The following is a 115343-nucleotide window of genomic DNA, read 5'->3' as shown; positions in this document are numbered from 1 at the left end:
ACTGGAATTTATTGGCTTTCGTTGAGTAATGGTATTTTCTGTGCGTTATGTTGGGTTTTTACTGACAGCTTGGGCTTTTTAATACTTTGATAGTGGAAGAATTAAATTTTTAGGGTCGATAAAGACCGCTTTTTTGAGTTCGCGGGGTAAAATAGCCCAATATTGGCTTACTGCCCTTTCGTCATGAATGAGACTGTGTGGCTAAACCTGTTAATTTGGGCGCAAAACCTTGGCGCAATTGCAGCAAAAATTTGCGCTTAGGATGGCGTTCAGGGTCGTTCTAAGAATTGCTCTAATTAGAGTGCAGCTAAGAATTGAACTCGGGCTTAGTTGAAACTATTTAAGATGCTAATGAACTCAAATAATGATGAACCCAGATAAGAATGTTGCTAAGTGCTCTCCAAAACGCCAGACAATGATAACCATCAGCCGCAAGGCTTTGTCCTGCAAGGCCCTCAAATGACCGACTCCAGAACATCTAGCAAAAACGGCGTGAATGTGGATCTATTTTTTATTCCACTGAGCGATATTTCATCGCCGCAAACATCACTCGCTCAGTCTTGGTTAAGTGATGATGAACTCGCCAAGGTCGCGCGTTATCGCGATCCCAAGGCGCAAATGAAGGGATTACAGGTCAGGGCAGCGTTGCGGGCCGTGTTATCTCGCTATGCGGATTTATCGCCACACGAGTGGTGTTTTGAATATGGCGTTAAGGGTAAGCCGAGTTTAACGGCAAAATTGCAACAGCAAACGGGGCTTGAGTTTAATTTAAGCCATAGCGGCGATTGGTTATTGATTGGTGTGACTCAGTTTCATGGTGTTGAGTCTGGTTTATTTGGGGTCGATATTGAAAGAGCGCGGCCGAAGACGGATATCTATCCAATCCTAAATCATTATTTTTCTGCCCAAGAAACCGCGGCTTTGTTGACCCTTGTCGATGAAGCGAGTCAGCGGCAGCGCTTTTTCGATTTATGGGCGTTAAAGGAATCCTATATTAAGGCGACTGGCCTAGGTTTAGCGCAGTCGCTCAAATCCTTTGCCTTTGAGCTTAAGCCGTTTGAGCAATTGGCGGCAGAATCGCTTGAGTTATCATGCCAAGATGCCGGATTGAGGCAAGCCTGCGGCGTAGCTTCAATGCTTAATGTTTATCCACATATTCCATTACAAGTCCCGCTACAAATTCCAATACACACACTGGATTTAGCAGACCCTATGCATTGGCAGGCACATTTTGGTCGTTTGACCGAGGAGTATCGCTTTGCCATTAGCCTAGCGCATGCCGGTAACGCCAGTCTTCCTTTAACGCTAACCGCACAGCTGAGCAGTATAGAGTACTTACTTGTTGCTGATTAACGGCGATAATGCGTGTTTTTTCACGCCAGTAAACTCAGATAAACCGCTGAAGTTCGCGATCGCATTTAGCCATGGTTCTTTCTCAGTCTTATCTTGCTATCAACCCGTTTTATTCATCTTCGGTTAAACATTGCTGGGTATAGTCACGCCGATAATATTTTGAATTTGAATGGATTAAATGAGGTTTAGCAATGAAACAGATTAAGTGCATGTTACCGGCTACTATGCTGGTGATGCTATCTGGTTGTGGTTATTTTGGTGGCGATGAAAAGCAACAATTAGAGCAGGCTTGGTTAGCCCAAGATCCACAATTGCAGCAAGTGGTTGAGCAAATTCGTGCTAATGGCTTAGATGTTGTGGCCCAAAGCGCAGCGGCGGGCACAGTTTCGGCCTGCGTGGCTGAAAAACTGAGCCAAGATCCGCTTGGCAAGTTAGTGAATGTTGAGGGCTCGCTGGTGGAGTCGGCCAAGGTGGCAGAATTGCTGGGTGACTTACAGAAAGTGATGGAACAAGATATCAGTTTTGATCAGGTCGCGAGCTTGCTGCAAAAAGGCGCCGATGCGGCGGCCTATGCTAAAAGCCTCATCGAGCAACAAGGTTTAGATCAAGCCTTACAAAGCCTTAAGCAAATGGCGACTGCGAGCGAGCAATTTGCCCAACAAGACTTAGGTGCGCATTTCCAGCAATTATTACTTGAGTGCAAAACTGCAGCGCCAACGCCAGGTTCTGCGAACTAATTCTGCTTTGTTAATCTGACAACATTATCCTCAATCACTTGGAACTAGGTTGATGATAGTTAATAGGTTCACTGGATAAGGAACCCCTATGTTTAAAAAAATGCTTGCCTCTGTCGGAATTGGCGGCGCGAGTGTCGATACTTTACTGGAAGATAATCGCTTGTTGCCGGGCCAAATGTTTAACGCGACAATCGTCGTTAAAGGCGGCAATGTGGCACAGAGAATTTCGGGACTCGACTTGGCGTTAATGACTAAAGTTAAAGTGAGTACAGATAATGGCGATTATTTTAAAAATCATAAACTTGCAAGTTGGCGTTTAAGCGATTCTTTTGAGATCCAAGCTGGTGAAGTGCGCAACATTCCTTTCAGTGGTAAGTTGCATCCTGAAACGCCATTTACTCAGTTACCTGTGCGGAATAATCAGTGTCAAGTTTGGCTGCAAACAGGTGTAGATATTGATTCAGCGATTGACCCTAGCGACACCGATGTTTTGGTTGTCATGCCTACACCAGTTCTTGAACATGTGCTTAATGCTATGTTTAGTATGGGTTATGTACTTTATAAGGCCGATGTTGAGCAGGGATTCTTGAATACCCGCGCCTTTCGCTCAACCTCTGGATGTTATCAAGAATTTGAGTTTAAGCCGCGTAATATAGGGTTAAATACGATACGTGAGATTGAAATCTCTGTGGTGTGCGAAGCCGAGCAAACCCATTTACTGCTTGAATTAGACAGGGCATTTCGCGGTGATGGCTATTTGTACTTTACGTTAGCCAATAACGCTAGCGCCAGCCAAGTGTTAGAAGTGTTCAAGGCGAATATACGCTAGTTAATCTTTTCCATAAAAACGCCCTGAATTATCAGGGCGTTGATGTCACTACTTCGCGTTCGGAAGTGGGACGATTTCAAAGTTTTCATCAAATTTTACTAAGGTCGACGCTATCTTACCGAATGCCGCTTTATCGCCTTCTAGTTTGGCCGTGCCGTTGGCAAGTAAGTCTTTGAGGGTCACTTTGCCGAGTAAAATCCCGGTAATGTCACGCTTATCAATATAAAGATTGGTATCGGCCTCTATTGGTTTATCAACCTTAATATTGCTTAAGTTACCGTTGCTTAACTCGACGTAGAGTGTTTCTTTAGTGTCAGGGTTAATCACATTAAGCCTTAACAGTCCAAGTTCAGCGGCCTTGATACTATCGACTTTGACGGCGAGGAAGTCGAACAGAGTCGAGATATCCATTTCACCTAAAATATCAGCCGAGGCCGATTTAGGGGCGCCGGGTTGGATCCCTGTGCGTAACTCTTGGGCGCCAGTAAGATAAATGTTGCGCCAGCCTGCCCCCTCCGCTTGGTAACCCAGTTGCTCATAGGTATCGGCCAGTAATTGTCTTGCCTTTTCGTTATCGGGTTCTGCCATGACCACTTTATTCAGTGCCGTTGCCACGAAACGGTATTCGCCTTGGGCATAGTCGGCTTTAGCATGTTTGAGTACGGCTTTAGCACCGCCCATATACTCGACAAATTTGGCCGCTTCCTCCTTTGTCGGCAGTGGGTTTAAGTTGGCTGGATTCATATCGAAATAGCCTAAATACATGTTGTACACGGCTTTGGCATTATGGCTGTAGGTGCCATGGTAACCATTGGTATACCAAGTATCACGCACCGCTTTAGGGATAGTGGCTTGAATCGCATCGCCAATATCTTGAATACCTACGCCATTATTGGCTAAACGCAGGGTTTGATTATGCACTAGACCATAGTTATCCCTTTGCATTCTGAGATAAGCATTGACATCCGCATTGCCAAAGACAGGTGCTGAATGGGCCTCAAAAAGAACCTGCGCATCATCGCCAAAGCGTGTCAGCAATGCATTGATGTCTTTAGACCATTTGATGGCGTCACGGACTTTTGCACCGCGCAAGGTGTAAATGTTGTGCATGCCATGGTAGGTGAGTTCACCCGTCCATAAGGCCTTCATTGAGGGAATATAGGTGGCCATTTCCGAGGCGGCTTCTGTGCCTGAGGCATCCATAAACACCATGTCTATGCCATCAATGGTGAGTGTTTCCCACTTATCTTTGCCGTTTAAGGTGACATCGGGTTTAACGTAGGTCACTTCGCCTTTGGATAACCCCTTGGCGAGTGCTGCATCGACAATACCTTGATCGTTTCGCTCTAACGTTGCACCGTATTGATAGGCGGCGCGGCGGCTCATGGCATTACCGGCGAGGACGTTTTCGTCGACAATTTCTTTGGTGATGTTATTTGAACCATAGACTTTGACCTTAGGGTACATATCTTTGATTGCACGGGAACCGCCAAAATGGTCCGCATGACTGTGGGAATAAATCATAGCGACCACAGGTAAGTCATTACCCTCTGGCAAGTTTTTTAGGGCAAATTCCAATGATAACTTTGCCGCTTCTTTGGTGAGTAGCACGTCATAAAGGATCCACCCCGTTTTACCGCGGATAAGCGTTAAGTTCGACAAGTCAGTACCGCGAACTTGGTAAATCCCCTCTGTGACCTTGTATAAGCCGTTAGACACCATATTCAACTGGGCTTGGCGATAGAGTGAGGGGTTGACTGTGTCTGGGGTTTTGTCGCCGATAAAGCTAAATTCAGTGCGCAAAATGGCGGCTGTTGGTTCATCGAGTTCGGCGATGAGATTCTTAGAGAACTCTTCAAAGGCTTTTTTATCTGTGTAATTTAGAGTGGCTGCTGTGGCCTTGTTGACCTCAGTAGTTTGCTGGGTCGCAGGCTTTCCCTGATAGTGCAGGCTGATATGTTCATGCTCGTGTTCTGCCGCTGTCGCGCTGAGGGAGAACGTTGCGATAATACTCAATGTCATCAAAGATTTTTGCATAATTTTACCTACAGATAAGAGAGATAGTGTCGTTGATGGTTTGAGTATAGACAGCTTGTGTATTTAGATAACTCGAGTTAGCTTGGGTTGTAATATTCATATTGTGAATGAGTGCTTTCCCTTATGCCGACACAAAAGCCGTTAGATTTAAACTTATTGCGCGTGTTTATGGTGGTTTACCGTACTCGTTCATTCACCCAAGCGGCTGATGAACTGGATTTAACTCAATCTTCGGTCAGTAATGCGATCAGTCGATTCAGGGTATGGGTCGGGGAGTCACTGTTCAATCGGGTTGGGCGGGGAATTGAACCGACGGCGGTGGCGCGGGAAATGTACCGTAAGTTTGAGCAGCCAATGGCAGATATCGAAACTGTATTGCTGGGGTTTGAGCATTTTGATCCAAAGTGCAGTCAGCGGCGCTTCTATGTATATGCCAATGAGTCGGTTATCGAAGCGCTGCAAACCGGTGTGCAGGCGTTATTGCAGGATGCGGATATTGAAGTGATTTTCCGAGAATCACCGCCACAGGAGGCTGATTTATATCGTGATATCTTGCTTGAGCGAGTCGCTGTGGCGATAGACATTAAACCCGCGCAGCAAAGTTTGCTCTCGAGCAAATTACTCTTCACCGAAACCTTAGTGTGTATCGTCAGTCGGCAGCATCCTCGGATTCAAGGCGCCATTACCCATGGGCAGTATTTTGAGGAGAAACACGTCTTTTTGAATATGCGGCGTTTTAATCTTACTGCGGGGGATTTGTTTACCGAAGGCGTGTTGCCAAGGCGCAAGATGTATAGTGAGCAGTCATCTTTATTGAGTATGTTTGCTACCGTAGGCAAAAGTGAGGCGATAGGTATAGCGCCTTTGCGGTACGCCAGTCAGTACGCCGAGATGTTCGGCATCCAAATTTTACCTATGCCACTGAAAACAAGACCCATTGATTTGTATATGGTGTGGAGCAGTAAATACACCCAAAACCCGAGTCATCAATGGCTGCGAAACTTATTGCTCGATGCCAGTGCGAGCACTGTAAATGAAAAAGCTCTGAATCTTGTTAGCAACTAGGGCTAGTGATTCAGAGCTTAGTGTCGGTTTTAACCTTGGTTTTTGTCTCAGTGCTAAACGTTAGTTCGAAATTTGCTAGTCGAATGGGCGTTAATTACTGCCTTGCGAGTCTGTGGCTTTCACCAGGTTGCTCGAAGTCACTGCGATACGGGTTGATATCTAAACCACCGCGGCGCGTGTAGCGGGCGTAAACGGTTAATTTAGTGCAATGGCAGAAACGCTTTAAATCGACAAAAATCCGCTCGACACATTGCTCGTGGAACTCGTTATGTTGGCGGAAAGAAATCAAATAGCGCAGCAATTTCTCGCGATCGATTTTAGGTCCTTGATAACGGATCATTACGCTGCCCCAGTCGGGTTGCGAAGTGATCAAACAGTTGGATTTCAGCAGGTTTGAATTAAGCGTTTCCGCAACCGTTTGCTTATCGTCCGTGCTGTTTTCCAAGTAAGCAGGATTAAAACTATAATCGCTGACTTCAATATCGAGATCGTCAATACACGTGCCTGGTAACTCGATAATACGCTGAATGCCAAAGCTTTTTGGTTCGATGATTTTAACGCTAACATCACCTTGGGCACATTGACTTAAGTCTGCGACTAAGGTTTTTTGCAGTGAATCTATGCTATCGAACTTGGTCTGATTAAAGCTATTGAGATACAGTTTGAACGATTTCGACTCAATCAAGTTCAGGCTTTCATAGCTTAAATGAAATTCAGCTATGGCCACCATAGGCTTACCTTTAGCATTTAACCAAGACAGCTCATAACCCGTCCAGATATCGGCACCATGAAACGGTAACGTCCCAGTCAGTGCAATAGCATTACGGTTTAGTGAGCGTGGAACCCCTTGCAGCAGCGACGCATCATACTCGGCTTGATAGTCTGTGGCTTTACCTAAAGTCAGACCAACAAGCGCTTGCGCATCACTATAGGGATCGTGATTCTGTGTCATCAATACTGTTTCCATGTCAAAATAGGCGCACATTATACCTGAAATTGGATTGTGCTTAAGTGTCTTGTCTGCTCGCACTCGATAAATTTTTGCAAAACTATCATCAAGCTTACCTAACGAGTTTAGGTGAACTACCGCGTTATTACCCACAGGGTGAGCCGTCTGTGTGTATTCAAGGCGAATTTCATGCTGATCTCGACCAAGCGGTTTCTTGGCAGCCGGTGAAACGCGAAGTCGAAGGCAGTTTTGCCAATGTTGAGCATGCGCTTGAGTTGACTTTGTGGCCGGAAATTAATCATTTTTACGGTCAGTATTTTTCTGCGCCGTTATTGTTCGACTCAAAATGGGGCACGGGTGAGTTACTGCAAGTGTGGAATGAGGATGATTTTACCTGCCTGCAGCAAAATCTGATTGGTCATCTGATGATGAAGAAAAAGCTCAAGCAGCCACCGACGTGGTTCATTGGCCTATTAGATGAGGGCGATAAAATGCTCACCATCAATAACAGTGATGGCAGCGTGTGGATAGAGCTTCCAGGTGAGATCCCCACCCAGCAATTGTCGCTAAGTTTAGCGGAATTTATTGGGGCGTTATCACCACGGATAGCACCGCCCGTTAAACATGAAGAACTGCCTATGCCCGCATTAGAACATCCGGGGATTTTTGCCAGCTTTAAACGTATGTGGCAAAACCTCTTTGGTAAACGCTAGTTGGTGGGAGCTGGGCTCTTTATCTTGCTGCGAGCTCTTAGCCTTCAACCACGTTTAGTCAGAGTGTTAACGCTCAACAACACTTAGTTTGAGCGGAACATTCAACCTAAGCGTGGCTTATCTTAGGTTGAGGTCTACAGCGAGATAAGATGATGTTACTGATGATCCCAAGACAGATTCGATACTATGCGGCAAGGCTCGCAGCGAAAGTGGAACATATCCAATAAAGGTTCATCGAGTTTCCAATCATGACTGCCACAACGTGGGCAAGGTCGCGCCATTTCGGAGGCCAAATCTTGGCCGCCGACGCGGTATAAGTAGTAATAGGTCGGAATTTTAGTGAGATATTCGATACGGCCGCGCAAATCCCAACCTCTGCGAAATAAATCACTGTCTGGACTCGATAATTCCTCAAGTGCGGCAAATTCTGCTTTGGTGGCCGCCGCCATTTGTAACTCGTCACAGGCTTGCCATTCGCTCTGCCAACGGATAATGCGTTTGTGATCGCCATTAAAGGTTGCTGGAAGTCGATATAAGGGAATCGGCAGTAGATTATCGCCGCTGCGCAGGGGCGAGCACATGTGTACAAAGCTGGTATACAGCAGTTGCCAGCTCGGTGTGTCGGTATTGCTGACCTCAGAATTAATGTCCTGACCGATAAACTTTTCCCGCGGCGCGAGTAGCTTAGCGTCGGTTAACTCTGCTAATGCTTTTTTGACCCAAGGGCTGTGATATTTATGCGCTAAACTGCTTTTCTCTGGCATCAGTAAACGCACTCTAAACTCACCGTCATTAAAGGCGACCGCAAATTCTCGCCCTAAGATTTGGCCATTAGCTCGATAGGCTTCAAGGAGCTGATTAATGGCTTTTTCGGCGGCAGAGATAGTGGTGTCGGCGAAGCATTCAAAACGCAGTTCAGTGACAAACATTAAGCGGTTTTTCCTTGGGATTCTAATAAGTTGATGCGTTGTTTTAGTTCAAGCAGTTCGTTTTTCAATTGCATGATTTCTGCTTTTTGCTGCTCAGCATGACGTTCAAAATATGCCTGTTGTATCTGCAGGCGATCGGCAAGCAGCGCAAGCGTCAAGGTATCGTTAGTTGCAGCGGCTTCGATTGTCGGGCTGATGGCTTGTAACTCGGCTAAACGCTCGCGATCCGCCTTAGGCATAGATTTAAATTGCTGCAAGCCTTGGATCAATATCGGTAAAGGTAGGCTGCTACCTAAACGGGTTTTTATTAAGGCAAGGCTCGGTACTTTACCGCAGGCTTCGAGCGAACGTGCAGCCGCTAATACTTGGTCAAGTGGACTCATAATTAGCAAAATTCCTTAATTTGTTGAATGATTTAAACTAATCTTAAAAGACCACGTAAGTTTTTTCATTTAAAAACAGTGCGTTGTCATTTGGCATCTATTTTGCTTATTGTCCTGCCTAAATCGCTTTTTCAAGCAAAAAATAATAATCACACAGGATGTCACATGATTAACCATAAATTGAATAACAAACTTATCGCCATCACTTTTTTAGGGCTTGCAAGCTTAGGTCTTAGCGGCTGTGTGGTCAATGTCGGTGATGGCGAATCGGGTTGGGATAGCAGCGAATCATGGGAGAAAGTGCAAGATAAAAACCGCACTAACTTAACCAAACTGAGTTTAGGGATGCCCAAAGACCAAGTGATGATCTTAATGGGCACCGCTGATTTTAGTGAAGCCTACATTCAACAAAGTGCTCAACAAGGTGAATCGAATAAAGAAGTCTTAGTGTTGTTTTATCGTACCCAGCGCAATAATGGCGATGGAAAAACCACTAAGGATGAATGCACACCTATCGTGCTGAGCAACAATGCCTTAGTGGGTTGGGGTGAAACGGCTTACAGTAAAATTTAACCCGCGAGTTTTATAGCTTACGTAGCTGAGTATCTAGTTGATCAATGGGCTCAGTCCAGAGGGCATCAGCTTCTAGGCCTTCGATGATAAAGCTCTTTTGAGCTGGGGTCCAAAAGGGCGCTTGGCTTAGATGGATGTGATGGTCGATGTCATGGGTTGCAATAAATTGCGCTATGGCTTCATCGCTACTGTCTAAACCGAGTTGCTCGAATAAGTGGCTTAGGTCTACTGGAGTTGTATCCATCATTATTTCCTTTTCAGTATAGTGCCTTCGTTTAGAGTAAGCGCCTGATTGAAAAATGCAATCTATGATTAAAATTTGCACTTTTCCGTTTCCTTGGTAAATTAATTGTTACTCATAAAAAGTGTGAGCTAAGTCAAGGAATACTAATAATGGACAATGAAACCTTGGAAGACTGCCGTGCAGTCTATTTGACCGCGGAAGACTTACGCATTGCCGCCTCTATCCTCTACAACGCTTATCATGATGACCCTTTTTTTGTCGATTCACTTTTTACCTCAGATAAAGCCGCTTACGAGCAAAAACTGCGCGCCGCGATCCGCGAAGAACTCAATACGTTATGGCAACAAAAACAAGCACTCATAGGTTTGTTCGACCATGAAAGACTGGTTGGTTTAGCCTGTGTGGTAACGCAAGAAGTGCCTTTGGGAGAAGGGCGTTACTGGCATTGGCGCTTAAAGATGTTGTTAGGTACTGGCTGGCAATCGACCCAAGCGTTGATGAAAAAAGAGTCCAGTATTGTCGAACTCTTACCCAGTAAGCACTGCGGTATTTTGCAGTTTATCGCCCTTGCACCGAACGAGCAGCACAAAGGACTCGGACATAAGTTAGTGCAAGCGGTAGTGAGTTGGTGTGATGAGCAGCCGGATTTGGATGGCATTGGTGTGTTTGTCGCTCAAGAGAGCCATCTGCAGTTATTTACCCAGCATGACTTTGTCTCTTTAGGCGAGCTCAATATCGGCAGTGTCCATGGTCAGTTATTATTCTATTCGGTTCAACAAGATGACTCACTCTTATAAACGGTTCGCCGATTTCTATCCTTTCTATTTATCCCAACACCAGCACCCGATTTGCCGGCAATTACACTTTGTTGGCAGTAGCTTAGTCCTGCTGCTGATTGGCATTGCCTTGGTTTCACAAGCCTGGTGGCTATGTTGGTTTATTCCGGTCGTTGGCTACGGTTTTGCGTGGGTGGGACACTTAGTATTCGAGAAGAATCGACCTGCGACATTTCAGTATCCCTTTTACAGTTTGATGGCTGATTGGGTGATGTTTGCTCAGATGATCAGCGGCTTTTTTAAGCGTTAAAAAAGCCGTCCGAGTGAGATGCCCATGCCCGTGTGAGAGATCGCTTACAAACGCTGTAGGACATAATGTTTTCTTTTTGATTGTTTTTTGTTCTCTTGCGTTTAATTTTAAATAGAATCATTAACTTGTGTTTATTTGCCTTGTGTTTGACCGTAATTTCTTTTGTAGTCCGTTCTTTGAGCCGAACAAAAAAGTCATGGTTAACGTAGAATTCACTCATGGCCAAAGCAAATGGATAGCAAGGAAAGCGAAACAGGCCAAAGGGACGCAAGAAGCAACGAATTAAGATTTCAAGGTTGAAATCGCTGACGGTAGGAAAACTGTCATTCGCCTAGGATAGGCTAAGGAAAAGCAGGATTGCTTTTCAAGGATGATTAGAGACAGTGAGTCGTATCGTCAGGATGATGAATTTCAGGAAGAATACAGGACACGCTTAAGGATTAAGCATGAACTCGAGACAGGATGTGTCGAGACAAGGATAAAGTATAAGGGTGAACAGCTTGTACTACTCTATGGAAGACAAATTTTTGCAGGATGCAATAGGAAAAAGTCATAGGAAGTGACAGGCTCTGTAAAATGGATTTACAGGTCAAAGGACTGAGTGTTATCTCACGCAAGTTTGATACACAGGGACGAAAAGGGATTACAGGGACGACGCAGGACGCAAGCAGACGCATGGATGGTGCAGGGAGCACAAATCGAGCAGGACGGCTTACAAAGGATAAATGGGGCGCACTTTAGTTGCGCCCTTTTCTTTGGTTCATTTTCAGTATTAATCTCGCTTTGCCAAGCTATAACGCTATTCACATTGACTTTATCTTAACTCTGCTTAAAGACTTATCACCGTAAAGCATGTTTACCAGTCTTACTTCTCTTATTGCCCAATAATTTACTCTCTGTGTGCTGGTCATGCGCGAATGAACTTTGAGCGATAGCGGTTTATGCATAAGTCCTCAGGGGAGACATCTAGCGTTTTGCTTACTTTTGATTCGAATTGCCATCCTTCGTGTAAGAGATCTCCTACAAGTATGTAAGTAATTTGTAGGTTAAAAGGGGGGTTATGTCTTGAAGTTGGTTATTATTTATATTTATATCAGTTAGTTAGTATATTCCTTATCAGTTAAGCTCACCATTTTCGTTAACATTTTAAATAATCCGCAATGAGTACTTTCGTTGGTTGGCGTAGAATTCATCTTGTAGAAGGAATTACGGGCAACAGGATGTTGGCGATCAGGATGATCGAACAGTGACTAAGGAATGTGACTTAAGGAATGATAGGGATATAGGCCTTTCAGGATGAAAGAGAGCCAATACCAAGGAAGGGAGACTATCAAGGATTGATAGACTCATTGCATAGGATGGCAATGGCACATGGAGTGCAATTGAATGGATGCAATACCCGTTTCATGGATGATGATGGAACCGCTCAGGAAAGAGCAAGCTTGGGACTGGATGACCAAGAGATAGGGAAGTACATGAGTACAGGGACCTCAAGGATTGAGCAGGGATGAAGCAGGACGCAGATTGACGCATGGATGGTGCAGGGAGCACAAAAATAGCGGGATAGCTTAACAGAGAATAGGAGGGCGTGGCTTTAGGGCCGCGCCCTTTCTTTTTTTATTTTTATAGCGAGTTATTTTGTAGCACCAGAGAATGACTGATTATTCTCTATTCTGGCGAACAGCTTATTTGGGCATCATAGTCGATAAAACTTAATGACACTTGCCTGAGCTACAGCCGCTTTGCGTACCACAACCGCCAAATTTCCCCTGTGCTGTCGGCGCTTCTTGCCATTCGGGCTCTGGGAAGATAGGCCATTCTATTTTTTGAATTTTCTTACCTTGCATCCAAATATGGCCACTGTACTGGTTAATGCCGTCAGTGCTGAATTCAAATAAATATTTCGCTTTCCAACAAATCCCCGTGGTGCCGCCAATACTTGGGCGGGCGGTTTCCATTGCTATGGCTAACAGTTGCACTTTTTGTCGCCAACATTCTTTTTCGGCAAAAATACGGCTCAACTCTGCCATTTGGCGTAACTGCCAAAAAAATGCGGCAATCACGACGAGGCCAATAATTAACAGTAAATCTGACATCATTTGCTTGCTGCCTTAAACAAACCACCTATGGCTTGTGATAGTTGAACGCTTCGATTGGGGTTTCTTAATTCGCCTAGTAGTTGATTGCGCAAACTAGGGATAGCCACAATATCAGCAAAGACCTGATTAAAAAAGGCTTGGGGCTGCAGTGCTAGGGCTTCTAAGTAAAGACTGCGACTTGAATCTTGTTTTAATACCGACCAGTTACGCCCGGCAATGCTGATGAGGGCATTGGTATCTAAAGAGGCTTGGCCGTGAAGATGTTCGAACGCTTGTTGGCTGTGTTTGGCGCTAGAAGCCAAAGCCCGTAGGAAATAAGCTTGGTGTTCTGGGGCTGCATCTTGAAGTTTCGCGAGAATTTTATCGGCGAGCGTGTCGCTAATCAGTAAGTGCTCAAGACACTGACATAGGGCGATTTGCACTTCGATGGCGGCAGTATCAAAACTCGATACTAAGTGCTGCTCATGAGCAAATTCATTTGCGCGCGCACATACATCGGCTATGCCTTGCATCCCAATATGTTGCCATTGTGCTGGGGCTACTTGGCCTGACAGGTACTGCACGGCAAATTCGTATTGCGATGACGCGCGTTGGCCGAGTTGTTTACGAACAAGCGCGTTGAATACGGCGAGTTTTTCCTGGCTTGGCTTGAAGTTAAACGGATTATTCGCGAGTCGTTCTTGCTGCTCATCACTGAGTGGCTGAGTGGGATCTTGCCCTAATGCCGCTAATATCATTTCGATAAATTGTGAGCGCGGTGCAGGCGACAGTAATCCTTGCTCATCTAAGGCCAGTTTTAGAAACCAAATAAAGTGTTGCTGACTCGCATCCCAAAAGACGATAGCAAACTGCGCATGTCCTTGAATAGGGTAAGGATAAGGGGTAGCGAGAGATTCTATTTGGTGAAACGCGAGCATATCAATATGTTGCACCCTACGGCCAAGATCATACACTTGGAACTGGGTTTTGGCTGTGGTTAAAAACTGGCTTAAAGTTGTAATTTCAGTCATTTGGCTGCCATATCAATCAAAGAGGCTCAATAAATTGGCGCCATTATAGGGGGAAGTGCGTCTGGATGGTATGATTGCGGCACTTTAATCGACCTATTCGGCCTGTGGATTGTGGCAAGTTCCTTAATCACAATGGCTAACATGAGAATGGATCTGAAAGCTATGTTATACAGTCAAACCCAAGCTAAATTGGCTCAGATTGCCCAAGCGCTAAAAGCAGCCGAGTTGTGGTCTGAGCAGGCGCCTTCTACCGAGGCAATGGCAAGCACAGCGCCTTTTGCCTGTGATCTTATGCCCCTTGAGCAGTGGTTGCAGTTTATTTTACTGCCTAGAATGCAGACTTTAATCGAAACGGGTGCGCCATTGCCGACGCAAATTGCGATAGCCCCTATGGCTGAACATGTTTGGCAGGATATGCCCCCGCGCCAAGCTCTGATTGGCGTATTGAATGAATTGGATATGTTGTTAAATGAATCAAGATGATATCTGGCTTGAAACGCCTGAAAATGCACTGAATGCATCCCAAGAGGATGACTCAGAAGAGCAGGCGCCTGAGATTGAAATTCTTTATGAAGATGAACACTTAGTGGCAATTCATAAACCTGCAGGCTTATTGGTCCACCGCAGTTATTTAGCGCGTCGGGAGCGATTTTTTGCCATGCAGCTGACCCGCGACTTAGTCGGCTGTCATGTGTTCCCTGTTCATCGTCTCGACAGGCCGACATCTGGCGTGCTTTTGTTTGCCAAGAGCAGCGAAGTCGCCAATGCACTGTGTGAGCAATTTGCCTCCCATACGATTGAAAAACAATATTTGGCTTTAGTGCGCGGCAATATGCATGAGAGCGGTATTTTAGACTATGCGCTTAAGGTTGAGTTGGATGAATTAGGCGATAAGAATGCCGATCCCAACAAAGCCGCGCAGGAAGCTGTGACGGCTTATGAGCCATTACTCAATACTGAAATTCCGTATCCCTCGGGCCGATATCCCACTAGCCGATTTGCACTGGTACGCTTGAGCCCTAAAACGGGGCGTAAGCATCAGCTTAGAAGACATATGGCGCATTTACGTCACCCTATTGTCGGTGATACCACCCATGGTGACGGTAAGCAAAATGCGTTTTTCCGCGAGCATTTTGGCATTAATCGCCTGTGGCTTATCGCGAAAAAGCTCAGCTTCACCCATCCTGTCACTCAAGTTCGGCTCAGTATAGAAACTGAGCTCGAGCCTCAGTGGGAAACCGTGTTTGCCGAGCTAGGTTGGGACGAGGCGACCTTAAGTCAACAGGCTGAGTTGTTAATCGCCACGGATGAAATACCAGCTGGAAATGCGTAACTCATGAGCTTAACTCAGACAATCTCAACTGAGACAATCTGGACATAATTGGCCGTCAGCCAAGTGAGTGGCATCAAAAGTCATTCGCTTGGCTTGGTTATTGACACGAAAGCAGTCGAATCAAAACTATCGAACCCATAACAGTCGAATCAACACTGTTCAATTAAAACGGTTCAATTAAAACTGTCCAATCAAAATGAGTCTGGCGGTAATTAGTCGAGGCGTTGCGGGGTTTGTGCGGTTTGTGGACGTAATTCTTGCATCATGACGGCTAAGGTTGAGAATCCAGAGGTAGGCGCGAGTGGCGATGTGAGATTTTGCTGGGCGGAGTGGAAATAATTTTTACGTCGAATATGGGTTGTTTTGTGGTGTTGCTTGAGGTGTTTTTGGCGGGTGGACTGTCGCATCAGATATTTCCTCATGCTCAATGACTTGATTTATAAAAATTTTGCGCCTTAGCTTGCCCATCCGCTGAACAATAAAGTAAGGTCAGCCTAATAAGGTTTGCAACGCAATGTGGAGTGTATCATGAAAAAGGTGAATCTGGTGTTTGGCACTGTCTATGGAAGTGCACAATTTGCCGCCGAAACCCTAGAGAAAGAAATGCAAGTTTTAGGTTATGATGTAACATTGTGGCAACCGAATGACGTCGCCAGCTTTATTCCTCCGCAGGATGAATTGTTAGTTGTGGTCACTTCTACGACGGGCCAAGGGGATTTACCCGAAGATATTCAGCCTTGGTATCATAATCTTAAAAATCTTGCACCCTATTTACCAGCGCTTAACTACAGTGTAATCGCACTGGGTGATTCAAGTTATGAAACCTTTTGCGGCGCCGGTAAGTCTATAGATGCGCTTTTGAGTGAGCTTGGTGCTAAACCACTTGTAGAATTATTAGAAATCGATGCCTGTGAAACCATGGAACCTGAGGTTGAAGCGATAAAATGGCTAGAACGCTGGAATCAAGTCGTCAAAACCGAGCTCGTCGCTTAGGCAGTTTCGTTACTCAGCAGTGGTTTAAATTTGCCCAGCGCTTAAGCCAAGCGCTGCTTATTCCTATTGCCATTTTACCCGCCGCTGGGGTCATGCTCGGCTTAACCGTTAGCCCAATTCCTTTTATGCCCGAAGAGCTGACAGTGTTGATGTTGGCGGTGGGCAAACTCATTTTTGCCATCATGCCAATGTTATTTGCCGTGGCGGTCGCTATTGGCTTTTGCCGCGATCAAGGCATTGCCGCCTTTACGGCGGTGTTTGGTTATGGGGTGATGACGGCGACATTAGCCGCGCTAGCTGATTTGTATCGACTCCCAACCCAGCCTTTATTGGGGATGGATACCTTAGATACGGGGATTGCGGGCGGCATGATGCTCGGCGGTATTACTTGTCTTGCGGTGCGCTGGAGTCAATATATACGTTTGCCTGCGATTTTCTCCTTCTTTGAGGGACGCCGCAGTGCATCTTTGTTGATCATTCCCCTAGCTATGGGCTTAGGTTATGTGCTCGCCCATGTGTGGCCACCCTTAGCGCTATTGATTGAGCGAGTATCTGACTGGGCGGTTTATCAAAAACCAGCCATTGCCTTTGGCGTGTATGGCGCATTAGAGCGGTTACTTATTCCCCTTGGCTTGCACCATATTTGGAACGCACCTTTTTACTTAGAAGTGGGCCAATATCAGTTATTAGGGCATGAAGTCGTCCGTGGTGAGGTGGCGCGTTATTTAGCGGGCGATCCGCAGGCGGGAAACCTTGCTGGTGGTTATCTGATTAAAATGTGGGGATTACCTGCGGCGGCGCTGGCAATGTGGCGCTGCGCCGATCCTTCTGAGCGCAATCGTGTGGCGGGCATTATGCTCTCGGCGGGGGCGGCCAGTTGGTTAACTGGGGTGACTGAACCTATCGAATTTGCCTTTATGTTTGTAGCGCCAATCCTATTTATCATTCACGCCTTACTCACTGGGCTCGCTTACTTTGTCTGTATCATGCTCGATATTCACCACAGCATAGTGTTCTCCCAAGGGCTGGTGGACTTTACGTTGTTATTTCCATTGTCCCGTAATGCCAGCTGGTTTATTTTCCTCGGGCCTTTGACCGCCATAATATATTACCTGTTGTTTAGGTTGAGTATTTTAGCCTTTAATTTGAAAACGCCCGGCAGGCTTGAGCATAATGATAATAAAGGACCTAAAGAAAGTTTACGGGCGATTATTGCGGCGCTAGGTGGGCGTGACAATATCGTTGAACTCAATGCCTGTTTAACTCGGTTACGCTTGAGCGTACACAAGCCCGAGTTAGTCAATAAGGTGCGTTTGAGTCAGTTGGGCGCTAAGGGCGTGATCGTTATGGGCAAAGGTGTGCAGGTGGTTTACGGCACTAAGGCCGAAACCTTACGTAAAGTATTGCAGCGTTACTTGGATACTCGCCGCTAGGATTGTGTTTTTACAAAATTAACTGCTTAATTTTTACATTTTATTGATTCAAGCCTCTGAAATGTCATTTTTATTTTCGCATTATAGGTTTTTCATGCTGTTCAGCACGATTTGCTATGGCAAACTCGATGTAGGGACAATATAGGAGATCCAATTTTGCAACAAATGACTGAAACTCGCGGTAATACTTCGCCATCCATAGAACGTAAAATCTTACTGACGGATTGCGCCGATGCCCAAGGCCTCATCGCCAAAATCACCAGTGTTTGTTTTACCCATAAACTGAATATCATCAAAAACAGTGAGTTTGTGGATAATGCCCAAGGGCGTTTCTTTATGCGAACTGAGTTAGAGGGCATTTTTAACAGCGAACAGTTATTGCAGGATCTGCGCGACGTGCTGCCTGCTAAGAATCACATGACCTTGGTCAGCGCTGGCAAGAAACGCATTGTGGTGTTAGTGACGAAAGAAGCGCACTGTTTAGGCGATCTGTTGATGAAAGCCTATTACGGTGGTTTAAGTGTCGAGATTGCCGCTGTGGTGGGCAACCATGATGCGCTGCGCGAACTGGCCGAAAAATTTAACATTCCCTTTCATCTGGTGAGTCACGAAGGCTTAGACCGAATTCAACACGAGCAAGCACTGTTGGCTGCGGTATCTCAATACGAACCCGATTATTTAGTCTTGGCTAAGTACATGCGGGTATTAACGCCTGATTTTGTGGCGCAATATCCTAATCGCATCATCAACATTCACCATTCTTTCTTACCTGCTTTTATTGGCGCAGCACCTTATCGCCAGGCTTGGGAGCGCGGGGTGAAAATTATCGGTGCGACGGCGCATTTTGTGAATAATTGCCTCGATGAAGGGCCGATCATCAAGCAAGACGTGATTCCTGTCGACCACAGTTATAGCGCCTTAGAAATGGCACGTGCTGGGCGGGATGTTGAAAAGAGTGTGCTGAGCAAAGCGCTGCAGTTGGTGCTTAACGAGCAAGTGGTCGTGTACGGCAATAAAACGATCGTTTTCTAATACGCAGGCAGTCGCGCTAAGGTTATGGTAAGTGTTGCGATATCATGGCATTCAGCTCGGTCCATTTTAATCAGCTATCATTATGTTTATTGGAGATTTTATAGTGTTAACATTCGGGCGAACATAGCGCATAAGCGTGTCGCCCATGCTCTAGTCTAAGATCGGAGTGCAGGATGCCAACCAGTCAAAGCCTTATTGTTGGAATGAAAGATTTACCCGATAGTTTGAATTTATCTTGGGCACAGCTTGATGAGCAATTTCGCGTGCTACGGATGAGCCAAGCCTTTTACCGGCGTTGTAAACGTTCGGCGGCGCAAATCATTAATCAACCCATCAGCCAATTGTTTAGTGCCTTTAATGCCGAGTTGTGCGCCGATATTGTAAGGCGTCGTGGGCAAGAGCTCGGTTTTCAACTCCAAGATCATAGAGGTATACGTGTGCATCTTGCGCTGCATTCTTTGCCTGAGATGGGATGGTATTTGATTCTATCTGACATTAATTTTGAAGATCCGCAGATGAAAGAGTTGCATTCGGATTATCGTCGAGCGATTCAAGCGAGCGATGCTTGGCTGCAACACATTGAAGATGTGATTAAATCCTCCCAAGAAGAAGTGTTTAAAGTCGCAGTTGCTAAGGCGATGTCGCTCACTGGTAGTCGCTATGGCTTTATTCTGTTGCATAACGAAAAATCAAAAACACTCACGCTCGCGGCACGTTCCGACTATCCCAACGCAGAGGCGGGCCAAGCCGATTTCATCGAAGATAATACCCAAGTGTCAGAACTTGAAAGCCGCGTATGGCTCGAATGCGTACGAGATTATAAGCCGATCATCCAAAATCAAACCGACTCCCAAAGACGCTTAGGGGATTTGCCCTTAGATAAACTTTTACTTGCGGGGCGTTACTTGGCGGTGCCGATTTTGTTTCGCAGCCGCTTGGTCGGCATAGTGTGCGTGGTTGACCGTAACGAGCCCTATAGTCGTAATGATGCGAGATCATTACTGACTTTTGCCAGCATTTTATGGCACAGCATTGAACTGCCACGCACATTGCGCGCTGTTTCTCGCCAGTCCAAAATCATTAAATCCCAAAAAGAGCAGTTATCTCAGTCGTTAACCCAGCTTATTAGTGCTATTTCTGAGGCATTAGAACTAAAAGATGCCTATACCGCAGGGCATCAAAAATCGGTGGCGCAATTAAGTTATTTGATTGGTGAGAAATTAGGCTTAGATCCCCAGTGCCTAGAAGGGCTTAAAATTGGTGCCTTAGTCCATGATATCGGCAAGTTGGCCATTCCATCGCAGATCTTGACCAAACCTTCGAAGCTTTCAAAAGAAGAATACGCATTAATACAGACCCATCCACTCCATGGCGCTGAAATTATTGAGGATGTGGAGTTTCCATGGCCCATCAAAGAGATGATTTTACAGCATCATGAGCGGCTTGATGGCTCAGGCTATCCTGAGGCTTTAAAGGATAAAGCCATTCTCTATGAGGCAAAAATTATTGCGGTAGCCGATGTTGCCGATTCAATATTATCCCACAGGCCCTATCGTCCATCCTTAGGGCTGGAGAAAATGACCGAAGTGCTGCGTGCGGGCAAAGGGACTCTGTTTGATCCTGAGATAGTCGAGACCTGTTTAGCGATTTTGATTAATCGTGAACTGAGTATTAGCGATCATATTGGTGCCGCGCCCCTTGAACCTCTCGTCACGATTTCCCTCGACCATGAGTTAGCCGACGTTAAGCGTTTGCTTACTGCTGCTCGCGCTAAGGTGGCCGTGGTATTAGATGAGCAACATAAGATAATTGGCGTGATCACTCATCAATTGCTGGAGCATTGGTTTAGCCCATTACTTGGCACAGCGGCTGAGCGTGAGCAGGATAGGGCATCTTTACATAAAAAAGCCCATCAGATCATGCAGCATTCGGTGCCTACCATCAGTGAGGTGGCGACATCGGAAGATGCCTTATTGCAGTTGAATCTTTTGGATTCAGAATATCTTGTGGTGATAAACAAAGCACAGCAGCCATTGGGGATTATCGGCTGGCGGGCCATTGCCATGACAAGAAACGCTTTCCGCGAAGTTGAGAGATTGATTTAAGTGCTTTATGAATCACTTTATTTTTAATCCTGATAATAACAGCGCAACTGTAGGCTAAATTTTACCGACAATAAAAAAGATGCCCTCGGGCATCTTTTTACGTAACTCATGTTATCGAATGAATACTGTTAATCAACAATACGCAGTAATTCGTTGATACCCACTTTACCGCGGGTTTTAGCGTCCACTTTCTTAACGATAATGGCGGCATAGAGGCTGTACTTGCCACAGGCTGAGGGCAGGTTGCCAGAAACCACGACTGAACCCGCTGGCACACGACCGTAATGCACTTCGCCAGTTTCGCGATCATAAATTCGAGTGCTTTGGCCGATATACACGCCCATAGAAATCACTGAGCCTTCTTCAACTACAACGCCTTCAACAATCTCAGAACGCGCACCGATAAAGCAGTTATCTTCGATGATGGTTGGGCCCGCTTGCAGTGGCTCAAGTACGCCACCAATACCCACGCCGCCAGATAAATGCACGTTTTTACCGATTTGGGCACATGAGCCAACGGTCGCCCAAGTGTCAACCATAGTGCCTTCATCAACATAGGCACCTAAGTTCACGTAAGATGGCATCAAGACGGTATTTTTACCGATGAATGAGCCTTTACGCACTGTGGCAGATGGCACCACACGAATCGCTTCCGCTTTGAAGCGGGCTTCATCATACTCGGCAAATTTTAACGGCACTTTGTCGAAGTATTTGGTTTCGGCGCCATCAATCACCACGTTATCGAAAATACGGAAGGACAGTAATACCGCCTTTTTCAGCCATTGGTGTACATGCCATTGTCCGTCGATTTTCTCGGCGACACGGACTTCACCTTTATCGAGCATATTGATGACATGTTGCACATCGTCACGCACGCTGGCGTCAACTGTGCTTGGCGTGATGTCGGCGCGCGCTTCAAAAGCCGCCTCAATACGTTGGCGTAAAGCCTCCATTTACTTCTCCCACTGGTCTCGTTAATTAACTGATTCGATATTCTTCGCACTCAAGGCACTGATTAAAGCGTCCCTGAGGGTATTTTCTTGGGTTTCGTTAAGCTGTAGGCCGTCATTGGTCTGCAGCATAAAAAAGTCTTCGGCTCGCTCACCAATGGTGGTGATCTTGGCCGCGAGTAACGTCGTGTTGCAACGGTAAAAGATATCGCCGACTTTTGCCAGTAATCCTGGCGAATCTAAGGCGATAAGCTCCATCATACTTGTACCATGACGACTGCTTTCGAGGAAACTCACTTGTGTAGGAACATTAAAAGGTTTCATCTTGCGCGACAATTTTCTAAAGCGTGGCAGTTTTGGACTGTCGCTCGAGAGGGCTTTTTCGAGCGCCTTACGGATACTTTGGATGCGTGAAAGCTGGCTCACTGGCTCGCCATCTTGTTCTAAGATCACAAAGGTATCGAGGGCATAATTGTCTTTTGACGTCATGATGTTGGCATCATGGACGTTGATATTTTTATTGTCGAGTACTGCCATCACAGTTGCGAACAATTTAGGTCTGTCTTGGCAATAGACAAATAACTCAGTGCCACCACGAGTCGTGTGTTTGGACACTAAGACTAAGGGCTCATCCTGTTGTTTATGCTTTAAAATCGCTTCGGCGTGCCACGCGACTTGATTGGGCTGATGGCGTAAAAAGTAATCTGCCTTGAAACGTTGCCACAGGGTATCGAGATCTTTCTCTTTCAGTCCACGGCGCAGCAGTTCTTTTTTCGCCTTGGCTTGGTATTCACGTACTCTGGCACGAATGTCGACGGGTTTTTCTTTACCACGTGCGAGCACCCTTTGGGTCGAAAAGTACAAGTCGCGCAGCAGTGAGCCTTTCCAGTTGTTCCAGGTTTTTTCGTTGGTGGCGCAGATATCGGCCACGGTTAAGCAATACAGATAACTTAAATGCACGGCATCGCGGACTTTATTAGCAAAATCGGCCACCACATCGGGGTCGGAAATATCGCGGCGCTGGGCGGTGACAGACATCACCAGATGATTCTCGACCAGCCAAGCGACTAAACGGCCATCGTGATCGTTTAACCCGTGCAGCTTACAAAAGGCGAGGGCGTCGCTTGAGCCCAATTTACTGTGATCGCCGCCGCGACCTTTGGCAATATCGTGAAAGATTGCGCCTAATACCAGTAAGCCCTTTTTCGGCAGTTGGTTGATGAGAATCGAGCCTAAGGGAAATTCTTCTTTTTGTTCGGGCTGGGAGAATCGTTCGATATTGAGCAGCAATCTGTGAGTATGTTCATCGACTGTGTAGGCGTGGAATAGGTCAAACTGCATCTGGCCTTCAATATTTCGCCATGCGGGTAAATAGGCCGATAACACACCGTGTTTATGCATTAAAGAGAGGGCAACAATGCCGCGAGGGTGGCGCAGAATTTCCATAAAAGCTTGGCGACAAAGCGGATTCTCTTGCAAGGCTTGCGGTTGGGCGCGTCTTGCTCGGCGCAGTGAACGCAGTGTTGGCGCGTAAATACCTTTGATGTTGGAGTTTTTAGCGACCAACAAAAACAGCCGGACAATTTCTTCGCCGCTATCGAACAGATCATCGCTGAGCGCTTCAATAAAGGTGCCACGGCGCTGGTAGTGTTTATCTATCGATTGAATTTCTAAGGCTTTTGTGTGCCCCAATGTTGCCCGTTTAAATAGCTGCAGCAACATTTCGTTCAGCTCCATCACTCGGCGTACCGTGCGATAGTAGCGTTTCATCATCTGCTCAACAGCAAGCTGGGTGGCGTCTTCATACCCCATAAGTTCAGCAACTTGGCGCTGCACATCAAAGAGTAAGCGATTTTCATCGCGCCCCACCACCATGTGCAGGGCAAAGCGCAGCTTCCATAAAAAGTGCTGACATTCGAGCAATTCTTCTAATTCACCTTGCTCTAAAAAGTCGTATTGGACTAATTCTTCGAGGCGAGCGGCGCCGAAGTGCCGCATAGCTACCCAAGCAATGGTTTGAATATCCCTAAGGCCACCGGGGCAACTCTTGATATTGGGTTCTAAATCGAAGGCACTGGCTCTGGCATGGCGGGCATTTTGCTCATCCCGTTTTGCGATAAAAAAATCGCTTGAGGTCCAAAAGTCACTTTGACGAATGGCATCGTAAAGTTGATCGAATAAAAACTCAGGCCCTTCGAGCAGTCGGGCTTCTAATAAGTTAGTGGCTATGGTGATGTCTTCACGACCGAGGATAATCGTGTCGTTCAATGTACGAACACTGTGGCCGATTTCGAGATTGGCATCCCACAGAAAGGCAATAAACTGACTGAGTGCTGCTTCGGCGGCGGGTGACAAAATATCATTAAACAGGAACAGCAAGTCGACATCTGAGTGGGGATGCAGCTCCCCACGGCCATAGCCGCCTACGGCAATCAGGGCAATATCGTATTCCCTTAGTCCGTGCTGTTCCCAAGCTTGCTTGACAAGGGCATCGACAAATTGACAGCGCTGCGTGACGAGCTCTTCAATCGGGGTTTTAGCCTTGAAACGGGCTAAAAGAGTCTGATTCTGTTCGATTAATGATTGTTTAGCGAGCAGAGCTGTATTCATCGAGTCCCTTGTTTTTATTTTTGTTAGTTTGGCCTATCGCTCGTGATTGATGATACGCGGGAAATCTTCATCCTCACGCAGAGTCAGTACTTCAACCCCTTTTTCTGTTACCAGAAGAGTGTGTTCCCACTGGGCAGAGTTTTTTCCGTCTGAGGTGGTCACCGTCCACTTATCATCACGATCGAGTATGGTCGTGTGGCGACCGGCATTGATCATAGGTTCAATGGTGAAACACATGCCTGGGCGTAATACTGTGTTATCGCCGTTACGGTAGTGCATGACCTGAGGTTCTTCATGGAAACCCGAGCCAATACCGTGGCCACAATAATCTTGCACGATGGAATATTTCTCAAGGCCTGTTTTGCTCGCTTTGATGAATTTTTCGATAGTATTGCCAATTTCACCCAGTTTTAAACCTGGACGCACCTTGCGAATGGCTAAATACAGGCTTTCTTGCGCGATGCGGCACAGGCGTTTGTCCTTAGCGCTCACTTCACCAATTAAAAACATCATCGAAGTATCACCGTGATAGCCGTCTTTAATCACTGTTATGTCGATATTGAGAATATCGCCTTCTTTCAATGGTGGGTTATCGTTCGGAATACCGTGGCAAATCACATTGTTTACTGAAGTACAAATGGACTTAGGAAAACCATGGTAGTTAAGCGGCGCCGAAATCGCACCTTGCTCTTCGGTATATTTGGCGCAGAGATCATTGAGTTCATTGGTGGTCACGCCCGGCTTAACATACGGGGCGATCATTTCTAATACCTGTGCGGCGAGTTTGCCCGCAGCACGCATTTTTTCAATTTCTTCAGCTGTCTTGATGACTATACTCATTGCGTTTTCTCTTGTGTCTTTAATGTCTGTTGGCCACGCAACCTAATGCAAAAATTTGTGCTTTAGGGCTATTTATGGTATAAAGCGCGCCGTTATGTTTAAGTCTTGATGAATTGCCTAAGCCAGCATTTGCTCTGTTTAGATACTTGCAAGACTAAAGATGGCGGCCATTATACATGGCTATTTGTCTAAATACTAAATCACACACGTGTCGACACATTCTTCGGGGTGCCCTCAGCTGTTAACTGCGGGGTCGAAGACATGGGATACGTGGAGGTCTAACCCCCTAAATTTTAAGGTAATAGAAATGACTACAGTTTCAATGCGCGATATGCTTCAGGCCGGTGTCCACTTCGGTCACCAAACCCGTTACTGGAACCCAAAAATGAAGCCATTCATTTTCGGTGCTCGCAATGGTGTTCACATCATCAACCTTGAGCATACTGTGCCAATGTTCAATGAAGCGCTGGCTTTCATCAGCAACGTAGCTTCAAAGAAAGGTAAAGTATTATTCGTTGGTACTAAACGTGCTGCTGGCGAAGCGATTAAAGAAGCTGCTCTGTCTTGTGACCAGTACTATGTTGATCACCGCTGGTTAGGCGGTATGCTGACTAACTGGAAAACCGTTCGTCAGTCAATCAAACGTCTGAAAGAACTGGAAAGCCAATCAGTAGATGGTACTTTCGACAAGCTGACCAAGAAAGAAGCGCTGATGCGTACTCGTGAGCTTGAAAAGCTGGAAAAATCTTTAGGTGGTATTAAAAACATGGGCGGCCTGCCAGACGTATTATTCGTCATCGGTGCTGACCATGAGCATATCGCTATTAAAGAAGCTAACAACCTGGGTATCCCTGTTGTTGCAGTTGTTGATACTAACTCTGCGCCAGATGGTGTTAACTACATCGTTCCTGGTAACGACGACGCTATGCGTGCTATCCGCCTGTACACTACTTCTGTTGCTGCTGCTGCTAAAGCTGGCCGTGGTCAAGATTTGGCTGTTCAAGCTGAGCAAGACGGTTTCGTAGAAGCCGAATAATAATAAGGCGGGATGAGTTTCATCACCCTTATTAACCAAGATTTTTGATTGGTTAACAGGGGCCATTCGGCCCCTGTTTTATATCTGCAAATTAGTCGATTTTTTATAGAGGATTTAACAATGGCAATTACTGCTGCCCAAGTTAAAGAACTGCGCGACCGTACTGGCGCAGGCATGATGGATTGTAAAAACGCTCTGACAGAAGCTAACGGCGACATGGAGTTAGCTATTGACAACATGCGTAAGTCTGGCGCTGCTAAAGCGGCTAAAAAAGCGGGTAACATCGCTGCTGACGGTACTATTTTAATCAAGAATGGCGAAGGTTTCGCTGCTCTGTTAGAAGTTAACTGTCAAACTGACTTCGTTGCTAAAGATTCTAACTTCTTAGGCTTTGCAAACGCAGTGTTAGATGTTGCTGCAGCATCTAAAGTGACACTTGAAGATTTAAAAGCACAGTTCGAAGATGCACGTGTTGCTCTGGTAACTAAAATCGGTGAGAACATCAACATTCGTCGTGTTGAGTACATCGATGGTGCAAACCTGTCTTCATACCGTCACGGTGAGCGCATTGGTGTTGTTGTAGCCGGTGAAGCTGACGAAGAAACCTTAAAGCACATCGCAATGCACGTTGCTGCTTCTAAGCCTGAATTCGTTAATCCAGAAGATGTGCCTGCTGATCTTGTTGCAAGAGAGCAAGCACTGCAAATCGAAATCTCTATGAACGAAGGCAAATCTGCTGAGATCGCTGAGAAGATGGTTCTGGGTCGTATGAAGAAGTTCACCGGTGAGATTTCTCTGACTGGCCAAGCTTACATCATGGAACCAAAGAAAACTGTTGGCGAAGTTCTGAAAGAGAAAGGCGCTACAGTGACTAACTTCATTCGTTTAGAAGTTGGTGAAGGTATTGAGAAGAAAGAAGAAGATTTTGCAGCTGAAGTTGCTGCTCAAATCGCTGCTTCTAAAAAGGCTTAATCGCCAACGCTAAATACCCCCAAGACCGTGGCATTCGCTGCGGTCTTGTTATAACCAGGATAAAAATTATGAGCACCAATCCAAAACCCGCATTTAGACGCATTCTTCTTAAATTAAGTGGCGAAGCACTGATGGGCGACGAAGGCTTCGGCATCGACCCAAAAGTATTAGATCGCATGGCTCAGGAAGTGAAAGAGCTGGTTGAACTGGGTATTCAGGTGGGTGTGGTTATTGGTGGTGGCAATCTGTTTCGCGGTGAAGGCTTAGCAAAAGCTGGCATGAACCGTGTGGTGGGCGATCACATGGGTATGCTGGCAACGGTTATGAACGGCTTGGCAATGCGCGACGCCTTGCACCGTGCCTATGTTAATGCCCGTCTGATGTCAGCTATCCCGTTAAAGGGTGTGTGTGACGATTACAATTGGGCTGAAGCGATCAGCTTGCTAAAATCTGGCCGAGTGGTTATTTTTGCTGCCGGTACAGGTAATCCATTCTGCACGACCGATTCTGCGGCCTGTTTACGCGGCATTGAAATCGAAGCTGAAGTCGTGTTGAAAGGGACGAAAGTCGACGGTGTATACTCCGAAGACCCAATGAAAAACCCAGACGCCGTTAAGTATGATGAAGTCACTTATGCGGAAATTCTGGAAAAAGAATTAAAAGTAATGGACTTAGCAGCCTTTACTCTGGCGCGTGATCACGACATGCCTATTTTAGTCTTCAACATGAACAAGCCTGGCGCTCTTCGCCGCGTTATCATGGGTGAAGAGGAAGGCACGCTGATCAGAGCAAAAAAAGTTATTTAATGACCAAGAAGGACATTTAACGTGATTGAGAACATTAAGAAAGATGCGCAAGAACGCATGGGCAAATGTGTCGAAGCGACTAAAAACCAAATGGCGAAAGTACGTACCGGTCGTGCTCACCCAAGCCTGCTTGATTCAATTCAGGTTTCTTACTACGGTACTATGACACCACTGAACCAAGTGGCAAACGTGGGCGTTGAAGATTCACGCACTCTGTCTGTGACTGTATTCGATCGTAGTGCTATCCAAGCCGTTGAAAAGGCCATTATGAGCTCAGATTTAGGTCTGAACCCTATGTCTGCTGGCGCGACCTTGCGTATTCCATTACCCGCGCTGACGGAAGAGCGTCGTAAAGACTTCATCAAAGTGGTGCGTAACGAAGCCGAAAACGGTCGTATCGCTATCCGCAACGTACGTCGTGATGCCATTTCTGAAGTGAAAAAGCTTGAGAAAGCTAAAGAATGTACAGAAGATGACGTTCGTCGTAGCGAAGAAGAAGTACAAAAGTTCACCGATGCTCACATTAAAAAGGTTGATGAGATTTTAGCAGCCAAAGAAATTGAGTTGATGGAAGTCTAATCTCAAGTTCGATAAGCTAGAGTTGATGCGCCGTGTAGGGGTATACTACACGGCGTTTGTCTATTTTAAAGGGCTGTATTAGATGTCATCCACAGTGGAACTTGATCCGCACCCTAGGACGAGTGAGAGTGATTTATACACTCAAACGACCTTGCCGGGACAATTACCCGAACTCGTGAAACAGTCGTTACCTAAGCATGTTGCCATTATCATGGATGGCAATGGGCGCTGGGCACAAACCCAAGGTAAACCACGAGTGTTGGGACATAAGGCCGGTGTTAAGGCCGTTAGAAGAGCCGTAAGCACGGCAAGCCAATTGGGCATTGAATCGCTAACGTTATTTGCATTTTCTAGCGAGAATTGGCGAAGACCCGATAAAGAAGTCAGCTTGCTGATGGAATTGTTTTTTACCGTATTACAGCGTGAAATTAAATTGCTGCACAAGAATCAGGTTAAGCTGAAGATTATTGGCGATATCAGCCGTTTTTCTGCGCGATTACAGAAACAAATTGCTGCCGCGCAAGAGAAGACATCTGGCAATACCGGCTTAGTTTTGAATGTCGCCGCTAACTATGGTGGCCGTTGGGACATACTTCAAGCAGCCCAAAAATTAGCGGAAAAGGTTGAAACTGGCGAAATGACCAGCAGTCAGTTCACCGAAGAAGCCTTAAGTGCACATTTGTGCATGCAAAATCAGAGTGAAGTTGATTTAATGATCCGCACGGGCGGGGACTGTCGCATCAGCAATTTTGTGCTGTGGCAGGCGGCCTATGCAGAATTGGTGTTTACCGACACCCTTTGGCCTGATTTCGATGAACAGGCTTTTCATGAAGCGATTGCCATTTTTGCAAGTCGCCAGCGCCGCTTTGGTTTGACTGGAAGTCAGATTGATGAGATGCGTGCATTGTAAAACCTCATGAGGGATTTTTTTTGCTAAAACAACGAATAATAACAGCAATTTGGTTAGTTCCATTAGTTTTGGGGGCGATATTCTTGCTCCCTGCCAGCTACTTCGCTTGGGCTTTGGTCGGCGTCTTTCTCATTGCAGCAAAGGAATGGGGAAGAATTATCGATAATCAGTGTGATGTGACTCAGTGGAGCTTCACCTGTACGGTCGGTATCTTGTTGGTGGCACTGAATCTGATTGTGCCCATCGATGCGGTTTGGTTAAGCCATCAATTACACCCTATCTATTTAGCCATTCTCTATATTGGCGCACTTTGGTGGTTAGCCTCACTATTATTAGTGGTGACTTATCCTAAGAGCGCTAAGTTTTGGCAAAAAAATCCTATGTTTAAGTCCATGTTTGGACAGTTAACCTTAATCCCTTGCTTTGTAGCTCTTATCGCGCTCAAATCTATTGGTTCACAAGCTTCGCCTTATTTTGGCCCAGTATTGGTATTTTTGGTGATGTTGATTGTGTGGGCTGCCGATTCTGGCGCTTACTTTGTTGGTAAGGCGATAGGTAAAACCAAACTAATGCCCGCGGTGAGCCCAGCGAAAACGCTTGAAGGCCTACTCGGTGGTTTAGCGACCACTATGATAGTGGTTGCGATTGTGATGTATTATTCGCCTGAGCAAGAACTGGGCTTAGTTGTGGCAGTAACCTTATTTGTTGCCTTAGTGTCAGCAGTGGGGGATTTATCTGAAAGTATGTTTAAGCGTGCGGCCTGTATCAAAGATTCTGGCACCATTTTGCCAGGTCACGGCGGCGTGCTCGACCGCATCGACAGCCTGACCGCAGCCTTGCCGGTGTTTACCCTGATCTACATTGCATTCTGGATGTAACGCTATGCAAAATATGGTGATTTTGGGTGCTACCGGCTCTATAGGTGCCAGTACCTTAAGTGTGATCTCGGCTAATCCATTCGCTTATAGCGTGTATGGATTAGTGGCCAACGCGAGCGTTGATAAGATGCTTGCACTTTGTGTTGCTCACAGACCGAAAATGGCGCATATGGTTGATGAAGCGGCAGCAAAACAGTTGCGTGCCGTTTTACCCGCGACGCTCAATATTCAAGTCACCACAGGCATGAATGATTTACTCGGCTTAGTGACCGCCGCCGAAGTGGATACTGTGATGGCGGCGATTGTTGGGGCTGCAGGGCTAGTACCAACCCTTGAAGCCGTGAAGGCGGGTAAGCGGGTATTACTGGCCAACAAAGAAGCCTTAGTCATGTCAGGTGAGCTGTTTATTGAGGCGACTAAGCGCTCTGGTGCTGTGCTCTTGCCTGTGGATAGTGAGCATAATGCCATCTTCCAATGTCTCCCCCAAGAAGTGCAAGCCAACCTTGGCCGTTGTGACTTAGCGGCATCGGGTATTTCCCATATTCTGTTAACCGGTTCTGGCGGGCCTTTCTTGCGCTCGGATTTGGCGACACTGGCCGCCATGACGCCAGCTCAGGCCTGTAAACATCCTAATTGGTCCATGGGACCTAAAATCTCCGTTGACTCAGCCACTATGATGAATAAGGGCTTAGAGTTTATTGAGGCGCGTTGGTTGTTTAACACTCAGGCTGAGCAACTGAAGGTGGTTATCCACCCGCAAAGCGTGATCCACTCTATGGTACAGTACCGTGATGGCTCAGTTATTGCCCAAATGGGTAACCCAGATATGCGTACGCCTATTGCCCATTGCATGGCTTATCCGCAAAGAATTCATTCTGGCGTTGAACCTTTAGATTTTTTCAAAGTCGGACAGTTAAGCTTTTATGAACCTGATTTTGAACGTTTCCCCTGCTTGGCTTTGGCAATGGAAGCCTGTGCCCAAGGCCAAGAGGCGACAACTGTGTTAAATGCTGCCAATGAGATTGCCGTTGAAGCATTTTTACAGGGGCAAATTGGCTTTACGCAAATTGCAAAAGTGAACGAAGCTTGTTTAGTGACTGTGCCTAAGCGCCCTATGGGCAGCATAGAAGATATTTTAGCCTTAGATGCGCAAACCCGCGTCTATGCGCGTGAGACCTTAGCAAGCATCGCTTAGCAATGGCTGAGTGATTAAATCAATGACGTAAGGAGTGGGATGTTAGATTTTTTATGGAACTTAGGTTCTTTTATCGTTGCACTGGGCCTGTTAATCACAGCCCACGAATACGGCCATTTCTATGTCGCGCGCCGTTGTGGTGTCAAAGTCGAACGTTTCTCCATAGGTTTTGGTAAGGCGATTTGGCGCCGTGTCGGTAAAGATGGCACTGAATACGTGTTAGCCATGATCCCACTCGGTGGTTATGTCAAAATGCTCGATGAGCGCGTTGAAGATGTTCCCGATGAATTAAAAGATCAAGCATTCAATCGTAAAACCGTTTGGCAACGCATTGCGATTGTGGCTGCTGGACCGATTGCGAATTTTATTTTTGCTATTGTTGCCCTGTATTTTATGTATTTGATTGGTGTGCCATCACTTAAACCTGTTATCACATCGACAACGCCAGGGACAGCCGCCGCGCAAATTCAAGTTACTGAGCCCATGCAAATTACGGCCATTTCCGGTCAGGCTGTGCGTAACTGGGAAGAAGTGAATTTAGCTTTAGCGGGCCACATAGGCGATGAAAGCCTGAGTGTATCGCTGACGCCATTGAGCGGTTTGCAGGGCTTAGATTCCAGTGTGCGTTCTTATACTTTAGATACCCGCAATTGGCATTTTGATCCTGAAAAAGAATCGCCGATTACCACCTTAGGTTTAGGAATATATCGACCCGAAATCGTCCCGACTATTGCTGCTATTAGCCCTGACAGCGCCGCTGCCAAGAGCGAACTAAAAGTTGGCGATACCTTAGTGGCGATAAATGGTAAAAATTATACCGATTGGCAGGCTTTTGTTGACATTATTCAACATTCTGCCAATGTGCCTGTGAGCTTAACTGTGCGTCGCAATGGCGAGCAGTTTAACGTGGCAGTGACACCGTTAAGCAGTAAAAACGCCGATGGCCAAGAGATAGGTATGCTGGGAGTGAGCCCAACCCAAGCGCCATGGCCAGACAATATGCGTTTACAACTTGAATATGGACCAATCGATTCTTTCGGCATCGCAGCGGATAAAACATGGCAACTTGTTGCTGTGAGCTTTAAGATGATTGGCAAATTATTTACCGGCGATGTGTCGGTGAAAAACCTGAGTGGACCCATCTCGATCGCACAGGGTGCGGGCAGTAGTGCAAACTATGGCTTGGTCTATTTTCTCGGGTTCCTCGCGCTCATCAGCGTTAATTTAGGCATCATTAACTTGTTGCCTTTACCTGTGCTCGATGGGGGACACCTGCTGTATTACTTTATTGAAGTAATAACTGGTAAACCTGTACCTGAAAAGGTGCAGGAAATAGGATTCAGATTTGGGGCAGCAATACTGCTGATGTTGATGAGCATTGCGCTTTTCAATGATTTTGCCCGACTCTGAGCAAGGACAGACTAATAATTAGAAGTGCTCTATGAGATTGAATAAACTTTTTGCCTCGATGTTATTCGTCGGTGCGTCGTTTTCAGGGACTGTGTTGGCTGATACTTTCCAACCGTTTGAAGTGACCGACATCCAAGTTGAAGGTTTGCAGCGAGTTGCACTCGGTGCTGCCCTGTTAAGCTTACCAGTAAAAGTAGGTGACACTGTTGACCAGTTAAGAATTCAACAAGCCATTAAAAGCTTGTATGCATCGACTAACTTTGAAAATGTCTCCGTGAGCCGAGATGGCGGCGTATTAGTGGTGAAAGTCACTGAACGTCCTACCATCAGTGCCGTGACATTCGATGGCAACAAAGACATTAAAGACGAACAGTTACAGGAAAGTCTGGACGGTTCTGGCGTTAAAGTCGGTGAGTCGCTCGATCGCACTATGTTGACCGGTATTGAAAAGGGTCTGCAGGATTTCTACTACGGCGTGGGTAAATACGGCGCTAAAGTCGAAGCTCAAGTGATCAACTTACCCCGTAACCGGGTTGAGCTGAAATTTAAGTTCACCGAAGGTTTAGCGGCCGAAATCCGCCAAATTAACGTGGTCGGTAATCATGAGTTCACCGATGCTGAGTTGATTGGCATGCTGGAACTTAAAGATTATGTGGCTTGGTGGGATCTGTTCGGCGAACGCCGTTATCAGAAGCAAAAGCTGCAGGCCGATCTCGAGACCATCAAAACCTATTATCACAATAAAGGTTATATCCGCTTTGAAGTCACCTCGACTCAAGTGGCGATGACGCCTGACCGTAAAGGTTTATATATCACCATCAACGTAGATGAAGGTGAGAAATATAAAGTTAAAGAAGTAAACCTGACGGGTGATTTGATGGGCCGTGAAGAGTTGATGAAATCAATTCTGCCGATCAAAGCGGGAGATATGTACAACGGCGGTGATGTGACTTTCACCGAAGAAATGTACAGCAAGTATTTAGGCCGCTTCGGTTATGCCTATCCAGAAGTCAAAACGTACCCAGAAATTGATGATAAGACCAAAGAAGTGACCTTAAACATCAATGTTAAACCGGGTAAACGTGTTTACGTGCGTGCGATTAACTTCACTGGTAACACAGTGACCAAAGATGAAGTGATGCGCCGTGAACTGCGTCAGATGGAAGGGGCTTGGTTAAACTCTGCGCAAGTTGAGCAATCTAAAGCGCGTCTTAACCGTTTGGGCTTCTTCGAAACCGTTGACACTGAAACCATTCAAGTGCCAGGCACTGATGATTTAGTCGATGTTGCGGTTAAAGTGAAAGAGCAGCCGTCGGGCTCATTCAACGCCGGTGTCGGCTATGGTACTGAATCAGGCCTGAGCTTGCAGTTTGGTGTGCAGCAAAATAACTTCTTAGGCACAGGTAACCAAGCAGGTATCAGCTTGAGCACCAACAAGTACTCTAAGAACGTTAACTTATCCTATACCGATCCGTATTGGACGAAAGATGGCGTGAGTTTAGGGGGTAGCGTTTATTGGAGCGAGTTTGACGCCAATGAAGCTAACTTAGAGCGTTATAAAAACAGTTCTTACGGTGTGGCGCTGAACTCGGGTTTCCCGATCAACGAATACAACCGTATCAATGGTGGCATCGGTTATCGTCATAACACGATTTCTGAAATTTCTGCCTATGAGCAAGCACTGCGTTTCTATAACATCTACCGTGATGACGATCCAAATGCGGACTTAAGTTTCGATAACTTTGAACTGAGTCTGGGCTGGTATCGTAGCACCTTGAACCGTGGCACTTTCCCAACAGACGGCTCGTCTCAGCGTTTGAACGGTAAAATGACTTCGCCAGGGTCTGATTTACAGTATTTTAAGACAGACTTTGACACTAACTTCTATTTCCCTATTAACCGTAGTCAGAGCTTTGTGCTCTTGGCCCGTGGTCGATTAGGTTATGGTAACGGTTATGGTCAATTTAATGATAACGACCAAATTCTGCCTTTCTGGGAAAACTATTACTCAGGTGGTAGCAGTTCACTGCGTGGCTTTAAGTCTAACTCTGTGGGGCCTCGTTCATTCTATCTCTACCGAGGTAGTGAACCATGTGCACCGGATCCATCGGGCGATGGTTGTAGTTTGCCGGGCGATCCTAACAGTATCCAAGTGAGTTCTGGCCGTTCAATCGGTGGTAACGCCCTTGCGACAGCGAGCATGGAGTTGATTGTACCGACGCCATTCTTGGATGAGGCTTACACAAACTCAGTTCGTACGAGTTTCTTCGTTGATGCGGGTAACGTTTGGGATACTGAGTTTGATTACAATGCATATCAAACACTTCCAGCGGACGAGTTTGCTAAGTTACAGGACTACAGTGATCCAGCACGTTTACGCGCTTCTTGGGGCTTAAGTGTGCAGTGGTTATCACCTATGGGTCCTATGGTGTTTAGCTTAGCGTGGCCGATTAAAGAATACGAAGGCGACCAAACAGAGATCTTCTCTTTCAATATTGGCAAAACTTTTTAAAAGGCATACACTCGGCAAGTTTTGCTGACTATAACAAGGTAACAAGGAGTTTATTTTGAACAAGATGGTAAATCGCGCGCTGATGACGTTAGTTTTGTTAGGCGCGCCGTTAATGGCACATGCTGAGAAAATTGCCGTAGTGGATATGGGCGCTGTGTTCGAACAGCTGCCACAACGTGAGCAGATCTCTCAATCTCTGAAGAAAGAGTTTGGCGATCGCATGGCTGATGTCCAAAAAATGCAAGAAGAAATGCGCTCTCTAATGGAGAAGCAGCAACGTGACGGTGCGTTAATGAACGATGCACAAAAAACGGAACTGGTTCGTAAAATGGAATCGCTAAAATCTGAATATCAGTTAAAAGGCAAAGCATTGGATGAAGACTTACGTCGTCGCCAAGGTGAAGAGCAAAATAAACTGTTAGTTAAAGTGCAAAAAGCCATCAACACTATCGCTGAAAAAGACCAATATGATTTGGTATTACAACGTGGTGCAGTCATTTATGTTAAGCCTAACGCTGACATCAGTGGCAAAGTGGTTGAAGCCTTAAGCAAAGGCAAGTAATAGATGAATAGTGTGACTTTAAAAGAGCTAGGCCTGTTACTAGACGGTGATATTCAAGGCGACGAAACGCTAATTATTAATAGTGTGGCGACCTTAGAACATGCCAAAGCAGGTCAAATCTCTTTTTTAGCCAACAGTAAATATCGCTCTCAGCTTGAGGCAACTCAAGCGAGTGCGGTGTTATTGTCAGCTAAAGATGCGCAGGATTATCAAGGTACTGCGTTAATTGTAAAAGATCCTTATGTCGGTTTTGCCCGTGTTGCCCAGTATTTGGACACTACGCCTAAAGCGGCGGTGGGTATCCATCCTTCGGCTCAAATTGACGCTTCTGCCCATATAGGTGAAGGTGTTGCGATTGGGGCGAATGCGGTTATTGGTGCGAACGTCATTTTAGGTGAAGATGTCCAGATAGGTGCCGGTGTAGTGCTCGGACAAGATGTGGTTATTGGCTCAAAAACGCGTTTATGGGCTAATGTTACCGTCTATCACGATGTGCATTTAGGACAAGATTGTATTATCCATTCGGGCGCTGTATTAGGCTCCGATGGTTTTGGTTATGCCAATGAACGCGGTCAGTGGATTAAGATCCCACAAACGGGCGGCGTTCGTATCGGCGATCGGGTTGAAATAGGTGCTAATTCAACGGTAGATCGCGGTGCATTAGGCCATACCGAGATCCACGATGGGGTGATTATCGATAACCAAGTACAAATTGCCCATAACGATATTATCGGTGAGAATACCGCTATCGCAGGCAGTACGACTGTCGCAGGCAGTGTCACCATAGGTAAATATTGTATTATTGGTGGTAGTTGTGCCATCGCAGGTCATTTGAGCATTGCCGATGGTGTGCATGTGTCTGGTGGGACTAACATTACCAGTACTATGCGTGAGCCTGGTTTATACTCTTCTGCCACTGTGGCAATGGACAATAAACTTTGGCGTAAAAACACAGTTCGTTTCCGTCAGTTAGATGAACTGTTCCATCGTGTTAAAACGTTGGAAAAAAATTTAAAAACACCAGATTAATTGCTCCAAGGCAATTTGAGGAACTCGGTTCGTGTCTAATCAAATGAACACTATGGATATTAAAGAAATACTTAAATATCTGCCCCATAGATATCCATTCTTATTGATCGATCGTGTGCTGGACTACACCCCGGGTGTCAGTCTGCAGGCGATTAAAAACGTTTCAATAAATGAGCCATTTTTTCAGGGACATTTCCCGATTCAGCCTGTGATGCCAGGCGTGCTTATTTTAGAAGCCATGGCACAGGCAACTGGCCTGTTAGCCTTTAAAACCATGAGCAGTGATGTGCCACCTCCAGGGGTGTTGTATTACTTTGCTGGTATCGACAATGCGCGTTTTAGACGTGTCGTTGAGCCAGGTGATCAAATCCATTTTGATGTCAAAATGATTAAAGAGCGCCGCGGGATTGGCGTCTTCTACGGTGAGGCCAAAGTGGATGGTGAAGTGGTTTGTTCCGCTGAAATCATGTGTGCCCGCAGAGAGATTAGTCAGTGATAGATACATTAGCGTTTGTGCATCCCGATGCAAAAATTGGCAATAACGTCACCATTGGCCCTTGGACCTATATTGGTGCAGGCGTTGAAATTGGTGATGATTGTTGGTTGAGTTCCCATGTGGTTGTTAAAGGCCCAACGATTATCGGCAAAGGTAATCGTATTTTTCAATTCGCCTCAGTAGGCGAAGAGTGCCAAGACAAAAAATACGCTGGCGAACCCACACGACTGATCATTGGCGACAATAACGTCATCCGTGAGCACGTGACTATTCACCGTGGTACAGTTCAAGATAACAGTGAAACCCGTATTGGGTCGAATAACCTGTTTATGAACTATGTGCATATCGCCCATGACTGTGTGGTCGGCGATAATGTGATCATGGCCAATAACGCATCTATCGCAGGTCACGTACATGTGGGTGATTGGGCGATTTTAGGCGGCATGACAGGTGTTCACCAGTTTGTGCATATCGGTGCCCATGCGTTTACTGCAGGTTGTTCTTTAGTGCTGCAGGATGTACCTCCCTTTGTGATGGCGGCGGGTCAACCGACGATTCCACGAGGTTTAAACAGCGAAGGCATGAAGCGTCGTGGTTTTTCTAAAGAAAGCCAACTGGCGGTGCGCCGCGCTTATAAAACCTTATATCGCAGCAGCTTGACTGTTCAAGAAGCGATTGAAGCGTTGGCTGAAGATGCGCAGAACGATGAGCAAGTGAAATTGTTCCTTGAATTTGTAAAGTCATCGAGTCGCGGCATTATTCGCTAACTTGATGACCACACGACAACAAAAGGGCATTTTTATGCCCTTTTGTATTATTGGCTTAAGCCTATTGAGTGGTTAGACGTTTTTGTTAGTAATGTCCTTGTGCATTCAACCATCAATGAGCTTAATCATTAATTTACATCAGTATGGCTTGGAATGATGTGTTTTAGCTGTTGTTCGCCCCGTCATCCAATGTCATTCATTCATGAGACATGATTGGTTTATGAGCAATAAAACTCCATTAGTGTTTGCCATGGTTGCCGGAGAACTCTCGGGCGATATTTTAGGCGCAGGTTTAATGGCGGCGCTGCAAAAGAAGCACCCCGATGCGCGCTTTGTCGGTATCGGTGGCCCCCGTATGGAAGCCCTCGGCTTCAGATCCCTGTTTGCGATGGAAGAGCTCGCCGTGATGGGGATTGTAGAAGTGCTATCCCGTTTACCTCGTTTATTAAAAGTACGTGCCTCCCTGATTAAAGAGATTACCGCACTTAAGCCCGATTGTTTTATTGGCATCGATGCACCGGATTTTAATATTGGCCTCGAGCTTAAGCTCAAAGCGCGCGGCATTAAGACGGTCCATTATGTGAGCCCGTCTGTGTGGGCATGGCGTCCAAAACGGATATTCAAAATCGCCAAAGCCACCCATATGGTGTTGTCGCTGTTGCCCTTCGAGAAAGCCTTTTACGATCAGCATCAGGTGCCTTGTACCTTTGTGGGTCATACTTTGGCCGACGATATTCCCATGCAAAGCGATAAGGCCGCTGCTCGTGCCTTGCTTGGACTAGATGCCGATGCTGAATACTTAGCAATTCTGCCCGGCTCCCGCGGCGGTGAGTTAAAGCAACTGGCCGAGCCTTTTGTAAAAGCTGCTTTATTGATTAGACAAAATTTCCCCGACATACGTTTTGTGACGCCGCTGGTGAATCAAAAACGTCGTGACCAATTTGAGCAAGCGCTTAAAGATTTTGCGCCGGATCTTGAAATCCACATGATTGAAGGCCAGTCGCGTGAAGTGATGGCCGCAGCCGATGTGATTTTATTGGCATCTGGCACCGCGACCTTAGAAGCCATGTTGGTCAAGCGTCCTATGGTGGTGGCTTATCGCGTGAGCCCGATAACCTATCGCATTGCTAAGCGCATGATGCAGGTGGATCGTTTCTCGCTACCGAATTTGCTGGCAGGAAAAGATCTCGTCCCAGAACTGATTCAAGAAGATTGCACCCCAGAGAAAATTGCGGCGGCAGTTACCCTTGAGCTCAATCGCGATTTTGCGCCGCTTAAAGCCGAGTTTGAAGCCCTGCACCAAGTATTACGCCGTGATGCGAGCTTAAAAGCCGCCGAGGCCGTGATGGCATTGGTTGAGCTCAAGCAAACTCATGCTAAATCGCAGGAGGCTAACTAGTGGCAACTTTTAAAAGTTTAACCGAAGCCGATTTACTGGCCTTTTCAACGGGTTTGATTGCCGGAGTGGATGAGGTCGGCCGCGGCCCCTTAGTTGGCGATGTCGTCACTGCCGCGGTGATTTTAGATCCAAACAAGCCCATCAGTGGCCTGAATGACTCTAAAAAACTCAGTGAGAAACGCCGCGAAGCCCTGTTCGATGATATTTGTGATAAAGCTTTGTGTTATCAGGTTGGCCGTGCCAGTCCTGCTGAAATCGATGAGCTGAATATTCTGTACGCCACTATGTTGGCGATGCAGCGTGCGGTTGCTGGGCTTAATATTGCCCCTGAGCTTGTGCTTGTGGATGGCAATCGTAGCCCCATCTTTGTTGCTCATAATGGCGTAGGGCTTACCAGCCACAGCATCATTAAAGGTGATGGTTTGATTGCCAGCATCAGCGCCGCTTCGATCATCGCGAAAGTGACGCGGGACCGCGAGATGGACGTGCTCGATGCCGCTTATCCGCAATACGGTTTTGCAAAACATAAGGGCTATCCAACTAAGGCGCATTTTGAGGCCATAGCCGAACATGGTGTGTTTGACCAATATCGTAAAAGTTTCAAACCCGTCAAGGCATTACTGGGACTGTAAGCGCTGCTTTGAGCATTTTGCTCAAACAACTTGAAACTCGTATCTTCAGGTTGTTTGGGTATATAGTTCCCGTTATCCGGCAAAGTCACTGGCTCTGGCTGCGTGACTTTGTTAGTCTGCTTTCTAGTTATTGTTAACCTGCTATTCAAAGATAATCCTAATTATGTCCGATCCTCGTTTTGTGCATCTTCGTGTCCACAGTGACTTCTCAATGACCGATGGCGTGGCCAAGGTCAAGCCGATTTTGGCGCAGGTAGAAGCGCAGGGAATGGCGGCTGTCGCCCTGACTGACCAAAACAACTTTTGTGGTTTGGTTAAGTTTTACAGTGGTTGCCATGGTGCGGGGATCAAGCCGATTATCGGCGCCGATTTTTGGATGCAAGTGCCCGGATTTGAAGGCGAATTGTGCGCCTTGACCATAATTGCGATGAACAATGTTGGTTATCAGAATCTGACCCAAATTATCAGTCAGGCCTATTTGCGTGGCCAAGTGGCTGGGCGCGTGGTGATCGACCAAGAGTGGTTACTCACTTATAACGAAGGCATTTTGCTGTTATCAGGCGCCAAAGAGGGCGATCTGGGTAAGGCGCTCCTCAAGGGTAATAGCACTCAGGTTGAATCTTTATGTGAGTTTTATCAAACTCATTTCGCCGATCGTTATTTTCTCGAACTCATTCGTACTGGCCGCCCCGACGAAGAGCGCTATCTGCACATGGCTGTGATCTTAGCGCAGGATAAGGGTATCCCTGTGGTCGCAACTAATCAGGTGGTGTTCCTTAAACCTGAGGATTTCGACGCCCATGAAATTCGAGTCGCCATCCACGATGGTTTTACCCTTGCCGATCCGCGCCGTCCTAAAAAGTACAGTGAACAGCAGTACTTACGTAGCGAAGAGGAAATGTGCGAGCTATTTGCCGACATTCCTGCGGCGCTGGCGAACAGTGTCGAAATCGCTAAACGTTGTAACGTGACGATTCGTTTGTACGAGTATTTCCTGCCCAACTTCCCGACGGGCGATATGTCCATCGAAGACTTTCTGGTCGATTGCTCGAGGAAGGGCCTTGAAGAGCGGCTCGAGTTTTTGTTCCCCAATCCCGAAGTGCGCGCCGAGAAACGGGGCGAATACGATGAGCGGCTCGATATCGAACTCAAAGTAATCAACCAGATGGGGTTCCCCGGTTACTTCTTGATCGTGATGGAGTTCATCCAATGGGGTAAAGATAACGGTATCCCAGTGGGACCCGGTCGTGGTTCGGGTGCGGGTTCACTTGTGGCCTATGCGCTCAAAATCACCGACTTAGATCCGCTCGAATTTGACTTACTGTTCGAACGCTTCTTGAACCCTGAGCGTGTTTCCATGCCCGACTTTGACGTCGACTTCTGCATGGATAGACGCGATGAAGTGATCGACCACGTGGCCGAGTTGTACGGCCGCGAAGCGGTATCGCAAATCATTACCTTCGGTACTATGGCGGCAAAAGCGGTTATTCGTGACGTTGGCCGAGTGCTCGGTCATCCCTATGGTTTCGTTGACCGAATTTCAAAATTAATTCCACCTGAGCCTGGAATGACACTGGCGAAAGCCTTTGAAGTCGAGCCAGCGTTGCAAGAATCCTATGATGGCGATGAAGACGTAAAAGATCTGATCGACATGTGCCGTAAGCTTGAAGGTGTAACCCGTAACGCCGGTAAGCACGCCGGTGGTGTAGTGATTGCACCAACAAAAATTACCGACTTTGCGCCGCTCTATTGTGATGCAGAAGGCAAAAACCCAGTAACACAATTCGATAAAAACGACGTTGAAACCGCAGGGCTGGTTAAGTTCGACTTCTTGGGATTAAGAACCCTGACGATTATCGACTGGGCGCTCGAGATGGTGAATAAGGTCGAAGTGAAAAACGGGCGCAAACCAATACGGATTGAGGCGATTTCACTCACGGATCCCGCCTGTTTCCGTTTGCTGCAAAAGTATGAAACCACGGCGGTATTCCAGCTCGAATCCCGTGGTATGAAGGACTTGATTAAGCGTCTGCAGCCCGACTGTTTCGAAGACATGATTGCACTGGTAGCGCTCTTCCGCCCGGGGCCGTTGCAATCGGGCATGGTAGATAACTTTATCGAACGTAAGCATGGGCGCGAGGAAGTCTCATACCCAGATTCTCAGTATCAGCATGAATCGCTTCGTGAGCTGTTATCGCCGACCTACGGCATTATTCTGTATCAAGAGCAGGTGATGCAGATTGCGCAGGTGCTGTCGGGCTACACCCTTGGCGGTGCCGACATGCTGCGCCGTGCTATGGGTAAGAAAAAGCCCGAAGAGATGGCCAAGCAGCGCAGTATCTTTAAAGAAGGCGCAATCAATAACGGCGTCGATGGCGACTTGTCGATGAAGATCTTCGACTTAGTGGAAAAGTTTGCCGGCTACGGTTTTAACAAATCCCACTCCGCCGCTTATGCGCTGGTTTCCTATCAAACCTTATGGCTTAAAACCCATTTTCCTGCGCAGTTTATGGCGGCGGTAATGTCGGCCGATATGGATAACACAGATAAAATTGTGACCTTGGTCGATGAATGTGAGCGTATGGGCTTGCCGCTTATTCCGCCGGATGTGAACAAAGGTTTGTTCAAATTTACCGTCGATGATGATCTGCGCATTGTTTATGGCATTGGCGCCATTAAAGGTGTGGGTGAAGGCCCAGTGGAATCGATTTTAGAGGCGCGTAAAGACGGCCCCTTCGTGGATTTATTCGATTTCTGTGCCCGCATCGATTTGAAAAAACTCAATAAGCGTGTGATTGAAAAGCTGATTTGCGCGGGCGCCTTAGACAATCTTGGGCCGCACCGTGCGTCAATGATGGCCACCTTGCCTGAAGCGATTCGCGCCGCCGATCAACACGCCAAAGCCGAGGCGATTGGCCAACACGATATGTTTGGTTTGCTCAACAGTGAACCCGAAGACAGTAAGCAGCAGTTTGTTGAATGTACCCCTTGGCCGGATAAAATTTGGCTTGAAGGTGAGCGCGAAACCTTAGGCTTGTATTTGACCGGTCATCCGATCAATCAATATTTGAAAGAGCTTAAGCATTACACGTCCGGGCGTTTGAAAGATGTGCATCCCACTGAGCGCGGTAAAACGGCGAAGGCAGCGGGTTTAGTGGTGGCAACACGCGTGATGCTCACCAAGCGCGGCTCGAAAATGGGCCTGTTGACGCTTGACGATAAGAGCGCGCGGCTTGAGATCATGTTGTTTACCGAAGCCTTTGAAAAATTTAATCATCTGCTGGAAAAAGATCGCATCCTCATTTGTGAAGGTGAGGTGAGTTACGATGATTTCGCCGGCGGCAACCGCATGACGGCGCGTAATATTATTGATATTAGTGATGCGCGTAGTCACTTTGCTAAGGCGCTTGAAATCGATATGGATGGCAGTGAGTTAACGCCATCAGCCCTTGATACCTTCGAGCAAGCCCTAAGCCCGTGGCGTAACGGCGCTGTGCCTGTAGTGATCAACTACACTCAAGCCCAAGCCAAAGGTCAATTTAGGCTCGCCGATGCTTGGCGAGTGAATCCGACCGATGACTTGATGCTCTCGCTTGAATCGCTGCTCGGGCCAAACAAGGTGAGAATTTTATTCTAATGTTGGCGAATGTCTTAGGTGCAAACAGATGAAGTTAACCTATGTCGGTTAAGTTTGATGAGCCATTGGCTGCAGGCGATCTCTGCGCGCATATTAGTGCTTTTTTGACGGCGCAGTCGTTAGCGCCTGACTGTAAGTTAGTGCTGGCTTACAGTGGCGGTGTTGATTCCGAAGTTTTGGCCTTTGGCTTAAGTCAGTTTGCGCGGCAACATCCCGAGTTTCATTATCAACTGGTGTATGTGCACCATGGCCTAAGCGACAACGCTGAGGCTTGGGCGCAGCATTGCCTTGAGCGCGGTCAACATTATGGTTTGCCCGTGACGGTTGAGCGAGTGACAGTTAATCGCGGACCCAGATTAAGCCTTGAAGCCGAAGCACGAAAAGTCCGTTATCAAGCGATTGAACGGCATTTAAGTGCAAATGATGTGTTGTTAACTGCCCACCATGAAGATGATCAGCTCGAAACTATCCTATTGGCGCTGAAACGTGGTCAGGGCCCGAAGGGGCTAGCGGCCATGGGCCAAGTACAAGCATTAGCACAAGGCAGACAACTGCGGCCGTTATTGGATATCAGCCGTGAGCAGATTGAGGCCTACGCAAAACAGCAGGGCTTAGTGCATATTGAAGATGAAAGTAATCAAGACGATAAGTATGATCGAAATTTTCTACGCTTAGAAATCATTCCCCGCTTAAAAGCGCGTTGGCCGAGTATCGCAACAACCGCGAGTCGTAGCGCGGCATTGTGCGCCGAGCAACAGGCAACGTTGGATTTACAGGTGAGTGAACGTTTACCTTTATGGTTAACCCAAGCGCTTTATCATACTCAAAGTGTATTCAAGCTCGATGGTTTTGCCGAGCAGTCAGCCGATTGGCAAGCATTACTCTTGCGGGGTTTTATCGAATCACAAGGTTTTGCCTTGCCCTCAATGGTGCAGCTTAATCAGATCATCACTCAGCTTTTAACCGCGAAAGATGATGCCAAAGTGCATATTCGTGTTGGCGAATGTGAAATCCGCCGCTTTGCAAATCAAGTGTATTTATTTAAGTATCAAGCCCGCATGCGTCATGTTAAGCCTGCGAGCTGGGCATTTCCTTCGCAGCTCCTAAATCCTTTAGTGCAGGGCCATATCACTCAATTGGACGTTACTCAATCAGACGTTACTCAATTGGACGTGACGTCTGCGGGTGTTACATGTGGTGAGACGATACGTCTCAGTGCCTCTAAACAAGGGCCTAGAGCTCGCTTTCCTCGGCCAGATGAATTGGTTAGCGTGCGTTATCAACTTGCGGGTCAATGTCGCTGTCATCCCCATTCCCGTGGTAAGGGCCGAGAATTAAAGAAACTGTGGCAAGAGTTTGGCGTTCCGCCTTGGGTACGTGAAAAGATCGGTTTCGTGTTCTATAACGAGCAACTGGTGATGGCGATTGGGCTGTGGGTTGAAAAAAGCTTTATTCTTGAGTCGAATGGACTAGGTTTGCAGGTATCTCAAGCTTCTATTTAAGTGCTTGTTTGGCGAAGCAAGGGGTTTGGATTGGGAGTTATCGCTGGAGTTTTTGTGAGTCGTTGCGGCGTTATTCTTTTTAAGTAGGAAAGCAGCAAAGTAAGAAAGAGTAGGTCGCAGCACGTCAGTTTGATTCGAATCTTCCTTGAGATCTACATTGAGATAGTAACCTTCCTTTAGTTTTGAACCTTCACAGATTACGCGCTGCGAGTTTGTTATCGCATTTCATTGGCATCCCTGCGCATCTAAACTAATTGATTTTGGCTGAGTTTATAGCAGTTACGTCCCGCTGCTTTGGCTTGATATAGCGCCTTATCGGCAAGTTCATAAAGTTGTTCGGCTTCAATGGTATCGTGTGATTCTGCCGCACCTAAACTACAGCTCACCCCAAACTGAGTGAAACTACTGTGCTGATTGATGGCCGAGACAATCCGTTCGCACAATAAGCCTGCCGCATGAATATTACCTTGGACAATAATAACGAATTCGTCACCGCCGATACGGAATGCTTGATCCGTATTACGTATGGTCGCACGAATGATGTCGCCAAATTCCTTCAGAATATAATCACCACATTTATGGCCGAATTTATCATTTAGCTGTTTAAAGTTATCTAAATCGAGCACTATGAGAGCGACAGAACCTTGTTTTCTATGGGCTCTGGCGGTCGCATTGCTGAGACTTTGACTATAGTAATGGCGATTACCTAAACCTGTGAGCGAGTCAAACATAGCTTGCATCGACATTTCTTGGTATTGCATTGCATTTAATAACGGTTGCAATAACAGCGGCTCAATCTCTTTCAGGTTTGAGGTTTGCGATGGCGTCAGTGGCGTCAATAACTGGTATTGAATCGTCAGCGGCATACCAGCACATATCAGCTGTCGTTTGACGCTGATACCATAACGTTTGCCCCAGCTTAATTTATGTTCGCCATAACTTAAGCGCACACCTTGGATCGGCAAGTGTTGTCCCAGCACTTTGCCATAGCAGGCAAAGACTGTCCTTGGATCTAAACTGGCGTGCAGTTGTTGGATCACTTGTACCAAGTCCAATGGATTATCATTGGGACTATAATGTTCTGTTTGATAGCGATATTCGTCGGGATATAGCTCGGTCGCTAGGCCAAAGTCCATAATCATCACTCCAGCAAATGTTAGTGCGATACATCTCTTACTTAGTCTAAGCAAATACCGTGCCGTTATATTTGTTAATAAAATTTGTCTTTGTTAGTCATTCAGTTAAGCTTAAAACTCAGCGTTAGTTTTTTTGACACGTCAGCATTTTGACAGGAGTCATAGCCCCAATGGAACATAGCTTCTTAATCCAAGTACTACTTATGTTAGTGATTGCCATTGTGGCTATTGCTGTGCTGCGCCGTTTGGGCTTACCCGCAATTCTGGCTTATTTACTCACTGGTGTAGTGAGTGGACCGAGCGGTTTTCATTGGTTTACCCAGCATCAAATGCAATCCGTCGCTGAACTTGGGGTAGTGCTACTGATGTTTACCTTAGGCTTAGAGTTCTCTGTGCCGCGGCTGTGGGCCATGCGCCGTACCGTATTTGGCTTAGGCAGTGCACAGATGGTAATAACCACCCTGTTGACTATGGGCGTGGCCCTGTTGTGTGGTCTTAATTGGGTCGAAGCCTTAGTTATCGGGGCTGCCATTGCTTTATCATCTACAGCCATCGTCCTTAAATTACTCAATGAACAGGGGTGGTTGCGTCGTCGTCATGGTGAGCTATCCGTCAGTGTCTTATTATTCCAAGATTTAGCGGTGGTGCCGCTGTTGATCCTATTGCCATTACTGGCCAATGGTGGCGAACCTTTGATGCTCGCAGACATCGCCTTTGCCTTGCTCAAAGGTATTTTGGCCTTTTTCCTCTTGATGGCTTTTGGCAAATGGGCACTGCCGCGGATTTTTGACGAAGTTGCCCGCTCCCGCTCTAACGAACTCTTCGTATTATCAACACTGGTGGTGGCTTTAGTGACTGGTGCATTTACCCAATGGCTGGGATTATCAATGGCGCTGGGGGCATTTATGGCGGGCATGCTGCTAGGGGAAAGCCAGTACCGTCGCCAACTTGAGGCGGATATCCGGCCGTTTCGCGATCTATTGATGGGGCTGTTTTTCATCTCCATCGGCATGATGCTGGACTTTACCTTAGTGATGCGTTTCTGGTGGCAGATATTGCTGGTTTTAGTGGCGGTTGTGCTTGGTAAAGCGTTGATCATTCATGGTATTTTAAGACTAGTAGGCGAGCCTTTTCGAATTTCGATGAGTACGGCCATGAGCCTAGCCCAGGTGGGCGAGTTCAGTTTTGTGGTGTTGGCTTTAGCGGTTAATTATCAACTTTTAGATAATGAAATTAGTACCATGTTGGTCATGGTCGCCGTGCTTTCCATGTCGCTCGCACCTTGGTTAGTTCGCCATAGCGTGGACATTGCTAAGTGGGTGTTGGGGATCCGGCAGGCAAAACACGTAGATGAAGTCGTACCACTTTTAATGGATGAGCAAGAGCTGGTGATGATTTTCGGTTATGGTCGAGTAGGGCAGACCATAGCGCGATTTTTGAAAACTGAAGCCGTACCTTATCTGGTGATGGATCTCGATCCGACTCGTGTTTCTGAGGCACGCCGTGCTGGCGAACCGATTTATTTTGGAGACGTGTGTAAACGGGCGATTTTAAAACAAATAGGCGTTAAGCAGGCTAAGATGATCGTCATCACTTTTTGTGAATCGCGCAGTTTAGAAGAAGTCCTACCCTTATGTAAGTTATTGGCGCCAGAAGCTAAAATTTTAGTCAGAACTAAAGACGACAGTGATCTAGACTTGCTGAAAAAAGCGGGTGCCAATCAAGTGATCCCAGAATCTTTAGAAGGTAGCTTGATGCTAGTGTCACAGGTATTGCATCAATGCGGTGTGCCATTAGCGCGGATTTTAAAACGTTTAGAGTCAGAGCGGCGCAATCATTATCAATTTTTACATGGTTTTTTTTCCGGTACAGAAACCGACTTCACCTTAGAGTCATTGCATGCGGTGGCGTTACCGCGTGGTGCAGATGCGATTGGTAAAACCGTTGCCGATATTATGTGGGAAACCTTAAGAGTCGAGTTAAGGGCGATTCGTCGCAGTGGCGCCGAAGTGGAACATCCTGAGCAGGACTGGGTTTTTCGTGCGGGGGATATTTTACTGATAGTGGGTAAACCACGAAGACTTGAGAAAGCCGAGGCTAAACTCTTGCACGGCTAAAGCCAAAGGCTGGCTTTTTAGATACAGCTGAATTGCAGATATAAAAATGCCGACATAGTGTCGGCATTTTTGTCTGGAACTTGTTAACTTAAATTAGACAAAGTCTAATTACAGAATAACTACGTTCGCAGCTTGAGGACCTTTTTGGCCTTGTTCGATATCAAAAGAAACCTTTTGACCTTCAGCAAGAGTTTTAAAGCCTTCTGAAACGATTGCGCGGAAATGAACGAATGCGTCAGCGCCACCATTGTCAGGAGAAATAAAACCGAAACCTTTATCTTCGTTAAACCATTTAACTACACCAGTAGTTTTAGACATGAATGTCTCCAAAATTTTCAAACAAATAATTCGCAATTATGCGGGATGTTAGCCAGAAATAGAATTATTTACATTGATGATAAGTTATGAGTGGAAAGCTTCATGACAGCAAAAAATATTACAGGCGTAGCGAAGGTTTTCAAATACATAATATTGCTTATAAATAGGTCTGAATCACAGGCCGGAGTGCAGATTAACACACTCTAGGGGTTTGTATAGCTTTATTTTGAAATACCTTTCATCTATAGAGAGGGTTATGGAAAGATTTTGGGAGGACGATGCTTTATAACTGTTTATATTCAATTGGATACGAAGCTAGTTTGAAAATTATCGAGCGTAAAAAATATTTTGTCTGTTTGTCGCGACTTAGTGACAGTTTACCTATTAGGTGTCTGTGGAGTGTGGGAGGCGACCTGTATGCCAGAGAAGGGATTCAGTCACGCTTAGTTACGTTATTAAATTGTTGCCTATTTGTGTTGGTGATATTCTCGTCTGCAAAATAACAGCGTGCTTGAGCTTTAGATTCAGTGCGATAACTGTAGACCCAATATAATAAGAATGGAGAATGACGTTGAAAACAGTACTAAAACGGATTGGACTCGGCAGCTTAGTCTTAGTGCTGTTATTAGTGGCGCTGGCCGCCCATGAATGGTTTGCGAAAAAGCCGTTTTTCTTTCGCGCGTTTTTAGATCGAAGTGTGGTCAAGATGGCTTTCGAAAGCCCTGAGACCTTAACCTCATTGGGTTTCTTAGAATCGGTAGGGATTACAGGCCATAACGCCGAGTTGGATGATGATAGTCCAGAGGCGATGGATAAGACTTTCGCGCAAGTGCGTGATCTACGTGAAACCTTATTGAGTTATTCCGATGCGGATTTAGATGAAAATCAGCGCATTTCCAAGGATATTGCCTTATATCTTGCCGATTTCGCATTGGTCTCTGAGCCCTATCGTTACCATAACTATCCGCTGAATCAGTTGTTTGGTGTGCAAAACGGGTATCCCAGCTTTATGCAGGCACAGCACCAAGTCCACTCGGTGGGCGATGCTGAAAACTATCTGTCGCGTTTACAAAAGGTGAAACTTAAGTTTGCGCAAACTCTCGAAGGCTTAAAAATCCGAGAAGCTAAAGGGATTATTCCGCCTAAGTTCGTGATTGAGCGGGTTCTCACCGAGATGAATGATTTTGTCGCGACGCCGATTCAAGACAATATCCTATACAGTTCATTCAAAACCAAATTAGCTGACACGGATATCAGTGCCGATGAACAAGCACGGTTATTGGCCGCGGCCGAAGCGGACATAAAAGGTTACGTGCATCCTGCGTATCAACTCTTTATTGATTATTTTTCCCAGTTACAAGCCAAAGCGGGGACGGACGATGGTTATTGGGCGCTGCCAAATGGCGACCTTGCCTATGAGCAATTGCTGAAGTTCTTCACTACCACCAATTACACTGCTGATGAAATCCATGCTAAAGGGCTGGCTGAGGTGGATCGCATTCAAAGTGAAATCATGACTATCTTAGCCGCAGAAGGTTACGATGTGAGTCAAGGTTTTTCGGTCGCGATTGAAGCATTAGCCGCGGATCCTAAGTTTTACTATGAAGATAGCGATGCGGGTAGGGCGCAAATCTTGGTTGATTATCAACAGATTCTTGATGAAGTGAATGCGGGACTGGGTGATGTTTTCCGTATTAGACCCGAAGCGGGGATGGAAGTGGTGCGCATTCCTGAATTTAAAGAAAAAACAGCACCGGGTGCCTATTATCAGCAGCCCGCGATTGACGGTAGTCGTCCAGGGCGTTTCTATGCCAATTTATATGACATCAAGGCCACGCCTAAATACGGTATGCGCACTTTAGCCTACCACGAGGGGATCCCTGGGCATCATTTTCAAATCGCAGTGGCGATGGAGTTAGAAGGTATGCCGCTTATTCGTAAGATGGCGCCTTTTACGGCGTACATTGAAGGTTGGGCTTTATATAGCGAACGTTTGGCGTGGGAACTTGGTTTTGAAAAGGATCCCTTTGATAATATCGGTCGTTTGCAGGCAGAGTTGTTCCGTGCTGTACGTTTAGTGGTAGATACGGGTATTCACCATAGCCGTTGGACTCGCGAGCAAGCGATTGACTATATGAAGAAAAATACTGGCATGTCCGATCGCGATGTCACGGCTGAGATTGAGCGTTATATCGTTATGCCAGGTCAAGCGACGGCTTATAAAGTCGGCATGATGAAAATTCTCGAACTGCGCGAAAAAGCCAAGTTGGCCTTAGGTGATAAGTTCGATCTCAGAGACTTCCATGATGTGGTGCTGAAGAATGGTGCAGTTCCTTTGGATATCTTAGAAACATTAGTCGATCGCTACATTGCTGATAAAAATAGTACTGATGCAAAAAGTACTGAGGCTAAAGCAAAAGTTTAGCCCTTGGTTGCGACCGTTAACGTCTTGGGGGTGATGCAAAGTTAACGCCTTATTTATTAATGTTTTTCGGTAATTTTAAATCTATGCCCTGCCTGCGAATAAGTCTGTTCTTTTATCTTGCAGGCAGAGTGAGTTTATCGATAGAGGCTATCATTCTGGCTTTCGGCCAAGGCTTTCAATACAATTCCACACAACTCATTGATAAATGTCGCTCGGCAATGGCTTGCTATTGTTAGGTATCGATATTTTTAAGTTTCAAGGTTTGTACATGAATCGCTTGTCCCCCCAAGAACCTATTCAATTGACTCGCACCACGATTGAGTCATTATTCACGCCGCCAACCTTAATGCGCGCCCGTGATTATGTGATGAAAGGACGGGTCTTGAGCGCCAAAGCGAATGCCGATTTTCGTCATATTGAAGGTCGCGTCATGGGGACGGAATCCCAGCCCTATCGGCAAGATATTCGCCTCGTCAGTGTGAACCATAAGTTGATCATGAACGGCTTCTGTTCATGCCCCGCCACTGGGCATTGCAAGCATATTGCCGCCGTGCTTTACAGTTTACTGAGTGATAGAACCGTTGAAGATCAACGTATTGCACAGTGGTTACATCTGCTAGACGAAAGTGATGATCTCACGGTTTCAAATGTCGATTTACTCTATGACGATCGCGTGTTGTACGTGTTATCCAAAGATGATAACGGCGTCTACCTTGAACTAAGAAAAGGTAAGCTGGCGAAGAAGGGTGGTTATAACAAAGGCTCTAAAATCGCGTTATCGGATGTGCAATACTACATGCCCGCTTGGATTGGCACCGAAGACGTGCTCATCATCAATCTTATTATGTCGACTCGCCGCCACGGTGCCTCGCGTTTGTATCTTAAAGCTCAGTTAGGCGCTATGGCGCTGGAAAAAATGCTCGTCACTGGGCGATGTTTTTGGGAAGAGAGCCGTTTAGCGCTCACCCGAGGTGAACCGTTAAAGCCTGAATTCATTTGGCTGGATAAGGATGCCGAGCACAAGCAGATGCAGTTAACGCTGCCCAATAAGGACAATTGGGAGCTGATCCCCTGCGAGCCGCCGACTTATATCGATTTAGATTATTTTAAAATAGGCGCATTAGAGACAGAGATCAGCGTTGAAAAACTCTTGTTACTCAGTCAGATGCCGCCAGTGCCTAGCTCACAAATTGAACTAGTGAGCCACAAACTGATTAAGCATTTTTCTGCGAAAACCGTACCTACGCCGGCTTCGATTGATTTTGTCGAGCTGCAAGTGCCGCTGCAAGTTAGGTTGACCTTAACCTCGCAGGAATTACCCGAGTTTGCTATGGCGCAGCCATTAGTGCTGCTGGAATTTGTTTATCAAGACGTGGTGCTTGGCGGCCAATATCCCGATGAGCCCTTGTCCTTAGTTACCCATCAAGGCAAAACCTATCAAGTCGCGCGTCAACTCGATGCGGAAATGGATGCCATTAATCGTTTGATGACATTGGAACTGGTCGAGCTGGCGCCTTCTTTTATCCCGAATAGCGGCAGTTATGCCAGTATTTGGGGGTTAGGGCCACTGCCAGAAACCATCGATGCTTGGTTGCACTTTATCCAACAGGAAATCCCGGCGCTAGAGGCCTTGGGCTACCAAGTGCATTTTGCCGACCATTTCAGTTTGAATGTGATTGAAACTCCATTGGCGATTGAACTGGATGATACCCAAGAGGGTTGGTTCTCCCTGTCACTGAATGCCGATATCGATGGCCAAATGGTGCCTATGCTGCCCTTAATTGCCACTTGGCTTAAGCAGTATGGTGAACCGGCAGACGATGCAGAATTATTGCTACCCAGCCCGAATGGCGATTGGTTAAAAGTTAAAGCTAGCGTGATTAAGCCGCTGATCAGCATAATTTTAGAACTGTTCGACAGCCATAAAGGCAATAGCGTGTCTTTGCCTAAATACCGTGCCCACCTATTAAATGATTTTGCCGACAGCGATATTCGTCTGCTTAATGGCGAACGGGTACGCAGTTTAGCAACTAAGCTTGAAAATTTTAACGGTGTGTTAGAGGTCGCTGTCCCCGACAACTTACATGCTGAGTTACGCCAGTATCAACAGCAAGGCTTAAATTGGCTCTGTTTTTTAAAGGAATATCAGCTTGGCGGTATTTTGGCCGACGATATGGGACTGGGTAAAACCATTCAAACCTTGGCTTTTTTACTTAAGCAGCAAGCGTTAAAACCGACGGGTGCTAGCCATGTACCGAGCCTCATTATTTGCCCAACGAGTTTAGTGGGCAATTGGGCGAAAGAAGCCGCGAAATTTGCGCCTTCGTTAAAGCTTGTCGTCATTCATGGCGCCTTACGTAAGCCTTTACTCGAACGCTTAGGTGAGTTTGATATTGTGGTGACGACCTATCCGCTGATTGTGCGCGACAGTGACTATTACCAACAGCAGGTGTTTGAACATATCGTGCTCGATGAAGCGCAGCAGATTAAAAATGCGCAGGCGAAAGTGACTCAAGTGATTAAAGCTCTTAAAGCGCCGTTTAGATTGTGTCTGTCGGGTACGCCGCTTGAAAATCACTTAGGCGAACTTAAGTCTTTGATGGATTTTAGTTTACCTGGATTACTCGGCACGAATGCCTTCTTTAACAAATCCTTTAGGCACAAAATTGAACGTTATGGCGATAGGGAACAAGCGCGAATCTTGAGTCAGCGGATTGCGCCTTTTGTGCTGCGCCGAACCAAAGATGAAGTGGTCGGTGAATTACCCCCTAAAACCGAAATCTCCCAGAGCTTAGAGTTAGAAAAAGATCAGCGAAATCTCTACGAGAGTATTCGATTGGTAATGGAGAAAAAACTGCGGGATTTATTTGCCACTCAAGGCGTTGGCAGCAGCCATATCGAGTTTCTCGATGCTTTACTTAAGCTACGCCAAGCCTGCTGCGATCCGCGCTTAGTGAAGTTAGAGCAAGCGCAGAAAGTGAAGAGTAATGCTAAGTTAGACTGGCTGAAACAGAACTTGCCCGAGATGGTGCAAGAGGGGCGCAAGATATTAATTTTCAGCCAGTTCACTAGCATGCTTAGCCTGATTGAAGCTGAGCTGGTGGACTTGGGGCTCGATTACAGTAAGCTCACAGGGCAAACTCGCCTGCGCCAAGCGCAGATAGATAAGTTCCAAGAAGGCGATACGCCTGTGTTCTTAATCAGCTTAAAAGCGGGCGGGACTGGGCTCAATCTCACCGCGGCGGATACTGTGATCCATTATGATCCTTGGTGGAATCCAGCGGCGGAAAAACAGGCTACGGACAGAGCCCATCGTATTGGCCAAGATAAGCCCGTGTTTGTGTATAAGCTGATTGCCGAAGGCACTGTAGAAGAAAAAATCCAAGAAATGCAGCAGCATAAACAAAGCCTAGCGGACAGTATTCTCGAAGGTAAAGGTAAGGGCACATGGCAAGGAAGCGCCGATGAATTGTTATCGCTTTTTAGCTAATAGTGGCCAGTTTTAAATTGATTGAATCATTTGACTGAGGTGAACCATGCAGTACCAAGTCGACACTCATACCCATACTGTGGCTTCAAGCCATGCTTATAGCACGATTCATGACTATATTGCCGTAGCAAAACAGAAGGGTATTCGCCTATTTGCTAATACAGATCATGGGCCTGCGATGGCGGATGCGCCGCATTTTTGGCACTTTGTGAATTTAAGAGTGTTGCCGCGTATGGTCGATGGCGTCGGGATTTTGCGGGGTATCGAAGCCAATATTAAAAATATCGACGGCGAGATTGATTTCTTTGGCGATTATTTAAAGCAGCTCGATATTGTGCTCGCGGGATTCCATGAGCCCGTCTATCCTCCGTCAGATAAGGCAACCCACACAGAGGCCATGATTAATGCGATTAAGAGCGGCAAGGTCGATATCATTACTCATCCGGGTAACCCTGCTTATCCAATTGATATTGAAGCCGTTGCCCGCGCCGCTGCAGAATACGGTGTAGCGCTTGAAATTAACAATTCCTCCTTTGAAGTATCCCGTAAGGGCAGCGAAGCCAATTGCACTGCGATTGCTAAAGCGGCCAAGGAGTTTGGCACGATTTTAGTTATGGGCTCTGATTCCCATGTGGCTTTCAGCTTGGGCGGTTTTGCGCGGGCGCAAGCGATCATCGATGAAGTGGCTTATCCGCCATCACGCTTACTTAATCGCAGTCCTTCTGCACTCTTGGCTTTTTTAGCCGCCCGTGGTCATGAAACCGTCGCCGATTTGATCCCCTTATTCAGTGATGATGCTCAATTAATAGATGCATAGTGAATATGATTAGTGATGAAAATAGTGGCAACTAAAGTGACGCCACTTCAATGCGGGGCGGCAATAGCTACAGATGCTAACACTCCTCAAGTGGTGTTAATCACGGGCGCTAAGAGTCAGCTCGCAGAGGCCTTGCTGAGAGTCGCTGCCGATATTGTCGAGCTAGCCCTAAATAGCAGCACAAGTGCAAACACGAGCGCAAACACAGTCGCGCCACTGAAGCTTTATGCGCTAAATCGCAGTCAGTTAGACATTAGCGATGCCGCCAATATTGCAGCCGTATTTGCTCAATATCGACCCAGTTGGGTGATCAATTGCGCGGCCTATAATGCGGTCGACGCTGCTGAGCATGATGCTATTGAAGCGAATCGGGTGAATGCACTCGGCCCTGAGTTATTGGCGCAGCAATGTTTACTGTCGGGCGCGCGCTTGCTGCATGTGTCGAGCGATTATGTGTTTGGTGGTCATGCTGTTTGTGGTATTGCCCATGCAACTGAACATGCTGTAAGTGATGCTAGAGAAGCTGACTTTGAACAGCATCAAAACCCTGACTTAGCTCCAAATTCAAATCCAAACCATTTACCAAGGCCATTTGTTGAACTCGATGCTCCCGAGCCGTTGTCTGCTTACGGCAAGAGTAAGTTGCTCGGTGAGCAGAAGGTATTGGCGGTTCTTGGCGAGCGGGCAACGATTGTGCGCACCTCATGGCTTTACGGTCAAGATGGGCATAATTTTGTCAAAACCATGCTCAACTTGATGCGTACTCAGCCAAGCTTGCAGGTGATAGTCGACCAAATCGGCTGCCCGACATGGAGTGATGCACTCGCTAAGGTGATTTGGCAATTAGTCATGCAGCAGCGCTCGGGCGTATTTCATTACAGCGCTCAAGGCCAATGCAGTTGGTATGAGTTTGCCTGTGAAATTCAGCGACAAGCTATAGCGCTTCATCTGTTAAGTCTGCCTGTGGGTATCCTGCCGATTACCAGTGCGGATTATGCTAAGCAGGCACTAAATCGCGGCATAAGTTTGGCAAAAAGGCCGAGTTATAGTGTGTTGGACAGTGGTAAATTACGCTCCACTTTGGTGGCCCATAATGCACTGTTGATGCTTGAACAGATCGAGTGGCAAGATTGGCGTCAGCAACTGAATCGCATGTTGCGGCGGTTATCTTGACGATATTGAGTGTGACCCACATTTTGCTTTAGGTAATTTTAATCAGGCGTTAAGCGTTTACGTTATCCAGCGTTTAATGCTGTCGAAAACCATAAGCCCGCCAATAATCAGATTTAAGCGACAAATGTAGACTATCAATATGAAAACATAGGCGTGAATACGAATGCAGCTGGACTCAAGCCCCTTCTCAGCGCCGATGGCTTGCCTTAGTATCGTAATCACTTTGTTAATCTGTGGTTTTGTGTGCCGTGGTTTAGGCCGCGAGTCTTAGTCTATTTTGCTTGATGTATGATGAATTTGTTCTAAATTCCCCTTGGATGACAATGGCATAATGCCAAGATATTTAATGCATTAAGGAAGTTTCAGTGACAAACAAGACGACAATAGCACAGACATTGACCAAACAAGATCTATTGCAAGTGGTCGCGATTGCCAAAGCGGCGGGCGATGCCATTATGACGGTTTATGGTCAAGATGACTTTTCGGTGAGCCACAAGGGTGACGATAGCCCCGTGACGGCCGCCGATTTAGCCGCGCACCACGTGATAGTGGCAGCATTGGCAAAGCAATTTGTCGGTATTCCTATTATGTCTGAGGAAGCGGCGGATATCGCGTGGGACGTGCGTCGTCAATGGCAAACCTATTGGTTGATTGATCCTTTAGATGGCACTAAGGAATTTATTAAGCGCAATGGCGAGTTTACCGTCAATATTGCACTTATCCATCAAGGAGTTGCTATCGCAGGTGTGGTATATGCGCCTGTGCTCGATACGTATTATTACGGCGCTAAGCATTTAGGTGCGTGGCGCCAACAAGCGGGTCAAGAGAGCCCCTTATTGGGCGCCAACACGCCACGCGAAATGCCGATGATTGTTGGCAGTCGCTCGCACTTGAGCCCAGGCTTAGCGCAATATTTACAACAGTTTGGTGAGCATGACATCTTAAGCGTGGGTAGCTCGCTTAAGTTTTGTATGTTGGCTGAAGGCAGTGCCGATCTGTACCCCAGACTGGGTCCTACCAGTGAGTGGGATACTGCGGCGGCACAAGCTGTGCTCGAAAGTGCAGGCGGCACAGTTGTCTGTTATGAGTCAGGTGAACCATTAACTTATAATCAAAAACCTGACATTTTAAACCCTTACTTTATTGCCACAGCCCCAGGCTGGGTGAAATAACAACCGCCTAGCATCGATATTCGTTGATGAAAGGGCGGGCTAAACACTGGAGTAGTAATTCATGATGCGCATGGGCGTCGATTTAGGCGGAACAAAAATAGAATTAGTCGCACTGAGTGATGAAGGTAATGAGCTATTTCGCAAACGTGTGACGACGCCACGTGACTATCAGGGCACGCTTGCTACGGTTGTCAATTTAGTTAAGGAAGCAGAAGCGACTCTTGGCGAGCAAGGCACTGTCGGCGTGGGTATTCCAGGTGTGGTATCGCCCTATTCAGGTTTAGTCAAAAATGCTAACTCAACGTGGATCAATGGTCATCCCCTCGATGTGGATTTAGGGGAATTGTTGCAGCGTGAAGTGCGGGTTGCCAATGATGCCAACTGCTTTGCGGTATCTGAGGCGGTCGATGGTGCTGCCGCTGGTGCTTCTGTGGTGTTTGGCGTGATTATTGGTACTGGTTGTGGCGCTGGCGTGGCAATTAACGGCAAAGTGCACGGTGGTGGTAATGGTATCGGCGGTGAATGGGGTCATAATCCTTTGCCTTGGATGACTAAGGAAGAGTTCAATACCACCCGTTGCTTCTGTGGCAATCCAGATTGTATCGAGACCTTTATTTCAGGTACTGGCTTTGTGCGTGATTATAATGCGGCTTTGACGGCTGCGGGTACAGTGCGCGCTGCTGCCAAATCAGGTGCCGATATTATGTTGTTAGTCGATGAAGGTGACGCCATTGCGGTTGCTGCATTTGATCGTTATATGGATAGACTCGCTCGTTCACTCGCCCATGTGATCAATATGCTCGATCCCGATGCCATAGTGTTGGGCGGCGGAATGTCGAATGTCGCGGCGATTTACCCAAGATTACCGGCATTGCTGGCCCATTATGTGGTGGGACGTGAGTGTCATACGCCTGTGGTGCAGAATCTATACGGTTGTTCATCGGGAGTGCGCGGTGCCGCTTGGTTGTGGGAAAAGTGATCTTTGCTTGGATATTTGAACTCATCTAGTGAGCTTATTCGGTTTTGAAATCAATGCTTAATGGCCGATACGTTTTATAAACATTAGCCCAGCAAAACGCTGGGCTAATGTTATCTGCTATGCGTTTCGCCGTATTTTGATGCTATGATTGCGCTCTTTTGGGGGGCTTGGCATGGACATCATGTTTTGGGTTAAGAAAGTTGTTTCACAGGGGATAATGCCGATTCCCTTTATCCTATTGTTATTATTAATTTCTTTTCTGGTATGGCGCCGTCGGAGTATGGCGAAATACTTAGTATCGTGCGCCTTCTTTCTCTTACTCTTTTTAAGCAGTCAACTGGGTGTGAATACCTTAGTGCGGCCATTAGAGTCGGCTTACCCCATTAATTCCACACCCATCACAGGCGCTTGTTTTGTGATGGTATTAGGTTCGGCACACTCGGATATTCAAGGCGCGACTGCGGTGCAATCCTTATCTGCAGTAGCGCTTGCAAGGCTTAGTGAAGGGCTCAGACAGCTGAAATTAGGTCAAGAATGTAAGTTGATTGTCAGCGGTTGGGGGGGAGAGTTTCCGCAGGTTTCCCATGCTGAAATGATGGCGAATGCCGCAGTTGAACTGGGCGTCGATAAACGTCGGATCATCCAATTCCCCTTGGCGCGCGATACGATAGAAGAAGCGCAATACTTAAAGTGGGAATTAGGGGAGGAGCCCTTTCGCTTAGTCACATCGGCTACTCATATGCCAAGGTCGATGGCTATTTTCGCCGCTAAAGGCTTACACCCAGAGGCTGCACCGACAGATTATATTGGCCGAGATGATTTTTGGTGGCGTTTGACGGCGGATAATCTAGTGGCTTCTCAGCGGGCGATTCACGAATACATTGGCCGTTTGTGGTTATGGATAAAGGCCGTAAGTTAAAGGTGTGGTTTGCTAAGTTCGGTCTAAAGAGAGTGAGTGTTAACAGGAAGATGAACAATGACAATTGAGTCAGAAAGTGTGTCTGTGCGTCCTTTATCAAAACGAAATGGGTTAACCTTAACTTGGCTAGGAGGTTTAAGTTTGGTGCTGGGTTTGGGACTTTTTCTGACGTGGCCGGCCTTGTTTGCTGTTGGTTTGATGTTTTTTAGTTTGGGCGCTATTTCACTCATTCTCGGTTTAGCCAAGGTGTATGAGCCGGAAACGACTCTAGCACTAGATGACAAGGGGCTGACCTATTTTCATCGCCGCGGCAAAGTGTCTATCGGTTGGGATAATATTCAAAGGGTCGATATCCCGCGGGTGACCAATGGATTAGATACCATAGAGTTATCTTATTTAGGTATTAAGCTAAAACACTTAAATCCTATTTTGGACAATATTTCCCTGCGCTTAGCCACCGGCTTATTAACAGAGCAGCGGCCTTTATTGGTGACTGCAGCCTCGCAAGATGAAGACTTAGCGACTTTAGAAACTTATCTCGGCGCAGAGTTTGGTCCTTTGGTGATAGAAGGGGATCGTTATCGCGGTGTATTGGCGATGTTTGGGCATCGCTGCGTGATGTTAGATACGCGTTTAGGTTATCACTTGTATATTCCCCACGACAGTTTGGACAGAGAAGCTAAGGACTTTCTTAAGCTGCTTAGACAACGTATTGCACAAGCCAGTCGCTTAGCGGATTAAGTCTTTATCGCAGTTATTAATACGATTGATATTGCATTTTTACGTGAAGAGAATTGGCAATAAAAAAGGGGACCCTAAGGGGCCCCAATGAGTTGCAGAGTTGAAGTTTGGGTTGTGCAGGGGCAACCCAAAGGTACTAGTACTAGTGTGCTACCTCTGCGTGTACCTTATCTACGCCGTAGGTTTTTCCTTCAGCATGACAGGTCGCGCAAGATTCTACTGGTAGGTTAGGATCTGTCATTGCATCCGCTTCAACTACCGCACCGTTACTTCTAAAGTGAGCGACAGCTGCCGCATCAGAGTGAGCGTGACAGGTACGGCATGATTCAGCTACTGGGCTAATGTAGTAAGCACCGACTTTGATTGAGCGTTTGCCTGAAGTTAAACCGCCGTCAGTTGCAAACAGTTTGGCATTGTCTTTGTGACATGCAGAACATGCAGTTTCTGGTGATGGATAACCTTCTAACTCTCCGTCAGCATTACGGAAGATGCCTTCAATACCATCGAAGTTACCACTGTGGAAACGGTGGGCCACAGTAAATAAGTCTTTGTTACCAAAAGTGACATCTGGATTGACGACCTTAGTACCATCAGCACCTTTGTATGCGACTGTTGGGTGATATGTTGAGCCTGTAGTATCGTTATGGCAGTTCATACACTGGTCGAAGGTATAAGTACCGTGCCTGGTGCCTTTGGCATAATCTAAAGTGCCATGACATGCATTACACTTAGCTTCTTCTACTGTGATACGAGTAGGGTCAGTCATACGGGCTTTAGTGACTGCGCTACCATCAAGACTGTAGAATTTCACTGCAGCTTCGTTACCGATAGGGCTAGTTGGACCAAACTCTAAGCCCGTGGTATTACAGCTAACCACTTTACCCGCTTTGGCACAGAAGTTGGCTTCTGAACCGACGTAGAGAGTGCCCACAGCTTGCGCATCTGGAATATCTTTCATGAAGGTTAATACGCCGCCCGCAAGTGTACCGTTTGCCAAGGTTAGATTGATTGCAGTTGGTTTAACATCGCGCCACGCATAAACAGTGCCATCTGTAGTCACATTACCTAATAGTAGACCGTTAGCGCCCAACATACCTGTTGGATTAGTCGTTGCATTATAGGTGGCAAGACTTGTACCGTCAGCGATTGGTGCGCCATTCATGGTCACATTGGCTTTGATGGTTAAGGTTTTCATGCCTAGAGTGGCAGATGGAGCGACTGCTGCGCTGGTAAAGTCAACTTTGAACAGAGAAGCATACTCAGCACGTTTACCGACACTATGCACCACCGCGGGCGACAAGTTACCTGTGCCGTGGCAAGAGCTACATTGAGTGTCATCTGCTTGAGCTAGACCAAATTCTGAATGGTTTTCACCGGTGGCGAAGTTGACTGTTATATGACAGCCGACACAAGCTTGGGCGTAAACGGTGTTATAGCTAGGTTGGTCTGTAGTATGACAGGTCGTACATTCTTTCAAATCCGATGGGAAACCTAATTCACCGAAGTATTCTTTAGCGTCACCACTGAGATAATCGGCAACATGATGACCCGCATGGATGCGGTGAACCATAGGGCCTAAATCAAATAACCAGCCATCGGCCAATTGCTGCTCATCAGGTTGATTTGCAGGATTATGACAGGCAATACAATTTTCAACACTTTGATAGTTATGGTGGGCTTCAATTTTGGCTATTCTGCCATCGACCGCGCCATGACAGTTGATGCAAGCTGCATCGGTAACCGTATCTTTACCTGATGTTTCGACAATTGCATTGGTTGATGGAATGAAGTTCAGCGGTTCAGATAAAATTTTATCTGAAATACTAGTACCACTAGCATCAGTGATGTTATATGCACGCATAAAGAAACGATGCGCTGCCGTTAAATCATCATTGGCGTTCATTATTGGCGCTGCACCGTCATAGGTCCAGGTACCCGTATAAGTGCCGGGAGAGGCTGGATCTTCAACTAAAGTACAGGCTTTTCCGGTTTGACCGCGTGAAGTGTATTCACCCGTCAGTGTACAGTACATTGATGTACTATTGCCTGCTGCTGCGCCGTTGTTAACCCATTGCAGCGGGGCTCCCGAACCTGAATTATTAACCATGGCGGTCACCGAGTAGAGTGACACCATATCTAACCCAGTAAACGGAACTGCTTTGCCTTGGGCATTTTTGCCTTCAACATTAAACTTAATTTTGAATATCCCAGCACCAGCGATATTGATGTCTTCTGGGGCGATAATAAAGGTCACATCGCCTGCTGAAGCAACAGTATTAACAAAAGATCCCGCAGGGGTTCCCGGTGTACCTGGTGTACCTGGTGTTCCGGGAGTGCCTGGTGTTCCGGGTGTACCTGGTGTGCCAGGTGCCCCATCTTGACCATCGCTTCCGTCCCCGCAGGCGGTAAGACTTAAGGTACTGACGAGAGCCAGTGCCAGTAGAGATTTATTGTAGTTTTTCATCATCGCGTCCCTTTTTCTTTCTATAAGACTGCGTGTGCAGTGCCTCTAATATAGGAGGATTCACCTACTTATAAAGTGGTATTTGCAAGTTTGTATCTGATATGTGAACGATGATTTAACAAACGTGGATGGAAATTCTAAAATTTGCATTTTGATATTTTAAATAATGAAATTCAGCCGGAAAGCCATGATGGCCATCACAATTTTTATTTTTCAACTTGGGCTTCAGTGAAGAATTCATTTTCGGTTAAGCAAAATGCTTGAGGCTAAGATAGCCTAAATCTCAGTAATGGAATTGACGTTTAGATCATCAAAGCACAGGGGAAAAGAGGCGGTAATGTAATCTGAGGATTAGTATTGTTAAGAGATAACATACCAATGAAATTTTGATGTTTTAAACTTCGGCATCTCACTATTTAAACCCCGTTTAACATCGAATCATCGCAATGGTATAAACAAGGTTTAGTGAATGTTATCTCCACGAGCTTGGTTGAGCTGATTGTCTCGCGTTAGCGGGCGTGATCGAGTGCGGCAAGTAAGGAACGCACGACAAGCGCGCTTTGACTCTGACTGTAACGCCGATGAATTGCTGGTTTTTCAATGAGATAATATTGTGGCGCCATCATAGAATCGTGAAGCCTGTTGAGTTCTTTATCATTTAAGCGTGCTAAGTGTAATCCGGGCATATGTTTTACTGTGTGCATATCAATGCTGGAACAGAAAGCCACGCTCTTCATGGTGAGTAAATGGGCGTACCATTCCTCTCGGTCGATAACTTTCTCCACCGCAGGCAGTAAGATACCTTGGCGTTGGCAAAACAATTCTAAGGGGTCAATTTTACTGTTAAAGCCTTTAACTTCTATAAATAGAAATGGATGGCGACAAATTTGCTCTAAGCTAATGTCAGTTTCAATTTGCCACAGAGGATGTTGTTTGGCCGCCACTATGTAGACACCATTGATCGTGCCAAGTTTGGTGTAACTTAATTCTTTATTTTCAGGGCTTTCTAAGGTGATGCCAAAATCCAGTGCACCTGCGTGAATTAACTCTGCGCTATTTTCCTGCCATTTATGTAAACGTATTTGTCCTAATGCTTGGGCGACTTCAGGCGTGCTTAATTGCGGCGCTAAAAAGCTCAATAGTCCATTACAGGCGGCGATATGTAGTGGTAAATCGGCATTGATGGCTGCATTTTGTATCTGAGTTGCAGATTGTTCGAGGTGATAAACTGATTCAGTAAACTGGCAAATCGCCACATACAGGCTTTCTGCTAAAGGAGTGGGTTTTAGCCCCTGTTGTCGGCGATAGAAGAGTTCATCGTTAAAGGTCAGGCGTAATGCGTTGAGACAACGGCTGATTTTCGGTGCAGAAACATCCAACGCTTTGGCGGCACTGTTCGCGTGCCCAGTGTCGAAAATACTTTTAAATACCAGTAAGGTAAAAACATCGAGTTCACAGATTTGTTTGAGTAATGCGTTGCTCATTTTGTATGTTGCCCTATATGAGTCTTAACTATTTTTTGCGGGGTTATTAGGGGCATTCTGTGGCCCTGACTCTGCTCCTTGCTATCCCCCTAACATCGCTATTAGCTGTGAGATTAACAGCAGTCGTGCGGATTAACTGTGATCACTCTCGGCAAAATAACAATTATTTAACCATTGTAAAGAGTGCTATTTCGCAGGCAGTTATTTGGCTGGTAAGGGTTTCGAGTCGGGGTATTAAAAAAATCGAGTAAATAATGCGTTCAAAATACAAGCTCGCCTAAGTGGGTGAGCTTGTGAGCATCATTGATTCGCTGTTTTAGCGAGATTCTATAGCATCGTTTTGTACGTGCGATAAGTTACCATTGGCTGTTACAGGGGAGTGGCCAAATGGTTGGCGCATCTTCTTTAATCCGCATGCCAATAAACTGGCCGCCCTCAAAAATTTGCATTGAAGTGCTCGCCACTTCGCCATCGACAACACCATTGCTATGGATCACTAAGCGTTCACAAATGAGTCTGCCTTTGAAGTGTCCGTCCACGACAAACTCATGGCACTTGACTTCGCCTTGAATCGTACCGCCCTGTTCTATAGTGATATTAGCCTCAGAAAGCAGTTGACCTTGGATATCACCGCCAACAAGCACATCGCCCGTTAATTCAATATTCCCCGTGAGTTTAGTGCCTCGAGAAATAAAACTAAAAGAGGGACTTTTTTTAGGGGGGAAGAACAGTTTTTTTACAAACATCATCATAAATTAACTTAATTCGAGAAGGGATTAACAGAGTTCAATAGAGGCGCGATACTAGCGTAAAATCGATGATATGCACAGCTCTGTATGGGTTAATGTGATGGCTTTGCTGCATTAAGTCGGTCGGGTTATTTCAATGGCCTTGCTAGGACAGGGAGCCACACAGGCGCCGCATCCGGTACAAAGTTCAAGGTCTATTTGCGGACGTGGAGCTTGGCCAATATTGAACTCAAAACTGATGGCTCTAGGCTCACAGGCATCCTTACAACTTTGACACCAGATCCCTTGAAAGGTTAAACAGCTTTTTTGAATATGGGCTTGATACGACCAAGGTATTTGGGCTAAATCGAAGATATTCTCAGGGCATGCCTCAGCGCACAGTGTACAAAAAGTACACTCATTGTCCTTAAAGGACACTTCAGGAAATCCACCATCGCCTTTGATGATGATCTGCGTTTCACACACCTCAATACAGGCTGAACAGCGCGTGCACACATCGGTGAACTCGATATCATCACGCACCCAAGGTGGCCTCAAGGCATTATCTTTACGGCGGCGAAAGAGGTTACGACGACTGTGATTAATACTTTGAGTCATGTTGCTCCTCGAACGGTTGGTTATTTAAAGTGATGGGTGTATTCACAGTGATAAAGAAAAATGGCTTGGGATATTTCCACAAGCCATTCAATTTGTTAGCCGTTGTAACCATTGGGATTGGTCGATTGCCAATGCCAGCTACTGTTGGCCATATCTTCTAGCGTATGTGTTGCTTGCCAGCCAAGATCTTCCCTTGCGTGGGTTGGATCGGCGTAGCAGGCGGCAATATCACCCGGACGACGTGGCGCAATTTGGTAGGCAATGGTGTTACCACAGGCTTTTTCAAAGGCATGAACCATGTCTAAAACACTATATCCTTGGCCTGTGCCTAAGTTATAGGTGACCAGACCCGGTTTAGTGGCCAATTTTGCCAGTGCTTTTAAATGGCCATTGGCTAAATCCACCACATGGATATAGTCACGCACGCCAGTCCCATCATGAGTCGGATAATCATCACCAAACACACTTAAGGCGGCACGTTTACCCACGGCAACCTGCGCAATAAAGGGCATTAAGTTGTTAGGGATATCATTAGGATCTTCGCCGATTAAGCCACTGGCATGGGCGCCAACCGGATTAAAATAACGCAGACGAGCGATATTCCAGCTCGGATCGGCATTGTGTACATCTGCCAGTATATGTTCAACCATCAATTTAGATTGGCCATAGGGATTGGTCGCCCCAGTGGGGAAGTCTTCGGTGATAGGTAAACTTGCAGGATCGCCATACACAGTAGCCGATGAGCTGAAAACGAGATTTTTCACTTTAAACTCCGCCATAACTTGGCAGAGGATAAGAGTTCCTGTGACGTTATTCTCATAATACTTAAGGGGTTTAGCGACGGATTCACCCACTGCTTTTAATCCCGCAAAGTGAATAACGGAATCAATAGCATGATCGTTAAACACTTTTTGTAATAAGGCTTTATTAAGAATATCGCCCTGATAGAAAGTGACCGATTTACCTGTGATCCGCTCGACTCGGTTTAAGGCTTCTATGCTCGAATTAGACAAGTTGTCTAACACAATCACATCGCTGCCTGCATTGAGCAGTTCTACCACAGTGTGAGTGCCAATATAGCCAGCACCACCGGTCACTAAAATCGTCATTACTTCATCCCTTTTACAACGGTTTTTAAATATTGTGCAAAATCTTCACCGATTTCGCTGTGGCGCAGGGCGTATTCAACGTTCGCGCGCATATACCCTTGTTTGTTACCACAGTCGTGACTCTTACCTTCCATGTAGTAAGCATTTACGGTTTCTTGTTTCATTAACATAGCGATTGCATCGGTTAATTGAATTTCATCGCCCGCGCCTGCAGGGGTTTTAGCCAGTAACGGCCAAATGCTGGCAGGTAACACATAACGGCCTACAACGGCTAAGTTAGATGGTGCTTCATCCACGGCTGGCTTCTCAACCAGTTCGACTAATGGTTCTGACTCTCCAGGTTGTAAATCATGGCCATTCACATCAGCAATACCATATTGGTTAACGACATTGTGTGGCACGCCTTCAACCATGATTTGACCCACTTGGGTTTCATCAAACAGGGTAACCATAGCGGCTAAGTTATCGCGGCGCAGATCACAGCTGGCTTCATCGATGATCACATCAGGCAGCAATACTGCAAATGGTGCATCGCCGACGACAGATTTTGCACACAAAATGGCGTGGCCTAACCCCTTCGCCTGAGATTGACGCACGCTGATCACCGTCACGTCTTTAGGACAGATAGATTGTACGGCTTCAAGTAACTGACGTTTAACACGGCGCTCGAGTTGGGCTTCTAATTCGAAACTGGTATCGAAGTGGTTTTCGATAGAGTTTTTACTGGCGTGAGTCACTAAGACAATTTCTTTGATCCCAGCAGCGATAGCTTCACTGACCACGTATTGGATCAATGGTTTATCGACAACCGGTAACATTTCCTTTGGAATCGCTTTGGTCGCTGGAAGCATACGAGTGCCTAGGCCTGCGACAGGAATAACGGCTTTACGAATTTGATGTTGTTTCATTGCGAGCCTTTTAGGTCAAGGAGATGCGGTTAATGGCCAATATTGTAAATGACCTACACAGAAAAGCTATTTACAAACACTAAAAAATTGAGGAAATCTAAGTATTTTAACGGCAAATTCGAGCATAAGTTTTAGCAAAGGTAGCACAGTGGATCTAATCCAGCACCCATGGCGTGCAGCAACAGGGTGATTTTAATGACCTTGTAATATTTGCTTTACGTTTACGTCACTGTGGCGGCACAAGAATAAAGTGTGAGGGAGTTAACAAATTTAAAGCCTTAGATCACTATGGAGCCATGAGTGTTAGCCACCGAGTGAAGACTATGACGAAAGGAACAGAGTACATCGCTCGCAGAGCCGATGACACTGGGTTTATCCATTACCCACAAGAAGAACACGATATTTGGCGTCAGCTTTATGCCCGTCAAGCCGTTAATCTCCCTGGTCGTGCCTGTAAGGAGTATCTGCAAGGGCTCGATGCCTTAGGGATGCCAAAGGATCGCATTCCGCAACTTGCCGAAATTGATACGGTATTACAAGCGACCACTGGTTGGAAAACGGCGGCGGTCCCTGCGCTGATATCCTTCGGCCGTTTTTTCGAACTGCTGGCAAATAAAGAGTTTCCAGTGGCCACTTTTATTCGCCGCAAGGAAGAGTTTGATTACTTGCAAGAGCCAGATATCTTCCACGAGATTTTTGGTCACTGCCCTTTGCTCACCAACCCTTCATTTGCCAATTTCTCTCACATGTATGGGCAGTTAGGTTTACATGCCAGCAAAGAGGAAAGGGTATTTTTAGCGCGTTTGTACTGGTTTACGGTTGAGTTTGGTTTACTACAGCCTAAAGACGGTCCCTTATGTATTTATGGCGGCGGCATTTTAAGCTCGCCCGGTGAAACCTTGTATGCAATGGAAAGTGACGCGCCAGAGCGTCAACCTTTTGATTTATTGAATGTGCTGCGAACCCCATATCGCATCGACATTATGCAGCCGATTTATTATGTGATTGAGCACATTGATATGCTGGATGAAATTGCCAAGATGGATATTATGGCTTATGTCACTAAGGCGCGTCAGTTAGGTTTATTTGCCCCTAAGTTTCCGCCAAAAGCTAAGGCGAGTTAAGTCACGATTCGGTTGATGAGTTGACTCGTTATTTGGCTGGCGTCTAATTTAGCCATCTGATATTGAGTCATGCGATTTAAGCTATTAATAGAAAATGAGTAAAGTGCAACAGAATATCCCTACCAATGTTGCCAACAGGAGTATGTATGACAGCGTTATCGAATATGAAATGTGAAGCGTGCCAAGCCGACGCACCTAAAGTGACCGATGAAGAATTGGCCGAACTTATTCGTATGATCCCCGACTGGGGCGTGCAAGTACGTGACGGCGTAATGCAGCTTGAGCGTGTCTACAAGTTTAAAAACTTTAAACTGGCGATGGCATTCACGAATAAGCTGGCGGATTTAGCGGAAGAAGAATTCCATCATCCAGGTATTTTCACTGAATGGGGCAAAGTAACCGTCACTTGGTGGTCACACTCTATTAAGGGCCTACATAAGAATGACTTCATCATGGCCGCCAAGACAGACCAGTTATTGGTTTAGTTAATTCACCAATTTAATCAGCATCTTAACCTGTTTTTTGATGCTGATTTTTTCTTCCTGTTACAATTCAACTGTAAACTAGGCTTGCCACTTTCTGTTTAACCTTCTAACGTATACGGGCTCTGCTATTTCCCCTCATCGCTGACGTTTTCGTTAAGGTAACGACTTGCCTAGCAAGCGTCATTTTTGTTGTAAAGCTCAAGGCGAAAAATAGCTCTGCACGGTTTATCCCCAAAATTCGAATCAAAAAAGGGAATATCAGTCATTATGCGCTTGGAAGTCAGCTGTCAGGATCGTGTTGGTTTAGCCAAAGATATCTTAGTCGTGTTAGAGCGTTATGGTATAAATTTAATTGCCATTGATGCCAGTAACCAAGGTTTCCTGTACTTACAATTTGCCGAAATCAGTTTTGAAACCTTGAGTGCCTTGATGCCGCAGATCCGCAAAGTGGAAAGTGTCCACGATGTGCGTACTGTGTCGTTTATGCCCTCAGAGCAGGAACATTACGCCCTTAAAACCTTGCTCAAAACCTTACCCGACTCCGTTTTCTCCATCGATGCTAAAGCACGTATTCGTATCGTTAACGAGTCCGCCTTGCTCAATATCGGCATGGGCGAGCACGAAGTGCTCGAAGAGTCGCTCAATCATTGGGTGCAAGGTTTTAATTTCAGCCGTTGGTTGAGTGAAAGCCAAGTCTTACCGCAAGCGGCGAGGGTACAAATCGGCCCAAACGAATATCTAGCCGAAATGCTGCCGATTTACCTGCCAGATGAAGATGAAAAAACAATCTTAGTTGGCGCAGTGGTGTCGCTAAAATCCCCCGCGCGGGTTGGAAAGCAGTTTAACGCGCTGCAGAATCAAACCACTGGCTTTGAAAATGTATTAGCCAGCAGTGACAAAATGAAGGAAGTGCTAAAGCAAGCGCGGCGTATGGCCCAGCTCGATGCGCCTTTATTGATCACAGGTGAAACGGGTACTGGCAAAGAATTAATGGCCAGAGCCAGCCACGATGGCAGCATGCGCCGCGAGAAACCCTTTATCGCCATCAACTGCGCCGCTCTGCCCGACAGCGCCGCCGAAGAAGAATTATTCGGTTATGTCAGCCAAGGTAAAGTCGTTAAAAGGGGTTTCTTTGAAGAAGCCAAGGGCGGCACAGTATTTCTCGATGAAGTTGCGGAAATGTCCAAGGCCGCCCAAGTTAAGCTGCTTCGGCTATTGCAAGATGGTACCTTTAGACGTATTGGCGGCGATGAAGAAGTCCGTGCCGATGTGCGGATCATCTGCTCAACCCAGAAGAATTTAGCCGAACTGTGTCAAACCGGTGCGTTTAGGGAAGATTTATACTATCGCATCCATGTACTGAGTTATCACATTCCGTCACTGCGCGAGCGTAAAGTCGATATCATTCCTCTGACGGAAATGTTCCTCGAACATTACAGCCAACAGTTGTCTAGCCCAGTGCGGCGGATTTCGGCCCAGTGCCGTGATCATTTGCTCACCTACGCTTGGCCAGGTAACGTACGCCAATTAAAGAACGCAGTATTTAGAGCTGTGTCTATGTGGGACGGTTCGGCCGAGTTAACGGTAGAGCAATTAAAACTGCCATCCTACGCCGAAGGTTTTGGTTACTTTGACAATGAGTTTGAAGGCAATCTCGACGATGCGATGAAGCAGTTTGAAGCGAGTCTGTTGCGTCGGTTATATCCTGCCTATCCGAGCACTCGGCAGTTAGCGAAAAAGCTCGGGGTGTCGCACACCGCTATTGCCAATAAGCTGCGTGAATACAAGATAGCCAAGCGTCGTTAAGCCGTGGCCTGCTGGCTTGACGCGATAGATGTAACAATATCGTTCCACTTAGTTGCTGACTTTTCAGGCATATTGCTTACCGAGATATTGATAAGCGGCAACTAGGTTATAAACGTAATGATTAGTTTACGAAATGTGAAATAATTGACCCAAATGTGATTTGGGTCACGCTATAGGAATCTGCGTCAGCTTCGGGTATTTCTACGCGCAACAAATACGTTAAAGCAAGCAAAAGGGCATGCCTTTGTTGGCGCGGACTGCGTTACGTGTGCGCCCTTAATGAGTCAAAAAGTCCGAGTAAAATCGCCGAATATAAGCTGGATGACGCCGCGCGTTTTCCAGCACAATAAAATTGTACGCCTAGCCTTAGAAGCACTGGAGCCAATATGAAACTTGCAAGTTATAACAATGGTCGCCGCGATGGTCAGTTGATGTTAGTTAGCCGCGATCTCACTAAAACGGTTGCCGTTCCTGCCATTGCTCACACTATGCAGCAATTACTCGACGGTTGGGATTTACTGAAACCGCAATTGCAAGAATTGTACGACGCGTTAAATGAAGGCATGTTAGATAACGCGCAAGCGTTCGATGAAGCTAAGTGTTTGTCGCCACTACCGCGTGCTTATCAATGGGCCGATGGCAGTGCTTATGTGAATCACGTTGAGCTAGTCCGTAAGGCTCGCGGCGCTGAAATGCCTGAAACCTTCTGGACAGATCCGCTGTTCTATCAAGGTGGGTCAGACAGTTTTATTGCCCCTAAAGCCGATATTCCACTGGCGAGTGAAGACTGGGGTATCGATTTCGAATCTGAAATCGCGATCATCACCGATGATGTGCCTATGGGCGTGAGCAGCGACAATGCGGCTAAGCACATTAAATTGTTGATGTTAGTCAACGATGTGTCGCTGCGTAACTTAATCCCTGGTGAGTTGGCAAAAGGCTTTGGCTTCTTCCAATCTAAGCCATCGAGCAGTTTTTCACCTGTGGCAGTGACGCCGGATGAACTGGGCGCCAGTTGGGAAGATTCTAAAGTGCATTTACCGTTGATCACCCATTTAAACGGTGAGTTATTTGGTCGTCCGAATGCGGGCGTCGATATGACCTTTAATTTCAGCCAGTTAGTTTCACATGTGGCGAAAACCCGTCCATTGGGCGCAGGCGCGATTATTGGCTCTGGTACTATTTCTAACTATGACCGTAGCGCAGGCTCTAGCTGCTTAGCGGAAAAACGTATGTTAGAAGTGATTGCCGAAGGCAAAGCCACTACACCATTTATGCGTTTTGGCGACACTGTTCGCATCGAAATGCTTGATGACAACAATGTAACGATTTTCGGTTCTATCGATCAAAAAGTGGTTGAATACAAAGCCTAAAGCTTTCCCTTAAAGGGCACATCGACTCAAACTAACGGGGCTTAATTGCCCCGTTTTTATACTGACTTTTATAAGGATATGAAAATATGAAACTTTATGGTTATTGGCGCTCAAGCGCGGCGTACCGAGTTCGCATCGCCCTCAATCTTAAGGGGATTTCAGCCGAGCAGTTGTCAGTGCATCTTGTACGTGATGGCGGCGAGCAGCATAAAGCGGCTTATACTGCACTAAATCCGCTCGAGTTAGTGCCAACCTTAACGTTGGATGATGAGTTGGATATGGATGCTTTGTCGCAATCCTTAGCCATTATTGAATATCTCGATGAAATACATCCACAAACCCCATTATTGCCTGCATCGGCTCTTGAACGTGCCCATGTGCGCGCCATGGCGCTCACGGTAGCCTGTGAAATTCATCCATTAAACAACTTGCGGGTATTACAGTATTTAACCCAAACCTTAGGGGTCGATGAAGCGGCTAAAAATACTTGGTATCACCACTGGGTTGCGAGTGGTTTTGCAGCCTTAGAAACATTGTTGATTAGGCACAGTGGTCGTTATTGCTTTGGAGATACAGTGACATTAGCCGACTTATGTTTAGTGCCGCAGGTGTATAACGCCCAGCGTTTTAATGTAGATTTAACGCCTTATCCCAATATCATGCGCGTGTGGGCTGAGTGTAATCAGCTTGAAGCCTTTGCCGATGCGGCCCCAGAGCGCCAAGCGGATGCGGTGTAACGAATCGTACTGATGAAGTGTTTACAAATAGTAAAGAATGGATCATGAGGCTTGCTTTGCAAGTCTTATCTTAGTGATGGGATTTTAATGCTTTTCAGTAAAAAATGTCCGTATTGCAAAGGTAAACTCGGCGCTAAGGATGTGCCGATTAAGGAAGGACGCTGCTGCCACTGTGATAAGCCAATACGGTACAAACTCAATGTAATAAAATGGATGCTACTGTTCATGCCCATCTTTACTGTTAGCGTTAATTTGCTAGACAAAGATGTCTATGGGTTTTGGATTTGTTTTGCGGTAATGGTACCTATTTATAGTCTCGTTTCTCTACTCTGTCATGGGGTCGTAAAGTGCTCAGAAACCGATGAAGAAGTGGAGTAAGCCGAATGTCATTTCCGTGTTTATATCTGACATTGAAGCGGACGATTATGTTAAGAGTAATGTTATGAATGATGCGATGAGTGAAGCAGAACTAAAGCATCAATTACTCGAATGGATAGCTCAAGACTGCGAGCGGGTGAGGGCGCTTGAATTTGCGCTTCAATGCGCCAGAATACACTCAATGCCGCAGTGGTGCCTTGCGGCGGGATTTGTCCGTAATCTAGTCTGGGATCGCTTGCACGGATTTGAGTTGAGTCCACTGAATGATATCGATCTGATCTATTTTTGCCCGTTAGATATCAGTCCCGAGCGGGATTTGGCAATTGAAACCTATCTCAATCAGCTTGTCCCTGAGTTACCTTGGTCGGTGAAGAATCAGGCGCGCATGCATGTTCGAAATCAAGACATGGCTTACACATCTTGTGTTGATGCTATGTCCTATTGGCCAGAGCTTGAAACCGCAATCGGGGTAAGCTATCAAGCTGTCGATACAGAATCTGATGATCAGACTCAGATAAAGACTGAGACTCAGACTTGTGTTGGGATGAAAAATCATCCCGCGTCTTGTGATATTGAGCTGGTGGCTCCCTTTGGGCTGAACTCCTTGTTTGCACTCAAACTGAGTGCTAATCCAAAGCGGGCATTACCTGTGTTTGATCACAGAGTCGCGACTAAGGGTTGGCTTACTCGGTATCCTTTGCTTGAGTGTTGCCGCAAAAGCTGATTTTCTCATTCACCCATTTTATCTCTCACTCACTCCTAAACAGACTCAAGCATCTGACTCAATTCGTCCCATGTAATTTAGCGACTCAATATAGCGATTCAATTGAGTTACTCACTAATTAAGACCGCTAACAGTATGGGTATCATCCTTAAGCCGTTTAGGTTCGGCTGTTGTCTGCTTCTATTCTTCCTCATCTAGTCCGATCAATTTGAACTTAATGGCCAAATCCCCCTCAGCTAAGTGCTTTTTATTGTTACTTAAATGTTTATTTTACTAATGTTCTCTACCTCTTGCTGTAGTCATTAGTGATGACTAATAAAGAACTTAGCTCACAGAAAACAAAGGTGTACTGTCGATAAATGTTTGAATTTCGTGATTCAGCTCCCATGTGCAGTGCCTAGAAATGAGTATTGCTCATTCACTTTGATTTGGATCAATAAAGTGGTCGCACTTCTCTGGCAGTGTAAGCGTCAATTGTTAAGGATGTAATTTAAAACAAAAACCTATGTTGTACATATGGAGTATGATGATGAATAAAAACACTGTTTCTACACTGATCGCTGCCACCCTTTTAGCTGCTGGTTTTTCTGCTTCTGTATCGGCTCACCAAGCAGGCGACATTATCGTTCGTGCGGGTGCTGTGGTTGTTGCGCCAAATGAATCAAGTGATGATGTTGCGGGTAACGGCGAGTTCCAAATCAGCAATAACACTCAAGTGGGTTTAAACTTCGGTTATATGTTGACAGATAACTTTGGGGTTGAGTTATTAGCTGCCACACCTTTTAGCCACGATGTTTCTTTAAAAGGTGTAGGTAAGATTGCCGAAACTAAACATTTGCCACCCACTTTAGTGGCGCAGTACTATTTTGGTGATGCGCAATCTAAATTACGTCCATACGTGGGTGTCGGTGTTAACTATACTAATTTCTTCGACAATGAGTTCACCAATGATTTAGGTGGTGCGTTAACTGACTTAAGCATGACCACGTCTTGGGGCTTAGCGGCACAAGCGGGTGTTGACTATCAGGTTAACAAAAACTGGTTAGTGAACGCTTCTGTGTGGTACGCGCAAATTAGCAGTGACGTGAAATTTAAATTAGCGGGCGACACTGTAGTTATCGACACTGATATCAACCCATGGGTTTATATGGTCAGCGTGGGTTACACTTTCTAATCCACTGATTAGATAAGCGTAAAAAAGGAGCCTTAGGCTCCTTTTTCGTTTCTGCACTTTTTATCGCGCATGTTCCACTCAGGTTAAGCCGACTTAGCGCTTTGGCTTTTTAGCCTTCCAGTGGCGAGTGTTATAGATAAATTCGGGTAATAATACGGTGAGCCAAGCGACGAGGCGCCAGCGTTTGGTCACATAGACGCGGCGTTTGCCTTGCTTCATTGCTTTGATGATCTGTGCTGCAACGTGCGGTAATGGGGCAAGCCACATTGCATTTTGTTGCATGGCGGCTTTGTCGAGTAAACCGAGTTGGATATCGGTAATCGTAATGGGTAACTTGAGGCGCTGGGCGTGCATACATAAGCCCTCAAGGTAATTCTGCCCAAAGGCCTTTGAGGCGTGATAGGCCACACTTGGGCCACCGCGCAAACCTGCGATAGAGTTTATTGCCGCCAGTTGTCCATAACCTTGCTCGCGAAATAGTCTAAATGCCGTATTGCAGATTGCGGCGAAACCTCGCACATTGACATCGATAATGTCTTGCTCTGGCAGCCAAGGCAGCTCAGGATCATAACTATTGAGGCCTGTATTGACTAAGACTAAGTGCGCACCGCCCAGACTCTGCCAGACGGATTCAAGTTGAGTGATAATGGCTTGAGGCTGTTCAATTTGAAGTGAAAATACTTGTACTTTTGTTGGCAAGGATAAGGCAAAATCGCGGAGTGATTCTGGATCTTGGGCGAATAAGACTAATTCAACCTGTTGATCTGCCAATTGCTTTGCAATTTCACGACTTAATTGTGAGCTAGCTCCCACAATTATTGCAGTTGCTTGGGTCATAGGTTTTTCGGCAGCGAAATGGTGGCTTATGATAGGAAGATATGTTCGCCAAGACAAGATTTATAGCTTGGGCGTATGGACATCTAGAAGTCTTTATGTATGATTAGGAGAAACAAAATGAACAAATGGTTGCGTTTAAGCGCGTTGAGATTAACCGCTTTAGCATTAATGGCGCTAATGGGTGTGTTATCGGGTTGTGCGACACCCAATGCTATCGTGGAGATAAAAGGCGAGACCTTGTATCGCGAACGGATTGCTCTGCCCGCCGAGGCTAAGGTCGTAGTGCAATTGCTCGATGTCTCAAAAATGGATGTGCCAGCCATAGTGATGGCGGAGCGTGTACAACAAGGTGCAGCAACACCCACGCCATTTAGTTTTGCGATTGGCAGCGATCAGTTCCAACCTGGGCACACTTATGCCATAGGTGCACGGATAATGCTCGGTGATAAGTTATTGTTTATTAATACTCAAGCCTATCATATTGACCTCAATTCGACTGAGCCAATGACGATACTGCTAGAGAAAGTCGGTGGCTAGTTAGCCCGCTCAGAAGTGAGCTGACATACGCGCCGAATCCGTTGGTATTTACGAACAGAAGAGGCGCGGTATGCCGGTTAGAATTCCAGATCATCTGCCCGCAGCAGAAGTGTTAGAGTCAGAAAATATTTTCGTTATGTCCGAGACGCGGGCGGCTAATCAAGATATCAGACCGATGAAGGTGCTGATTTTGAACTTGATGCCGAACAAAATCGAGACAGAAACCCAGTTACTGCGTTTACTGGGCAACACGCCTTTACAAGTTGATGTGGATTTACTGCGTATTCACGACAAAGAATCCAAGCATACTTCCATCGATCACATGAATACTTTCTACCGTGACTTTGAAGCCGTGCGCCATAAAAATTACGACGGCCTTATCATCACAGGTGCGCCGCTTGGGCAAATCGATTTCGAAGATGTAGTTTATTGGGACCATATCCGTGAAATCATCGACTGGTCGCAAGAGCATGTCACCTCAGTGTTGTTTTTATGCTGGGCAGCCCATGCGGGCTTGTATCATCTCTATGGTTTAAATCGAAAAATATTGCAACAGAAGCGTTCAGGCGTATTCGTGCATCGCCGTACCTCTCAGCATTTTCCGTTACTGCGCGGTTTTGATGATGAATTTTTCGCACCCCATTCCCGTTTTGCCGAAATGGATGTCGAAGAAATTAGACAACATCCACAGCTGCAGCTATTGGCCGAGTCCGATGAGGCTGGGGCTTATTTGGTGTTAAGTCGGAATAATCGTAACTTGTTTGTGATGGGTCATCCTGAATATCAAAAGTCGACCTTAAACGAGGAATATCAGCGAGACTTAAGCCAAGGCTTAGACCCGAATGTGCCGCAGAATTATTATCGTAATGATGATCCTAAAGCCGACGCCATTGCCCGCTGGCACAGCCACGGTAGCCTGCTGGTGAGTAACTGGCTCAACTATTACGTCTATCAGTTAACCCCTTACGACTTAAGCGATATGACGGCGATGACACCGTGGGAGTCGCGTTAATTCACGCAGTTATTTCTGTGAGTTCCTGTCAAGATAGCGTTTAGTGCTTCAGTGCCTTATTGATTTAAGGCACTGTTTTTAAGGCTCTGTTTTTAAAGCACTGTATTTTTAAGTAACTGTTTTAAGTCACTGTTTTTTTTTAAAGTCACTATGTTTTTGAAGCATTACGTTGATTGAATGCACTAAGCGTCCTGCGGTATATGATGACTTTTACCGCTTATAACTTAAATTGGGTCACTAACTTATCTAAGTGAACCGATAGTTTTTGTAAGTTTGCACTGGATGCCGTTAACTCGTCGGCAATCTCAGAGGTCTCGGTGGTTAATTGATTTATCTCTTCGACGTTACGGCTTATCTCCGCTACAACCATAGACTGCTCTTCTGTCGCGGTGGCCACTTGAATGTTCATGTCGCTGATTTGGCTAATATGCGAAGTAATCAGGGTTAACGAGTCATTGGCATCATCTGCCTGCTTGACGACCATACCGCTTTGTTCGTGACCCCGCTTGATGGCGGTGACTGTTTTGGACGATTGCTCCTGCAGCTTGTTAATCATTGTTTGAATTTCATCTGTCGATGACGCTGAACGACTGGCAAGGTTTCGGACTTCGTCGGCGACGACGGCAAAACCTCGACCTGTCTCGCCAGCACGTGCAGCTTCAATGGCTGCGTTGAGTGCCAGCAAGTTAGTTTGTTCTGAAATGCTGCGTATGGTGTCCAAAATACTGCCGATCGAATTGGTTTGCGTCGCGAGCGAAGTAATGTCAGTGCTGATGTGTTGAATTTCAATGGATAACGAGCTGACACCCTGGCGAGCTTTGGCGACCACACTCGCGCCATTATGCGCTTGATTATCTGCTTCTTTGGCGGCATTAGCCGCTTGGGTTGCGTTGCCAGCAATATTGTCCACTGTGGTGCCCATCTCATGGATTGCCGTTGCGATTTGCGTGGTGCGATCGCGCTCGTTAATACAATTTCTATGGGTTGCTTGGGCTTTGCTGGCGACATCGTTTGCCGTATGGGCGAGTTGGCGTGAGTTGTCAGCCACGGCTTCAATCGCATTACGGATCTTCAGCACAAACTGATTAAAGTGCAGGGCAATATCACTGAGTTCGTCTTGGCCTTTTAACTCGATCATATTATGCAAATCAAGTTTGTCACTGGCAGAAGAAATATGCTGTTGTAACGATGCCACGCGAAGTCGTAGACGACGCAGCATAATAAAACCTAGAAATATTGAAATAATCAAAGCGATGGTTAAAACAACAAACATTTCCATGCGTGTTTCTTGGTAGTTTTTTTGACTGTCAACGAAGCTGGCGTTGCCTTGTTGTAGCAATGAGTCAAGAATGGCATCGGTACTCTTTCTCATTATGTTGTAGCTAGCTGCGAACTGGTTACGATAGATTTCTTGCGATTTTGCCACTTCCCCCTTTTCCATCGCTGTAAGCATAGGCGCGAGTTCGTCACTTTTGACTTTATCAAAGAGGTCGATCAACTTCTGTACTTCGGCACGGGTAATGGGGTTTACCTGAGCGTCACGGGCAGCTTTTAATGCCGCATCCATTTCTGGAATGTCCTCAGCACGGGTTTCTGTTACTCGGGTTAATACGCCTTTTTGATCCTTCATCGTCGGGATTTCTTGTAAGATAATAATATCAATGCCCACTCGCATACGAGGAATACGGGACGCAACTTCCGCCATCGACCTTAATGGCGCGCTGGTATTTTCGGCGAGTGTTTTAGTTTGATCTTGCATACCAGATAAGCCTTGAATGGCTGTTAAGCTGATTAAGATAAGAGCAATACAGGGAATAGCGATGACCCCGATAAACTGGGTCTTAAGCGTTATCTGATTTAGCATGTCTTTCCTTCCTACTTTTATTTAGGGTTATCTGGTTGGGATGTTTATGGTTAGATAATTTGGCATTATTAAATAGGAACAATAGCTTGAATTTTTATTCTTAAATTTCAGTACCCAGTTAAGGTATCCCACTTTGCACACTATGGATTTATGTAAGCGGGTCAATAACATGCTAACTGTGTAGTTGAGCATAGCGATTTTATAGATAACAACCAAATCCTTATGTCGATGTTATAACAGGTCTGTCCACTTGAACTGGTTTGGTCGTCAAGCTCATGCGTTCATTTCTTGATGGCGAGCATAAATCATTCGCTGCTAGGACGTTAAGTGACAACACGCCCTAGATATCACTCACTGATATTAAATTAACTTAGCAAGGTTGGCTCAGTGCAATAAAAGCGCATGAGCTGGATAGGCTCTATCGTTTATGTTGAGTCAACATCCTCTTTTTACTTCAACGGATTCGCTATGATTGAGCATGCCTATATATCTTAGTCACCACTCTTACCGCCTTATCGATACCGCCACTTGTTGTTCTTCATCCCATTTTTACTGTAAATCCTTACTGACATTTTCCACTGATAAAATCTGCACATTAGACCAAGGAATACTTGCTTTACGTTCGCGTAAACGTCAGAGTGGTTTTATTGTCGATTTTATTAAACGTCCCGAGGCTGGTACTAGGCTTCGTGGTCAATTTAGGTTGGAGCCTTCATGAGTACTGAACAGATAAATCAAGATATCGTTATCGTTGCCGCTAAACGCACCCCAATGGGTGGGTTTCAAGGCAACTTATCATCCGTAGCATCACCCATGTTAGCCGCGACGGCCATTAAAGGCTTGTTAGCGGAAACACAATTGGAGGGTGAGCATGTCGATGAAGTCTTGATGGGCTGCGTATTACCCGCAGGTTTAGGTCAAGCGCCTGCGCGTCAGGCAACTTTGGGTGCGGGATTACCCTTATCCGTTGGTGCGACCACAGTGAACAAGGTCTGTGGCTCAGGCATGAAGACGGTAATGTTAGCCCACGATTTGATTAAAGCGGGCAGTGCAAAAGTGGTGATTGCAGGCGGTATGGAAAGCATGAGCCAAGCGCCGTATTTACTCGATAAAGCCCGCGGCGGTATGCGCATGGGCCATGGCAAAGTGTTAGATCACATGTTTTTAGATGGTCTTGAAGATGCCTACACGGGTGGTGCTATGGGAACGTTTGCCCAGAAAACGGCCGATGAATTTGGTATCACCCGCGAGCAGATGGACGCTTTTGCCTTAAGCTCGCTTGAAAAAGCCAATGCCGCGATTAACTCGGGTGCCTTTAAAACCGAAATCACGCCCGTCACAGTCAGTGATCGTCGTGGTGATGTGACTATCGATACCGACGAGCAACCCGGTAATGCCCGCCCTGAAAAAATTCCTACACTGCGCCCAGCCTTTACTAAAGATGGCACTATCACAGCGGCAAACTCTAGCTCTATTTCCGATGGCGCAGCGGCATTAATGCTGACCTCACGCGGCGAAGCTGACCGTTTAGGCTTAGCCGTGTTAGCCACCATTAAAGGCCACACGACTCACGCCCAAGAGCCTTCATTGTTCACCACTGCACCGGTTGGCGCTATGGCGAAATTGCTGGCCAATGTCGGTTGGTCAACGGACGAGGTGGATTTATTCGAAATCAACGAAGCCTTCGCTATGGTGACTATGCTTGCTGTGTCTGAGCTAGGTTTAGATATCGCTAAGGTAAACGTTAATGGCGGCGCCTGCGCCTTAGGTCATCCGATTGGTTGCTCGGGTTCACGTTTACTGGTGACCTTAATTCATGCATTGAAAGCCCGCGGTCTTAAGCGCGGTGTCGCCTCGCTGTGTATCGGCGGTGGTGAAGCGACGGCGATGGCCATCGAGGTTTAATCGCAACAGATTAGTTAAATCAACAAGACGGGGCTGGCAAGGGCAATCACTTCCCTTGAGGATAATCATAATATCGCACCGCCAGCCCATCACTCTACACGGAAAGGATTGCAACATGACCACACAAGTAAAGCATTACATTGACGGTGAGTTTACCCAAGGTACGGGCACATCGCAGATTATTGTCACCAATCCCGCGAATAACTCGCCGATTGCCGTGATTAATGCTGCTACGAGCGAAGAAGTTCACGCTGCCATTGCTAGCGCCAAAGCCGCTTTCAAAACGTGGAAAGAAGTGCCAGTTTCTGAACGTGCGCGCGTCATGTTGCGCTATCAACATCTGTTAAAAGAACATCACGACGAACTTGCGACCATTCTTGCCCATGAAACGGGTAAAACCTTCGAAGATGCCAAGGGCGATGTATGGCGCGGTATCGAAGTCGCTGAACACGCCTGTAACGTGGCGTCATTATTGATGGGCGAAACCGTTGAGAACGTCGCGCGTTCAATCGACACTTATAGCTACACTCAACCACTGGGTGTGTGTGCCGGTATTACGCCATTTAACTTCCCTGCGATGATCCCGTTATGGATGTTCCCACTGGCGATTGCCTGCGGTAACACCTTCATTTTAAAGCCTTCAGAACAAGATCCAATGACGCCGCAGCGCCTTGTTGAACTGTTTGTTGAAGCGGGTGCACCTAAGGGCGTATTGCAATTAGTGCATGGCGACAAAACTGCCGTGGATATTCTGCTGGCAGACCCTGCAATTAAAGCCATTTCCTTCGTCGGTTCTGTGGCTGTGGGCCAGTATATTTATAAAACCGGTACCGATAATTTAAAACGCGTACAAGCCTTTGCGGGCGCAAAAAATCACTGCGTTATCATGCCTGATGCGAACAAACAGCAAGTGATCAATAACTTAGTTGGCGCCTCTGTAGGCGCTGCGGGTCAGCGCTGTATGGCGATTTCGGTTGCCGTGTTTGTTGGCGCCGCTAAAGAGTGGATCCCAGAGTTAAAAGAAGCCTTAGCCAAGGTTCGCCCAGGTTTATGGGACGATAAAGCAGCCGGTTATGGCCCTGTCATAAGCCCTGCAGCCAAGGCACGCGTGCTGAAGCTTATCAAGCTGGGGATTGATGAAGGCGCCGAGTGTTTGCTCGATGGCAGCGACTTTACTGTGGAAGGTTATGAGTCAGGCAACTGGATTGGCCCAACCATGTTCAATAAAGTCTCCACAGAGATGAGCATCTATAAGGAAGAAATCTTCGGCCCTGTACTGTGCTGCATGGAGTCGGACTCCTTAGAAGCGGCCATCGAATTAGTCAATGCCAGCCCTTATGGCAACGGTACTTCTATCTTTACTGCCAGCGGTGCGGCTGCTCGTAAATATCAACACGAAATAGAAGTCGGCCAAGTGGGAATTAACGTACCTATTCCTGTGCCATTGCCTTTCTTCTCATTTACTGGTTGGAAGGGCAGTTTCTATGGCGATCAACATGCCTACGGTAAGCAAGCGGTACGTTTCTATACTGAGACTAAGACCATCACTTCACGCTGGTTTGAGTCCGATATCGCCGTGGCGTCTACGCCAAACATGAGCATTAACTTACGCTAAGCTCGTTCGCTAAGCTCGTTCGCTAAGCTCGTTCGCTAAGCTTAGTGATTAAGCTCAGTGATTAATCGATAAACTACGGCGTCTTTACGGCGCCCAATTTATAAAATAAAAAAGTGACCACAGAGTCATAGGAGAGCCAAATGGATTTTAATTTCAACGATGACCAACGCCAGTTTGCCGATCTGGCGCGCCAATTTGCCGCAGATGAGTTAGCGCCTTTCGCGGCTAAGTGGGATGAAGAACATCATTTCCCCAAAGACGTGATCCAAAAAGCCGGTGAACTGGGTTTTTGCTCTCTGTATTCGCCCGAATCTGAAGGCGGTATGGGCTTATCGCGCCTCGATGCGTCGATTATTTTTGAAGAGCTCGCCAAGGGTTGTACAGCGACCACGGCCATGCTGACTATTCACAATATGGCCACTTGGATGGTGACAACTTGGGGAACTGAAACCCTGCGTCAGACTTGGTCTGAGCCGTTAACCACAGGGCAAATGTTAGCGTCCTATTGTTTAACTGAGCCGGGCGCGGGTTCGGACGCCGCATCTTTGCAAACCAAAGCGGTGCGTGACGGTGATGAGTATGTGATTTCAGGTTCGAAAATGTTTATCTCAGGTGCAGGCGCCACTGAGCTATTAGTGGTGATGTGCCGCACGGGTCAAGCTGGGCCTAAGGGGATTTCTGCCATTGCCATTCCAGCGGATGCCGCTGGTGTTATCTACGGTAAGGCCGAAGACAAAATGGGCTGGAATGCCCAGCCGACCCGTCAAATTACCTTTGAAAACGTGCGCGTGCCAGTAGCGAATTTGCTCGGTGAAGAAGGCCAAGGTTTTGCTTTCGCGATGAAAGGCTTAGACGGCGGTCGTATCAATATCGCGACCTGTTCAGTCGGTACGGCTCAAGCGGCGCTGGAGCGTGCAACTCAGTATATGAATGAGCGTCAGCAATTTGGTAAACCGTTAGCGGCGTTCCAAGCATTGCAATTTAAGCTCGCCGATATGGCGACTGAGTTAGTCGCAGCCCGCCAAATGGTGCGCCTTGCGGCCTTTAAACTCGACAGCAGCGATCCTGAAGCCACCGCCTATTGCGCCATGGCGAAACGTTTTGCCACCGATGTGGGCTTTCAAGTCTGTGATGCGGCGCTGCAAATTCATGGCGGATATGGTTATATAAGGGAGTACCCGCTGGAACGTCATTTCCGTGATGTGCGTGTGCACCAGATTTTAGAAGGCACCAACGAAATTATGCGCTTAATTATCGCCCGTCGTTTACTCGATGAAAATGCAGGACAAATCCTGTAAGTCTACTCGCAAGAAGTGTGACTTATCGGTTGGCGATAACATAAAAGGAGTCTATACAGATGGAATATTTAGTTGAACGTATCGAAGGCCATACGGCCATTCTGACGATGAATAATCCACCGGCAAATACTTGGACCGCCGAGAGTTTGCAGGCGCTCAAAGCCAAAGTGCTTGAGCTGAACGCGAATAAAGAAATTTATGCCTTAGTGTTAACGGGCCAAGGGCAAAAGTTCTTCTCTGCCGGTGCCGATTTAAAGCTGTTTAGTGATGGCGACAAAGGCAATGCGGCGACGATGGCAAAGCACTTCGGTGAAGCCTTTGAAACCTTAAGTCAATTTCGCGGTGTATCGATTGCCGCGATTAACGGTTATGCCATGGGCGGCGGCTTAGAAGTCGCACTGGCCTGTGATATTCGCATCGCCGAAATCCAAGCTGTGATGGCATTGCCTGAAGCGACAGTGGGTTTATTACCTTGCGCAGGTGGCACCCAGAATCTGACCGCATTAGTCGGTGAAGGTTGGGCTAAGCGGATGATTCTATGCGGTGAGCGCGTCGATGCGACTCAGGCTTTGAATCTGCGTTTAGTTGAAGAAGTGGTCGAAACGGGCGAAGCGCTCAATGCGGCAATTGCGTTGGCCGTAAAAGTCGCTAACCAAAGCCCAAGCAGCGTCACAGCGTGCAAGACACTCATTCAAGCGGGCCGCACTATGGCGCGTAGCCAAGCGCTGCCGATTGAGCGTGAATTATTTGTCGGGTTATTTGATACCGAAGATCAGGCCGAAGGCGTGAATGCGTTTTTGGGCAAACGTAAAGCTGATTGGAAGAACCGCTAATGACTAATGTAGTAGATAACGTAAATCAGGCCACGACCACGCAAAACGTGGTTTTTCAAACCTTAGCCACCGCGTCCGGTAAGTTGATTGGGGTGGTGACACTCAATGTGGAAAAAGCCCTCAACGCCTTAGATTTAGACATGGTGCGCGCTATGACGGCGCAGCTCAATCTATGGAAGAAAGACTCGCTTGTCGCTTGTATCGTGTTAGATGGCAGCGGTGAGAAGGCATTTTGTGCGGGTGGTGATGTGCGTGCTTTATACCATGCATCCATTACCGCTAAAGGACAAGTGACTGAGGAGGCGAAGGTGTTCTTCGAAGAAGAATATCGTCTCGATTATCTACTGCATACCTTTGGCAAACCTGTGTTGGTGTGGGGCGACGGCATTGTGATGGGCGGTGGGCTCGGTTTGATGGCGGGCGCAAGCCACAGAGTCGTTACCGAAACCTCGCGCATTGCTATGCCTGAAGTGACGATTGGCCTGTACCCCGATGTGGGCGGCAGTTATTTCCTTAATCGCATGCAGGGCAAAATGGGACTGTTTTTAGGGCTCACGGCCTATCAACTCAATGCCGCCGATGCCTGTTATGTGGGCCTTGCGGATCATTACCTGAACCGTGATGACAAAGAACTGATGTTCGATGCCATGGCCACCTTAGATTGGAGCGATACACCGGCGCTTAATCATCAACGCTTAGATAGCATGATCAACGAGTTATCTAATCAAGTGGATATCCCGAAGGGTGAAAGTGTATTGGCGGACAGCCAAGATAATATCGACCGACTGATGGCGGGTAGCTTGGAAGATATCGTTACGCGTATGTCGACGTTAGCGTCGGAGGATGCTTGGTTAATGAAGGCGCGCGACACCTTCCTTGCTGGCAGTCCTATCAGCTGGCATCTGGTTAATATCCAATCACAACTAGGCAATAAGTTAAGCCTAGCTGAATGTTTTAAATGGGAATTAACCGCCAGCGTTAACGTGTGTGCCCATGGTGATTTCTGCGAAGGGGTTCGCGCACTCTTGATTGATAAAGACAGGCAACCCCAGTGGCGCTTTAAGGATGTGAACTCAGTGCCTACCGCCGTACTTGAGCAAATATTGACTTCCCCTTGGGGCGAGTCGCATCCCTTTAGCCAACTGAGCTAAGCGTTGAGTTGATTATGCATAGAGTTGGCTAAGCGTTGAGTTGATTAGTACAGATTTGAATAGTGCTGAGTGTATAGGCTCAGCCAAGCTCGCTTTACTCTGTGATAACGACAGCATAATCAATGGACTAGCAGTATCACTACACTAAAAAAAGAACAGCACACAGGAGTGACAGCATGAGTACAGTAGCATTTATCGGTTTAGGTAATATGGGCGGCCCAATGGCGGCCAATTTATTAAAAGCGGGCATGACGGTTCGTGTATTTGATTTAGTCCCAGAAGCCATGCACAGCCTTGCCGAGCAAGGGGCTTTTGTTTCTAGCACGGCCTGCGGCGCGGCGGCGGGTGCCAATGTGGTGATCACTATGCTGCCTGCGGGCAAGCATGTGAAAAGTTTATATTTAGGCAATGGCACAGACAAAGGACTGCTCGAGGTGGTTGCGGGTGATACCTTACTGATCGATTGCTCGACCATAGATGCGCAAAGCGCGCAATTGGTAGCGGCCGAAGCGGCTAAAAGCGGCATAGAGTTTATGGATGCACCGGTTTCTGGCGGCACAGCAGGCGCGGCGGCGGGTACTTTAACCTTTATTTGTGGTGGTTCCGATAGCGCTTTTGAGCGGGGTCAGCCAGTGCTTAAAGCTATGGGTGTGAACATATTCCATGCTGGTGGCCCGGGTGCGGGACAAGTCGCTAAAATCTGCAATAACATGCTGTTATCTGTGTTGATGGTCGGCACTTCAGAGGCGCTGCAAATGGGCATTGACCATGGTCTCGATCCCAAAGTCTTGTCCGACATTATGAAGGTCAGCAGTGGTGGTAACTGGACCCTCGAAAAGTACAATCCATGCCCAGGGGTGATGGAGACTGTACCTTCTTCTAAGGGCTATCAGGGCGGCTTTATGGTAGATTTGATGGTTAAAGATCTCGGTCTGTCCCAAGAAGCTGCATTATTGAGCAACTCCAGCACGCCAATGGGCGCTTTAGCCCGCAGCTTGTATGTGAATCATGCAAGACAAGGTAACGGCCGCCGAGATTTTTCCAGTATTTTTGAACAATTTGCACAACTTAAAAAATAGACATAGTTAACAAGGGATAACCAGATGGATTTAAAAGATAAGGTTGTCGTCATTACTGGCGGCGCGGGTGGCTTAGGTCTGGCAATGGCGCAAAATTTTGCGCAGGCGGGTGCTAAGATAGCGCTTATCGACGTGGACCAAGAAAAACTCGAGCGAGCTTGCGCTGAGCTTGGATCGGACACTGAAGTCCAAGGTTATGCCTTAGACATTACCGACGAAGAAGACGTCGTGGCAGGTTTTGCCTATATTCTCGAAGATTTTGGCCAAGTGAACGTGTTAGTGAACAACGCCGGTATTCTGCGTGATGGCCTGTTAGTCAAAGCCAAAGACGGCAAAGTCACCGACCGTATGTCTTATGAGCAATTCCAATCTGTGATCAATGTGAACTTGACGGGTAGCTTCCTCTGCGGTCGTGAAGCGGCAGCGGCCATGATTGAATCCGGTCAAGCGGGCGTGATTGTTAATATCTCTAGCTTAGCGAAAGCGGGCAACATGGGACAGTCGAACTATGCCGCTTCAAAAGCAGGCGTCGCGGCCATGTCTGTTGGCTGGGCGAAGGAATTAGCGCGTTACAATATCCGTAGTGCCGCGGTTGCACCGGGCGTTATTGCTACTGAGATGACAGCGGCAATGAAACCTGAGGCGCTGGAGCGTTTAGAGAAGCTAGTGCCAGTAGGGCGCTTGGGTCATGCTGACGAGATAGCCTCTACCGTACGCTTTATTATTGAGAACGACTATGTAAATGGTCGCGTGTTCGAAATCGATGGTGGTATCCGTCTGTAATGACGATATCTTATTGATATTCATAAAAACCGAGCTGAGGCTCGGTTTTTTATTGAGTAAAGAAACATAATGGCATTTTGAACTCAGTCTTTGGATTTATTTAGATTTCACTGTTGGAGTTGACATTTAGTTGTTAACCTTCAACAATCGCCCTCCAGTTTTTTTACATAACTTTACATACATGTTTGTCGCATGTAATGGAGCTTAACATCCGGATGTCTTGGCAGGATAAAGCCCTCTGGCTTGAGAAAATCACTAAACGCATGATGTTAATCGTGGGTGTCCTAGGGTTGATTGTGATCTATTGCGGGTTCTTTTTTCTGCTCTTCAGTGGTCGCTCTGTGGCCGTGATCCCGTGGTTTTTCCTTATCTCACCTTGGGTGTGTATTTATTTTGGCTTAACGCAAGTACAGCAAGTGCAAGTGGTAAATTGGTTCTTAAAAAAATTTAAAAAATAACCAATTTCTGCAAGTTCCTATTTTGTTTCGGTTTGTGCAGTTGGCAAACATTGGGGAGAAACAATGAAGTTACATGGATATTTATGGGTGCTAGGGAGTTTGTTTTGTTTGGGGGCTTGCGAGCGCTCGAACAAAGAAACACCGCATCTTAGTGATAATGGTGGGCGTATTGTTGCGCCCTATGGCAGTTGGCTGTCTCCCTTATCGGCGAATGATGTATTTGAACAGGCCGATAATGTCGCCGAGTTACAAAGCGTTGATGGGGCGATTTATTTCTCTGAATCCGATGGTGATAAGCAAGGCCAAGTAGGGATTAAGCGTCTCGATAAACAGGGCAATATCGCTGACGTCGTGCCGCCAAGCTTTAATGTTAAATCCGCCGTCCATGAATACGGCGGTGCCGCCTTTTTAGGGATAGGCCAGAGTTTGTTTGCCACTAAGGCACAGGATCAACTGTTTTATCGTTTCGCCCCTAATCAACCACCCCTGCCGTTAACGCCTAATGGCACCCGTCATGCTGACTGTATCGCTTATCCTAAAGGGTCGCGGATTATCTGTGTACGCGAGGATCATCGCCAGCCCGGTGAGCCCAAGGCGAGTCTAGTAACAATCAATCTTAACTTTGCTGGTGAAGGCGATACTTTTGTCTCGGGGCATGACTTTATTTCTTCGCCTGCCATCTCGCCCGATAACAGCCAACTGGCGTGGATCACGTGGGAACATCCCTATATGCCATGGGATAACAGTATTCTCTGGCTTGGCGATCTCGACCGCAAAGGGCAACTGCACAATATTCGTAAGGTCAACACGCCTACGGATTCTTCCGTGACACAGCCATTATTCAGTCCTGATGGACAATTGTATGTCGTGTCGGATATCAGTAACTGGTGGAATATCTATCGAGTCACGGCACAAAATACCTTAGCCCCAGTGCTGAACAAAAAAGCCGAGTTTGCCGTGGCCGATTGGTATTTAGGCAATCACAACTACGCCTTCGAATCCGAAAAAACCATCATTGCTAGTTATATGCTTGGCAGTCAGGCGGCGCTAATTCGGTTGCATTTGGATTCGGGTTTGACCGAGTCCTTAGCCGTCGATTTCGGCGAAATCACCCAAGTGATCAGGGGCGAAGATGCCGTCTATTTTGTTGGCGCTAAGGCAACGCCAGAGAAGGGTATTTATAAAGTCATCGGTCGCGGCACTGAGTTGGTATATACGCCTAACTTGCCAAAGCTTGATCCTAATTATATTTCCCGGGCAAAAAATATTACCTTTAAAACCGGCGTTAACCAGCAAGCCTACGGTTATTTTTATGGGCCGGTTAACCCCAACTATACTGCGCCCCATGATACCCGCCCGCCGCTGATAGTGATGTTGCACGGCGGCCCAACGGCGCGGGCGAGTCTGGCTTATCGCAGTGACATTCAATTTTGGACCAGCCGTGGCTTTGCGGTGCTCGATGTTAATTTTCGCGGTAGCAGTGGTTTTGGTCGCGCCTATCGTCAGAGTATTTACGGAAAATGGGGCCAAGCTGATGTGGAAGATGCGGTCAATGCGGCCCGTTATTTAGTCGATAAAGGTTGGGTTGATGGACAAAAGTTGGCGATTCGAGGCGTAAGCGCAGGTGGGTTGACTGTGATGTCGTCCTTGGCTTTTTATGATGTGTTTCAAGCGGGGGTAAGTTATGCGGGGATCAGTGATTTTGAACAGCTGGCCAAGAGTACCCATAAGTTTGAGACTGGGTATTTAGATCAGCTCATTGGTCCCTATGCGAACAATCAAGCCCGTTATAGGGAGTTGTCGCCGTTGTATCATCTTGAAGGCTTGAATGAGCCCTTGTTAATTTTTCAAGGCTTGCGGGATCAAATTGTGCCGCCACAGCAGTCGCGACAAATTTATGAGGCGTTAAAAGTCAGAGGTGTGCCAACGGCTTATATTGCCTATCAAGATGAGCCACACGGCGGTTGGAAGCCTGAGCACAGGGCCGCAGGATTAGAGACTGAACTCGCATTTTATGGGCAAGTGTTTAACTTCACCCCTGCGGGTAAGCTAGCAACATTGGTACTGGATAATGCTGCGGCGTTAAAGCCGCCCGTCTTGAAAGGTCATCCCCGCGCTACTCGCGCTTATTGATCTAACTTGTCGTTATTACTTCAGGTTTTTACCGCAACACTCAGAGCCTGCATCGTGCAGGCTTTGATTTTTATGGGATTTGTCTTCGTCAGTCTCGTTGTCCTCATGGCTTAGGCTATCAATAATGGCGCAGTGGGGCTGATCGCCGCCTTGGCATTGGGTCACCATGTGTTGTAATTGCGCCCTAAGCTGTTGCAACTTATTGATTTGCTCTTCGACATAGGCAAGGTGAGTACGGGTAAGTTGTTTGACGTCTTCGGCATTACGGCTTTCATTGCCCTTAAGGCCAAGCAAGGATTTGCAATCTTCTAGGCTAAAACCTAAGTCGCGACATTGATGCACAAACTTAAGCGCTTCAATATCTTGATGGCGATAAACCCGATAACCTGCCTCATTGCGCTCGCCGCACACTAAGCCAATATCATGGTAATAACGGATACTCTTAACGCTCAAGCCTGTTTGTTTCGCCACTTCGCCTATCTTCATCTTGACCTCTTCTTTGAGTAACTGAATGGTCTTACCCATTTCGCCCAGCAATTAATTGTCGATGTGATCACATTGAGCAAATTCATCCTTGACTCTCCCGCAATGGGAGACTTTATCTTAGACCTATAGTGTAAAACATCAAGTGAGGGATCTCCCATGTCTATGACCAGACTCTATGTCGCCAATATGAATTGCGCTGGCTGCGTCGCGAAAATTGAAAAGGCGTTTGCCGCCCAAGCGGGCGTCGAAGCGCGTGTTAATCTCGCCGATAAACAAGTGACGGTAGAAGGCAAGATGAGCGCCGATACTGTCTTAACTGTGATGGAAAAAGCAGGTTATCCGGCGCAGGTAGTGGTGGATGCAAAAGTCGCCGCCGAAGAAAAACGCCTAGAAGATGCCACTGAGTATCGGCTGCGGATGCGCCAAGCCATAGCCGCGCTGGTTGTGGGCGTGCCTATGATGCTGTGGGGATTATTGGGCGGCGAGATGATGATCAACAGTCCAGCTATGCAGCTTGGCTGGGGCATTATGGGACTGGTCACCTTGGCCTTGCTTGTCACCACGGGCGGACATTTCTACCAAGGCATGTGGCGGGCGCTGAAAGCCAAAACCACTAACATGGATACGCTGATTGTGCTGGGCACCAGTACGGCATGGGCTTATTCCATGCTGGTGGTCATTATGCCGAGCGCATTCCCTATGGATACCCGCCACGTGTACTTTGAGGCGAGTGTGATGATTCTAGGTTTGATTAACTTAGGTCACGGACTCGAACTTAAAGCGCGGGGCAAAACCAGTGAAGCGGTGCAGCGATTACTTGGATTGCAATCCACCACTGCGATTCGGATCACAGATAAGGGCGATGAAAAGGTTGAGATAAGTCAGCTGAAATTGGGCGATAAGCTGCGTTTGCGCCCCGGTGACCGAGTTGCCCTCGATGGTGAGGTCGAAACGGGGCAATCCCTATTAGATGAAGCTATGCTCACAGGTGAACCCATTCCCGTGCTTAAAAATCGCGGCGACAGTGTGAGTGCTGGCACAGTCAATGGCAACGGCAGCTTAGTTTACCGAGTGACGGCGGGGCAAGAAGATACCAAGCTCGCCAAAATCATCGCACTGGTGCAGCAAGCGCAAACCTCGAAATTACCCATAGGTCGATTGGCAGACAGAATCTCAGCGGTATTTGTCCCGACTGTGGTGGCGATAGCGCTGTTGGCAGCGGCAATTTGGTATTTTGTGGGGCCAGCACCCGCCTTAAGCCATGCGTTAGTGGTGCTGACGAGTGTGCTTATCATAGCGTGTCCCTGTGCGCTGGGGCTGGCTACGCCTATGTCTATCATGGTGGCTGTTGGCCGCGCCGCCCAAATGGGCGTGTTAGTTAAAAATGGCGAGGCATTGCAAACCGCCAGTAAAGTCGATTGTGTGGTGCTGGATAAAACCGGCACTGTCACCTTAGGCAAGCCGCAAGTCACTGATTTTAATTTAGTGCAAACGCTGAGTGATGCCGATAAGGAAACTTTGCTGGGCGAGATAGCGAGCCTTGAGCAGCACTCTGAGCATCCTTTAGCGGGGGCGATTGTCAGTTATGCCAAGGGATCCCTGTCACAATTACCCGACACACAGGCATTTACGAACCATCAAGGTAAGGGGATTGAGGGCAAGGTCGATGGCGTATCGCTGGCGATTGGTAATCTCGCCTTGATGACAGCTTTGGAGATTGTTAATTTTGATGGTAGTGCCTTAGATCCCAAAGCGACATTAAGCTTTGCAAATCAAGGTAAAACCCCGATTTATGTCGCCAAAGCGGGCAAGCTAGTGGCCACTATCGCGCTTGCCGATCCGATTAAACCCGATGCGAAAGACGCCATCGCGGCCATGCTGCAAAGGGGGATTCGCGTCGTGCTGTTAACGGGGGATAACCCACAAACGGCGCAGGCAGTGGCCGACCAAGTGGGCATCACCGAAGTGATTGCAGGCGTACTCCCCGAGCAAAAACAACAGCATGTGCTGGATTTGCAAAAGCAAGGACATGTGGTGGCTATGGTAGGGGATGGCATTAACGATGCGCCTGCTCTGATGAGCGCCGATGTGGGGATTGCTATGAGATCGGGCACTGAGGTGGCGATTGAAAGTGCGGATATCACCTTGCTGTCGCAGCAGTTGATAGTGATTGCTAACTTATTGGCATTGTCGCGGGCGACGATTACCAATATTAAGCAGAATCTGTTCGGCGCCTTTGTGTATAACAGCTTAGGCATTCCGGTTGCGGCGGGCGTGCTTTATCCACTCACGGGCATGTTATTAAGCCCAGTGATCGCGGGCGCCGCCATGGCCTTGTCTTCACTCACTGTGGTGACGAACGCCAACCGCTTAAGACGGCAGAAGTTATAAGCTGTCGATACTTAAGCTAACTCAAAATGTTGAAACGAGTATCTTGAGTTAGCTTAGGGCTATGTCCACATTAGCCTTTGGCGTTGGCAAGCTTTGCGACGCTAAGGGTCATCAGATTGTCATTCTGCTCGAATACATTGAAAGCTAAGCCAATAGGGTAAAATTAATTACGCTTCTCACGCAGGCATAGTGCGGCGATTTCGGCATTCCCTCTGGCTTTTGATCAGCCTTGGTAGTTGATAATTTAGCCCAAACTGCTATAGTGCCACGTTTATTTTTACCCCTTCGGCATAGCGTTATTTGGTTTATGCTTATTTAAAGCGGCGCCAGCTGGCTCGGCCAACATTACTCGATTTGGAAGTTCATTTTGATCACAACAGCAAATATCACCATGCAGTTCGGCGCTAAGCCACTGTTTGAAAACATCTCAGTTAAATTTGGCGGTGGTAACCGTTACGGTCTTATCGGCGCGAATGGCTGTGGTAAATCGACCTTCATGAAGATCCTGTGTGGTGATCTAGATCCTAGCAGCGGTAACGTCTCGTTAGATGTGAATGAGCGTCTGGGTAAATTAAGCCAGAACCAGTTCGGTTATGAAGAATTCAACCTGATCGATACAGTGATCATGGGCCACCGCGAACTGTGGAAGGTAAAGCAAGAGCGTGACCGTATTTATTCTTTACCTGAAATGAGTGAAGAAGACGGCATTACTGTAGCCAACCTAGAGATGGATTTTGCTGAGATGGACGGTTATACCGCCGAATCTCGCGCCGGTGAATTGCTGTTAGGTGTAGGTATCGGTATCGACAGCCATTTTGGTTTGATGTCTGAAATCGCTCCGGGTTTAAAACTGCGTGTACTGTTAGCGCAAGCCCTGTTCTCTGATCCAGACGTGCTGCTGCTCGACGAACCTACCAACAACTTGGACATCGACACTATCCGTTGGTTACAAGACATGTTGAACCAACGTAGCAGTACTATGGTTATCATTTCGCATGATAGATATTTCTTAAACTCAGTCTGTACGCACATGGCTGACTTAGACTACGGCGAATTGCGCGTTTACCCAGGTAACTACGACGAATATATGCAAGCGGCTACCCAAGCTCGCGAGCGTTTATTGTCTGATAATGCGAAGAAAAAAGCCCAGATCTCTGAGTTGCAAACCTTCGTAGCACGCTTCTCGGCTAACGCTTCTAAGGCGAAACAAGCCACATCACGTGCCCGTCAAATCGACAAGATTAAGTTAGATGAAGTAAAAGCCTCTAGCCGTGTGAACCCCTTCATTCGTTTCGAGCAAGAGAAGAAACTGTTCCGTAATGCCTTAGTGATTGAAAATCTGACTAAAGGCTACGACACGCCGCTATTTGAAGACTTAAACTTGATTGTTGAAGTGGGCGAGCGCATTGCGGTACTGGGTGAAAACGGCGTCGGTAAAACGACCCTGTTACGTACCCTGATCCACGACATCCCGCAGGATGCCGGTACTATCCAATGGTCTGAAAACGCCAACATTGGTTACTATGCACAGGATCATGAGTCTGATTTCGCTAACGAAATGACCTTGTTCGAGTGGATGAGCCAATGGCGCAAACCAGAAGATGACGACCAATCGGTACGTGGCATCTTAGGCCGTATGTTGTTTGGTTCTGACGACATTAAAAAGTCAGTCAAAGTGCTGTCTGGTGGTGAGAAAGGCCGTATGTTATTCGGCAAGCTCATCATGCAAAAAGCCAACATTTTAGTGCTCGACGAACCGACCAACCACATGGATATGGAATCGATCGAATCATTAAACAACGCACTGGAAATGTACGAAGGCACCTTGATTTTCGTGAGTCATGACCGTGCATTCGTATCGTCGCTAGCTAACCGTATCCTCGAAGTGACTCACACAGGTGTGAATGACTTCAGAGGCACTTACGATGAGTTCCTTGCCAGTAAAGGCATCGAAGTCTAAGGTTATTCTTGATTTAGCTGCATGTGTAAATGCATGCATCTAAATGCAGCATCAATAAAAACGCCGCAATACATTGCGGCGTTTTTGTATCTGTTATCTGTCTATTATCTAGCGATTAGCTTTTTATGCACTTGATTCTAGCGCGTTAGCGACGCTCGTTATTGCACTGACTCTTGCTGCACATAAATCAAACTGTCGGTATCAAAACCGCGGGCTTTAGACATTTCAACAAACTTTTGCAGTACCTCGGTTGGCACAGTCGGGGTTTTAGCCAGTAGCCATAAATAATCCGTGTCGGGTCCCGATATAAAAGCGTATTGATAGTTTTCATGATCTAATTCGAAGACCACATACGATCCATAAAATGGCCCAAAGAAGGAGACTTTCAAATAGCCTTCTGAATCCCCATTCACAAAATAGGCCTTACCTTCGGCTTCTTTCCATTCGTTTTTAGCCGCTGAGAATCCACGGTTAATGACCATCACACCGCCATCGTCTTTCAGGCTGTATTCTGCGCTAACTTGGCTTAACCCTCTTTCGAATGAATGATCTAAGCGCGCAATCTCGTACCATTTACCTAAGTATTTATTCAGCTCAAAATCATTAACGGGTTGAACCAGTTTAGGCATGCCTAAACAACCGCTGAGCAAAAATATACTGATGACTAACAGTAGCTTTCTCAATTTGACCTCCTGATCTTAAGTCTTAGTTGCACATCTTAAGTTAAATGTTCAATCAATCCTCTATCGAGCTTACACTATTTTCTTCACATTATTTCAGCTACTTGGCTTCTGTTGGTAAAAGTCCTGTTAGTTAAAGTTCTGTTGTCTAAAGTCGTCTCGGCGACTGTCTTGTGGATTACTCGCTCGCAACCCGCACTTTGCGTTGACTGATAAAGCCCATCAGCGCGACGACCAGGCTTGCTATGCTTAAGCGGGTGAGTTTCTCGGCAAAGAAATAATGGGCGAAAATAGCCGACACCGTCCTGTGGACGGCGTCGATTTTGCCCTAAAAACTCACCCTAGGTTATGTCAGTGTATTAACTAAATAATGCTTTTACGTGAGCGGAAATGGTTAAAGCTATCTTGGCTGTAGGCCGCCTTAATCCGTTTTAACGCGGCGTAGTTATGGTCGAAGTACACATCAGTGGGGATGGCCTTATCTTTGAAGCTGATAAAAGCGCCTGAGGTGTTGGGGATGTCATAATTTCGGCTGGCATCAATCCAATCGAGCGCACGATTAATGCGAGTAAACACTTGGCTATCCTGTAATTGTTGTTTCTCTTGCAGCGCGTTATTCCACCAAGTTTGATATTGAATCGTGTATTGTCTGTCCTTGTAGGGGAAGGCGCTGCGGCGCTTTTGCTCTTCACCCATAGTGCGATAGTAATCACCCGCAATGGCGCCAAGGGTAACATAGGTAAATAGCCCCAATTGGCGATTGCCTTCAAGCACATAGCGAGAAGTTAAGCTTTCAAGCAGTGGCTTATAACCGTCCCTTAGCCCCGTTTGATTGACTAAGCGCGAGGTGACTTTATGGGGCGCGGGCTCATCCAAATCGGGTGGCGTCGGTGAGCGGTTTATGCCTTGCAAGTCCGCTTGCAGATGATGAAAAGATTCCCTTTCCCAATTGGCCATTAAGTTTTCACCGTAGGCTTTGGTGAGTCCGCCCATACCCTCGATGCGTATATCATTGGGCACTAGGTCAAACTCATTAAATTGTGTCTGGATAAAGTGATTCAGACTGGCGGAATTGCCTTCCCAAAAGCCATACATCAAGCAGTTATGCTTAATCGACTCAGTGTCTATGTCAGGCGTTTTGTGTTGTTCTGCGGGGAAATGTCTGGCATTTATCTTGAGATTGGTGCCAATCAAACAGCCTGTGCTGTCGGCATTAATGATGGCTTCCCAGCGCTGTAAAATGTCTTTGGTTGGGGTGTGCTCAATGAGTTCATGGGTTTGTTTGTCATAGCAATTCCACTCTAATTCAAACTTGAGCAGGCAAGGCGGTAGTGGAAAGGTTTGCACAAAAAAGCGGGTCACTATGCCGTAACTTAACCCACCGCCCCCCTTGAGCGCCCAGAGTAACTCAGGTTTATTGGCAACCGAGACGACTTGGGTTTCACCAATGCCGAGGACGATTTCTGCCTGTAATAGGGATTCGCAGCACATGCCGTATTTGCGGGTCCAAGGTCCTGAGCCGCCGCCCATAATAAATCCCGCTAAGGCAACGTTGCCACTGGTGCCATGGGGGATCATCACGCCTTTTTTCGCAAGGGCAGTGGTGAGATTGATAAAGCGATTGCCTGGGCCAATGGCCGCAATACCTGTGATGGGATCTAAAGTGAGGCTATCCATCTTCAGCAGATCCAACACTATGGTATTGGTTTCAGTGCTTTCACCTTCGTGATCATTCCCACCTGAGCGCACGCTGATCGGCAAGTTATAATCGATAGCCGCTTTATAGGCGATTTTAACTTCTTCAGTGGAAGTGCATTTGATGATCGCCAGTGGTTTTTTTTGTAACCTGCGGTTGAACAACTGGCAAGCTTGTTGGTAGGCAATCATTTGCTTACCCGTGCTGACTGAGAATTGCTGTTCACTATAATAATGGCCAGCGGTAATAATATTGTCGGCCGGAATGTGTGCGCGAACTTCATTGATGAAATTAACAAAGTTTTTGGCTTGAGTGATCACTAAGTTTTCACTGATCCGCACTTCTGCACTTAATTCTTCTTCGGTCGATTGCATAATCAAACAATCCCGTTCGAGTTCATTCGCGACGGTCACTTTAATATTCGAACGATAGGCCGTCAGCGATTTAAATACTTCAATATTGAGAGTGATATCCGCTTGATTGCTCACCGCGTAATTAACGACATAATTAAAATTAGGCCAAGTGTTATAGTTACACTCAATAATATAGGCTCGGCGTTCGTGTGGCGGAATAATTTTAGGCAGTTGTTGATTATAGGCGTTGCTATCCGCGGTGGTTTTTATGAATTGATATTCAGTATCATTAAATATGACCAGCAGCACTTTCTGTCTTTGAAGTGGAATAACGTTTTCATCACGAAAATTATATACATCTTGATGCTGATAAATGTAAAGGTTATTTTCGGTAATCGATTTTTGTTGCGCCGGATTACGATAATAGTCGACGATTTCGGTTCGGGTTAATAATCGATTAAGTAAAGTGATGCCAAATATTTCACCATCGAAATGAGTGTCGCGGTGATTGGGTAATGACACGTTTTCAATTAAAAACTCATTGTCGGCAACCAGTGACAGATTATTGAGTTGTGTATGGGTAATTTCACCATCCACATAACAATTGATTTCATGGTATTCATGGCAGATAGACAATAAGTGCCACTGGCCATCGTTGAGTCCACCTAAGGTTGAAATTGCCTCAACCCGCAGCAAGGTGGTATTAATCACGCATTCAATATGCCCCAGTGAATTAATGTCCACGGCGAAATAGGTATCTTCTCGATCGGTTTTATAATGGAACACACGCCCACCCGCGCTGGTTTTAACCCAACACTGGTAAGTAAATATGGCAAGGGGTGACGTGCTCACGGGTAAGCTTTTTTCAATCACTGCCCGTATATTTCTTGATGCCTCAAGCTTATTCATATTCGTGCGTCCTTTCGTGTGCTTTGCGTGTTTTACCTCAGTGCGCTAAAGCGCAACTGGGGTAATTCATCCCGTGGTTAATCCATCGCGGGTAACTAAGTCGCGGATAACTATGTTTTGGGTAAATCAGTTTTGGGTAAATCAGTTGCGGGCAAACAAGTCGCCAATTAATAGGTATTAAAGCGATGTATTGATCCTGTCACGGCCATCGGCTTTGGCGCGATACAATGCGGTATCGGCGGCGCACAGCATGGCGAGTGAGGTACGGAATTGGCCATTGATTTCACTCGCAATTCCTTGGCTCGCGCTCACAGAGACATAATCGCGCAGGCCTTGCTCAGTAAAGCGCAGTTCATTAATCCCTTGCTGCACTTTTTGGGCAATCGTCAGTGCCATTTTGGCATTGTGGCTTGGCAGAATTAGCGCGAATTCTTCACCGCCGTAACGCGCTGCCAGGCCAATGTCTATTGGCACTATGTCAGCGATCACTTTGGCAATCTTACGTAGGCATTCGTCGCCTTGGATATGGCCGAATTGGTCGTTGAACACTTTGAAATAATCCACATCGATAATCACCACGCTGATAGGGCCCAGCTTACCTGTGCATTCTTCCCAATAGTGATGTAGCATTTCGTCGAAGTATCGGCGGTTCGCCAGCCCTGTCAGTGAATCCGTGGCGGCCAATTTACGTAGCTTTTGATTCTCCGCTTTGTGCTGCGTTAAATCGTGCATCATCATCACGAACAGAGGTTCATGGCTGGGGATGTAGGAAATGGAGAGTTCGACATCTTTTGCTTTGCCTGAGGCGGTAATGAGGGTGATTTCTTCGGCGCAGTGCTGCACTGGAATGCCGCAGTTTTTGCCTAGCTTAATATCATTGCTCAGCAGATTGTCGTAGCGAGCTTGATGGTGCTCGGTCAAAAAGTTGCGCCAATCTTGTCCCTTCAAACTGGCCTGCGGGCATGTCAGTAAGTCAGCACCTTTGCTATTGCTAAAGTAAATGTAACCTTGGGCATTGACGATAATCACCGGCTCGGTCAGATGCTGAATAAACTGTTGAATCGTTTCAATCGAGGCATGTTCGAAGAAGGTTAACGGCAACGAGGGTTCTACCAAGCCTTGCTGCGCAGTGCACTGTGAACCATTGCCTTTACCCACAAGTGATAATGGATGTTGTGAGCGAGTCTGTGTAGGTGAGCTTGTCATTGTTATCATTCTCCGTGAACCTAATGTCATCTGCGCTAAGCGCTTTTCTGATGATGACTTTATTCTTCGCAAAGAAAAGATACCTTCTGCTTACCTTCCGATTTAATCTATTGTTTATAAAGGTTTTAAATTTACTCTTCTCGCGATAAATTCTTTGATTTAGCAGAACTGAGCGAGGTTTTTGGGCATGGCTAAGTTAAAAGAGTGGCACCCATGAGTGGATTTTTGGCTATTAAGCGGCAAGCGCAAAGGATGTTAGTGTCGAAATTTAACCGCAGATAAAGAGGTGGAAACGGCTCGTTTACCCTAAAGGTTGATTTGGATGCAGAGCTTCGCTACTCGATTTTCCTCTACACCATTTACCACCTTGCTGAAGTTTAAAAGCGCACATCGCATCCCAACGACCACTGATGCCACTGTACTGGCGGCGAAAATCTTTAGCAGAGCTGAGCCAAGCATCTGATGCAATCCCTAACTCATTGAGCAGTTTTGGTCGCTGATTATCGATAAAGCCTTTTTTATCATGGCGAATGGCGCGGCCAGTCCAATCGATAAGTTCCAGATAATCCGCAAAATGAAAAGGGATGCCCGTTTGTTGACTAGAGTGTGTCGCCGCATCGAACTTGGCGAGAGATTTGTTTATCGTTTGAGGCTTATTTTTTGCGGATTGGACTGGTGCTTGCGGTGAGATGATGATGTTATTTACCTGCTTGAGTGCACTAATTCTTTCTTGAATCGAGGTGAAATCAGAAGATTGTAAAGAGTCGGCAATCCCTGCTCGAATAGGATTTAAATCCACGTACATCATGCAGGCTAGTAAGGCTTGCTCATCTAGCAAAGCTTGGGATTTGAAACGGCCTTCCCAGAAGGCACCTTTACACTCATCTTCTCGATTTGCTTTACGGGCAATCTCTTCGTTCAGGCAGCGCATAAACCAAGATATGCTGGATAAACGTTCATGCCATTCGGTAATTAACCCATCGAGCAGCATGCGTTCACCGTCAATTAAGGCTTCACCATTCATATACTTAGTTGCGACAGTATGGCCTTTAGTTATTTGACACCACCGGCTGATAACCTCTTTTGGGCTTAAGGTTTTTGCTTCCTCAACATCAATTTTAAGTACTAAATGGTAATGGTTGTTCATCACTGCATAGGCGCAAATGTCGATACAAAAAATGGTGGATAATGCTTTGATTTTATCGACAATCCAGCCACGTCTATGCTCATAACTGCGGCCTGTGAGTTTATCCTCACCGCACAGAAAAGCCCTTCTGACACAGCGATTTATCACATGATAGAAGGGCGTTGTATTGGCATCGATAAGCATTCTTCTGGCCGAGGTCATGACTCGCTCCAAACAGACAAGGTGAAGATAATCTAAAGACTAGTAGAAGAGGGGACAAAGCACAAAAAGACATGGCTGTCCCTGCTTTTGTCCCTGCTTTTGGCTGTCCTGAGAAAAATCCGACCCTAGTTTTTAGGATGGTTGATAACTTGTGGATCTGGGCTTAATACCAGTAGAGTATTAGTTGTATTGCTCAATACAAATTGGAACTTAGTGGTGCCTGGGGTTCTATCGAGATCCACTACTTGCACTAACATACCATCACTGCTGATGGTCACTGCATCAACAATTTCATCGAATGGAGTCACAAAACCTACACCGACAAATTTTAGCCCTTTACCGGTTTGGTCATTGAGCAGGTAAGTTACAGTACCAGCTTGAGTGATGGTGACATCACCTGGGCACTGTTGACCGTTTGCATCGGTATAAATAAATACAGGTTCTCCATTTTCGAGGGTGACATTCACTTTAATAAATTGTGCAGAGCCTTGTGGTGCCGTCATGTTTATTTTCCTTCTGTGGTTAGAATCGAATATTTCTAATATCGGTTTTTTCTAAAAAAAGAATAAGTTCTTTATGTATATCAAGTTCCCCTAAACAATCTAGCGATTTTGCATAGGAAATCGTAAATATTGGATCTTTATTTTTTTCAGTAAAAGGCCTTATTTGCTGTTTTACCTTTTTACATAACTCGATGCTGTAAGATGATTCACCAAGTTGTTTATAAATATTAGCTTGTAGTAATTCGCTTATTGCAAGGTTAGCTATGTAGGTGATTTCTTGATTGAAATCGTTTGCTAATTCTCGATATGATTCGGTTGCTAATTTTGCATATTGCAAACTCTCATCTAATTCTCCAATGTTTAACATGAGTTTTGCTTCGGATAAAAGGATTTTTGCAGAGATATCTTTGTATGTTGAGGACTTGATCAATGAAAATTTGTCATAAAAATTGATGTTAGTTGATTTTTCAATTTCTAAATATTGGCTTTTACTTGTGCTTAATTCAATAAGTTGCGAATAAGAATAATATTTCAATCTTTTCCAACGTTCATTTTCAGGGTCTTGTTTAAATGCAAACTCAATAGTAGAAAGCCCCAGAGAGGCTTTATTTAAAGCTTCTGTTAGGCGACCTTGATAACTTAAAAGTGTGGCGATGTTTTGATAACTTCCAGTAAGCCTATCGAGTAAATAAGGCTGTTTTTCAAGATTTTTGGTTGCCAAGGCTTTTTGTATTTCTTCATGGATTTGGATAGCAGTATTTATATCACCTTGTGATACCGCAGCACTAGCTAACCAAGAACGTGTATCGGCAACATCGGCAATCAGTTGGCTATCTTCGGGGGCTTTGGCCAGTGCCAATAGCTTTAATCGTAATGATTCTTCGAAATCTTGCTGTGCCTTGGCAAAGTCCTGTTGGTTCATGGAAATAGAACCAAGCGAGTTATGGGCATAGGACAGCTCCATGAGCGCATCTTTATCTTCGGGCGCAAGGGCGTACATAGATTGGCTATAGGCTAAGTATTGCTCGAAGAAGGGACGTGACGCCGCCCAATCACTGACATCATATTGCAGTTGCCCTAACCAGAACGCATTGGCACCTAGAGTTTTTAGTAGGGCTAAGTTTTTCGGCTGCACATTCAAGAGCGGCAGCATTTTTTCTTGCGCCGCCAGTAATGCGCTGCGAGCTTCATCGATTTTATTGCGCGAATATGCCACTTCGCCCATGGCCTCTAAGGTTTGGCCGTGTTGGAAGCGGGCGTCAAAACTTAAGTGTGCATCATCCTCTGTATTGGAAAAATCACTGAAATATTCCAGTGCTTTATTGCTGATCCCGTCGAGTAAGTCCATACGGCCGATGCCGCGCATCTTGTCGGCGAAGTCACCCACCATAAAGCCGAGCAAATCTTCGGCGGCGAGGCGTTTTTGCTGGGCAAGTTTTTCGGCCTCTATGCTGCGCACGCTCATAATGACGGAGGTTAAGGTGAGGACGCACAGTAGGGCGACGGTTAGGCGCCTCGTCCAGCGCAGCATATTGGCGCGTTTGCTGGAGGCTGCGATAAAGGCGGTTTCGGGATCGTCTAAATCGAATAACGGATTTTGGCTGAGGCTTTGGGCCTCTTTTAACGGCTTGCCTTCGGCGAGCAGATAAGCGCTGTGTTTGGCTTCGCTGAGCCAACGCTTAGATAAATGCTGTAGGCGACTCTTAATACTCAAACTGTCGCTATGTTCGCTAATCCAAGCCGTCGCCCGTGGCCAACGGCGCAGCAGGGCTTCGTGGGCGATGCTAAAACAGGGTTCTCCATTTTGCAGATGCGACACGAATAAGCGGCTATCGACCATGGCTTGCACTAGGGCGGTTTCAGCGGTGCTTTGTAGTTGTGACCAGCGAGCGGTGCGGCTGGTGATGGACTTTTCATCTTCACGCAGAGTCACTAGCAGGGATAAAATCCGCGGTAGGCTGGCTTTTTCGGCATCGCTTAAGTGTGAAATCGCCTGCTCGGCATTTTTGCCAATCGCCCCTTCAATACCGCCCAGTGCATGATAAACCGAGACTAATAACTTATCGTCGTCGCTGCGTTGTAAGTACAGCGCCTGCAAGGTGTATTGCAGCATAGGCAACGCATCTGGGTTGCTGGCGGCATCGCTACAGAGCATTTCATCGAGCGGCATCGCGGTTTCGCTGTCAACTTCCCAGCTTAAGTTGGCGGCAACGGCTGGCAGGCGGATCATCTGCAACAGCTCAGTGCGTGTTGGCGGCGCTAAGTCAAAATGGGCGCCGCGGGCTTTGCCCGCCATCAGGCTGGGATAATTGACCAGCAGCGGATAAAAATCGTTACGACAGGCACTGATGATAATCACGGCTTTTGAGGTGGCGAGTTGTTCCAATAATTCTATGAACTGGGTTCGTTCGGTATCGCTAAATAGCGGTGATGAGAGCAACACTTCTAATCGGTCGATAAACAAGGCAAAAAACGGCTGAGTAAAGGGCTGAACCTTGAGTGCTTGGGTGCATTGGTTGATTATGCCTTGGATATCTTCGACAAGTTGAACCGCCAGTGTATCGGCGCTCATGCCTTCGAATACTGGCGTGTCGTTGATTTCCCAGTCGAGCATAGCGCTGGCAAGATCGGTTAGCAGTTGCCCTTTACTCACATCGGCAAAATCTAAGCTGCTGAACGACGCAACACCAATGCCGTTATAGCCGCCGCCCTTCATTAAATTGGGCACAACACCCGCATTTATCAGGGAGGATTTACCGCTGCCACTTGGGCCTAAAACCAGACAGAAGGCACGACCATAGATGATTTGCTGGCTGATACGGTTAAGCAAAGTGCTGATTTGTTCACTGCGACCAAAAAACACCTCGGCATAGTTAGCGCTATAGGCTTGCAGACCCGGAAAGGGCGAGCCGCCTTGCCAACTTTGCGGGCTGGCGGTGGCTTCGTGGCCGATAGGAAAACGCACTTCGGCTAAGGTGCGATAGCCGCGTTTGCGTATGGTTTCTATATAGGTGGGATCGGTGGCGCTATCGCCTAATGCTCTACGTAACTGATTGATAATCTTGTGTAGTGGATTGTCGCCAGTATCTACGCCCGGCCAGCAGTGGCTGACTATTTCATCACTGCTGATGACTTCGCCCGCCCGTTGGCAGAGAAATAACAGCACATCCATCGCCTTGGGTTCAAGTTGTTTGACTTGTTTGCCAAGGAGCAGACTATTGGCGCTGGGATTGATTTGCCATTCACCAAAGAAAAATGTGCTGTCACTCATAACGATGTCCATTTATTGAGTATTGGCTAGCGTACTGTGGGAAAACGTACCGTTAGTTACCACTCTTATAGTTATATTTTTGTTATTTTTTATTGTAAGTGCTCGGCTGTTGTCAGCCTAAGGTTTGATGTCAAAGCCTTGACATTATGCCTATTACATTTGTTATTTAAAAGGAATAACCCTTGATAATCAATGTAAATTTTATTCATGGCAGCTATGGGTAATCATCTGCAGCTTGTCATTTTTCTGTCAACAGTTTGTGCTTTACGCAGCATGTTAAATAACGCGGCGGCTTTTGGCTGTTTATTAGCAAAACATCAACAATGGAAAAGTGCCCACTATGGGCACTTTTCAATGAGAGAGAAAACTCGGGCGGATTAACTTGAGCTGATGAGCCTCGCCTCTGGTTTAACGTTGGCATTTAAAGCCCGCGTCTTCTATCTGCTCCTTAATATCAGTCCCTTAACATGAGCCTCTAATGTTAGCGGGTTAAGATCAATGCTTTGGCTTGATAGCTTAATCTGGCCATTTGCCCTTGATCTTGCAGTTCTAACTCATTGAGTTCGAATGGCGGCTGTAAACCCGAGGCTTGGATGAGCTTAGGATCTAACATCAGCTTTAGCTTTGGCGACTCTGGGGTCAGCCAATTAGCCGCTTGGGTACGTAGAATCGCCACCTTTTGACCTTCGGCATTGGTGCCGGTTAACGTGCCACTTAAGCCAAAACGTCCCGCCTCGGCGACCGATAACTCAAAGTTGATTTGGTTAGGCAGACCTTTATCCCAAACCGTGAGCACTTCGGGCTTGATGCTCGCCGAATTGACATAGGACTTAAAGACAGATTTGACTGTGCGCTGCACTGGGCGGCCATCGACTTGTGTTTGCACTGTAATTTCAACTTCACTGAAACCCGCATTACTGCTCGAAAGTGCCACGCCCGCGGGGATCACCGCTTGCCATGTCTCACCTTGTTTTACCATCAAGAGTGGTTGCATATCGCCATCGGCTTGCTTGAGTGTTGCCTGCGGCACGAAGGTGTTATCACTTTGGCTGAGTGCGAGTTCAAGCCCAAGGGTTTGCGCATCAGCCGCGATGGCGGAGGAGGCTTTGACACTCAGTTGATAGGGCGAGCCTTTTTCCTTCACATTGACTAAGTAGTTGGCGCTTGGCGTTAACGGCTGACTGACCTGCAGGCGATATTGGCCCGGTGTGGCTTTCGCCGACATTTGCAGTGCGCTGGAATCATCGGTTAATCCTGCGCTAGCAAGGGCATCGGCGTTGGCCATCGATTTGACCAATGACTCATTGGTGTTTATCCCGCTGCTGTTGGCCGCTTTGCCTTGGGGTGACTGATTAGGGCTAACGCGCTGAATTTGTACGCGCTCAGGGGCGATAGCCTCTGCATGCATTAAGGCGCCAGAACGGGTATCGCCCCGAGGCGCAATGCGCACTAGGCTTGACGCTTGGCTCATGGTGAGGCCCACGCCCGCATTAAGCTGCGCGCCGGTTACATTGACCCAATACTCGTCACTTTGGCTGGCTTGTTCAAGCTGCGGCGCGCTTGTCTGATACTCGCCATACAAAGGGGTGATAAAGCTAATGTAATCCGTACTGGTGTTAATGGGCGCCAGTGTTGGACTGGCAATATTGCTATCGACAAGATCGGTATTGCTCGGCGCGGCTAGGGTTAACCCTTTGGCGTACATTGGGCTGGCATTGGTTTTGGGATCTATAGGTGTGGCTTCATCTTGGCAGGCTGCGAGCAGTCCGCTTAGCGCCAAGACACTGGCAAGTTTGCTGAGTGTATGCATCTTAGTGCTCCTTAAATATGGTTGCGGATCAGCGTGTCTAAATTGAAACACGCACGGCGGCTCTGCTGATGGCTTAGGGGTTCTTGGCCACGGGTCTTTTGTTTATCGGTAAACCAGACTGTGCCAGCTGCCTTTTGCGATCTGCAATTTAAGAAGCCGTCGGAGCAGCTATCGAGCCAGTTTTGAGTGGTTTCGAGCGCCACTTGGTATTGATAACCCGCGCAGTAACTGTCGCTGTCCCAAATGGCGGAATCAACATCAGAGCCCACCACGACTTCGAAGGGTTTACCCAGAGATGGGCGGCCTGCAGTGCCGTAGAGCATAGTGTTGTTGTAGTTTGCCATCCAACCCACTTGCTGTTGTTTCACCGCATTGCTGCCATAGCCTAAGAGCCAGCCTAAGCTGGTTTCGAACACATTACCTTGGTTCACCGCATCGGCCAGCGGCGTACCAGCACTGGATGGGGCGAGGGCGATAACCTTTGAGGTGGCGTTGATCACCGCAGGATAACGGCTGTCCCACGTGGGGTTAGATAAAATCCACCGCACTACGTTGCCACCATTGGAGTGGGTCAGCAGAATTAAGTCATCGATATTTTTGGCTTGGATAAAGCTATTGAGCTGGGTCGCCAGACAACCTGCGGCGCTTTCTTCCCACATATATTGGTTAAAGTCGCAGTTGATCACTGTGTAATTATTTGGCACTGGGATGCCTTGGCGCACTGAGTTTACAAATTCGGGTGTCCAGTAATCGGTTAAGGCATTGGTCTGGTGACCCGTACCGTGGATAAAGGCAACTCCGGTTGCAGCTAATGTCGCTGGGCTGACAGCTAACAGACCCAAGAGCATGAGGGCTTTTTTGATCTTCATGGGTATATCTCGTGTTGTTGGTCTTGTTGATAGTGGCCGCGCAGTCCGTTGCGACTGTTTAGGGCAAATCGGTTAATGCTAAGGATTTGCCGTAAGTTAGCGTTAAATCGGCTGACATGGCTCGGGTTATATGCGCCATAGGCGCGGGTTACTCACTTTGGGTAGAACATGATTTAAGGCCTGAATACGACGGGATAGGGTGAATGCGCTAGTTTAGGTTGGCAGTCAATGTGATTGCCGTAACTTAGCCATTATCAACAGGACTTAACTCAAGCTTCTTAACCTAGACGTAACATTTTTAGCTGGCAAGTAAAAAATCACCATATAATTGAATAGCATGGCAGCATTTTAAAGCATGCGTTTTAATATCAATATCGAGGGTGATAAGGTGATGATAAGCAATGACTAATAAATGGTACTGTGTTTTATAGTGTTTGAAATCATGGCTCAATTACGCAAAAGAATTTTCTGTGACATTGGCTTTGCGTTTGAGTTAATCGGTTTATCGTTCTGTATATAAAGGTTTTTTGGATAAATTCGCTAAACTTAGCCACTCGCTTTGTGAGATCGACATCAGCTTAGTGCATTTAAAGCGTAAACCGATTAGGCTGAGCTGAGTTAACGTAGTATCAACGTGATAAATACCCATACTGCCAAGAATGCACGCATTTATGATATGTCAGCTTTTAGGTCATTGATTGAAGCATTGATTTAACCATTGATTGAAGCACTGATTTGAGCCATTGGTTGAATCACTAATAGAAACAGCGATTCAAACAGTGATTGAGCGATGGGTTGAAATACGAGATGCAATGCGACTTGGGCAGGATTAAAGAGATAAGGGAGAATAAGTTTGGCGATAGAACATAATGAGATGGTGAGCTGCTTAAGTGGATTGCAATGCCGCACTAACTTCAGCATAAAAAACATTACCGAATACATGCTCCCAGACACCAAAGAGGCGTTCTATTTACACCTCGACGGTAAATCACCGAACTTGATTATTCGGCCCGCATTTGAGGTTTTTTCTGGCGAACTCGCCACCATTGCAGGCGTGCATGCCAAATACGATTATTTCCACAATGCGGAGATGACCCGTTTTCCAAAGCGTTTGCATAAGAGTCTCACCGAAACCCACTATGGACTTGCCTTTAGCTTTGACACAGTCGAAGCCGTGCAGCAATTTGTCAGCCGTTTAGGTGCCATAGTCAAAGGTGCATAAATTTTAGTCTGGGTATTTTAGAGTTAAATTCCTCAATACCCATGAAAATGAGGAATTTAACTGCTGCCTTTTTACGCGGCGTTTCAGTATATTCATCAGTAGATGAATTTTGCTGGAGCCTGCCATGTCGCTTATTCCCGGTCGTCCTAGGGGCGTTGTTCCATTTACTGCCCAAGCTGAATCGCCGCCCATTCTCGGTCGTCCAAAAGGGAGCTCAGACGCGCGTCAACGCTTAATAACCGCTGCCTTAAGTCTCTTTAGTCACCGCAGTTATCCTACTGTGTCTACCCGTGAAATCGCCCGCGAAGCCGAGGTCGATGCCGCGCTTATCCGTTACTATTTTGGTTCGAAAGCGGGTTTGTTCGAACAAATGGTGCGGGAAACCCTTGAGCCCGTATTAACCCGCTTACGCGAAATATCCGCGGCTGAAGCGCCGAATAATGTCGGCGAAATCATGCAGACCTACTATCGCGTTATGGCACCCAACCCTGGCTTGCCACGACTGATTATACGGGTATTGCAGGAGGGCGATGGCTCGGAACCCTATCGGATTATCTTGTCTGTATTTGAGCAAGTGTTAACCCTGTCGCGGCAATGGCTCGAATCCACGTTAGTTAATTCGGGATTATTAAAAGAGGGCGTCGACCCCGATTTAGCACGGCTAAGTTTTGTGAGTCTTATGGTATTTCCGCTTATTGCCCCGCCCGTATTAATGCGTCAGTTCGGCTTTTTTGATGCCGATGCTGCGCTTTTGCAGCGCTTAGCTCTGCACAATATGCAGGTTTTTACGCAGGGACTGTTATGTGAACCAAGGAGCCAGTCATGAGCTCAACGAAAGGTTTAACGATGTTGAATGACCAAGATTTTAGTCGCAATCGTTTCAGTAAAAACAACTCAAGTAACAACAGGTTAAGTAGCAGCAAGTTAAGCAACAGCAAGTTAAGCAACAGCAAGTTAAGCAACAGCAACTTAAGTAAAAATAAGTTAACTAATCAAACCGCATTAGCTAAAAGAGTCGCGATAGGTGTCGTTTTAGGCTGTTTGTTGCTGCCGTTAGCGGCTTGCACTCAAGAGTCGCCGAGCGTCCTTGGCACAGTCGAGCGTGACAGGCTGACACTGACCGCGCCCGTGGGTGAGTTGATTACTCAGGTAAATGTGGTTGAAGGTCAGCAGGTTAAGGCGGGCGAAGTGCTACTCACGCTCGATTCGACTTCGGCCAATGCGCGCCTTGCCCTGCGTCAAGCCGAGCTTGAACAGGCCAAGGCTAAACTTTCTGAGGCGGTGACTGGTGCGCGTTTAGAGGATATAGAACGCGCCAAGGCCGTGCTCGATGGGGCGAATGCCAGCGTGAAGGAAGCGCAGCGTGCCTTTGAGCGCACTAACCGTTTGTATGCCACGAAAGTGCTGAGCCAAGCGGATTTAGATACCGCCCGTGCAGCGCGGGATACCAGTTTAGCCAAGCAAGCCGAGGCCGAGCAAAGCCTGCGCCTATTAGAAAATGGCACCCGTAGTGAGCAGCTAGAACAAGCCAAAGCGGCGGTGGCCGCCGCCAGCGCCAGTGTCGCCATCGAACAAAAAGCCTTAGCCGACTTGAGCTTAGTGGCGGCGCGTGACGCCGTTGTCGATACCCTACCTTGGCGTGTGGGCGATCGCATTGCTGCGGGTACTCAGTTGATTGGTTTGTTGGCGAGTGAGCATCCCTATGTGCGGGTTTATCTGCCCGCGACTTGGTTAGACAGAGTGAAGGCGGGCGATAAGGTCAATATTCGAGTGGATGGCCGCGAAATGCCGATTGCTGGCACAGTGCGCAATATCCGCAGTCAACCCGCTTACACGCCGTTTTATGCGCTTAATGAACGTGACCGAGCACGGTTGATGTATCTGACTGATATCACCATTTCCGCCGCGGGTAAGGATTTGCCGACGGGCATGGCATTAGCTGTGGAACTCGATGTGCAGCCAAAAGTGCAACAAAAAGTGAAACAGCCATGAGCCACGCCGATTTTGCTATCGAGACCCAAGGCATGACCCGCGCCTTTGGCGGCGTCAATGCAGTGGAAAACCTCGACCTCGCGATTCCCAAGGGAACCGTTTATGGATTTCTTGGCCCCAATGGCTGCGGAAAATCCACATCAATCCGCATGTTGACTGGGCTGCTGAGCCCAACGGCGGGGGAAATCCGCGTCTTGGGTGAAACCTTACCCGGCGCCGAGGAAAAACTGCGTCGCCGCATCGGCTATATGACGCAAAAATTCTCCCTGTACGACAATCTTTCTGTGCGGGAAAACTTAGAGTTTGTCGCGCAAATTTATGGTTTGAACCGCCGAGCCTCAAAGCTGCGGATAGCCGAGTTAGTCACGCTGTACGATTTAGTCGGCCGAGAAAAACAAATGGCAGGCTCCATGAGTGGCGGCCAGAAACAGCGTTTGGCCTTAGCGGCGGCGACCTTGCATCACCCCGAATTGTTATTTCTCGATGAGCCGACCTCGGCGGTCGACCCCGAGAATCGGCGCGAGTTTTGGGAGCGCTTATTCGATCTCTGCGCCCAAGGCACCACGATTCTTGTGTCGACTCACTATATGGATGAAGCCGAGCGTTGCCACGGTCTGGCGATTTTAGAGCGGGGGATAAAACGCGCCGACGGTTCACCCCAGCAGCTGATGGCGGCGATGGGCGCTCGGGTGGTTGAAATTTCAGGGGATGATTTACGCAATTTAAAGCAATCATTAATCAGCGAGTCAGCGGTATTGTCGGCGGCGCAAATCGGCAGTCGTTTACGGGTGTTAGTGCGCAGCGATATTGAAGATCCGCTCACTTGGCTTAAACCTCGGGTTGCCAGCCGGACGATGGAAGAAGTGCGCGCTAGCCTAGAGGATGTGTTTGTCACTTGCACCGGCGAGCGTTTGGCTGGGGTGTCCAAGGGAGAAACTGACCATGTGGCGTAGAATTTTTGCAATTGTCGTCAAAGAGCTGCGGCAATTATCACGGGATCGTATGACCTTTGGCATGATAGTCATGATCCCGCTGGTGCAACTGATGTTGTTTGGTTATGCCATCAATACCGATGCGCGCCATCTGCCCGCGGGGCTGGTGAATTTGAGTGATTCTGCCTACAGCCGCTCATTGGTGCAGGCGGTGGAAGCGACGCAGGTGGTGGATTTCAAACAGCGATATTTAAGTGCAGCTGAGGCAGAGGCGGCGATCACTCGCGGCGAAGTTAAAGCTGTGCTGTATTTGCCCGCCGATCTCGATGAGCGCTTAGTGCGCCATCCAAGCTTTGCGGGCCAGCAATATTTAGCTCAGCCGGTAGGGCAATGGCTGGTGGACGGTTCTGATACGGTTGTCGCCTCAACCATTCGTAGCCTTAGGCAAATGCCGCTGGATGAAATCGCAGGGAGAGCGCAAAAAACTGTGATGCCGAGTTTTGAAGTAGTGCAATATTTCAATCCTGAGCAACGCTCTGTGGTCAATATCGTGCCCGGCCTGTTGGGGGGGATTTTGACTATGACCATGGTGATGTTTACCTCCGCCGCCATAGTGCGTGAGCGCGAGCAGGGCAATATGGAGTTTTTGATCACTACGCCAGTGCGGCCGCTGGAGTTGATGCTGGGTAAAATCGTGCCCTATGTGATCGTCGGCTTTGTGCAAGTGACCATTATCCTGAGCGCAGGGCATTTGTTGTTTGATGTGCCGATTCGTGGCGGGATTGACTCCATCGCCCTTGCCGCTATGTTGTTCATTTGCGCCAGTTTAACCTTAGGATTAGTGATTTCGACCATAGCTAAAACCCAGCTGCAATCGATGCAAATGACGGTATTTATCCTGCTGCCATCGATTCTATTGTCGGGGTTTATGTTCCCCTACGAAGCCATGCCCATCGCGGCGCAATGGATTGCCGAAGCCTTACCCGCAACCCACTTTATGCGCATGTCACGGGCCATAGTGTTGCGCGATGCCCAAGTGATGGATCTGCAATTTGATGCCCTGTGGATGATAGGTTTTACCTGTATCGGGCTATTTATCGCCAGCATGAGATTCTCTAAGCGTCTAGATTAATATTGTTAACAGCATGCTGATAGCCGCATGACAGGCTATCAGCGACTGGGAATGAGGTTGTGCTAGCTTGGGCTGTGAATTATGATGCCGTTTTCCAAATCTAGGGTGAAACGGAGTTCAATTGGATATTCAATGGAAGCCAAAAACTTGGCTCGCAGTATTATTAGGTATATTTTTTCAGCCGTTTGTATTTTTATACGTTAATCAATTTAAATATTTTATTCGATATTGTATTGTTGCGCTGATTATAGCGGCCGTGGATGTATTTTTACACTCAAATTATTTCCCATTTAAATCGGGGAATATGGCTTGGCTTCAACATATTTACCTCTCTTGGTTATTTATTGTTATTTGTCCCATTCACGGGTTTATGATCGCCCATCGTTACGATATTACTCAACCCCGCCGCTGGTATGCTCGTTGGTGGATAGTGTTAGCGAGTTACGCTTTGATGATGTTGCCGCTGATTGTGTTACGAGGTTTTTTCTTTGAGCCTTTTAGTATTCAGGCCTCTTATATGGACCCATCCGGTTTGCAAGACATTCGATAGCGATTTTGAGAAGAGTTCATTGCACCCATATATCCGGCCTGTTATTGAGGTATGCCTCTGGCCCTGATGGATATCTGCTTCTACTGTCCTTATCATCCTTGCGGCTTCGTAATGAGCCTATGCCTCCGTAAGGTTTTCAGTAGATCAGTCTGACTGTCTCATCATCAAATCAAGTGTCATAGCAACTTGCTGGTTGGTTAATCATTAAAAATAAATTCAGTTCTATACTGGAAGCCGATACTCTTCGTTACGCGCCGCGATAACCCATGCCATTCTCGCGAGCTTATTGGCGACGGCCACACAGGCTCGGTTAAAACCTCGGCGCTCTGCTAACTGGATTGCCCAGCAACTAAACTTATCTTGCTTATTCTGGCTGTGTTGCAACACCGCTCTGGCGCCGTGGATGAACAGGGTGCGTAAATACGCATTTCCCCGCTTGCTTATCCCAAGGAGGTTTTCTTTACCTCCGCTGCTGTGTTGTTTGGGAACCAAGCCACACCAAGC

At 46.9% G+C, this 115343-nt stretch carries 97 protein-coding genes and 1 pseudogene; 66 read left to right on the top strand and 32 right to left on the bottom strand.

Translation table 11 applies throughout. The features are described from left to right. Positions 1–459: 459 nt before the first annotated feature. The 3 genes from Q4Q46_RS00490 to Q4Q46_RS00480 all read left to right on the top strand — a co-directional run bounded on the left by Q4Q46_RS00490 (position 460) and on the right by Q4Q46_RS00480 (position 2919). The gene (locus tag Q4Q46_RS00490) at positions 460–1353 is read left to right on the top strand and encodes a 4'-phosphopantetheinyl transferase family protein (RefSeq protein ID WP_311904960.1); all 894 of its coding nucleotides are present in this window, start codon (positions 460–462) and stop codon (positions 1351–1353) included. A 191-nt stretch (positions 1354–1544) separates the two neighbouring features. Further along, positions 1545–2090: a hypothetical protein gene (locus Q4Q46_RS00485; RefSeq protein WP_311889268.1), complete on the top strand. Its 546-nt coding sequence runs from the start codon at positions 1545–1547 to the stop codon at positions 2088–2090. A gap of 88 nt (positions 2091–2178) precedes the next feature. Continuing rightward, positions 2179–2919, top strand: coding sequence for a sporulation protein (locus Q4Q46_RS00480; RefSeq protein WP_311904959.1), 741 nt, complete (start codon positions 2179–2181; stop codon positions 2917–2919). A 48-nt stretch (positions 2920–2967) separates the two neighbouring features. Here the strand turns inward: Q4Q46_RS00480 and Q4Q46_RS00475 are convergent, their stop codons facing one another. After that, positions 2968–4956 (bottom strand): alkyl/aryl-sulfatase, encoded by a 1989-nt coding sequence (locus Q4Q46_RS00475; protein ID WP_311904958.1) that lies wholly within the window; start codon positions 4954–4956, stop codon positions 2968–2970. 123 nt (positions 4957–5079) lie between these two features. Here Q4Q46_RS00475 and Q4Q46_RS00470 point away from each other — a divergent pair, with 123 nt between their 5' ends. Beyond that, positions 5080–6021 carry a LysR family transcriptional regulator gene (locus tag Q4Q46_RS00470; protein ID WP_311904957.1) on the top strand — a complete coding sequence of 314 codons (942 nt, stop codon included), beginning with the start codon at positions 5080–5082 and terminating at the stop codon, positions 6019–6021. Positions 6022–6115: 94 nt separating this feature from the next. Here the strand turns inward: Q4Q46_RS00470 and queF are convergent, their stop codons facing one another. After that, positions 6116–6973 carry an NADPH-dependent 7-cyano-7-deazaguanine reductase QueF gene (gene queF / locus Q4Q46_RS00465; RefSeq protein ID WP_311904956.1) on the bottom strand — a complete coding sequence of 286 codons (858 nt, stop codon included), beginning with the start codon at positions 6971–6973 and terminating at the stop codon, positions 6116–6118. Positions 6974–7032: 59 nt separating this feature from the next. On the opposite strand from queF, the gene syd reads away from it, so the two are divergent. Continuing rightward, on the top strand, positions 7033–7683 hold the full coding sequence (syd, locus tag Q4Q46_RS00460; RefSeq protein ID WP_311904955.1) for a SecY-interacting protein: 651 nt from the start codon (positions 7033–7035) through the stop codon (positions 7681–7683). Positions 7684–7838: 155 nt separating this feature from the next. Here the strand turns inward: syd and Q4Q46_RS00455 are convergent, their stop codons facing one another. Together Q4Q46_RS00455 and Q4Q46_RS00450 are read right to left on the bottom strand one after the other, a co-directional pair. After that, entirely contained in the window at positions 7839–8612 is a 774-nt protein-coding gene (locus Q4Q46_RS00455) for a Zn-ribbon-containing protein (protein WP_311889265.1), read from the bottom strand. Further along, positions 8612–8995, bottom strand: coding sequence for a hypothetical protein (locus Q4Q46_RS00450; RefSeq protein ID WP_006080960.1), 384 nt, complete (start codon positions 8993–8995; stop codon positions 8612–8614). Before Q4Q46_RS00450 ends, Q4Q46_RS00455 begins: the two co-directional genes overlap by 1 nt. Before the next feature lie 165 nt (positions 8996–9160). Here Q4Q46_RS00450 and Q4Q46_RS00445 point away from each other — a divergent pair, with 165 nt between their 5' ends. Further along, positions 9161–9568: a DUF3192 domain-containing protein gene (locus Q4Q46_RS00445; RefSeq protein WP_006080961.1), complete on the top strand. Its 408-nt coding sequence runs from the start codon at positions 9161–9163 to the stop codon at positions 9566–9568. Positions 9569–9578: 10 nt separating this feature from the next. Here the strand turns inward: Q4Q46_RS00445 and Q4Q46_RS00440 are convergent, their stop codons facing one another. Then, on the bottom strand, positions 9579–9812 hold the full coding sequence (locus Q4Q46_RS00440) for a DUF2789 domain-containing protein (RefSeq protein ID WP_311905094.1): 234 nt from the start codon (positions 9810–9812) through the stop codon (positions 9579–9581). A 149-nt stretch (positions 9813–9961) separates the two neighbouring features. Here Q4Q46_RS00440 and Q4Q46_RS00435 point away from each other — a divergent pair, with 149 nt between their 5' ends. Both Q4Q46_RS00435 and Q4Q46_RS00430 read left to right on the top strand, forming a co-directional pair. Further along, positions 9962–10609, top strand: a complete 648-nt coding sequence (locus Q4Q46_RS00435; protein ID WP_006085234.1) for a GNAT family N-acetyltransferase — start codon at positions 9962–9964, stop codon at positions 10607–10609. Then, positions 10593–10898, top strand: coding sequence for an Mpo1-like protein (locus Q4Q46_RS00430; RefSeq protein WP_006085235.1), 306 nt, complete (start codon positions 10593–10595; stop codon positions 10896–10898). The genes Q4Q46_RS00435 and Q4Q46_RS00430 overlap by 17 nt, the downstream gene beginning before the upstream one ends. A gap of 1712 nt (positions 10899–12610) precedes the next feature. On the opposite strand, the gene Q4Q46_RS00425 is transcribed toward Q4Q46_RS00430, so the two are convergent. Together Q4Q46_RS00425 and Q4Q46_RS00420 are read right to left on the bottom strand one after the other, a co-directional pair. Next, positions 12611–12997: a DUF3301 domain-containing protein gene (locus Q4Q46_RS00425; RefSeq protein ID WP_006080967.1), complete on the bottom strand. Its 387-nt coding sequence runs from the start codon at positions 12995–12997 to the stop codon at positions 12611–12613. Beyond that, positions 12994–14007, bottom strand: coding sequence for a DUF3549 family protein (locus tag Q4Q46_RS00420; protein WP_012088719.1), 1014 nt, complete (start codon positions 14005–14007; stop codon positions 12994–12996). The genes Q4Q46_RS00425 and Q4Q46_RS00420 overlap by 4 nt, the downstream gene beginning before the upstream one ends. A 162-nt stretch (positions 14008–14169) precedes the next feature. Here Q4Q46_RS00420 and Q4Q46_RS00415 point away from each other — a divergent pair, with 162 nt between their 5' ends. Both Q4Q46_RS00415 and truC read left to right on the top strand, forming a co-directional pair. After that, the gene (locus Q4Q46_RS00415; protein ID WP_006085239.1) at positions 14170–14490 is read left to right on the top strand and encodes a YqcC family protein; all 321 of its coding nucleotides are present in this window, start codon (positions 14170–14172) and stop codon (positions 14488–14490) included. Continuing rightward, on the top strand, positions 14477–15340 hold the full coding sequence (gene truC / locus Q4Q46_RS00410) for a tRNA pseudouridine(65) synthase TruC (RefSeq protein ID WP_006085240.1): 864 nt from the start codon (positions 14477–14479) through the stop codon (positions 15338–15340). Before Q4Q46_RS00415 ends, truC begins: the two co-directional genes overlap by 14 nt. A gap of 212 nt (positions 15341–15552) precedes the next feature. Here the strand turns inward: truC and Q4Q46_RS00405 are convergent, their stop codons facing one another. Next, entirely contained in the window at positions 15553–15747 is a 195-nt protein-coding gene (locus Q4Q46_RS00405) for a hypothetical protein (protein WP_006080971.1), read from the bottom strand. Between the two features lie 121 nt (positions 15748–15868). Between Q4Q46_RS00405 and Q4Q46_RS00400 the strand changes: the two genes are divergently transcribed. The 4 genes from Q4Q46_RS00400 (at position 15869) to Q4Q46_RS00385 (ending at position 20903) form a co-directional block, all read left to right on the top strand. Beyond that, positions 15869–16333 (top strand): flavodoxin, encoded by a 465-nt coding sequence (locus Q4Q46_RS00400; RefSeq protein WP_006080972.1) that lies wholly within the window; start codon positions 15869–15871, stop codon positions 16331–16333. Further along, positions 16285–17766: a PTS transporter subunit EIIC gene (locus Q4Q46_RS00395; RefSeq protein ID WP_126492391.1), complete on the top strand. Its 1482-nt coding sequence runs from the start codon at positions 16285–16287 to the stop codon at positions 17764–17766. Before Q4Q46_RS00400 ends, Q4Q46_RS00395 begins: the two co-directional genes overlap by 49 nt. 165 nt (positions 17767–17931) lie before the next feature. Continuing rightward, positions 17932–18798: a formyltetrahydrofolate deformylase gene (gene purU, locus Q4Q46_RS00390; protein WP_012088721.1), complete on the top strand. Its 867-nt coding sequence runs from the start codon at positions 17932–17934 to the stop codon at positions 18796–18798. Positions 18799–18971: 173 nt separating this feature from the next. Next, the gene (locus Q4Q46_RS00385) at positions 18972–20903 is read left to right on the top strand and encodes an HD domain-containing phosphohydrolase (RefSeq protein ID WP_311904954.1); all 1932 of its coding nucleotides are present in this window, start codon (positions 18972–18974) and stop codon (positions 20901–20903) included. A 128-nt stretch (positions 20904–21031) separates the two neighbouring features. Here Q4Q46_RS00385 and dapD read toward each other — a convergent pair whose 3' ends face one another. The 3 genes from dapD to map are packed head-to-tail and all read right to left on the bottom strand — an operon-like array spanning position 21032 to position 25327. After that, positions 21032–21856 (bottom strand): 2,3,4,5-tetrahydropyridine-2,6-dicarboxylate N-succinyltransferase, encoded by an 825-nt coding sequence (gene dapD, locus Q4Q46_RS00380; protein WP_106650017.1) that lies wholly within the window; start codon positions 21854–21856, stop codon positions 21032–21034. 21 nt (positions 21857–21877) lie between these two features. Beyond that, positions 21878–24463 carry a bifunctional uridylyltransferase/uridylyl-removing protein GlnD gene (gene glnD, locus Q4Q46_RS00375; RefSeq protein ID WP_220592470.1) on the bottom strand — a complete coding sequence of 862 codons (2586 nt, stop codon included), beginning with the start codon at positions 24461–24463 and terminating at the stop codon, positions 21878–21880. A 33-nt stretch (positions 24464–24496) separates the two neighbouring features. Continuing rightward, entirely contained in the window at positions 24497–25327 is an 831-nt protein-coding gene (gene map, locus Q4Q46_RS00370; RefSeq protein WP_281422414.1) for a type I methionyl aminopeptidase, read from the bottom strand. Between the two features lie 283 nt (positions 25328–25610). On the opposite strand from map, the gene rpsB reads away from it, so the two are divergent. From rpsB to tilS, 17 genes are all read left to right on the top strand, one after another. Further along, positions 25611–26339, top strand: a complete 729-nt coding sequence (rpsB, locus tag Q4Q46_RS00365; protein WP_037458301.1) for a 30S ribosomal protein S2 — start codon at positions 25611–25613, stop codon at positions 26337–26339. Between the two features lie 120 nt (positions 26340–26459). After that, positions 26460–27311, top strand: coding sequence for a translation elongation factor Ts (gene tsf, locus Q4Q46_RS00360; protein ID WP_106650020.1), 852 nt, complete (start codon positions 26460–26462; stop codon positions 27309–27311). A gap of 68 nt (positions 27312–27379) precedes the next feature. After that, complete coding sequence (pyrH, locus tag Q4Q46_RS00355) at positions 27380–28117, top strand: UMP kinase (protein ID WP_106650021.1); 738 nt, start codon at positions 27380–27382, stop codon at positions 28115–28117. Positions 28118–28138: 21 nt separating this feature from the next. Continuing rightward, positions 28139–28696, top strand: a complete 558-nt coding sequence (frr, locus tag Q4Q46_RS00350; protein WP_106650022.1) for a ribosome recycling factor — start codon at positions 28139–28141, stop codon at positions 28694–28696. An 82-nt stretch (positions 28697–28778) separates the two neighbouring features. Further along, positions 28779–29606 (top strand): polyprenyl diphosphate synthase, encoded by an 828-nt coding sequence (uppS, locus tag Q4Q46_RS00345; protein WP_106650023.1) that lies wholly within the window; start codon positions 28779–28781, stop codon positions 29604–29606. Positions 29607–29626: 20 nt separating this feature from the next. Beyond that, entirely contained in the window at positions 29627–30484 is an 858-nt protein-coding gene (locus Q4Q46_RS00340) for a phosphatidate cytidylyltransferase (protein WP_220775782.1), read from the top strand. 4 nt (positions 30485–30488) lie between these two features. Then, positions 30489–31679: a 1-deoxy-D-xylulose-5-phosphate reductoisomerase gene (gene ispC / locus Q4Q46_RS00335; RefSeq protein WP_311904953.1), complete on the top strand. Its 1191-nt coding sequence runs from the start codon at positions 30489–30491 to the stop codon at positions 31677–31679. 39 nt (positions 31680–31718) lie between these two features. Continuing rightward, on the top strand, positions 31719–33089 hold the full coding sequence (gene rseP / locus Q4Q46_RS00330; RefSeq protein WP_311904952.1) for a sigma E protease regulator RseP: 1371 nt from the start codon (positions 31719–31721) through the stop codon (positions 33087–33089). 31 nt (positions 33090–33120) lie between these two features. Next, the gene (bamA, locus tag Q4Q46_RS00325; RefSeq protein WP_012088728.1) at positions 33121–35601 is read left to right on the top strand and encodes an outer membrane protein assembly factor BamA; all 2481 of its coding nucleotides are present in this window, start codon (positions 33121–33123) and stop codon (positions 35599–35601) included. A gap of 64 nt (positions 35602–35665) precedes the next feature. Next, entirely contained in the window at positions 35666–36163 is a 498-nt protein-coding gene (locus tag Q4Q46_RS00320; protein WP_011846353.1) for an OmpH/Skp family outer membrane protein, read from the top strand. 3 nt (positions 36164–36166) lie between these two features. Then, a complete protein-coding gene (gene lpxD, locus Q4Q46_RS00315) occupies positions 36167–37192 on the top strand; it encodes a UDP-3-O-(3-hydroxymyristoyl)glucosamine N-acyltransferase (RefSeq protein ID WP_311904951.1) in 1026 nt (341 codons plus the stop codon). Between the two features lie 31 nt (positions 37193–37223). Beyond that, a complete protein-coding gene (gene fabZ / locus Q4Q46_RS00310) occupies positions 37224–37688 on the top strand; it encodes a 3-hydroxyacyl-ACP dehydratase FabZ (RefSeq protein WP_006080990.1) in 465 nt (154 codons plus the stop codon). After that, the gene (lpxA, locus tag Q4Q46_RS00305) at positions 37685–38455 is read left to right on the top strand and encodes an acyl-ACP--UDP-N-acetylglucosamine O-acyltransferase (RefSeq protein ID WP_311904950.1); all 771 of its coding nucleotides are present in this window, start codon (positions 37685–37687) and stop codon (positions 38453–38455) included. Before fabZ ends, lpxA begins: the two co-directional genes overlap by 4 nt. A gap of 220 nt (positions 38456–38675) precedes the next feature. Further along, positions 38676–39854, top strand: coding sequence for a lipid-A-disaccharide synthase (lpxB, locus tag Q4Q46_RS00300; RefSeq protein WP_311904949.1), 1179 nt, complete (start codon positions 38676–38678; stop codon positions 39852–39854). Further along, positions 39854–40486, top strand: a complete 633-nt coding sequence (gene rnhB / locus Q4Q46_RS00295; RefSeq protein ID WP_311904948.1) for a ribonuclease HII — start codon at positions 39854–39856, stop codon at positions 40484–40486. Before lpxB ends, rnhB begins: the two co-directional genes overlap by 1 nt. A gap of 163 nt (positions 40487–40649) precedes the next feature. Next, on the top strand, positions 40650–44123 hold the full coding sequence (gene dnaE / locus Q4Q46_RS00290) for a DNA polymerase III subunit alpha (protein WP_311904947.1): 3474 nt from the start codon (positions 40650–40652) through the stop codon (positions 44121–44123). A gap of 41 nt (positions 44124–44164) precedes the next feature. After that, a complete protein-coding gene (gene tilS, locus Q4Q46_RS00285; protein WP_311904946.1) occupies positions 44165–45625 on the top strand; it encodes a tRNA lysidine(34) synthetase TilS in 1461 nt (486 codons plus the stop codon). Between the two features lie 245 nt (positions 45626–45870). On the opposite strand, the gene dgcS is transcribed toward tilS, so the two are convergent. Beyond that, positions 45871–46761 (bottom strand): diguanylate cyclase DgcS, encoded by an 891-nt coding sequence (gene dgcS, locus Q4Q46_RS00280; RefSeq protein ID WP_006080996.1) that lies wholly within the window; start codon positions 46759–46761, stop codon positions 45871–45873. Positions 46762–46931: 170 nt separating this feature from the next. Here dgcS and Q4Q46_RS00275 point away from each other — a divergent pair, with 170 nt between their 5' ends. Further along, positions 46932–48878, top strand: coding sequence for a monovalent cation:proton antiporter family protein (locus Q4Q46_RS00275; RefSeq protein WP_311904945.1), 1947 nt, complete (start codon positions 46932–46934; stop codon positions 48876–48878). A 108-nt stretch (positions 48879–48986) separates the two neighbouring features. Here the strand turns inward: Q4Q46_RS00275 and cspE are convergent, their stop codons facing one another. After that, a complete protein-coding gene (cspE, locus tag Q4Q46_RS00270) occupies positions 48987–49196 on the bottom strand; it encodes a transcription antiterminator/RNA stability regulator CspE (protein WP_006080998.1) in 210 nt (69 codons plus the stop codon). A gap of 565 nt (positions 49197–49761) precedes the next feature. On the opposite strand from cspE, the gene Q4Q46_RS00265 reads away from it, so the two are divergent. The 8 genes from Q4Q46_RS00265 (at position 49762) to Q4Q46_RS00230 (ending at position 60912) form a co-directional block, all read left to right on the top strand. Further along, a complete protein-coding gene (locus Q4Q46_RS00265) occupies positions 49762–51621 on the top strand; it encodes a DUF885 domain-containing protein (protein WP_311904944.1) in 1860 nt (619 codons plus the stop codon). 268 nt (positions 51622–51889) lie between these two features. Further along, positions 51890–55111 carry a DEAD/DEAH box helicase gene (locus Q4Q46_RS00260; RefSeq protein ID WP_311904943.1) on the top strand — a complete coding sequence of 1074 codons (3222 nt, stop codon included), beginning with the start codon at positions 51890–51892 and terminating at the stop codon, positions 55109–55111. 46 nt (positions 55112–55157) lie between these two features. Beyond that, positions 55158–55928 (top strand): phosphatase, encoded by a 771-nt coding sequence (locus Q4Q46_RS00255; protein ID WP_259483228.1) that lies wholly within the window; start codon positions 55158–55160, stop codon positions 55926–55928. Positions 55929–55943: 15 nt separating this feature from the next. Beyond that, complete coding sequence (locus Q4Q46_RS00250; RefSeq protein ID WP_311904942.1) at positions 55944–57101, top strand: SDR family oxidoreductase; 1158 nt, start codon at positions 55944–55946, stop codon at positions 57099–57101. A gap of 365 nt (positions 57102–57466) precedes the next feature. Beyond that, positions 57467–58273 (top strand): 3'(2'),5'-bisphosphate nucleotidase CysQ, encoded by an 807-nt coding sequence (cysQ, locus tag Q4Q46_RS00245; RefSeq protein ID WP_311904941.1) that lies wholly within the window; start codon positions 57467–57469, stop codon positions 58271–58273. Between the two features lie 61 nt (positions 58274–58334). Beyond that, positions 58335–59252 carry a fructokinase gene (gene mak / locus Q4Q46_RS00240; protein WP_311904940.1) on the top strand — a complete coding sequence of 306 codons (918 nt, stop codon included), beginning with the start codon at positions 58335–58337 and terminating at the stop codon, positions 59250–59252. A 217-nt stretch (positions 59253–59469) separates the two neighbouring features. Next, positions 59470–60171 (top strand): YdcF family protein, encoded by a 702-nt coding sequence (locus Q4Q46_RS00235; protein WP_261272193.1) that lies wholly within the window; start codon positions 59470–59472, stop codon positions 60169–60171. Positions 60172–60228: 57 nt separating this feature from the next. Continuing rightward, positions 60229–60912 carry a DUF2982 domain-containing protein gene (locus Q4Q46_RS00230; RefSeq protein ID WP_261272138.1) on the top strand — a complete coding sequence of 228 codons (684 nt, stop codon included), beginning with the start codon at positions 60229–60231 and terminating at the stop codon, positions 60910–60912. A gap of 142 nt (positions 60913–61054) precedes the next feature. Here the strand turns inward: Q4Q46_RS00230 and Q4Q46_RS00225 are convergent, their stop codons facing one another. From Q4Q46_RS00225 to galU, 6 genes and pseudogenes are all read right to left on the bottom strand, one after another. Continuing rightward, the gene (locus Q4Q46_RS00225) at positions 61055–63379 is read right to left on the bottom strand and encodes an OmcA/MtrC family decaheme c-type cytochrome (protein WP_311904939.1); all 2325 of its coding nucleotides are present in this window, start codon (positions 63377–63379) and stop codon (positions 61055–61057) included. A gap of 506 nt (positions 63380–63885) precedes the next feature. Then, positions 63886–64860 carry a LysR family transcriptional regulator gene (locus tag Q4Q46_RS00220; protein WP_311904938.1) on the bottom strand — a complete coding sequence of 325 codons (975 nt, stop codon included), beginning with the start codon at positions 64858–64860 and terminating at the stop codon, positions 63886–63888. 316 nt (positions 64861–65176) lie between these two features. After that, a pseudogene (locus Q4Q46_RS00215) lies at positions 65177–65612 on the bottom strand (bactofilin family protein). A gap of 111 nt (positions 65613–65723) precedes the next feature. Then, positions 65724–66206 (bottom strand): ferredoxin-type protein NapF, encoded by a 483-nt coding sequence (gene napF / locus Q4Q46_RS00210; RefSeq protein WP_311904937.1) that lies wholly within the window; start codon positions 66204–66206, stop codon positions 65724–65726. Positions 66207–66301: 95 nt separating this feature from the next. Then, positions 66302–67315 carry a UDP-glucose 4-epimerase GalE gene (galE, locus tag Q4Q46_RS00205; protein ID WP_107946977.1) on the bottom strand — a complete coding sequence of 338 codons (1014 nt, stop codon included), beginning with the start codon at positions 67313–67315 and terminating at the stop codon, positions 66302–66304. Continuing rightward, positions 67315–68223 carry a UTP--glucose-1-phosphate uridylyltransferase GalU gene (galU, locus tag Q4Q46_RS00200; RefSeq protein ID WP_311904936.1) on the bottom strand — a complete coding sequence of 303 codons (909 nt, stop codon included), beginning with the start codon at positions 68221–68223 and terminating at the stop codon, positions 67315–67317. Before galU ends, galE begins: the two co-directional genes overlap by 1 nt. A 323-nt stretch (positions 68224–68546) precedes the next feature. Here galU and phhA point away from each other — a divergent pair, with 323 nt between their 5' ends. The 5 genes from phhA (at position 68547) to maiA (ending at position 73748) form a co-directional block, all read left to right on the top strand. Next, positions 68547–69347, top strand: a complete 801-nt coding sequence (gene phhA / locus Q4Q46_RS00195; protein WP_311904935.1) for a phenylalanine 4-monooxygenase — start codon at positions 68547–68549, stop codon at positions 69345–69347. A 146-nt stretch (positions 69348–69493) separates the two neighbouring features. Then, positions 69494–69832, top strand: coding sequence for a 4a-hydroxytetrahydrobiopterin dehydratase (locus Q4Q46_RS00190; protein ID WP_006081014.1), 339 nt, complete (start codon positions 69494–69496; stop codon positions 69830–69832). Between the two features lie 267 nt (positions 69833–70099). After that, positions 70100–71638, top strand: a complete 1539-nt coding sequence (gene tyrR, locus Q4Q46_RS00185) for a transcriptional regulator TyrR (protein WP_311904934.1) — start codon at positions 70100–70102, stop codon at positions 71636–71638. Between the two features lie 386 nt (positions 71639–72024). Next, positions 72025–73011 carry a fumarylacetoacetate hydrolase family protein gene (locus Q4Q46_RS00180; protein ID WP_261272131.1) on the top strand — a complete coding sequence of 329 codons (987 nt, stop codon included), beginning with the start codon at positions 72025–72027 and terminating at the stop codon, positions 73009–73011. Between the two features lie 86 nt (positions 73012–73097). Beyond that, positions 73098–73748 (top strand): maleylacetoacetate isomerase, encoded by a 651-nt coding sequence (gene maiA, locus Q4Q46_RS00175; protein WP_106650053.1) that lies wholly within the window; start codon positions 73098–73100, stop codon positions 73746–73748. A 65-nt stretch (positions 73749–73813) separates the two neighbouring features. On the opposite strand, the gene Q4Q46_RS00170 is transcribed toward maiA, so the two are convergent. Then, on the bottom strand, positions 73814–73975 hold the full coding sequence (locus Q4Q46_RS00170) for a hypothetical protein (RefSeq protein ID WP_311904933.1): 162 nt from the start codon (positions 73973–73975) through the stop codon (positions 73814–73816). 215 nt (positions 73976–74190) lie between these two features. On the opposite strand from Q4Q46_RS00170, the gene Q4Q46_RS00165 reads away from it, so the two are divergent. Together Q4Q46_RS00165 and ompW are read left to right on the top strand one after the other, a co-directional pair. Then, the gene (locus tag Q4Q46_RS00165) at positions 74191–74850 is read left to right on the top strand and encodes a nucleotidyltransferase family protein (protein WP_300483925.1); all 660 of its coding nucleotides are present in this window, start codon (positions 74191–74193) and stop codon (positions 74848–74850) included. A 526-nt stretch (positions 74851–75376) separates the two neighbouring features. Beyond that, positions 75377–76024, top strand: a complete 648-nt coding sequence (gene ompW / locus Q4Q46_RS00160) for an outer membrane protein OmpW (protein WP_300483923.1) — start codon at positions 75377–75379, stop codon at positions 76022–76024. Between the two features lie 93 nt (positions 76025–76117). Here the strand turns inward: ompW and Q4Q46_RS00155 are convergent, their stop codons facing one another. Beyond that, complete coding sequence (locus Q4Q46_RS00155; protein ID WP_107946982.1) at positions 76118–76861, bottom strand: SDR family NAD(P)-dependent oxidoreductase; 744 nt, start codon at positions 76859–76861, stop codon at positions 76118–76120. 117 nt (positions 76862–76978) lie between these two features. On the opposite strand from Q4Q46_RS00155, the gene Q4Q46_RS00150 reads away from it, so the two are divergent. Next, positions 76979–77398, top strand: a complete 420-nt coding sequence (locus tag Q4Q46_RS00150) for a YbaY family lipoprotein (protein ID WP_006081022.1) — start codon at positions 76979–76981, stop codon at positions 77396–77398. Between the two features lie 70 nt (positions 77399–77468). Beyond that, positions 77469–78410, top strand: coding sequence for a homoserine O-acetyltransferase MetA (gene metA, locus Q4Q46_RS00145; RefSeq protein WP_006081023.1), 942 nt, complete (start codon positions 77469–77471; stop codon positions 78408–78410). Between the two features lie 217 nt (positions 78411–78627). On the opposite strand, the gene Q4Q46_RS00140 is transcribed toward metA, so the two are convergent. After that, complete coding sequence (locus tag Q4Q46_RS00140; RefSeq protein WP_311889227.1) at positions 78628–80274, bottom strand: methyl-accepting chemotaxis protein; 1647 nt, start codon at positions 80272–80274, stop codon at positions 78628–78630. Positions 80275–80988: 714 nt separating this feature from the next. Here Q4Q46_RS00140 and Q4Q46_RS00135 point away from each other — a divergent pair. From Q4Q46_RS00135 to Q4Q46_RS00095, 9 genes are all read left to right on the top strand, one after another. Continuing rightward, on the top strand, positions 80989–82179 hold the full coding sequence (locus Q4Q46_RS00135; RefSeq protein WP_311904932.1) for a thiolase family protein: 1191 nt from the start codon (positions 80989–80991) through the stop codon (positions 82177–82179). A gap of 115 nt (positions 82180–82294) precedes the next feature. Continuing rightward, a complete protein-coding gene (locus Q4Q46_RS00130) occupies positions 82295–83794 on the top strand; it encodes a CoA-acylating methylmalonate-semialdehyde dehydrogenase (protein ID WP_311904931.1) in 1500 nt (499 codons plus the stop codon). 140 nt (positions 83795–83934) lie between these two features. Beyond that, positions 83935–85092 (top strand): acyl-CoA dehydrogenase family protein, encoded by a 1158-nt coding sequence (locus Q4Q46_RS00125; RefSeq protein WP_106650061.1) that lies wholly within the window; start codon positions 83935–83937, stop codon positions 85090–85092. A gap of 59 nt (positions 85093–85151) precedes the next feature. Further along, positions 85152–85925: an enoyl-CoA hydratase gene (locus Q4Q46_RS00120; protein ID WP_006081029.1), complete on the top strand. Its 774-nt coding sequence runs from the start codon at positions 85152–85154 to the stop codon at positions 85923–85925. Then, positions 85925–87076 carry an enoyl-CoA hydratase/isomerase family protein gene (locus tag Q4Q46_RS00115; RefSeq protein WP_311904930.1) on the top strand — a complete coding sequence of 384 codons (1152 nt, stop codon included), beginning with the start codon at positions 85925–85927 and terminating at the stop codon, positions 87074–87076. Before Q4Q46_RS00120 ends, Q4Q46_RS00115 begins: the two co-directional genes overlap by 1 nt. A 176-nt stretch (positions 87077–87252) precedes the next feature. Next, the gene (mmsB, locus tag Q4Q46_RS00110; RefSeq protein ID WP_006085281.1) at positions 87253–88155 is read left to right on the top strand and encodes a 3-hydroxyisobutyrate dehydrogenase; all 903 of its coding nucleotides are present in this window, start codon (positions 87253–87255) and stop codon (positions 88153–88155) included. A 24-nt stretch (positions 88156–88179) separates the two neighbouring features. Continuing rightward, on the top strand, positions 88180–88938 hold the full coding sequence (locus Q4Q46_RS00105) for an SDR family oxidoreductase (protein ID WP_006081032.1): 759 nt from the start codon (positions 88180–88182) through the stop codon (positions 88936–88938). 215 nt (positions 88939–89153) lie between these two features. After that, a complete protein-coding gene (locus tag Q4Q46_RS00100) occupies positions 89154–89396 on the top strand; it encodes a hypothetical protein (protein ID WP_006081033.1) in 243 nt (80 codons plus the stop codon). A gap of 63 nt (positions 89397–89459) precedes the next feature. Next, entirely contained in the window at positions 89460–91529 is a 2070-nt protein-coding gene (locus tag Q4Q46_RS00095; RefSeq protein ID WP_311904929.1) for an alpha/beta hydrolase family protein, read from the top strand. Positions 91530–91544: 15 nt separating this feature from the next. Here Q4Q46_RS00095 and Q4Q46_RS00090 read toward each other — a convergent pair whose 3' ends face one another. After that, entirely contained in the window at positions 91545–92015 is a 471-nt protein-coding gene (locus tag Q4Q46_RS00090; protein ID WP_259511283.1) for a MerR family DNA-binding protein, read from the bottom strand. Positions 92016–92171: 156 nt separating this feature from the next. Here Q4Q46_RS00090 and Q4Q46_RS00085 point away from each other — a divergent pair, with 156 nt between their 5' ends. Together Q4Q46_RS00085 and Q4Q46_RS00080 are read left to right on the top strand one after the other, a co-directional pair. After that, positions 92172–94406, top strand: coding sequence for a heavy metal translocating P-type ATPase (locus tag Q4Q46_RS00085; protein ID WP_311904928.1), 2235 nt, complete (start codon positions 92172–92174; stop codon positions 94404–94406). A gap of 367 nt (positions 94407–94773) precedes the next feature. Further along, on the top strand, positions 94774–96366 hold the full coding sequence (locus Q4Q46_RS00080; protein ID WP_080514475.1) for an ABC-F family ATPase: 1593 nt from the start codon (positions 94774–94776) through the stop codon (positions 96364–96366). Between the two features lie 158 nt (positions 96367–96524). Here the strand turns inward: Q4Q46_RS00080 and Q4Q46_RS00075 are convergent, their stop codons facing one another. The 8 genes from Q4Q46_RS00075 to Q4Q46_RS00040 form a co-directional block, all read right to left on the bottom strand. After that, on the bottom strand, positions 96525–97049 hold the full coding sequence (locus Q4Q46_RS00075; protein ID WP_012588096.1) for a lipocalin family protein: 525 nt from the start codon (positions 97047–97049) through the stop codon (positions 96525–96527). 360 nt (positions 97050–97409) lie between these two features. Continuing rightward, positions 97410–100004 (bottom strand): FAD-binding oxidoreductase, encoded by a 2595-nt coding sequence (locus Q4Q46_RS00070; protein ID WP_311904927.1) that lies wholly within the window; start codon positions 100002–100004, stop codon positions 97410–97412. A 177-nt stretch (positions 100005–100181) separates the two neighbouring features. Then, on the bottom strand, positions 100182–101210 hold the full coding sequence (locus tag Q4Q46_RS00065; protein ID WP_311904926.1) for a sensor domain-containing diguanylate cyclase: 1029 nt from the start codon (positions 101208–101210) through the stop codon (positions 100182–100184). 301 nt (positions 101211–101511) lie between these two features. Next, a complete protein-coding gene (locus Q4Q46_RS00060; protein ID WP_311904925.1) occupies positions 101512–102558 on the bottom strand; it encodes a transposase in 1047 nt (348 codons plus the stop codon). A gap of 125 nt (positions 102559–102683) precedes the next feature. Then, on the bottom strand, positions 102684–103061 hold the full coding sequence (locus Q4Q46_RS00055; RefSeq protein ID WP_311904924.1) for a DP-EP family protein: 378 nt from the start codon (positions 103059–103061) through the stop codon (positions 102684–102686). Positions 103062–103080: 19 nt separating this feature from the next. Continuing rightward, complete coding sequence (locus Q4Q46_RS00050; protein ID WP_311904923.1) at positions 103081–106332, bottom strand: nSTAND1 domain-containing NTPase; 3252 nt, start codon at positions 106330–106332, stop codon at positions 103081–103083. A gap of 481 nt (positions 106333–106813) precedes the next feature. Continuing rightward, the gene (locus tag Q4Q46_RS00045) at positions 106814–108142 is read right to left on the bottom strand and encodes a DUF4785 domain-containing protein (RefSeq protein ID WP_311904922.1); all 1329 of its coding nucleotides are present in this window, start codon (positions 108140–108142) and stop codon (positions 106814–106816) included. A gap of 11 nt (positions 108143–108153) precedes the next feature. Further along, on the bottom strand, positions 108154–109011 hold the full coding sequence (locus Q4Q46_RS00040) for a lipase family protein (RefSeq protein ID WP_311904921.1): 858 nt from the start codon (positions 109009–109011) through the stop codon (positions 108154–108156). Between the two features lie 874 nt (positions 109012–109885). Here Q4Q46_RS00040 and Q4Q46_RS00035 point away from each other — a divergent pair. The 6 genes from Q4Q46_RS00035 to Q4Q46_RS00010 all read left to right on the top strand — a co-directional run bounded on the left by Q4Q46_RS00035 (position 109886) and on the right by Q4Q46_RS00010 (position 114839). Further along, positions 109886–110233, top strand: a complete 348-nt coding sequence (locus tag Q4Q46_RS00035) for a hypothetical protein (RefSeq protein WP_311905093.1) — start codon at positions 109886–109888, stop codon at positions 110231–110233. A gap of 124 nt (positions 110234–110357) precedes the next feature. Beyond that, positions 110358–111059: a TetR/AcrR family transcriptional regulator gene (locus Q4Q46_RS00030; protein WP_311904920.1), complete on the top strand. Its 702-nt coding sequence runs from the start codon at positions 110358–110360 to the stop codon at positions 111057–111059. Next, positions 111056–112225: an HlyD family secretion protein gene (locus Q4Q46_RS00025; RefSeq protein ID WP_311904919.1), complete on the top strand. Its 1170-nt coding sequence runs from the start codon at positions 111056–111058 to the stop codon at positions 112223–112225. Before Q4Q46_RS00030 ends, Q4Q46_RS00025 begins: the two co-directional genes overlap by 4 nt. Next, positions 112222–113178 (top strand): ABC transporter ATP-binding protein, encoded by a 957-nt coding sequence (locus Q4Q46_RS00020; protein ID WP_311904918.1) that lies wholly within the window; start codon positions 112222–112224, stop codon positions 113176–113178. Before Q4Q46_RS00025 ends, Q4Q46_RS00020 begins: the two co-directional genes overlap by 4 nt. Beyond that, positions 113168–114289, top strand: a complete 1122-nt coding sequence (locus Q4Q46_RS00015; RefSeq protein ID WP_311904917.1) for an ABC transporter permease — start codon at positions 113168–113170, stop codon at positions 114287–114289. The genes Q4Q46_RS00020 and Q4Q46_RS00015 overlap by 11 nt, the downstream gene beginning before the upstream one ends. A gap of 121 nt (positions 114290–114410) precedes the next feature. Further along, positions 114411–114839 (top strand): hypothetical protein, encoded by a 429-nt coding sequence (locus Q4Q46_RS00010; RefSeq protein ID WP_311904916.1) that lies wholly within the window; start codon positions 114411–114413, stop codon positions 114837–114839. 222 nt (positions 114840–115061) lie between these two features. On the opposite strand, the gene Q4Q46_RS00005 is transcribed toward Q4Q46_RS00010, so the two are convergent. Next, positions 115062–115343: transposase (locus tag Q4Q46_RS00005; protein ID WP_311904915.1), on the bottom strand; the 282-nt coding region annotated here is incomplete at its 5' end.

This window comes from Shewanella vaxholmensis, assembly GCF_031932135.1.
Taxonomy (GTDB): Bacteria; Pseudomonadota; Gammaproteobacteria; order Enterobacterales; family Shewanellaceae; genus Shewanella; species Shewanella hafniensis.
Note: the sequence above shows the minus strand (reverse complement) of the source record. Positions and strands in the feature narration are given on the sequence as shown.

Coding starts and splice junctions, on each gene's coding strand:
- Q4Q46_RS00490 (WP_311904960.1), top strand. CDS start 460: ATGACCGACTCCAGAACATCTAGCAAAAACGGCGTGAATGTGGATCTA.
- Q4Q46_RS00485 (WP_311889268.1), top strand. CDS start 1,545: ATGAAACAGATTAAGTGCATGTTACCGGCTACTATGCTGGTGATGCTA.
- Q4Q46_RS00480 (WP_311904959.1), top strand. CDS start 2,179: ATGTTTAAAAAAATGCTTGCCTCTGTCGGAATTGGCGGCGCGAGTGTC.
- Q4Q46_RS00475 (WP_311904958.1), bottom strand. CDS start 4,956: ATGCAAAAATCTTTGATGACATTGAGTATTATCGCAACGTTCTCCCTC.
- Q4Q46_RS00470 (WP_311904957.1), top strand. CDS start 5,080: ATGCCGACACAAAAGCCGTTAGATTTAAACTTATTGCGCGTGTTTATG.
- queF (WP_311904956.1), bottom strand. CDS start 6,973: ATGACACAGAATCACGATCCCTATAGTGATGCGCAAGCGCTTGTTGGT.
- Q4Q46_RS00455 (WP_311889265.1), bottom strand. CDS start 8,612: ATGTTTGTCACTGAACTGCGTTTTGAATGCTTCGCCGACACCACTATC.
- Q4Q46_RS00450 (WP_006080960.1), bottom strand. CDS start 8,995: ATGAGTCCACTTGACCAAGTATTAGCGGCTGCACGTTCGCTCGAAGCC.
- Q4Q46_RS00445 (WP_006080961.1), top strand. CDS start 9,161: ATGATTAACCATAAATTGAATAACAAACTTATCGCCATCACTTTTTTA.
- Q4Q46_RS00440 (WP_311905094.1), bottom strand. CDS start 9,812: ATGGATACAACTCCAGTAGACCTAAGCCACTTATTCGAGCAACTCGGT.
- Q4Q46_RS00435 (WP_006085234.1), top strand. CDS start 9,962: ATGGACAATGAAACCTTGGAAGACTGCCGTGCAGTCTATTTGACCGCG.
- Q4Q46_RS00430 (WP_006085235.1), top strand. CDS start 10,593: ATGACTCACTCTTATAAACGGTTCGCCGATTTCTATCCTTTCTATTTA.
- Q4Q46_RS00425 (WP_006080967.1), bottom strand. CDS start 12,997: ATGATGTCAGATTTACTGTTAATTATTGGCCTCGTCGTGATTGCCGCA.
- Q4Q46_RS00420 (WP_012088719.1), bottom strand. CDS start 14,007: ATGACTGAAATTACAACTTTAAGCCAGTTTTTAACCACAGCCAAAACC.
- Q4Q46_RS00415 (WP_006085239.1), top strand. CDS start 14,170: ATGTTATACAGTCAAACCCAAGCTAAATTGGCTCAGATTGCCCAAGCG.
- truC (WP_006085240.1), top strand. CDS start 14,477: ATGAATCAAGATGATATCTGGCTTGAAACGCCTGAAAATGCACTGAAT.
- Q4Q46_RS00405 (WP_006080971.1), bottom strand. CDS start 15,747: ATGCGACAGTCCACCCGCCAAAAACACCTCAAGCAACACCACAAAACA.
- Q4Q46_RS00400 (WP_006080972.1), top strand. CDS start 15,869: ATGAAAAAGGTGAATCTGGTGTTTGGCACTGTCTATGGAAGTGCACAA.
- Q4Q46_RS00395 (WP_126492391.1), top strand. CDS start 16,285: ATGGCTAGAACGCTGGAATCAAGTCGTCAAAACCGAGCTCGTCGCTTA.
- purU (WP_012088721.1), top strand. CDS start 17,932: ATGACTGAAACTCGCGGTAATACTTCGCCATCCATAGAACGTAAAATC.
- Q4Q46_RS00385 (WP_311904954.1), top strand. CDS start 18,972: ATGCCAACCAGTCAAAGCCTTATTGTTGGAATGAAAGATTTACCCGAT.
- dapD (WP_106650017.1), bottom strand. CDS start 21,856: ATGGAGGCTTTACGCCAACGTATTGAGGCGGCTTTTGAAGCGCGCGCC.
- glnD (WP_220592470.1), bottom strand. CDS start 24,463: ATGAATACAGCTCTGCTCGCTAAACAATCATTAATCGAACAGAATCAG.
- rpsB (WP_037458301.1), top strand. CDS start 25,611: ATGACTACAGTTTCAATGCGCGATATGCTTCAGGCCGGTGTCCACTTC.
- tsf (WP_106650020.1), top strand. CDS start 26,460: ATGGCAATTACTGCTGCCCAAGTTAAAGAACTGCGCGACCGTACTGGC.
- pyrH (WP_106650021.1), top strand. CDS start 27,380: ATGAGCACCAATCCAAAACCCGCATTTAGACGCATTCTTCTTAAATTA.
- uppS (WP_106650023.1), top strand. CDS start 28,779: ATGTCATCCACAGTGGAACTTGATCCGCACCCTAGGACGAGTGAGAGT.
- ispC (WP_311904953.1), top strand. CDS start 30,489: ATGCAAAATATGGTGATTTTGGGTGCTACCGGCTCTATAGGTGCCAGT.
- rseP (WP_311904952.1), top strand. CDS start 31,719: ATGTTAGATTTTTTATGGAACTTAGGTTCTTTTATCGTTGCACTGGGC.
- bamA (WP_012088728.1), top strand. CDS start 33,121: ATGAGATTGAATAAACTTTTTGCCTCGATGTTATTCGTCGGTGCGTCG.
- Q4Q46_RS00320 (WP_011846353.1), top strand. CDS start 35,666: ATGGTAAATCGCGCGCTGATGACGTTAGTTTTGTTAGGCGCGCCGTTA.
- lpxD (WP_311904951.1), top strand. CDS start 36,167: ATGAATAGTGTGACTTTAAAAGAGCTAGGCCTGTTACTAGACGGTGAT.
- lpxB (WP_311904949.1), top strand. CDS start 38,676: ATGAGCAATAAAACTCCATTAGTGTTTGCCATGGTTGCCGGAGAACTC.
- dnaE (WP_311904947.1), top strand. CDS start 40,650: ATGTCCGATCCTCGTTTTGTGCATCTTCGTGTCCACAGTGACTTCTCA.
- tilS (WP_311904946.1), top strand. CDS start 44,165: ATGTCGGTTAAGTTTGATGAGCCATTGGCTGCAGGCGATCTCTGCGCG.
- dgcS (WP_006080996.1), bottom strand. CDS start 46,761: ATGGACTTTGGCCTAGCGACCGAGCTATATCCCGACGAATATCGCTAT.
- Q4Q46_RS00275 (WP_311904945.1), top strand. CDS start 46,932: ATGGAACATAGCTTCTTAATCCAAGTACTACTTATGTTAGTGATTGCC.
- cspE (WP_006080998.1), bottom strand. CDS start 49,196: ATGTCTAAAACTACTGGTGTAGTTAAATGGTTTAACGAAGATAAAGGT.
- Q4Q46_RS00265 (WP_311904944.1), top strand. CDS start 49,762: ATGACGTTGAAAACAGTACTAAAACGGATTGGACTCGGCAGCTTAGTC.
- Q4Q46_RS00260 (WP_311904943.1), top strand. CDS start 51,890: ATGAATCGCTTGTCCCCCCAAGAACCTATTCAATTGACTCGCACCACG.
- Q4Q46_RS00255 (WP_259483228.1), top strand. CDS start 55,158: ATGCAGTACCAAGTCGACACTCATACCCATACTGTGGCTTCAAGCCAT.
- Q4Q46_RS00250 (WP_311904942.1), top strand. CDS start 55,944: ATGAAAATAGTGGCAACTAAAGTGACGCCACTTCAATGCGGGGCGGCA.
- mak (WP_311904940.1), top strand. CDS start 58,335: ATGATGCGCATGGGCGTCGATTTAGGCGGAACAAAAATAGAATTAGTC.
- Q4Q46_RS00235 (WP_261272193.1), top strand. CDS start 59,470: ATGCCGATTCCCTTTATCCTATTGTTATTATTAATTTCTTTTCTGGTA.
- Q4Q46_RS00230 (WP_261272138.1), top strand. CDS start 60,229: ATGACAATTGAGTCAGAAAGTGTGTCTGTGCGTCCTTTATCAAAACGA.
- Q4Q46_RS00225 (WP_311904939.1), bottom strand. CDS start 63,379: ATGATGAAAAACTACAATAAATCTCTACTGGCACTGGCTCTCGTCAGT.
- Q4Q46_RS00220 (WP_311904938.1), bottom strand. CDS start 64,860: ATGAGCAACGCATTACTCAAACAAATCTGTGAACTCGATGTTTTTACC.
- napF (WP_311904937.1), bottom strand. CDS start 66,206: ATGACTCAAAGTATTAATCACAGTCGTCGTAACCTCTTTCGCCGCCGT.
- galE (WP_107946977.1), bottom strand. CDS start 67,315: ATGACGATTTTAGTGACCGGTGGTGCTGGCTATATTGGCACTCACACT.
- galU (WP_311904936.1), bottom strand. CDS start 68,223: ATGAAACAACATCAAATTCGTAAAGCCGTTATTCCTGTCGCAGGCCTA.
- phhA (WP_311904935.1), top strand. CDS start 68,547: ATGACGAAAGGAACAGAGTACATCGCTCGCAGAGCCGATGACACTGGG.
- Q4Q46_RS00190 (WP_006081014.1), top strand. CDS start 69,494: ATGACAGCGTTATCGAATATGAAATGTGAAGCGTGCCAAGCCGACGCA.
- tyrR (WP_311904934.1), top strand. CDS start 70,100: ATGCGCTTGGAAGTCAGCTGTCAGGATCGTGTTGGTTTAGCCAAAGAT.
- Q4Q46_RS00180 (WP_261272131.1), top strand. CDS start 72,025: ATGAAACTTGCAAGTTATAACAATGGTCGCCGCGATGGTCAGTTGATG.
- maiA (WP_106650053.1), top strand. CDS start 73,098: ATGAAACTTTATGGTTATTGGCGCTCAAGCGCGGCGTACCGAGTTCGC.
- Q4Q46_RS00170 (WP_311904933.1), bottom strand. CDS start 73,975: ATGAACAGTAGCATCCATTTTATTACATTGAGTTTGTACCGTATTGGC.
- Q4Q46_RS00165 (WP_300483925.1), top strand. CDS start 74,191: ATGAATGATGCGATGAGTGAAGCAGAACTAAAGCATCAATTACTCGAA.
- ompW (WP_300483923.1), top strand. CDS start 75,377: ATGATGAATAAAAACACTGTTTCTACACTGATCGCTGCCACCCTTTTA.
- Q4Q46_RS00155 (WP_107946982.1), bottom strand. CDS start 76,861: ATGACCCAAGCAACTGCAATAATTGTGGGAGCTAGCTCACAATTAAGT.
- Q4Q46_RS00150 (WP_006081022.1), top strand. CDS start 76,979: ATGAACAAATGGTTGCGTTTAAGCGCGTTGAGATTAACCGCTTTAGCA.
- metA (WP_006081023.1), top strand. CDS start 77,469: ATGCCGGTTAGAATTCCAGATCATCTGCCCGCAGCAGAAGTGTTAGAG.
- Q4Q46_RS00140 (WP_311889227.1), bottom strand. CDS start 80,274: ATGCTAAATCAGATAACGCTTAAGACCCAGTTTATCGGGGTCATCGCT.
- Q4Q46_RS00135 (WP_311904932.1), top strand. CDS start 80,989: ATGAGTACTGAACAGATAAATCAAGATATCGTTATCGTTGCCGCTAAA.
- Q4Q46_RS00130 (WP_311904931.1), top strand. CDS start 82,295: ATGACCACACAAGTAAAGCATTACATTGACGGTGAGTTTACCCAAGGT.
- Q4Q46_RS00125 (WP_106650061.1), top strand. CDS start 83,935: ATGGATTTTAATTTCAACGATGACCAACGCCAGTTTGCCGATCTGGCG.
- Q4Q46_RS00120 (WP_006081029.1), top strand. CDS start 85,152: ATGGAATATTTAGTTGAACGTATCGAAGGCCATACGGCCATTCTGACG.
- Q4Q46_RS00115 (WP_311904930.1), top strand. CDS start 85,925: ATGACTAATGTAGTAGATAACGTAAATCAGGCCACGACCACGCAAAAC.
- mmsB (WP_006085281.1), top strand. CDS start 87,253: ATGAGTACAGTAGCATTTATCGGTTTAGGTAATATGGGCGGCCCAATG.
- Q4Q46_RS00105 (WP_006081032.1), top strand. CDS start 88,180: ATGGATTTAAAAGATAAGGTTGTCGTCATTACTGGCGGCGCGGGTGGC.
- Q4Q46_RS00100 (WP_006081033.1), top strand. CDS start 89,154: ATGTCTTGGCAGGATAAAGCCCTCTGGCTTGAGAAAATCACTAAACGC.
- Q4Q46_RS00095 (WP_311904929.1), top strand. CDS start 89,460: ATGAAGTTACATGGATATTTATGGGTGCTAGGGAGTTTGTTTTGTTTG.
- Q4Q46_RS00090 (WP_259511283.1), bottom strand. CDS start 92,015: ATGAAGATAGGCGAAGTGGCGAAACAAACAGGCTTGAGCGTTAAGAGT.
- Q4Q46_RS00085 (WP_311904928.1), top strand. CDS start 92,172: ATGTCTATGACCAGACTCTATGTCGCCAATATGAATTGCGCTGGCTGC.
- Q4Q46_RS00070 (WP_311904927.1), bottom strand. CDS start 100,004: ATGAATAAGCTTGAGGCATCAAGAAATATACGGGCAGTGATTGAAAAA.
- Q4Q46_RS00065 (WP_311904926.1), bottom strand. CDS start 101,210: ATGACAAGCTCACCTACACAGACTCGCTCACAACATCCATTATCACTT.
- Q4Q46_RS00060 (WP_311904925.1), bottom strand. CDS start 102,558: ATGACCTCGGCCAGAAGAATGCTTATCGATGCCAATACAACGCCCTTC.
- Q4Q46_RS00055 (WP_311904924.1), bottom strand. CDS start 103,061: ATGACGGCACCACAAGGCTCTGCACAATTTATTAAAGTGAATGTCACC.
- Q4Q46_RS00050 (WP_311904923.1), bottom strand. CDS start 106,332: ATGAGTGACAGCACATTTTTCTTTGGTGAATGGCAAATCAATCCCAGC.
- Q4Q46_RS00045 (WP_311904922.1), bottom strand. CDS start 108,142: ATGCATACACTCAGCAAACTTGCCAGTGTCTTGGCGCTAAGCGGACTG.
- Q4Q46_RS00040 (WP_311904921.1), bottom strand. CDS start 109,011: ATGAAGATCAAAAAAGCCCTCATGCTCTTGGGTCTGTTAGCTGTCAGC.
- Q4Q46_RS00035 (WP_311905093.1), top strand. CDS start 109,886: ATGGTGAGCTGCTTAAGTGGATTGCAATGCCGCACTAACTTCAGCATA.
- Q4Q46_RS00030 (WP_311904920.1), top strand. CDS start 110,358: ATGTCGCTTATTCCCGGTCGTCCTAGGGGCGTTGTTCCATTTACTGCC.
- Q4Q46_RS00025 (WP_311904919.1), top strand. CDS start 111,056: ATGAGCTCAACGAAAGGTTTAACGATGTTGAATGACCAAGATTTTAGT.
- Q4Q46_RS00020 (WP_311904918.1), top strand. CDS start 112,222: ATGAGCCACGCCGATTTTGCTATCGAGACCCAAGGCATGACCCGCGCC.
- Q4Q46_RS00015 (WP_311904917.1), top strand. CDS start 113,168: ATGTGGCGTAGAATTTTTGCAATTGTCGTCAAAGAGCTGCGGCAATTA.